Source organism: Microbacterium sp. K36, from assembly GCF_004794355.1.
GTDB lineage: Bacteria > Actinomycetota > Actinomycetes > Actinomycetales > Microbacteriaceae > Microbacterium > Microbacterium paraoxydans_D.
In genome coordinates this window covers 1-112,253 of sequence record NZ_SSDN01000099.1, presented here as the reverse complement: position 1 = coordinate 112,253, position 112,253 = coordinate 1, and the positions used below count along the sequence as shown (strand labels likewise).

The 112,253-nt window shown below is 70.3% G+C and carries 111 protein-coding genes, 3 tRNA genes and 1 pseudogene (1 of these 115 running past the window's edge); 44 read left to right on the top strand and 71 right to left on the bottom strand.

Annotated elements, in window-relative coordinates:
* A protein-coding gene (locus tag DW296_RS14825; protein WP_025103402.1) for an FMN-binding negative transcriptional regulator crosses the window boundary here: on the top strand, nucleotides 1-561 show its 3' portion. It extends 81 nt beyond the left edge of the window; 561 of the gene's 642 nt are visible here — the last part of the coding sequence; its start codon lies beyond the left edge, outside the window; its stop codon occupies nucleotides 559-561.
* Nucleotides 558-2,054 (top strand): amidohydrolase, encoded by a 1,497-nt coding sequence (locus tag DW296_RS14820; protein WP_136052820.1) that lies wholly within the window; start codon nucleotides 558-560, stop codon nucleotides 2,052-2,054. Before DW296_RS14825 ends, DW296_RS14820 begins: the two co-directional genes overlap by 4 nt.
* A 62-nt stretch (nucleotides 2,055-2,116) precedes the next feature.
* Here DW296_RS14820 and DW296_RS14815 read toward each other — a convergent pair whose 3' ends face one another.
* Nucleotides 2,117-2,602, bottom strand: coding sequence for a Dps family protein (locus DW296_RS14815; RefSeq protein ID WP_025103404.1), 486 nt, complete (start codon nucleotides 2,600-2,602; stop codon nucleotides 2,117-2,119).
* 129 nt (nucleotides 2,603-2,731) lie between these two features.
* Here DW296_RS14815 and DW296_RS14810 point away from each other — a divergent pair, with 129 nt between their 5' ends.
* The 8 genes and pseudogenes from DW296_RS14810 (at nucleotide 2,732) to DW296_RS14780 (ending at nucleotide 8,379) form a co-directional block, all read left to right on the top strand.
* Nucleotides 2,732-3,268 (top strand): gamma carbonic anhydrase family protein, encoded by a 537-nt coding sequence (locus DW296_RS14810; RefSeq protein WP_136052819.1) that lies wholly within the window; start codon nucleotides 2,732-2,734, stop codon nucleotides 3,266-3,268.
* Nucleotides 3,269-3,297: 29 nt separating this feature from the next.
* Nucleotides 3,298-3,371 (top strand) — tRNA-Ile (locus tag DW296_RS14805).
* A gap of 95 nt (nucleotides 3,372-3,466) precedes the next feature.
* On the top strand, nucleotides 3,467-3,979 hold the full coding sequence (locus DW296_RS14800) for a DoxX family protein (protein WP_136052818.1): 513 nt from the start codon (nucleotides 3,467-3,469) through the stop codon (nucleotides 3,977-3,979).
* A 246-nt stretch (nucleotides 3,980-4,225) separates the two neighbouring features.
* Complete coding sequence (locus DW296_RS14795) at nucleotides 4,226-6,052, top strand: DUF5979 domain-containing protein (protein ID WP_136052817.1); 1,827 nt, start codon at nucleotides 4,226-4,228, stop codon at nucleotides 6,050-6,052.
* Between the two features lie 147 nt (nucleotides 6,053-6,199).
* Nucleotides 6,200-6,706: a hypothetical protein gene (locus DW296_RS14790; protein WP_136052816.1), complete on the top strand. Its 507-nt coding sequence runs from the start codon at nucleotides 6,200-6,202 to the stop codon at nucleotides 6,704-6,706.
* A gap of 89 nt (nucleotides 6,707-6,795) precedes the next feature.
* A pseudogene (locus DW296_RS16735) lies at nucleotides 6,796-7,173 on the top strand (globin domain-containing protein); the annotation flags it as partial.
* On the top strand, nucleotides 7,159-8,010 hold the full coding sequence (locus DW296_RS14785; RefSeq protein WP_342588961.1) for an FAD-binding oxidoreductase: 852 nt from the start codon (nucleotides 7,159-7,161) through the stop codon (nucleotides 8,008-8,010). The pseudogene DW296_RS16735 and the gene DW296_RS14785, both read left to right, overlap by 15 nt.
* 108 nt (nucleotides 8,011-8,118) lie before the next feature.
* Complete coding sequence (locus DW296_RS14780; protein ID WP_071328575.1) at nucleotides 8,119-8,379, top strand: DUF6458 family protein; 261 nt, start codon at nucleotides 8,119-8,121, stop codon at nucleotides 8,377-8,379.
* A gap of 53 nt (nucleotides 8,380-8,432) precedes the next feature.
* Here the strand turns inward: DW296_RS14780 and DW296_RS14775 are convergent, their stop codons facing one another.
* Nucleotides 8,433-8,750 (bottom strand): DUF7882 family protein, encoded by a 318-nt coding sequence (locus DW296_RS14775; protein ID WP_060921991.1) that lies wholly within the window; start codon nucleotides 8,748-8,750, stop codon nucleotides 8,433-8,435.
* A 185-nt stretch (nucleotides 8,751-8,935) separates the two neighbouring features.
* Nucleotides 8,936-9,850 (bottom strand): helix-turn-helix transcriptional regulator, encoded by a 915-nt coding sequence (locus DW296_RS14770; RefSeq protein ID WP_136052814.1) that lies wholly within the window; start codon nucleotides 9,848-9,850, stop codon nucleotides 8,936-8,938.
* A gap of 136 nt (nucleotides 9,851-9,986) precedes the next feature.
* Here DW296_RS14770 and DW296_RS14765 point away from each other — a divergent pair, with 136 nt between their 5' ends.
* Complete coding sequence (locus tag DW296_RS14765) at nucleotides 9,987-10,886, top strand: alpha/beta fold hydrolase (RefSeq protein WP_136052813.1); 900 nt, start codon at nucleotides 9,987-9,989, stop codon at nucleotides 10,884-10,886.
* Here the strand turns inward: DW296_RS14765 and DW296_RS14760 are convergent.
* The gene (locus DW296_RS14760) at nucleotides 10,858-11,331 is read right to left on the bottom strand and encodes an Lrp/AsnC family transcriptional regulator (RefSeq protein ID WP_025103414.1); all 474 of its coding nucleotides are present in this window, start codon (nucleotides 11,329-11,331) and stop codon (nucleotides 10,858-10,860) included. The two genes, DW296_RS14765 and DW296_RS14760, sit on opposite strands and share 29 nt — an antisense overlap.
* A gap of 171 nt (nucleotides 11,332-11,502) precedes the next feature.
* Here DW296_RS14760 and pdhA point away from each other — a divergent pair, with 171 nt between their 5' ends.
* From pdhA to DW296_RS14745, 3 genes are read left to right on the top strand one after another with little or no spacing between them, the layout of a single operon-like run.
* On the top strand, nucleotides 11,503-12,618 hold the full coding sequence (pdhA, locus tag DW296_RS14755) for a pyruvate dehydrogenase (acetyl-transferring) E1 component subunit alpha (protein WP_136052877.1): 1,116 nt from the start codon (nucleotides 11,503-11,505) through the stop codon (nucleotides 12,616-12,618).
* Nucleotides 12,619-12,620: 2 nt separating this feature from the next.
* Nucleotides 12,621-13,631 carry an alpha-ketoacid dehydrogenase subunit beta gene (locus DW296_RS14750; RefSeq protein WP_136052812.1) on the top strand — a complete coding sequence of 337 codons (1,011 nt, stop codon included), beginning with the start codon at nucleotides 12,621-12,623 and terminating at the stop codon, nucleotides 13,629-13,631.
* Nucleotides 13,628-15,007, top strand: a complete 1,380-nt coding sequence (locus tag DW296_RS14745) for a dihydrolipoamide acetyltransferase family protein (protein ID WP_136052811.1) — start codon at nucleotides 13,628-13,630, stop codon at nucleotides 15,005-15,007. Before DW296_RS14750 ends, DW296_RS14745 begins: the two co-directional genes overlap by 4 nt.
* Here DW296_RS14745 and DW296_RS14740 read toward each other — a convergent pair.
* Nucleotides 15,000-15,602, bottom strand: coding sequence for a TetR/AcrR family transcriptional regulator (locus DW296_RS14740; protein ID WP_136052810.1), 603 nt, complete (start codon nucleotides 15,600-15,602; stop codon nucleotides 15,000-15,002). The genes DW296_RS14745 and DW296_RS14740 overlap by 8 nt on opposite strands.
* A 111-nt stretch (nucleotides 15,603-15,713) precedes the next feature.
* Here DW296_RS14740 and DW296_RS14735 point away from each other — a divergent pair, with 111 nt between their 5' ends.
* Genes DW296_RS14735 through DW296_RS14715 form a run of 5 tightly spaced genes read left to right on the top strand, consistent with a single transcriptional unit; the run spans nucleotide 15,714 to nucleotide 21,656 of the window.
* Nucleotides 15,714-17,267 (top strand): carboxyl transferase domain-containing protein, encoded by a 1,554-nt coding sequence (locus DW296_RS14735; protein ID WP_136052876.1) that lies wholly within the window; start codon nucleotides 15,714-15,716, stop codon nucleotides 17,265-17,267.
* Nucleotides 17,268-17,272: 5 nt separating this feature from the next.
* Nucleotides 17,273-19,207 (top strand): acetyl/propionyl/methylcrotonyl-CoA carboxylase subunit alpha, encoded by a 1,935-nt coding sequence (locus tag DW296_RS14730; RefSeq protein ID WP_136052809.1) that lies wholly within the window; start codon nucleotides 17,273-17,275, stop codon nucleotides 19,205-19,207.
* Complete coding sequence (locus DW296_RS14725; RefSeq protein ID WP_275092122.1) at nucleotides 19,207-20,355, top strand: acyl-CoA dehydrogenase family protein; 1,149 nt, start codon at nucleotides 19,207-19,209, stop codon at nucleotides 20,353-20,355. The genes DW296_RS14730 and DW296_RS14725 overlap by 1 nt, the downstream gene beginning before the upstream one ends.
* Before the next feature lie 9 nt (nucleotides 20,356-20,364).
* A complete protein-coding gene (locus DW296_RS14720) occupies nucleotides 20,365-20,853 on the top strand; it encodes a MaoC family dehydratase (protein WP_136052807.1) in 489 nt (162 codons plus the stop codon).
* Entirely contained in the window at nucleotides 20,850-21,656 is an 807-nt protein-coding gene (locus tag DW296_RS14715; RefSeq protein ID WP_025103423.1) for an HpcH/HpaI aldolase/citrate lyase family protein, read from the top strand. The genes DW296_RS14720 and DW296_RS14715 overlap by 4 nt, the downstream gene beginning before the upstream one ends.
* 8 nt (nucleotides 21,657-21,664) lie before the next feature.
* Here the strand turns inward: DW296_RS14715 and DW296_RS14710 are convergent, their stop codons facing one another.
* Nucleotides 21,665-22,252 (bottom strand): histidine phosphatase family protein, encoded by a 588-nt coding sequence (locus tag DW296_RS14710; protein ID WP_136052806.1) that lies wholly within the window; start codon nucleotides 22,250-22,252, stop codon nucleotides 21,665-21,667.
* On the bottom strand, nucleotides 22,249-23,088 hold the full coding sequence (locus tag DW296_RS14705; RefSeq protein ID WP_085607476.1) for a Sir2 family NAD-dependent protein deacetylase: 840 nt from the start codon (nucleotides 23,086-23,088) through the stop codon (nucleotides 22,249-22,251). Before DW296_RS14705 ends, DW296_RS14710 begins: the two co-directional genes overlap by 4 nt.
* Nucleotides 23,089-23,153: 65 nt before the next feature.
* Between DW296_RS14705 and DW296_RS14700 the strand changes: the two genes are divergently transcribed.
* On the top strand, nucleotides 23,154-23,960 hold the full coding sequence (locus tag DW296_RS14700; RefSeq protein WP_136052805.1) for a TrmH family RNA methyltransferase: 807 nt from the start codon (nucleotides 23,154-23,156) through the stop codon (nucleotides 23,958-23,960).
* 9 nt (nucleotides 23,961-23,969) lie between these two features.
* Here the strand turns inward: DW296_RS14700 and DW296_RS14695 are convergent, their stop codons facing one another.
* Nucleotides 23,970-24,797, bottom strand: coding sequence for an SGNH/GDSL hydrolase family protein (locus tag DW296_RS14695; RefSeq protein ID WP_025103427.1), 828 nt, complete (start codon nucleotides 24,795-24,797; stop codon nucleotides 23,970-23,972).
* A 146-nt stretch (nucleotides 24,798-24,943) separates the two neighbouring features.
* On the opposite strand from DW296_RS14695, the gene DW296_RS14690 reads away from it, so the two are divergent.
* Nucleotides 24,944-26,686 carry a DEAD/DEAH box helicase gene (locus tag DW296_RS14690; protein WP_136052804.1) on the top strand — a complete coding sequence of 581 codons (1,743 nt, stop codon included), beginning with the start codon at nucleotides 24,944-24,946 and terminating at the stop codon, nucleotides 26,684-26,686.
* 130 nt (nucleotides 26,687-26,816) lie between these two features.
* Nucleotides 26,817-27,914 (top strand): VIT1/CCC1 transporter family protein, encoded by a 1,098-nt coding sequence (locus DW296_RS14685; protein ID WP_136052803.1) that lies wholly within the window; start codon nucleotides 26,817-26,819, stop codon nucleotides 27,912-27,914.
* Between the two features lie 103 nt (nucleotides 27,915-28,017).
* On the opposite strand, the gene DW296_RS14680 is transcribed toward DW296_RS14685, so the two are convergent.
* Nucleotides 28,018-28,100: transfer RNA gene (locus tag DW296_RS14680), tRNA-Leu, on the bottom strand.
* A gap of 113 nt (nucleotides 28,101-28,213) precedes the next feature.
* On the opposite strand from DW296_RS14680, the gene DW296_RS14675 reads away from it, so the two are divergent.
* Together DW296_RS14675 and DW296_RS14670 are read left to right on the top strand one after the other, a co-directional pair.
* Complete coding sequence (locus DW296_RS14675) at nucleotides 28,214-29,509, top strand: M20/M25/M40 family metallo-hydrolase (protein ID WP_136052802.1); 1,296 nt, start codon at nucleotides 28,214-28,216, stop codon at nucleotides 29,507-29,509.
* Between the two features lie 47 nt (nucleotides 29,510-29,556).
* Entirely contained in the window at nucleotides 29,557-30,387 is an 831-nt protein-coding gene (locus tag DW296_RS14670; protein ID WP_136052801.1) for an undecaprenyl-diphosphate phosphatase, read from the top strand.
* On the opposite strand, the gene DW296_RS14665 is transcribed toward DW296_RS14670, so the two are convergent.
* On the bottom strand, nucleotides 30,388-31,236 hold the full coding sequence (locus DW296_RS14665; protein ID WP_060922601.1) for a PAC2 family protein: 849 nt from the start codon (nucleotides 31,234-31,236) through the stop codon (nucleotides 30,388-30,390).
* A gap of 88 nt (nucleotides 31,237-31,324) precedes the next feature.
* Here DW296_RS14665 and DW296_RS14660 point away from each other — a divergent pair, with 88 nt between their 5' ends.
* From DW296_RS14660 to lnt, 9 genes are read left to right on the top strand one after another with little or no spacing between them, the layout of a single operon-like run.
* Nucleotides 31,325-32,008, top strand: coding sequence for an HAD family hydrolase (locus DW296_RS14660; protein ID WP_342588960.1), 684 nt, complete (start codon nucleotides 31,325-31,327; stop codon nucleotides 32,006-32,008).
* Nucleotides 32,005-33,024, top strand: a complete 1,020-nt coding sequence (locus DW296_RS14655) for a tRNA (adenine-N1)-methyltransferase (protein ID WP_136052800.1) — start codon at nucleotides 32,005-32,007, stop codon at nucleotides 33,022-33,024. Before DW296_RS14660 ends, DW296_RS14655 begins: the two co-directional genes overlap by 4 nt.
* 10 nt (nucleotides 33,025-33,034) lie before the next feature.
* On the top strand, nucleotides 33,035-33,967 hold the full coding sequence (locus tag DW296_RS14650; protein WP_136052799.1) for a hypothetical protein: 933 nt from the start codon (nucleotides 33,035-33,037) through the stop codon (nucleotides 33,965-33,967).
* Nucleotides 33,967-34,959: a helix-turn-helix transcriptional regulator gene (locus DW296_RS14645; protein ID WP_136052798.1), complete on the top strand. Its 993-nt coding sequence runs from the start codon at nucleotides 33,967-33,969 to the stop codon at nucleotides 34,957-34,959. The genes DW296_RS14650 and DW296_RS14645 overlap by 1 nt, the downstream gene beginning before the upstream one ends.
* Nucleotides 34,956-35,939 (top strand): helix-turn-helix transcriptional regulator, encoded by a 984-nt coding sequence (locus DW296_RS14640; protein WP_136052797.1) that lies wholly within the window; start codon nucleotides 34,956-34,958, stop codon nucleotides 35,937-35,939. Before DW296_RS14645 ends, DW296_RS14640 begins: the two co-directional genes overlap by 4 nt.
* A 45-nt stretch (nucleotides 35,940-35,984) precedes the next feature.
* The gene (tatA, locus tag DW296_RS14635) at nucleotides 35,985-36,221 is read left to right on the top strand and encodes a twin-arginine translocase TatA/TatE family subunit (RefSeq protein ID WP_025103438.1); all 237 of its coding nucleotides are present in this window, start codon (nucleotides 35,985-35,987) and stop codon (nucleotides 36,219-36,221) included.
* A 57-nt stretch (nucleotides 36,222-36,278) separates the two neighbouring features.
* Entirely contained in the window at nucleotides 36,279-37,037 is a 759-nt protein-coding gene (tatC, locus tag DW296_RS14630; RefSeq protein WP_025103439.1) for a twin-arginine translocase subunit TatC, read from the top strand.
* Nucleotides 37,034-39,508: a DEAD/DEAH box helicase gene (locus DW296_RS14625; protein ID WP_136052796.1), complete on the top strand. Its 2,475-nt coding sequence runs from the start codon at nucleotides 37,034-37,036 to the stop codon at nucleotides 39,506-39,508. The genes tatC and DW296_RS14625 overlap by 4 nt, the downstream gene beginning before the upstream one ends.
* Before the next feature lie 11 nt (nucleotides 39,509-39,519).
* Nucleotides 39,520-41,043, top strand: a complete 1,524-nt coding sequence (gene lnt, locus DW296_RS14620) for an apolipoprotein N-acyltransferase (protein ID WP_136052795.1) — start codon at nucleotides 39,520-39,522, stop codon at nucleotides 41,041-41,043.
* Here lnt and DW296_RS14615 read toward each other — a convergent pair.
* The 4 genes from DW296_RS14615 to DW296_RS14600 all read right to left on the bottom strand — a co-directional run bounded on the left by DW296_RS14615 (nucleotide 41,040) and on the right by DW296_RS14600 (nucleotide 43,724).
* The gene (locus DW296_RS14615) at nucleotides 41,040-41,423 is read right to left on the bottom strand and encodes an RNA polymerase-binding protein RbpA (protein WP_060921636.1); all 384 of its coding nucleotides are present in this window, start codon (nucleotides 41,421-41,423) and stop codon (nucleotides 41,040-41,042) included. The genes lnt and DW296_RS14615 overlap by 4 nt on opposite strands.
* Before the next feature lie 116 nt (nucleotides 41,424-41,539).
* Complete coding sequence (locus tag DW296_RS14610) at nucleotides 41,540-42,316, bottom strand: glycerophosphodiester phosphodiesterase family protein (RefSeq protein WP_136052794.1); 777 nt, start codon at nucleotides 42,314-42,316, stop codon at nucleotides 41,540-41,542.
* On the bottom strand, nucleotides 42,313-43,242 hold the full coding sequence (locus DW296_RS14605; RefSeq protein WP_071328597.1) for an SPFH domain-containing protein: 930 nt from the start codon (nucleotides 43,240-43,242) through the stop codon (nucleotides 42,313-42,315). Before DW296_RS14605 ends, DW296_RS14610 begins: the two co-directional genes overlap by 4 nt.
* A gap of 8 nt (nucleotides 43,243-43,250) precedes the next feature.
* Nucleotides 43,251-43,724, bottom strand: coding sequence for an NfeD family protein (locus tag DW296_RS14600; RefSeq protein WP_025103445.1), 474 nt, complete (start codon nucleotides 43,722-43,724; stop codon nucleotides 43,251-43,253).
* Between the two features lie 122 nt (nucleotides 43,725-43,846).
* Here DW296_RS14600 and DW296_RS14595 point away from each other — a divergent pair, with 122 nt between their 5' ends.
* The gene (locus DW296_RS14595) at nucleotides 43,847-44,611 is read left to right on the top strand and encodes an SDR family oxidoreductase (RefSeq protein ID WP_136052793.1); all 765 of its coding nucleotides are present in this window, start codon (nucleotides 43,847-43,849) and stop codon (nucleotides 44,609-44,611) included.
* 62 nt (nucleotides 44,612-44,673) lie between these two features.
* Here DW296_RS14595 and DW296_RS14590 read toward each other — a convergent pair whose 3' ends face one another.
* Nucleotides 44,674-45,261 carry an HdeD family acid-resistance protein gene (locus DW296_RS14590; protein WP_136052792.1) on the bottom strand — a complete coding sequence of 196 codons (588 nt, stop codon included), beginning with the start codon at nucleotides 45,259-45,261 and terminating at the stop codon, nucleotides 44,674-44,676.
* Between the two features lie 179 nt (nucleotides 45,262-45,440).
* On the opposite strand from DW296_RS14590, the gene DW296_RS14585 reads away from it, so the two are divergent.
* From DW296_RS14585 to DW296_RS14570, 4 genes are all read left to right on the top strand, one after another.
* Entirely contained in the window at nucleotides 45,441-45,839 is a 399-nt protein-coding gene (locus DW296_RS14585; RefSeq protein ID WP_136052874.1) for a helix-turn-helix transcriptional regulator, read from the top strand.
* A 5-nt stretch (nucleotides 45,840-45,844) separates the two neighbouring features.
* Nucleotides 45,845-46,255 carry a VOC family protein gene (locus tag DW296_RS14580; RefSeq protein ID WP_136052791.1) on the top strand — a complete coding sequence of 137 codons (411 nt, stop codon included), beginning with the start codon at nucleotides 45,845-45,847 and terminating at the stop codon, nucleotides 46,253-46,255.
* Between the two features lie 27 nt (nucleotides 46,256-46,282).
* The gene (locus DW296_RS14575; protein WP_136052790.1) at nucleotides 46,283-48,640 is read left to right on the top strand and encodes an ATP-binding cassette domain-containing protein; all 2,358 of its coding nucleotides are present in this window, start codon (nucleotides 46,283-46,285) and stop codon (nucleotides 48,638-48,640) included.
* Between the two features lie 78 nt (nucleotides 48,641-48,718).
* Nucleotides 48,719-49,270: a hypothetical protein gene (locus DW296_RS14570; protein WP_136052789.1), complete on the top strand. Its 552-nt coding sequence runs from the start codon at nucleotides 48,719-48,721 to the stop codon at nucleotides 49,268-49,270.
* Between the two features lie 212 nt (nucleotides 49,271-49,482).
* On the opposite strand, the gene DW296_RS16545 is transcribed toward DW296_RS14570, so the two are convergent.
* Both DW296_RS16545 and DW296_RS16540 read right to left on the bottom strand, forming a co-directional pair.
* Nucleotides 49,483-50,271: a peptidoglycan recognition protein family protein gene (locus tag DW296_RS16545; protein WP_168429045.1), complete on the bottom strand. Its 789-nt coding sequence runs from the start codon at nucleotides 50,269-50,271 to the stop codon at nucleotides 49,483-49,485.
* Nucleotides 50,268-50,651 carry a hypothetical protein gene (locus tag DW296_RS16540; protein WP_168429044.1) on the bottom strand — a complete coding sequence of 128 codons (384 nt, stop codon included), beginning with the start codon at nucleotides 50,649-50,651 and terminating at the stop codon, nucleotides 50,268-50,270. Before DW296_RS16540 ends, DW296_RS16545 begins: the two co-directional genes overlap by 4 nt.
* A 206-nt stretch (nucleotides 50,652-50,857) precedes the next feature.
* On the opposite strand from DW296_RS16540, the gene DW296_RS14560 reads away from it, so the two are divergent.
* Nucleotides 50,858-51,502: a hypothetical protein gene (locus tag DW296_RS14560; protein WP_136052787.1), complete on the top strand. Its 645-nt coding sequence runs from the start codon at nucleotides 50,858-50,860 to the stop codon at nucleotides 51,500-51,502.
* A gap of 9 nt (nucleotides 51,503-51,511) precedes the next feature.
* Here DW296_RS14560 and DW296_RS14555 read toward each other — a convergent pair whose 3' ends face one another.
* Entirely contained in the window at nucleotides 51,512-52,069 is a 558-nt protein-coding gene (locus DW296_RS14555; RefSeq protein WP_240743100.1) for a GNAT family N-acetyltransferase, read from the bottom strand.
* A gap of 47 nt (nucleotides 52,070-52,116) precedes the next feature.
* The gene (locus DW296_RS14550) at nucleotides 52,117-52,485 is read right to left on the bottom strand and encodes a VOC family protein (protein WP_136052786.1); all 369 of its coding nucleotides are present in this window, start codon (nucleotides 52,483-52,485) and stop codon (nucleotides 52,117-52,119) included.
* Between the two features lie 54 nt (nucleotides 52,486-52,539).
* Here DW296_RS14550 and DW296_RS14545 point away from each other — a divergent pair, with 54 nt between their 5' ends.
* Nucleotides 52,540-53,865, top strand: coding sequence for an MFS transporter (locus DW296_RS14545; protein WP_136052785.1), 1,326 nt, complete (start codon nucleotides 52,540-52,542; stop codon nucleotides 53,863-53,865).
* Between the two features lie 18 nt (nucleotides 53,866-53,883).
* Entirely contained in the window at nucleotides 53,884-55,065 is a 1,182-nt protein-coding gene (locus DW296_RS14540; RefSeq protein ID WP_136052784.1) for a DUF4232 domain-containing protein, read from the top strand.
* Nucleotides 55,066-55,080: 15 nt separating this feature from the next.
* On the opposite strand, the gene DW296_RS14535 is transcribed toward DW296_RS14540, so the two are convergent.
* Genes DW296_RS14535 through polA form a run of 7 tightly spaced genes read right to left on the bottom strand, consistent with a single transcriptional unit; the run spans nucleotide 55,081 to nucleotide 64,341 of the window.
* The gene (locus tag DW296_RS14535) at nucleotides 55,081-55,893 is read right to left on the bottom strand and encodes an arginase family protein (protein ID WP_136052783.1); all 813 of its coding nucleotides are present in this window, start codon (nucleotides 55,891-55,893) and stop codon (nucleotides 55,081-55,083) included.
* A 54-nt stretch (nucleotides 55,894-55,947) separates the two neighbouring features.
* Nucleotides 55,948-56,694: a formylglycine-generating enzyme family protein gene (locus tag DW296_RS14530; RefSeq protein WP_136052782.1), complete on the bottom strand. Its 747-nt coding sequence runs from the start codon at nucleotides 56,692-56,694 to the stop codon at nucleotides 55,948-55,950.
* A 19-nt stretch (nucleotides 56,695-56,713) separates the two neighbouring features.
* Nucleotides 56,714-57,469, bottom strand: a complete 756-nt coding sequence (locus DW296_RS14525) for an SGNH/GDSL hydrolase family protein (RefSeq protein WP_136052781.1) — start codon at nucleotides 57,467-57,469, stop codon at nucleotides 56,714-56,716.
* A gap of 28 nt (nucleotides 57,470-57,497) precedes the next feature.
* Nucleotides 57,498-58,850 carry an MFS transporter gene (locus DW296_RS14520; protein WP_136052780.1) on the bottom strand — a complete coding sequence of 451 codons (1,353 nt, stop codon included), beginning with the start codon at nucleotides 58,848-58,850 and terminating at the stop codon, nucleotides 57,498-57,500.
* Between the two features lie 52 nt (nucleotides 58,851-58,902).
* The gene (locus DW296_RS14515; RefSeq protein ID WP_136052779.1) at nucleotides 58,903-59,937 is read right to left on the bottom strand and encodes an LLM class flavin-dependent oxidoreductase; all 1,035 of its coding nucleotides are present in this window, start codon (nucleotides 59,935-59,937) and stop codon (nucleotides 58,903-58,905) included.
* A 55-nt stretch (nucleotides 59,938-59,992) separates the two neighbouring features.
* Entirely contained in the window at nucleotides 59,993-61,669 is a 1,677-nt protein-coding gene (locus DW296_RS14510) for a DUF885 domain-containing protein (protein WP_136052778.1), read from the bottom strand.
* 38 nt (nucleotides 61,670-61,707) lie between these two features.
* Nucleotides 61,708-64,341, bottom strand: coding sequence for a DNA polymerase I (polA, locus tag DW296_RS14505; protein WP_205808012.1), 2,634 nt, complete (start codon nucleotides 64,339-64,341; stop codon nucleotides 61,708-61,710).
* Nucleotides 64,342-64,386: 45 nt separating this feature from the next.
* Between polA and DW296_RS14500 the strand changes: the two genes are divergently transcribed.
* A complete protein-coding gene (locus tag DW296_RS14500) occupies nucleotides 64,387-64,815 on the top strand; it encodes a hotdog fold thioesterase (RefSeq protein WP_136052777.1) in 429 nt (142 codons plus the stop codon).
* On the opposite strand, the gene DW296_RS14495 is transcribed toward DW296_RS14500, so the two are convergent.
* Together DW296_RS14495 and DW296_RS14490 are read right to left on the bottom strand one after the other, a co-directional pair.
* Entirely contained in the window at nucleotides 64,790-65,353 is a 564-nt protein-coding gene (locus tag DW296_RS14495) for a GNAT family N-acetyltransferase (RefSeq protein WP_136052776.1), read from the bottom strand. The two genes, DW296_RS14500 and DW296_RS14495, sit on opposite strands and share 26 nt — an antisense overlap.
* Before the next feature lie 8 nt (nucleotides 65,354-65,361).
* Entirely contained in the window at nucleotides 65,362-65,979 is a 618-nt protein-coding gene (locus DW296_RS14490; RefSeq protein ID WP_025103469.1) for an ANTAR domain-containing response regulator, read from the bottom strand.
* 100 nt (nucleotides 65,980-66,079) lie between these two features.
* On the opposite strand from DW296_RS14490, the gene DW296_RS14485 reads away from it, so the two are divergent.
* A tRNA-Leu gene (locus DW296_RS14485) sits at nucleotides 66,080-66,165 on the top strand.
* A gap of 22 nt (nucleotides 66,166-66,187) precedes the next feature.
* Here DW296_RS14485 and DW296_RS14480 read toward each other — a convergent pair.
* The 35 genes from DW296_RS14480 to efp form a co-directional block, all read right to left on the bottom strand.
* Nucleotides 66,188-66,898, bottom strand: coding sequence for an esterase/lipase family protein (locus DW296_RS14480; RefSeq protein ID WP_136052775.1), 711 nt, complete (start codon nucleotides 66,896-66,898; stop codon nucleotides 66,188-66,190).
* Nucleotides 66,838-67,644: an alpha/beta fold hydrolase gene (locus DW296_RS14475; RefSeq protein WP_136052774.1), complete on the bottom strand. Its 807-nt coding sequence runs from the start codon at nucleotides 67,642-67,644 to the stop codon at nucleotides 66,838-66,840. Before DW296_RS14475 ends, DW296_RS14480 begins: the two co-directional genes overlap by 61 nt.
* 110 nt (nucleotides 67,645-67,754) lie before the next feature.
* Nucleotides 67,755-69,203, bottom strand: a complete 1,449-nt coding sequence (pyk, locus tag DW296_RS14470; protein ID WP_136052871.1) for a pyruvate kinase — start codon at nucleotides 69,201-69,203, stop codon at nucleotides 67,755-67,757.
* Nucleotides 69,204-69,259: 56 nt separating this feature from the next.
* A complete protein-coding gene (locus DW296_RS14465; protein ID WP_060921660.1) occupies nucleotides 69,260-70,726 on the bottom strand; it encodes a glutamate synthase subunit beta in 1,467 nt (488 codons plus the stop codon).
* Nucleotides 70,719-75,242, bottom strand: a complete 4,524-nt coding sequence (gene gltB / locus DW296_RS14460; RefSeq protein ID WP_136052870.1) for a glutamate synthase large subunit — start codon at nucleotides 75,240-75,242, stop codon at nucleotides 70,719-70,721. Before gltB ends, DW296_RS14465 begins: the two co-directional genes overlap by 8 nt.
* 142 nt (nucleotides 75,243-75,384) lie before the next feature.
* A complete protein-coding gene (lgt, locus tag DW296_RS14455) occupies nucleotides 75,385-76,410 on the bottom strand; it encodes a prolipoprotein diacylglyceryl transferase (RefSeq protein WP_136052773.1) in 1,026 nt (341 codons plus the stop codon).
* 10 nt (nucleotides 76,411-76,420) lie between these two features.
* Nucleotides 76,421-77,224 carry a tryptophan synthase subunit alpha gene (gene trpA / locus DW296_RS14450; RefSeq protein WP_136052772.1) on the bottom strand — a complete coding sequence of 268 codons (804 nt, stop codon included), beginning with the start codon at nucleotides 77,222-77,224 and terminating at the stop codon, nucleotides 76,421-76,423.
* Complete coding sequence (gene trpB, locus DW296_RS14445) at nucleotides 77,221-78,489, bottom strand: tryptophan synthase subunit beta (RefSeq protein ID WP_136052771.1); 1,269 nt, start codon at nucleotides 78,487-78,489, stop codon at nucleotides 77,221-77,223. The genes trpA and trpB overlap by 4 nt, the downstream gene beginning before the upstream one ends.
* Complete coding sequence (trpC, locus tag DW296_RS14440; protein ID WP_136052770.1) at nucleotides 78,486-79,262, bottom strand: indole-3-glycerol phosphate synthase TrpC; 777 nt, start codon at nucleotides 79,260-79,262, stop codon at nucleotides 78,486-78,488. The genes trpB and trpC overlap by 4 nt, the downstream gene beginning before the upstream one ends.
* A complete protein-coding gene (locus DW296_RS14435) occupies nucleotides 79,262-79,492 on the bottom strand; it encodes an HGxxPAAW family protein (RefSeq protein WP_071328620.1) in 231 nt (76 codons plus the stop codon). The genes trpC and DW296_RS14435 overlap by 1 nt, the downstream gene beginning before the upstream one ends.
* Nucleotides 79,493-79,539: 47 nt before the next feature.
* Complete coding sequence (locus tag DW296_RS14430; protein WP_136052769.1) at nucleotides 79,540-80,130, bottom strand: Trp biosynthesis-associated membrane protein; 591 nt, start codon at nucleotides 80,128-80,130, stop codon at nucleotides 79,540-79,542.
* Nucleotides 80,127-80,510, bottom strand: coding sequence for a phosphoribosyl-AMP cyclohydrolase (gene hisI / locus DW296_RS14425; protein WP_205808009.1), 384 nt, complete (start codon nucleotides 80,508-80,510; stop codon nucleotides 80,127-80,129). Before hisI ends, DW296_RS14430 begins: the two co-directional genes overlap by 4 nt.
* Nucleotides 80,507-81,268 carry an imidazole glycerol phosphate synthase subunit HisF gene (hisF, locus tag DW296_RS14420; RefSeq protein ID WP_136052768.1) on the bottom strand — a complete coding sequence of 254 codons (762 nt, stop codon included), beginning with the start codon at nucleotides 81,266-81,268 and terminating at the stop codon, nucleotides 80,507-80,509. Before hisF ends, hisI begins: the two co-directional genes overlap by 4 nt.
* Complete coding sequence (hisG, locus tag DW296_RS14415; RefSeq protein WP_136052767.1) at nucleotides 81,268-82,107, bottom strand: ATP phosphoribosyltransferase; 840 nt, start codon at nucleotides 82,105-82,107, stop codon at nucleotides 81,268-81,270. The genes hisF and hisG overlap by 1 nt, the downstream gene beginning before the upstream one ends.
* Nucleotides 82,108-82,145: 38 nt before the next feature.
* A complete protein-coding gene (locus DW296_RS14410; RefSeq protein WP_025103484.1) occupies nucleotides 82,146-82,409 on the bottom strand; it encodes a phosphoribosyl-ATP diphosphatase in 264 nt (87 codons plus the stop codon).
* Nucleotides 82,406-83,086, bottom strand: a complete 681-nt coding sequence (gene rpe / locus DW296_RS14405; RefSeq protein WP_136052766.1) for a ribulose-phosphate 3-epimerase — start codon at nucleotides 83,084-83,086, stop codon at nucleotides 82,406-82,408. The genes DW296_RS14410 and rpe overlap by 4 nt, the downstream gene beginning before the upstream one ends.
* A 4-nt stretch (nucleotides 83,087-83,090) precedes the next feature.
* Nucleotides 83,091-84,560, bottom strand: coding sequence for a transcription antitermination factor NusB (locus DW296_RS14400; RefSeq protein WP_168429043.1), 1,470 nt, complete (start codon nucleotides 84,558-84,560; stop codon nucleotides 83,091-83,093).
* A complete protein-coding gene (gene fmt, locus DW296_RS14395) occupies nucleotides 84,557-85,477 on the bottom strand; it encodes a methionyl-tRNA formyltransferase (protein ID WP_136052765.1) in 921 nt (306 codons plus the stop codon). The genes DW296_RS14400 and fmt overlap by 4 nt, the downstream gene beginning before the upstream one ends.
* An 18-nt stretch (nucleotides 85,478-85,495) precedes the next feature.
* On the bottom strand, nucleotides 85,496-87,454 hold the full coding sequence (locus tag DW296_RS14390; protein WP_136052867.1) for a primosomal protein N' family DNA-binding protein: 1,959 nt from the start codon (nucleotides 87,452-87,454) through the stop codon (nucleotides 85,496-85,498).
* A gap of 16 nt (nucleotides 87,455-87,470) precedes the next feature.
* On the bottom strand, nucleotides 87,471-88,664 hold the full coding sequence (gene metK, locus DW296_RS14385) for a methionine adenosyltransferase (protein ID WP_136052764.1): 1,194 nt from the start codon (nucleotides 88,662-88,664) through the stop codon (nucleotides 87,471-87,473).
* Nucleotides 88,665-88,752: 88 nt separating this feature from the next.
* Nucleotides 88,753-89,007: a DNA-directed RNA polymerase subunit omega gene (gene rpoZ / locus DW296_RS14380; RefSeq protein ID WP_025103490.1), complete on the bottom strand. Its 255-nt coding sequence runs from the start codon at nucleotides 89,005-89,007 to the stop codon at nucleotides 88,753-88,755.
* Nucleotides 89,008-89,116: 109 nt separating this feature from the next.
* Nucleotides 89,117-90,028, bottom strand: a complete 912-nt coding sequence (gmk, locus tag DW296_RS14375; protein WP_136052763.1) for a guanylate kinase — start codon at nucleotides 90,026-90,028, stop codon at nucleotides 89,117-89,119.
* Nucleotides 90,021-90,866 carry an orotidine-5'-phosphate decarboxylase gene (gene pyrF / locus DW296_RS14370; protein WP_136052762.1) on the bottom strand — a complete coding sequence of 282 codons (846 nt, stop codon included), beginning with the start codon at nucleotides 90,864-90,866 and terminating at the stop codon, nucleotides 90,021-90,023. Before pyrF ends, gmk begins: the two co-directional genes overlap by 8 nt.
* Nucleotides 90,863-94,150, bottom strand: coding sequence for a carbamoyl-phosphate synthase large subunit (carB, locus tag DW296_RS14365; protein WP_136052761.1), 3,288 nt, complete (start codon nucleotides 94,148-94,150; stop codon nucleotides 90,863-90,865). The genes pyrF and carB overlap by 4 nt, the downstream gene beginning before the upstream one ends.
* On the bottom strand, nucleotides 94,150-95,328 hold the full coding sequence (gene carA, locus DW296_RS14360) for a glutamine-hydrolyzing carbamoyl-phosphate synthase small subunit (protein ID WP_136052760.1): 1,179 nt from the start codon (nucleotides 95,326-95,328) through the stop codon (nucleotides 94,150-94,152). The genes carB and carA overlap by 1 nt, the downstream gene beginning before the upstream one ends.
* Nucleotides 95,325-95,837 carry a PH-like domain-containing protein gene (locus DW296_RS14355; protein WP_062634504.1) on the bottom strand — a complete coding sequence of 171 codons (513 nt, stop codon included), beginning with the start codon at nucleotides 95,835-95,837 and terminating at the stop codon, nucleotides 95,325-95,327. Before DW296_RS14355 ends, carA begins: the two co-directional genes overlap by 4 nt.
* Nucleotides 95,834-97,138, bottom strand: coding sequence for a dihydroorotase (locus DW296_RS14350; protein WP_136052759.1), 1,305 nt, complete (start codon nucleotides 97,136-97,138; stop codon nucleotides 95,834-95,836). The genes DW296_RS14355 and DW296_RS14350 overlap by 4 nt, the downstream gene beginning before the upstream one ends.
* Entirely contained in the window at nucleotides 97,135-98,100 is a 966-nt protein-coding gene (locus DW296_RS14345) for an aspartate carbamoyltransferase catalytic subunit (RefSeq protein ID WP_136052758.1), read from the bottom strand. The genes DW296_RS14350 and DW296_RS14345 overlap by 4 nt, the downstream gene beginning before the upstream one ends.
* Complete coding sequence (gene pyrR, locus DW296_RS14340) at nucleotides 98,097-98,627, bottom strand: bifunctional pyr operon transcriptional regulator/uracil phosphoribosyltransferase PyrR (RefSeq protein ID WP_025103498.1); 531 nt, start codon at nucleotides 98,625-98,627, stop codon at nucleotides 98,097-98,099. Before pyrR ends, DW296_RS14345 begins: the two co-directional genes overlap by 4 nt.
* A gap of 69 nt (nucleotides 98,628-98,696) precedes the next feature.
* Complete coding sequence (locus tag DW296_RS14335; protein ID WP_168429042.1) at nucleotides 98,697-99,077, bottom strand: type II toxin-antitoxin system VapC family toxin; 381 nt, start codon at nucleotides 99,075-99,077, stop codon at nucleotides 98,697-98,699.
* The gene (locus tag DW296_RS16535) at nucleotides 99,074-99,331 is read right to left on the bottom strand and encodes a hypothetical protein (RefSeq protein ID WP_168429041.1); all 258 of its coding nucleotides are present in this window, start codon (nucleotides 99,329-99,331) and stop codon (nucleotides 99,074-99,076) included. The genes DW296_RS14335 and DW296_RS16535 overlap by 4 nt, the downstream gene beginning before the upstream one ends.
* Nucleotides 99,332-99,374: 43 nt before the next feature.
* Nucleotides 99,375-100,952 carry a Rieske 2Fe-2S domain-containing protein gene (locus DW296_RS14330; RefSeq protein ID WP_025103499.1) on the bottom strand — a complete coding sequence of 526 codons (1,578 nt, stop codon included), beginning with the start codon at nucleotides 100,950-100,952 and terminating at the stop codon, nucleotides 99,375-99,377.
* 80 nt (nucleotides 100,953-101,032) lie between these two features.
* Nucleotides 101,033-103,987: a DEAD/DEAH box helicase gene (locus DW296_RS14325; RefSeq protein WP_136052756.1), complete on the bottom strand. Its 2,955-nt coding sequence runs from the start codon at nucleotides 103,985-103,987 to the stop codon at nucleotides 101,033-101,035.
* Between the two features lie 43 nt (nucleotides 103,988-104,030).
* Entirely contained in the window at nucleotides 104,031-104,441 is a 411-nt protein-coding gene (gene nusB / locus DW296_RS14320) for a transcription antitermination factor NusB (RefSeq protein ID WP_136052755.1), read from the bottom strand.
* Nucleotides 104,442-104,444: 3 nt separating this feature from the next.
* Nucleotides 104,445-105,005 (bottom strand): elongation factor P, encoded by a 561-nt coding sequence (gene efp, locus DW296_RS14315; RefSeq protein ID WP_025103502.1) that lies wholly within the window; start codon nucleotides 105,003-105,005, stop codon nucleotides 104,445-104,447.
* A gap of 175 nt (nucleotides 105,006-105,180) precedes the next feature.
* Here efp and DW296_RS14310 point away from each other — a divergent pair, with 175 nt between their 5' ends.
* A complete protein-coding gene (locus tag DW296_RS14310; RefSeq protein WP_136052754.1) occupies nucleotides 105,181-105,519 on the top strand; it encodes a hypothetical protein in 339 nt (112 codons plus the stop codon).
* A gap of 6 nt (nucleotides 105,520-105,525) precedes the next feature.
* Here DW296_RS14310 and aroQ read toward each other — a convergent pair whose 3' ends face one another.
* From aroQ to ruvX, 8 genes are read right to left on the bottom strand one after another with little or no spacing between them, the layout of a single operon-like run.
* Nucleotides 105,526-105,966, bottom strand: a complete 441-nt coding sequence (aroQ, locus tag DW296_RS14305) for a type II 3-dehydroquinate dehydratase (protein WP_136052753.1) — start codon at nucleotides 105,964-105,966, stop codon at nucleotides 105,526-105,528.
* Nucleotides 105,963-106,487: a GNAT family N-acetyltransferase gene (locus tag DW296_RS14300; RefSeq protein WP_136052752.1), complete on the bottom strand. Its 525-nt coding sequence runs from the start codon at nucleotides 106,485-106,487 to the stop codon at nucleotides 105,963-105,965. Before DW296_RS14300 ends, aroQ begins: the two co-directional genes overlap by 4 nt.
* Nucleotides 106,484-107,572 carry a 3-dehydroquinate synthase gene (gene aroB, locus DW296_RS14295; protein ID WP_136052751.1) on the bottom strand — a complete coding sequence of 363 codons (1,089 nt, stop codon included), beginning with the start codon at nucleotides 107,570-107,572 and terminating at the stop codon, nucleotides 106,484-106,486. Before aroB ends, DW296_RS14300 begins: the two co-directional genes overlap by 4 nt.
* Nucleotides 107,569-108,087 carry a shikimate kinase gene (locus tag DW296_RS14290; RefSeq protein WP_136052750.1) on the bottom strand — a complete coding sequence of 173 codons (519 nt, stop codon included), beginning with the start codon at nucleotides 108,085-108,087 and terminating at the stop codon, nucleotides 107,569-107,571. The genes aroB and DW296_RS14290 overlap by 4 nt, the downstream gene beginning before the upstream one ends.
* Entirely contained in the window at nucleotides 108,071-109,300 is a 1,230-nt protein-coding gene (aroC, locus tag DW296_RS14285; protein ID WP_136052749.1) for a chorismate synthase, read from the bottom strand. Before aroC ends, DW296_RS14290 begins: the two co-directional genes overlap by 17 nt.
* Nucleotides 109,301-109,358: 58 nt before the next feature.
* Entirely contained in the window at nucleotides 109,359-110,171 is an 813-nt protein-coding gene (locus tag DW296_RS14280; RefSeq protein WP_136052748.1) for a shikimate dehydrogenase, read from the bottom strand.
* A gap of 4 nt (nucleotides 110,172-110,175) precedes the next feature.
* Nucleotides 110,176-111,702, bottom strand: coding sequence for an endolytic transglycosylase MltG (mltG, locus tag DW296_RS14275; protein WP_136052747.1), 1,527 nt, complete (start codon nucleotides 111,700-111,702; stop codon nucleotides 110,176-110,178).
* Between the two features lie 2 nt (nucleotides 111,703-111,704).
* Nucleotides 111,705-112,178: a Holliday junction resolvase RuvX gene (ruvX, locus tag DW296_RS14270; RefSeq protein ID WP_136052746.1), complete on the bottom strand. Its 474-nt coding sequence runs from the start codon at nucleotides 112,176-112,178 to the stop codon at nucleotides 111,705-111,707.
* Nucleotides 112,179-112,253: the final 75 nt, after the last annotated feature.

Sequence of the window (112,253 nt, the reverse complement as noted above, 5' to 3'; positions counted from 1 at the left end):
GTCAGCGCACCCGAGGACGGCCTGGTCGCCTCGCACTATGCCGTCCTCCTCGACGACGACCGCGATGATCTGACGGTCGTGGGGCACGTGGGCCGCCCGGACGACGCCATCCACGGCCTGGGGGAGCGGGAGATCCTGCTCGCCTTTCAGGGGCCGCACGGGTACGTCTCCCCGGGCTGGTACGGCGACGTTCCCGCGGTCCCGACCTGGAACTACACCGCAGTGCACCTGTCGGGCGTTCCTGAGATCCTCAGCACCGCGGAGAACCTCCGTGTGCTCGATGCCTTGGTCGCGCGGTTCGAGTCGCGCCTGCCCGACCCGCGCCTCATGTGGGAGCGTCCGAACGACGCGGCCTTCATCGAGAGACTCGAATCCGGAACGGTCGGCTTCCGCCTCACCCCGACGAAGGTCGTCGCCAAGCGGAAGCTGAGCCAGAACAAGCCCGCGGAGACCATCGAGGCGGTGATCGCGGCGCTGCACGCCGAAGGGCCGTATGCGAACGCCGCCCTCGCCGCGGAGATGCGTCGTGCACAGGACGCGCGGACGGGTGGAAGGGCGTGAGCGCCCTCGGAGTCCAGGTCGGAACGGTCCGTGCCGTCCGCCCCGTCGGTCCGGGGCGGGAGTTCCTGCTGGACGATGAGCCGGTCGACCTCCACCTCGCCGACGGACGCATCGTCGACATCGCGCCGACCGGGGCCCTGCCGGCGCGCGGCGAGGTCATCGAAGCCGACGGTGCTTGGGCGGTGCCCGGGCTCTGGGACAACCATGTGCACACCGTGCAGTGGGCCCTCGCCGCGGAGCGCGTGCCGCTTGGCGCGGCGGACTCAGCCGCCGGGGCCGCGAGGTTGATGCGCGACGCGCCCGTGCTGCCGGACGGCCGACGGATCGGCACGGGGTTCCGGGACGCGCTGTGGCCGGATCGGCCATCCGTGGCTGTGCTCGATGCCGAGACCGGCGCCGTGCCCACCTACCTGATCAACGCGGACGTGCACAGCGTCTGGCTGAACTCGGCGGCTCTGGCGCGCGAGGGCTTCCGCGGGGACGACGGTCTGCTCCGCGAGGAGGACGCGTTCGAGATCTCCCGTCGGCTCAATGCCGTCGATCCTGCCCACAGCGATGAGGGGGTCATCCGTGCGGGGGCAGCGGCCGCGGCACGCGGCGTGACCGGTCTGGTCGACTTCGACATGGCGTGGAACGCCGATGCCTGGCCGCGACGGATCCTCGCGGGCTTCGCCGCGCACCGCGTCGAGTTCGCGTTCTATCCGGCGGATCTCGATCGGGCGATCACCGCGGGTCTCCGCACGGGGGAGCGCCTTGCGGTGTCGGATCCGACCGGGCTGGTCGGATCCCTCGTGCGGGTCGGGTCGTTGAAGGTCATCAGCGACGGCTCGCTCGGCACCCGTACCGCGGCGTGCTCACACTCCTACCCCGGCGACCCCGCGAACTACGGGGTGCTGACGGTGCCTCCGGACGAGCTCACGGCGCTGCTGACCACTGCGGCGGGAGCGGGGATCGAGGTCGCCGTGCACGCGATCGGCGATCGCGCTGTGACGGCGGCCCTCGACGCCTTCGGCGCATCCGGTGCCACAGGGTCGATGGAGCATGCGCAACTGGTGCGGCACGCTGACCTCGCCCGATTCGCCCGGCTCGGGGTGCGCGCGAGCGTCCAACCCCAGCATGCGGTGGACGACCGTGACCTGGTCGAGCACCACTGGGCGGAGCAGACCGCGATCGGCTACCCGCTCGCCTCGCTGCTGTCGGCGGGTGCGGAGGTGCGCTTCGGCTCCGATGCGCCGGTCGCGGCGCTCGACCCCTGGCATGCGATCGCCGCGGCGGTGTGGCGGACCGACGACGACCGGGTCGCCTGGCATCCGGAGGAGCGGGTGACGCTGGATCAGGCCCTCGAAGCGAGTGTCCGCACGTCGCTCCGTCCCGGTCAGAGCGCGGACATCGTGGTCGTCGGGAGTGATCCTCGCACCGCTGACGCGGCGGGGCTCCGGACGATGCCTGTGACCACCACGCTGCTCGGCGGTCGCCTCACACACGTCGCGTGAGGCGGCGCGCACACGACGAAGGGCGGCCCCGTAGGGAGCCGCCCTTCGTCGTGAACGTGGTATCAGGCCGCGATGTGCGACACGAGGAACCAGCGGTCCTTCTCCAGCCCGCGCTGGATCTCGATCGCCACGTCCTGGCTCGTGAGGTCGACCTCGTCGAGGCCCTCGACGGCCGCCTTCACATCGACGAGGATCGCGTCGATGTCGGCGATCACGGCGCGGATCAGCTCGTCCGACTGCGCGAAGCCGGCCGGAACGCCGGTGGCGCCTGCCTTCTCGGCGACGGCGTTCACGCGCGCGTCGATCGGAAGGCCCAGAGCGACGATGCGCTCGGCGGCGGTGTCGGCGAAGTCTCCGGCGTGGGCGACGATCGTGTCGAGCAGCTCGTGCACGCCGACGAAGTTGGCGCCGCGGACGTGCCAGTGCGCCTGCTTGCCGTTGACGGTCAGCGCCTGGAGGCCGAGGACGACGGGGGAGAGGAACTGCGCCGCACCGGCGGCCACAGTCGGGTCGATGGCGGTGGTGGAAACGGTCTGGGCCTTGCTCATCTTCTTGCTCCTCCGAATGAATTCTCTGTCTGACGAGTACAACGTTACTCAGGCTCAGGCATTCCGCAAGGAAGCTGAGGCTCCACTCACTTCCGCGTGATTCCGGGGAAGTGAGGGTAGTCTCGCCTCATGAGCATCGCTGCCGGAGCCTCCGTCCTCGCCCTCCCGGATCGCACCCCCGAGCTCGACGACACCGCCTTCGTCGCGGACGGCGCCCGCATCGTCGGCGCGGTGTCTCTCGGAGCCGGTGCCAGCGTCTGGTACAACGCGGTGCTCCGCGGTGACTCCTCGCCGATCGTCATCGGACCTGGCAGCAACGTGCAGGACAACGTGTCGATCCACGTCGACGCCGGGCATCCCGTCCTCGTCGGGTCACGGGTGTCGATCGGGCACAACGCTGTCGTGCACGGCTGCACGATCGGTGACGGCTCTCTCATCGGGATGGGGGCCGTCGTCCTCAGCGGCGCGGTGATCGGAGAGGGCTGCCTGGTCGCCGGCGGTGCCGTGGTGCTCGGTGGGACCGAGGTGCCGCCGGGCTCCCTCGTGGCAGGCGTGCCGGCGAAGGTGCGCAGGGCGCTCTCGGACGACGAACGCGCCTCGCTGCTGGCGAATGCCACGATCTACCTGGAGCACGTGGCCACGCACACCGAGGCGAGCGAGGCGTGAGACCTCGCCCCGCTAGGCTGGGGCGGTACGGGGCGGTGGCCAAGCTGGTTAAGGCAGTGGGCTCATAACCCAACGATCGTCGGTTCAAGTCCGACCCGCCCTACTCCCTGGCCTCGTCTGTCGTAATCGTCGCCGCGTTCTTCCGTCTCTCCTCTGGAGGTCTCGACGCCCATCGGCCTCCGGATCGGAGCAGGAGCCATGACGACCACGAGTGTGCCGAACGCGGAGACGCGTCGTCGGATCGAGGACGTGGGGCAGCTCGTGTTGCGTCTCGCGATCGCGGCGAGCTTCGCCCTCGCGGTCGCCGACCGCTTCGGGGTCATCGGCGGCCCGGGGGCTGAAGGCGTGTCGTGGGGATCGTGGACGATCTTCCGGGCGTACACGGCTCAGCTCGTCCCTGTCCCCGTCGACGTGGTGGTGGACACGGCGGCCGTGCTGGCGACGGCTCTGGAGACCGTCCTCGCTCTGCTGCTGGCCATCGGGCTGTGGACCCGGATCGCGGCGGGAGCCGCCGCGCTGCTCACGGTGACGTTCGGCGTGACGATGCTCGTCTTCCTCGGGCCGCTCGCGCCGTTCCGGTACCCGGTCTTCGTCTTCACGGCCGCCGCGATCCTGCTCACGGGGCTGAAGCGCTACCGGTGGAGCATCGATGCGCTGCGAAAGGAGGTGCCGGGAGCGGGGAGAGACAACGATGCCCCCGGCACCAGGTAGACGGCGAATGCCTCTACAGACGGACGGACGCGTCGGAAGGGGAAGCGATCCGTCACAGGAGAGATGACGAGGTGACCGTTTCATGACGCCGTTTTCCGCAGGATCACGGCATATTGCGTGTGCCGCGAGAAACCCGTTCGGCCGAACCGCGTAACAGAACGCGCCGTTCTGCATCCCTTCCTGGGGACATCACTCGCGCGGCAGAAGCCGTCCGCGCGAGTTCATCGATCATCTGGGGAGTCGAAAGTGCCAGTCATTCAGCACGCAATCAGATCGGGCGCGCGGGGAACGCGCCTGACGACGTTCGCGGGTGCTCTGCTCGCGATCTGTCTGGCGGCCCTGGCGGCCGTCATCGCGACGCCGGCGACGGCCCGCGCTGCGGAGGTCACCGGGATCACCTCGTTGACCATCACCGAACCCACCGACCAGATCAAGGTCTGGGACCGGATCGCGTTCGAAGCGACCTGGGCAGTGCCGGACACGGCGACTGCGGGGGACACGTTCCGCCTCGCCTTTCCGACGAGCCCGAGCCTGACCGGGGTGCGCGATTCCTTCGCCCTGACGGCGCCAGACGGCCAGACCGTCGGAACCTGCGAGGTGTCGACCGGTGAGCTCGTGTGCACGCTCACGGATTACGTGGACAGCCACACCGACGTCAGCGGCACACTGCACTTCCGTGCCAGGGCGGACGAGGAGACCACGCTGACGGAGATCCCGTTCACGACGGGCGGCGGAACCGTCGTTCCGGTCGACGTCCCCGGCGGGATCGGACCGGTCCCGGAGTTCCCGGCGCCGTCGACCCCGACCAAGTGGGGCGACGTGACGCTCGACGGTCGGAACATCGCGTGGGGCGTGAACATCCCGTCCTCCGCGCTGGCCGGGGAGGCCCCGACGCTCACCGACACGTTCACGGCCGGTCTCGTGCTCGATCCCGCGTCCGTCACCGTGGCGTACGTGCTCGCGAAGGACTGGGCGGGAGGCAAGTACACCGTGTCCACGGCGCTGCAGTCGGGCAGCGATTTCACCGTCACGGAGCTCAGCTCCGAGTCGTTCACGGTGACGGTGGACGCGCCGATCGTCGCCGACGCGATCTACGTGCTCCGCTACAAGACGGCTCTGCCCACCGACGTCCGTCCCGGTGATGCGTTTCACAACACCGTGACCGGCTCCCGGTGGGTCACCGAGAGCACACCGGTCATCTACTCCCAGGGCGGGGGAGATGGCGAAGGGGTGCTCCCGGTCGGCGGGTTCACCGTGACCAAGGAGGTCAGCGGTTCCGGCGCGGCTCTGGTGCCCGACGACCGCGAGTTCCGGGTGGCCTACTCGTACCAGCGCGCAGGACAGACGGTGGAGGGCGAGCTCGCCTTGCGGTCCGGGCAGACCGATGGTCTCGAGGATCTGCCGGCGGGAACGGTCGTCACGCTGTCTGAGGTCACGCCGGCGGACGTCGACGGCGTGACCTGGCAGGCGCCGGTCTTCTCCGGCACCGATGTGGCGATCACCGATGGCGGCGCCACCGTCACCATCGCACGGGGCACGACGGTCGCGGTGACGCTCACCAACCCGACGACGGTCACGCCGCCGCCGGTCGGGGGCTTCACGGTGACCAAGAAGCTCACCGGGGCCGGGGCCTCCCTCGTTCCCGCGCACCAGACCTTCACCGTGGAGTACTCGTACGAGCTCGCGGGACAGCCCGTCACCGGTGAACTCGCGCTCCGCGCTGGGAAGAGCGACGGACTCGCGGATCTGCCGGCGGGAACGGTCGTCACGCTCCGCGAGAAGGCGCCGAGCTCCGTGGAGGGCGTCACGTGGAAGAGCCCGCGCTTCACCGGCGCGGGAGTCGACGTCGGCGACGGCGGTGCCACGCTCACGATCTCCGAAGACGCGACGGTCGCGGTCGTGCTCACCAACGGGACCGCGGTCACTCCTCCGCCCACGCCCGGCGGTGAGCTTGCCCTGACCGGGGCCGAGGGGCCGACCGGCCCGATCTTCCTGGGAGCGCTGCTGCTGCTCGCCGGAGTCGTGGCGCTCGGCGTCCGTCACCGGGTCGCGGGTTCGCGCACCGGCGACTGAGGGCCGGGAGGGGCCACGCCGATCGATCACGCGACGACTTCACCGTCGTCGCGTGATCGATCGCGCCATTCGGCGTCTAGTGGTCGTCGAGGAGTCTCCCTCGACGACCACGCCGACGCCGCAGCCCGTCGGAGAAAGGCATCTCTCATGAACAAGACGCTCATTGCCCGTCCCTCTGCCGCCCTCGGCGTCGCAGCCGCTCTCTCGCTCGGTGGTGCGGTGCTCGCTCCCGCCGCTCACGCGGAGGCGACAGCTGCGGACCCGGCCGTGTCGAAGGCGCTGAGCACGGGCGTGCTCGCGCAGCGTGTCGGGCCCGCCTGTCTCTTCTTCCAGTACACGTTCAACATGAGCCCGACCGATCCCCAGGTGGGGGACACCGTGACGTACACCATGCAGTTCCTCAACAACGGCGAGGTCGACTCGACGAAGAGCGCGCTCACGTTCCGCCTGGACGGCCTCCTCGACGACTCGACCTGGGCAGCGTCGACGCTGGAGGCGACCTCCGGCCGCCCTTCCGCGGCGGAGAACACCGTCACGTGGAACGGACCGCTCGACGCCGGAGACGATGTCGTGCTGCGCTTCACCGGCGTGTGGACCGGCGAAGGCGATGGGCTCGCATTCCCGCGGGTCGAGTCCTACGGCTACGTGAGGTGAAAGCGGGTCGGAGTCCGGTTTTCCACGGTATCCGCGGCGACGTGGCGCGCTCGTCGTCGAGAGGCTGAACGGACACCGACCGAAAGGCAGCCATGCAGCTCTCCACGGACTCCGAAGTCATCGTCCGCGCCACCGCCGGCGTCGTCGCCGCTCACGCCGACGAGATCACCACCCTGTTCTACCGGCGGATGTTCGAGGCGCATCCTGAGCTGTTGAACGTCTTCAACCGCGCGCATCAGGTCCAGGGCGATCAACCCAAGGCGCTGGCGGCGTCCGTCGTGGCGTTCGCCGTGCACCTCATCGATCCCGACGCGCCGGACTTCTCCCCGGTGATGCGGCGTATCGCCCACCGCCACGTCTCGCTGGGTATCTCGGCGCGCCAGTACACGATCGTGGGCCGCTATCTCCTGGCCGCGGTCGATGACGTACTCGGCGACGCGATCACGCCGGCAGTGCATGCGGCGTGGGACGAGGTGTACTGGCTCTTCGGCTGCTCCCTCATCGCCGAGGAGGCGCGGCTCTACGCGGACGCCGGCACGGATCCGGACCACCCGTGGCGACCGCACCGGGTCGTCGACCGCGTGGAGGAGGCTCGCGACGTCATCTCCCTCACCCTGGAGCCGGTGGACGGTCGCCGAGCGCCCCATCGCATCGGGCAGTACGTGGCCGCCGCCGTCAACCTCCCTGACGGCACGCGCCAGCCCCGGCAGTACACGATCTCCTCGTCGACGCCCGAGGCGGCACTGCGCGTCACCGTGAAGCGCGTGCGCGGCGCGGACGGCGCACCGGACGGGCAGGTGTCGACCTGGCTGCACGAGAACGCCCACGTCGGAACGGTGCTCGACGTCTCCCAGCCTGCCGGGGACCTGCTCCTCGATGACTCCGATGACGCGCTGGTCCTCATCTCGGCGGGAATCGGCATCACGCCCGTCGCAGCGATGGTGGGCGACCTCGCGCGACGGCGTCCCGACCGGTCGGTGCACCTGTTCCACGTGGACCGCGAGCCGGAGACCCACGCCCTGGTGTCGGACGTGCGCGCCCACGCGCAGCGGTTGAACGACGTCCGCACCCTGACCTGGTACACCGGGGGCGCAGCGGAGGGGCCGGCGGTGCGTTCCGGCCGGATGGATCTCGCCGACATCGACCTCCCGCCGACGGCGCGCGTGTTCCTGTGCGGGCCGCTGCCGTTCATGCAGGCGATCCGAAGCGCTCTGACGGCACGCGGCATCGCGCCGGAGCGCATCGAGTACGAGGTCTTCGGTCCGGATCTCTGGGCTCGTCAGCCGAAGTCCGGCGCCGCGTGAGCGTGCTCCGAAAGCTCTGAGCGCGCCCGTGTCAAGCCCCTCCTCGAGGCCTCGGGGAGCTGACATGCTCCCCGAGAGCGGCACCGCGCCGCGGGAACGGGAGAGACTATGAGCATCGGCAGCGGAATCGCGCTCTTCGTCATCGGAGCGATCCTCGTGTTCGCGATCAACGTCGACGTGCCGTGGGTCGACCTGGACATGGTCGGCTACATCCTCATGGGTGCCGGCGTGATCATCTTCCTCATCGGCATCGTGCTGCTCGCGCGCCGGCGCCGCACGGAGACGGTGTCGCGGACGTACGTCGACCCGGCGACCGGGGAGCCCACGACCCGGCGGTCCGTCAGCTCGAGTTCCGACGAAGGGCTCTGAACGGACGCAGACGGAAAGGGGAAGGGCCGCGGGAGAACCCGCGGCCCTTCTCATCAGACGACGTCCGCGCCTTCGAGATGTTCCTCGACGAGGGTGATGCCCCCGCTCGAGTTCGCGGAGTGCGCGAGCTCCTCGATCCAGCGTCGGCTCAGCTCGGGCGTCTCGGCCTCGTCGAAGACGAACCGGAGCGGGATCGACGGGTGCAGCCACAGCGTGGACCGGCCGGGGGCATCGCCCTCGGGGTGGCGCCAGGAGAGCGTGAAGCTCTCGTTTCGGCGCAGCTTCGTGGCGATGACCACCTTGAGGTGGGCGAGCGCACGGTCTTCGATCTGGATCGGCGTCTGGGTGTCGCCGTAGTACAGGCTGCCCATGGTCAGCCGACCTTCGCGGCGGGGGCTGCGGGAATGTTCATGGCGCTCCTTGGGAACGTGGGGGGAAGACGGCAGACCGCTCCCGGGGATACTTGGACTCTAGCCAATTTGCGCACGACATCGTGCGCATCAGGGCGACGCGCCGTCTGCTGCGAACAGAGTATGCGCGCGGTGTCAGTCTCCCGTCACATAGCGGTGAGAACGGGCGGATTCCCGTACGCCTCGCGATACGCCACGGCGAAGCGGGAGACGTTGCTGAAACCCCACCGGCGCGCGATCGCGGACACCGACGTGCCCTTGCCGTGTCGCAGATCCCGATGCGCGCCGTCGAGCCGGGCGCGCCGCAGAGCCTCGTTCGGCGTCATGTCGAGCGCGCGGCGGAAGGCATACTGCAGGCCTCGGGTGGACATGTAGGCCGCCGCCGCGACGTCGTCCACCGTGATGGGCAGGTGTGCGTTGTCCTCGATGAACGCGAGGGCGCGACGCACCGAGGCCGGCGCCGCGGAGCGTTGGGCCGGACGGTGCAGCGACTCGCTGAAGGTGGTGGGGAACGCCGACATGGTCAGCAGCAGGGCGTGGCGCTCGAGCTCGGCGGCGATGAGGGGGTCGGCGCCATCCGGACCGAACGAGCCGTCGATGTAGGAGAACATCCGCTCCCACCGCGCCCCGTCCTCGCGTGTGTGCGGAGCGAGCCCGGTGGCGCGGAGCTCGAGGCGGTCGTCGCCGGTGATCTGCCTGATCGAGTCGCGCGCCGCCGCGCGATCGAACACGAGCGCACGGACGCGGGCCACCTGATTCCACTTCGCCTCGACCCGGACGCCGTCCGTGAGCCACGGCTGACCCGCGTCGAGCCCTTGCCGGCCGGACCAGATCCGGGCATCGGCGGCATCGACCCGACACACCAGCAGCTGATCCTCCGGCTGGGCGCGGGAGTGCACCTGGGCCGCGAGCTGATAGCGGACGAGCGACATGGACGCCGCCTCCACCGAGCGCCAGTCGAAGCGGAACCGGCGGGGGTCCACGTCCTGGAGGGTCGCCGAGGGCACGAACTGCTGCCAGGTGGACTCCACCTGCTCGATGTCCGTGGATGTGAACTGCACCGACACTCCTTGCTGCGCCTCGTCCGGGCGGCCGGGGCTTCTTGGACACTAACCCACGCCACTGACAAGACGATGGGGACGCCCCGGGGGTATCCGTCGGGAAGGCGGGAGTGCCGAGGCCTCGTAGACTCGGACCATGAGTGTGCCTTCCCCGTATGCGGAGCGATTGAGCCGGATTCCGGTGCAGCGCCAGGAGGTGGAGGTGCGCGGGGGAACGACGGCGTACTGGGTCTACGGTCCGGACGACGCCGAGACGACCGTCATCGCGGTTCACGGCTTCCGAGGCGAGCACCACGGCCTCGAGTCGGTCCTCGCCTTCCTTCCGGAGCTCCGCGTGCTCGCGCCCGATCTGCCCGGATTCGGGGAGTCCGCGCCGCTGCCCGGTCGTCGCCACGACCTGGAGGAGTACGCGGGGTGGTTGACCGACTTCGCCGCGGCCACGGCGCCGGGTGCCGTCATCCTCGGCCATTCCTTCGGCTCCATCGTGAGCGCGGCCGCCGTCGCCGGAGGACTGGAGACGCCGCGCCTGATCCTCGTGAACCCCATCGGTGCACCGGCGCTGGAGGGGCCGAAGGGGATCATGACCCGGCTGGCGGTGCTCTACTACGCGCTCGGCGCCCAGCTTCCGCCGCGGATCGGGACCGCGCTGCTGCGGAACCGGGTGATCGTCCGCGTGATGAGCATGACCATGGCCAAGACGCGGGATCCGGAGCTGCGCCGCTTCATCCACGACCAGCACGACACTTACTTCTCGCGGTTCTCCGATCGCGACGTGCTGCACGACGCCTTCGTCGCGAGCGTCTCGCACGACGTCACGGAGTTCGCCCCCGCGATCGACGTGCCCACACTCCTCATCGCGGCACAGCGCGACGACATCACCCCCATCGAGGCGGAGCGGAAGCTGGTGACGCTCTTCCCTGACGCGTCTCTCGTCGAGATCGCCCAGGTGGGTCACCTGATCCACTACGAGACCCCGGCGGAAGCGGCCGGGGCGATCCGTCGGTTCCTCAGGATTCCCGTCGCGCGAGGCCGATGAGCCCGGCCACCCGGAACGGGATCACCTCACCCATGGCGAGCGAGGTCTCGGTCCGCTCCACACCCTCGATGGAGAGGATCCGGGCGTCCGTGTCGAACAGATGACGGGCGTCGCGGCACGCCACGCGCGCCAGCAGGTCGATGGAGCCGCTCAGGCCGTGCGCCTGGACGACCTCCGGGATCCGCGCCAGCTCGTTGATGATGCGGGGGAGCTCGGTCTGGCGGACGCCGATGCTGACGAACGCCTGCAGCGGGAACCCCAGGACGTCGGGGGAGAAGGCGCGCTCGTAGGAGAGGAAGACGCCACTCTGCTCCAGCCGGGCCATCCGCGCCTGGATGGTGTTGCGCGACAGGCTCATGCGCTCGGCGAGAGCGACGATCGTCACGCGCGGGTCGTCGGCGAGGGCGGCGAGAAGCTCCAGGTCGATCCGGTCCAATCCAGGCATAGTGCCAAACCCTAGCAGCACGGCATCGGAGAAAAATGCGCAACATGCTCAATCGGCATTGAATTGCTTGAGCGAGGTGTTGACCAGACGTACCCTCAGACCATGCCGGTGATGACGCCGGCTCCATTGCGCGTCGCCCCACGAGGGCCGCCAGGGACGAGGAGGACGATGATGTCGCCGCAGACCACCCCCATCGCGGACACCGCCCAGGATCTGGAGCTCTCGGAGCGGATCCTTGCTCCGGACGGGACGCGTGTCCCGAACGCCCGCCTCGACCCGTTCGTCGCCGATGTCGACGCCGTGCAGCTGCGCGCCCTCCATCGCGACATGATCATCCTCCGCCGCATCGACGCCGAGGGCGTCGCGTTGCAGCGCCAGGGTCAGCTCGGGCTCTGGGCGCCGTGCCAGGGCCAGGAGGCCACGCAGATCGGCACCGCCCGGGCCCTCGATCCCCAGGACTACGTCTTCCCGAGCTACCGCGAGACCGGCGTGATCTACGCCCGCGGCGCCCAGCCGGGGGACTACGTGCGCATGTGGCGCGGCGAGGAGGGTGCCGCCTACGATCCCGCGGTCCTGCGGGTCGCTCCGCTGCAGATCATCATCGGCGCGCAGACCCTGCACGCGGTCGGGTACGCCCTCGGCATCCGGCACGAGAAGGCCCCGGAGGTCGCCGTGACCTACTTCGGAGACGGGGCCACCAGTCAGGGGGACGTGAACGAGGCGATGATCTTCGCCGCGTCCTACCAGGCGCCGGTCGTGTTCGTCTGCCAGAACAACCACTGGGCCATCTCCGAGCCGGTCGCGGTGCAGTCGCAGTACCCGATCGCGGGACGCGCCCCCGGATTCGGGATCCCGAGCCTCCGCGTGGACGGGAACGACGTCCTCGCGTGCCTGGCGGCGATGCGCTGGGCGCTGGAGCACGCGCGCTCCGGGAAGGGGCCGGCGTACATCGAGGCGGTGACCTACCGGATGGGTCCGCACACCACCGCGGACGACCCCACCAGGTACCGGGACGAGGCCGAACTGGAGTCGTGGCGGCGCCGCGACCCCATCGCGCGCCTCGAGGCGTACCTCCGCGCCACCGGCGACCTCACCGCGGAGCACGTCGCCGAGACGCAGGCGGCTGCGGACGCCATCGCCAAGGAGATGCGCGCGACCTGCCTGGGCATGGTCACCCGTCCGCCGCTGGCGGTCTTCGACGGCGTCTACGCCGAGCCGCACACGGGTCTGGAGCGGCAGCGCGACGAGTACGCCGCCTATCTTGCGTCGTTCGAGGGCGAGGCGTGACCATGACCGAGCTCACTCTCGGCAAGGCGCTCGGCGCCGGTCTCCGCCAGGCGATGCGCGACGACGAGAAGGTCGTGCTGCTGGGGGAGGACATCGGCAAGCTCGGCGGCGTCTTCCGGATCACGGACGGCCTCCTCGACGAGTTCGGGGCGGCCAGAGTCATCGACACGCCTCTCGCGGAGTCCGGGATCGTCGGCACAGCCGTCGGCCTCGCGTTCCGCGGCTACCGCCCGGTCGTCGAGATCCAGTTCGACGGGTTCGTCTACCCGGCCTTCGACCAGATCGTCTCTCAGGTCGCGAAGCTGCACTACCGCACCCAGGGGCGGGTGAAGATGCCGATCACGATCCGGATCCCCTGGGCCGGCGGCATCGGTGCCGCGGAGCATCATTCCGAGTCTCCGGAGGCCTACTTCGCCCACACGGCCGGCCTTCGGGTGGTCGCCGTGTCGAACCCGGAGGACGCCTACCGGAGTCTTCGCCAGGCGATCGCCTCGGACGACCCCGTCGTGTTCTTCGAGCCCAAGCGCCTCTATCACCACAAGGGGGAGGTCGACCTGGAGGCCCCGCTCGCGGATGCCCCGCCGATGGGCATCGCGCGGGTGGTGCGCCCGGGCACCGACGTCACCGTCCTCACCTACGGGGCCATGGTGAGCACCGCGCTGCAGGCGGCCGAAGCCGCGGAGGACGAGGGCATCGCCCTGGAGGTGATCGACCTGCGGTCGCTCTCGCCGGTGGACTACGACTCCGTCGCTGCCTCGGTGCGCAAGACCGGGCGTGTAATCGTGGCGCACGAGGCCTCTCGGGAAGCCGGACTCGCCGCGGAGGTCATCGCGAGCGTGACCGAGCGCTGCTTCGAGTACCTGGAGTCCGCTCCGCTGCGGGTCACCGGCCACGACGTGCCCTACCCGCCGGCCAAGCTCGAGAAGTACCACCTGCCGGACCTCGACCGGATCCTCGATGCGGTCGACCGCGTGATGGATCGCCCGCACAGCCTGACGGGAGCAGACGCATGATCGCCGAATTCCGTCTCCCCGACCTCGGCGAAGGACTCACCGAGGCCGAGGTCGTGCAGTGGCTCGTCGCGCCCGGCGACAGCGTCGCGCTGAACCAGACCCTCGCGGAGGTCGAGACGGCCAAGGCCGTCGTCGAGCTGCCGTCGCCATACGAGGGCACGGTGTCGACCCTGCACGCGGACGCGGGAGAGACCGTCGCCGTGGGAGCGCCGCTGATCGCCTTCGACATCGAGGGGGACGACCCTCGGGAGGCGCCGTCCGGTGGCGAGCAGGATTCCTCCGCGGAGAAGGCGCAGCCGAACCTCGTGGGCTACGGAGCCGCCCCGACCTCGAGCGGACGCCCCGCGCGCCGGGCGCGGCGCCGGAGTGTCGCCCCGGTGGCCTCGGCGGCCGACACGGCCGTTCTCGAGGCGGCGCCGCACGACGCGACGCCATCGGTCGCGGTCGAGCCCCTTCTGGAGCGACCACGGTCCACCCCTCCGGTGCGCGCCTACGCCAAGCGACGGGGCGTCGACCTCGTCCTCGTCGCCGCGGAAGTCGGTGACCGCGTGATCACGAGGGCAGATGTGGATGCGTACGCGGAGCGCATCGGAGCGGAGCCGTCTCGGCCCGCCGGGACGCCCGAGCGCGAGACCACCCCGATGTCCGGAACTCTCCCGCGCGCGGAGGGGAGGCCGCGGGAGACGCGCATCCCGATCCGCGGGGTCCGCAAGCACACGGCGGCGGCGATGGTGCAGAGCGCCTTCACCGCCCCGCACGTCACGGTGTTCCACACGGTCGATGTGACGGCGACCATGGAGATGCTGGCACGCCTCCGCGAGGACCGAACGCTCGCGGAGCATCGGATCGGCCCGCTCGCCGTCGTCGCGAAGGCGGCCTGCCTCGCCTTGCGCCGTGCTCCGGGCCTGAACGCGCGGTGGGATGAGGAGTCCGGGGAGATCGTCGAGTACGGCTTCGTCGACCTCGGCATCGCCGCCGCGACCGACCGCGGTCTCATCGTGCCGATGATCCGGGACGCGGAGCGGATGAACCTGGTGGAGCTCTCGGCAGCGATCCGCGCGCTCGCGGAGACCGCGCGTGCGGGGAAGACCTCGCCGGCCGAACTCGCCGGAGGTACGTTCTCGCTGTCGAACATCGGTGTGTTCGGGGTGGACGCTGGAACGCCGATCCTCCCGCCGGGGCAGTCCGGCATCCTCGCGGTCGGCGCCGTGCGTCGGCAGCCGTGGGAGCATCGCGGGGAGATCGCGCTGCGTCAGCTCATGACGCTGAGCCTGTCCTTCGACCACCGCCTCGTGGACGGGGCTGAGGGCGCGACGTTCCTCAAGGGCGTGGCGGACATCCTCGAGGATCCGGGACGGGCGATGCTGCTCAGCTAGCGGCGCGCAGCGCGGCCTCGGCCATCGCGACCAGCACGGTCGCGGTGGCCGTGTGTCTTCTCGTCGCGGCTCGCGTGCTGTGCGGGGTCGAGTTGATGAGACCGAAGCATGCCTGCACGCGCAGCCGCAGCTCGTCGCGGTCCAGGGACTCTGGACGATCCAGGGCGGCGAGAGCGTCCATCCAGAGCTCGATGTAGGCGCGCTGCAGGCGACGGACCTCGGCGCGGTCGTCGTCGTCGAGGAAGGCGAGGTCGCGATCCTGCACCTGGATCACCTCGGCGTTGCCGAGCGCGAAGTCGACATGGAAGCGGATGAGTCCGCGCATCCGCTCGTCGGCTGCCGTCGGCTCCTCGGACACGCGTCGTCCGCCCGCGACGAGATCCTGACTGACCTTGACCAGGACCGCGCCGAGAAGGGCCTGCTTCCCGGCGAAGTGGCGGTACACCGCGGGGCCGGACACGCCGACGGCGGCGCCGATGTCCTCCAGGCTCACGCCGCTGTACCCGCGCGCGGCGAAGAGCCGTGCCGCGGCGTGCAGAAGCGCGTCGGAGCGTTCCGCCTTGGCGCGGTCGCGGGCGGTGGCGGGGCTTGTCATTTCAGTTAATCCTCGCTAACCTGAATCAACGGGTTAGTGAACACTAACCGAGAATGCATGCAGTGCGCCAGGTTCACGCTCGGCGCGACGTGGGTCGAGGAGGACGTCACGATGCCGGCAACCCAGGAAGCGCTCGCCCAGCAGCTCCGCGACCGTCTCGCCGCGGCAGCGCAGGGCGGGCCGTCGGCCTCCCGTGAGCGCCATGTCGCCCGCGGCAAGCTGCTTCCTCGCGACAGGGTGGCGCGCCTCCTCGACGAGGACAGTCCGTTCCTCGAGGTCGCGCCGCTCGCGGCCGACGGCCTGTACGGCGGCGAGGCGCCCGGGGCCGGTGTCATCGCCGGGATCGGCCTGGTCCACGGCCGGCACGTCATGGTGGTCTGCAACGACGCCACCGTGAAGGGCGGGACTTACTATCCGCTCACCGTGAAGAAGCATCTGCGCGCGCAGGAGATCGCCCTGGAGAACCGCCTGCCCTGCCTCTACCTCGTCGACTCGGGTGGGGCCTTCCTTCCCCGCCAGGATGAGGTGTTCCCGGATCGGGAGCACTTCGGACGCATCTTCTTCAACCAGGCGCGGCTGTCCGCGCAGGGCATCCCGCAGCTCGCAGCGGTCCTCGGCTCGTGCACGGCCGGGGGCGCCTACGTTCCGGCGATGAGCGACGAGACCGTCATCGTCCGTGGACAGGGCACGATCTTCCTGGGCGGGCCACCGCTGGTGAAGGCGGCGATCGGCGAGGTGGTCACGGCGGAGGAGCTCGGGGGAGGGGAGCTGCACGCCCGTCGCAGCGGCGTCGTGGATCACCTGGCCGACGACGACGAGCACGCCCTGGAGATCCTTCGCGACATCGTCGCCACGCTGCCGCCGCCGCTCGCCCCGGCCTGGCACGTCGGCGACAGTCGACCGCCCGCGGAGGCCGGCTCCCTGTATGACGTCGTTCCGGTGGACGTCAACGCCTCCTACGACGTGCGCGAGGTCATCGCACGCCTCGTCGACGGCGACACGTTCCATGAGTTCAAGGCCGAGTACGGCACCACACTGGTGACGGGTTTCGCGCGCCTGCACGGCCACCCCGTCGGCATCGTCGCGAACAACGGCGTGCTGTTCAGCGAGTCCGCGCTCAAGGGCGCGCACTTCATCGAGCTCTGCGATCAGCGGGGCATCCCCCTGCTCTTCCTGCAGAACATCACCGGGTTCATGGTCGGCTCCGATGCGGAGGCCGGTGGCATCGCGAAAGACGGGGCGAAGATGGTCACGGCCGTCGCGACCACCCGCGTCCCGAAGCTCACCGTCATCATCGGGGGCTCCTTCGGAGCGGGCAACTACTCGATGTGCGGACGTGCCTACTCTCCGCGGTTCCTCTGGACCTGGCCCGCGAGTCGGATCTCGGTCATGGGCGGACCTCAGGCCGCCTCGGTGCTCGCCACCGTGAAGGACGACCAGCTCTCGGCGCGAGGGGAGTCGTGGACCGCGGAGGAGCGTGCGGCGTTCGAGGAGCCGATCCGGGCGCAGTATGAGGAGCAGGGCGAGCCGTACTACGCCACCGCACGGCTCTGGGACGACGGCATCGTCGATCCGGAGCAGACGCGTGACCTCCTCGGACTCGCCCTGGACGTCGTCGCCCGCAGTCCTCTGCCCGAGCCGCGCTTCGGCGTCTTCCGGATGTGAGCCCCATGTCGCCTTCACCCGAACTCTCGTTCTCCTCGGTCCTCGTCGCGAACCGCGGCGAGATCGCGCGCCGGATCATCCGGACCCTCCGCGAGCTCGGCATCCGCAGCATCGCGGTCTACAGCGACGCGGACGCGGACGCGCCGCACGTCCGCGAGGCGGATGCCGCCGTGCGGATCGGTCCTGCACCGGCCGCGGAGTCGTACCTCGACATCGATGCCGTCATCGCGGCGGCTCGCGCCTCCGGAGCGGAGGCCGTCCATCCGGGCTACGGATTCCTCTCCGAGAGCGTCGGGCTCGCGGAGGCGTGTGCGGAGAGCGGCATCGTCTTCATCGGTCCCACCGTCGAGGCCCTGCAGATCATGGGGGACAAGGCGCGAGCCCGTGAGCACGTGAGCCGCAGCGGCGTGCCCGTGGTGCCGGGGTTCGACGCGCGCGGGCTGTCTGACGGGGAGATCCGTGAGGAGGCGGAGGCTGTCGGATTCCCGCTCCTCGTGAAGCCGAGCGCGGGCGGCGGGGGGAAGGGCATGGAGGTCGTCGCCGACAGCACGGGTCTGGCGAGCGCGCTCAGCTCCGCCCGACGGGTCGCGGCATCCGCCTTCGGCGACGACGCGCTCATCCTGGAACGTCTCATCCGTCGACCGCGACACATCGAGGTGCAGGTGTTCGGCGACGTCCACGGCACCGTCGTGGCGCTCGGCGAGCGCGAGTGCACGCTCCAGCGTCGTCATCAGAAGGTGATCGAGGAGGCGCCGTCCGCCGGGATCCCGTCCGCGACCCGCGACCGGCTGCTCGCGGCGGCGGTGCGGGCAGCGGAGAGCGTCGCCTATGTCGGGGCCGGCACCGTGGAGTTCCTCGTCGACGCGGACGCCCCGGAAGACGTCTTCTTCATCGAGATGAACACCCGGCTGCAGGTGGAGCATCCGGTGACCGAGGAGGTCACCGGACTCGACCTCGTCGCGCTGCAGCTCCGCATGGCCGATGGACAGCCACTCGACGTCGAGCCCCGCACGACCGGCCATGCCGTGGAGGCGCGAGTGTACGCCGAGTCGCCGGAACGGGGGTTCCTGCCCTCGACGGGGACCGTGCTGCTCTTCGAGGCACCTCCGGGCGTCCGGGTGGATGCGGCCATCGAGTCGGGGAGTGTCGTGAGCGGGTTCTACGACCCGATGATCGCGAAGGTCATCGCGTGGGCGGAGGACAGGGAGACGGCGCTGCAGCGTCTGGACGACGCTCTCGCGCGCACCGTCGTGCTCGGCGTGGAGACCAACATCGCGTTCCTGCGCCGGCTCCTCCAGGATCGCCGTGTGCGCGAGGGAGACCTCGACACCGGCCTCATCGAGACCCTGCTCCCGCTCGCGCCGGTGCCTCCGTCGGCGGCGCAGCTCGCGGCGGCCGCCGGCGTGGTGCAGAACCGCCCCGAGGCGGTCACCGCGCACGCGGGAGCCGGCCCGCTGTGGCAGAGCCTCCCGGGATGGCGTCTCGGGGCCGCGCCGCACGCCCCCGAACCCGTCGCCCTGCTCACCGACGACGACGAGATCGCGCGCGGGACGCCGCCCCTGGTGCGCTCCGACCGGGTGCAGGCGGCCCGCGACGCCGAGGGCGCGGTATGGGTCAGCGAGGAAGGACGGACGCTCCGGCTGCGTCCCCTGGACCGCCGCGGCCGGATGCGGAGGCGCCTCGCCGCCGCAGAACGCGAAGCCAGGGCCACGGAGCCCGAGGCTCGCGCCCCGATGCCCGGCGGGGTCGTGGCTGTTCACGTCGAGGACGGGGCGACGGTCCGCGCGGGAGCGCCCCTCGTATCGATCGAGGCGATGAAGATGGAGCACCCCGTGCTCGCGCCGCACGACGGCGTGGTGCGGCTGCTGGTCGCGGTCGGCGACCAGGTGCGGCGCGACCAACCGGTCGCCCGCGTGACGATGACGGAGGAAGACCGATGATGCACGATCTCACCGAGGAGGAGCGCGAGCTCGCCGCGATGGTACGCGAGTTCGCCGAGACGGTCGTCGCGCCGCAGTCGTATGAGGCGGATCGCACGCACACGCTCTCGATGGACGTCGTGCGGCAGATGGGAGAGCTCGGCCTCTTCGGACTCCCCTTCCCCGAGGAGTACGGCGGGCAGGGCGGCGACTACATGGCGCTCGGCCTCGCCATCGAGGCTCTGGGACGGGTCGACCAGTCGATCGCGATCACCCTGGAGGCGGGGGTGAGCCTCGGAGCCATGCCCGTGTTCCGCTTCGGCACCGAGGAGCAGAAGCGCGAGCTGCTGCCGGATCTCCTCGCCGGTCGTGCCCTGGCCGGGTTCGGGCTCACGGAACCCGAGGCGGGAAGCGATGCGGGGGCGACGCGGACGACGGCGCGGCTCGACGGCGACGAGTGGGTGATCGACGGCTCCAAGCAGTTCATCACCAACTCGGGCACTCCGATCACCCGGTTCGTGACGGTCACCGCGGTCACCGGCCAGAACGAGGGACGCAAGGAGATCTCGACGATCATCGTCCCGACCGGAACCCCGGGATTCACGGTCGAACCGCCTTACGACAAGGTGGGGTGGAACGCGTCGGACACCCACCCGCTGACGTTCGACGGAGCGCGGGTTCCGGCGGGTAACCTCCTCGGCGAACGGGGGAGCGGGTTCCGCAACTTCCTCAGCATCCTGGACGAGGGCCGCATCGCGATCGCCGCTCTGTCGACCGGCGCGGCGGAGGGGTGCCTGGAGGCGGCGGTCGAGTACGCCAAGAGCCGCACCATCTTCGGCAGCGCCCTCAGCACTCGGCAGAACGCCCAGTTCACGCTGGCACGGATGCGGGCGCGCGTGCACACGGCGCGACTCGCCTGGCACCATGCCGCACGGCTCCGCGACGCGGGAGAGGCGTTCGCCGAGCAGGCGGCGATCGCCAAGCTCGTCGCGGGCGAGGCGGCGATGGACAACGCCCGTGACGCGACGCAGATCTTCGGCGGCAACGGGTTCATGAACGAGTTCCCGGTGGCGCGCCACTACCGTGACTCCAAGATCCTCGAGATCGGCGAGGGGACCACGGAGGTCCAGCTCCTCGTGATCGCCAGGGCGCTCGGGCTCGCCCGGTAGCGTGGAGGCATGACCATGCGCGAGATCGTGCAGCGCGGCCTGTACTACGAGGAGTTCGAGACCGACGTCCGGTATGTGCACCGCCCCGGCCGCACGGCTACGGAAGCGGACAACGTCCTCTTCACGACGCTGACGATGAACACCCAGGCGCTGCATCTGGACGCGGCGTTCGCCGATTCCCAGGAACCGTTCCACGCGCGCCTCATGAACTCCCTGTGGACGCTGTCGACGATGGTGGGGTCCTCCGTCGCCCAGCTCACGCAGGGGACACTGGTGGCGCAGCTCGGGCTCGGCGACATCGCCTTCCCGCATCCGCTGTTCGCCGGGGACACGCTCACGACCGAGAGCGTCGTCGTCGACAAGCGGCTGTCGTCGTCCCGTCCCGGCCAGGGCGTCGTGCAGATCGCGCACACCGGACGCAATCAGGACGGCACGGTGGTCGCGACGGCCGTCCGGACGGTGCTGGTGCGCTGCCGGCCGGAGGAGGACGCCGCATGACCTTCGAACTCGGCCCTGCCCTGCTGTTCTGCCCGGCGGACCGCCCGGAACGCTTCGCGAAGGCCCAGGAGCGGGCGGATGCCGTGATCCTCGATCTGGAGGACGCCGTGTTGCCGGAGGCGAAGAGCGAGGCCCGCGAGAACATCGTCGCCGCGGACCTCGACCCCGCGCGCGTCATCGTACGGGTGAATGCGCCGGACTCCGCGGCGTTCGCGGACGACCTCAAGGCCCTGGCTCGCTCGCCGTTCCGGACCGTGATGGTGGCGAAGACGGAGAGCGCGGAGGGCCTGGACGCCTTCGACGCGGGCTTCACCCTCCTCGCGCTGTGCGAGACGGCGCGCGGAATCCATGCGGCGCCCGAGATCGCCGCGCACCCGGCGGTCGCCGGACTGATGTGGGGCGCGGAGGATCTGGTGGCCTCCCTCGGCGGCACCTCGTCCCGCAACACGGAGGGCGGCTACCGCGACATCGCGCGCTACGCCCGCTCCCGGGTGCTCCTGGAGGCCGGTGCGCACGGCAAGGCGGCGATCGACGCGGTGCACGTCGACATCGGCGATACCGCGGGGCTGGAGCGGGAGGCGAACGATGCGGCGGCGTCGGGGTTCCGCGCGACGGCATGCATCCATCCGAGTCAGGTCGCGGTCATCCGGGCGGCATATGCCCCGGACGCCGAGACCGTGGCATGGGCGCGCGAGGTGCTCGCCGCTGCGGCGCAGGAGCGCGGTGTGTTCCGCTTCCGGGGGCGCATGGTGGACGAGCCCGTCCTGCGCCACGCGCGCGCCGTGGTCTCCCGCGCCGGCTGACCGTCCCGTCAGAGGACGGGCGTCTCCTCGAGCAGCCGGAGGTAGCCGGGTGCCGCGACGAACCGGCGCGCGGAGCCGTTGCGCAGCACCTCGCCGTCCCGGGGGAGCGTACCGCCGGAGACATGGTCGATGACGGCGCGGATGACTCCGCCGTGGGTCACCACGAGCACCGACTCCGCCTGCGGCGCCGACCTCCGCCGGGCGTCGCGCGCGATGCGGTGGAGCGCCGCGATGGCGCGGACGCCGACCTCGTGCAGCGATTCCGCGCCGGGGACCTCCGCGTGCCAGTCGCCGTAGGTCGAGATGTAGTCGGGGACGAGCATGCCCTCGCCCTCGCCGAACTCCCGCTCCCGGATGTCGGGGACCACGCCGGCGATCTCCAAGCCCAGGCGCTCCGCGATGATGCCGGCGGTCTCGCTCGCCCGCACGAGCGGGCTCGTGTAGACGGCATGGTGCGTCGTGCCGGCGAGTTTCTCTGCCGCCCACCGCGCGTCCTCGCGGCCCGTCTCGTTCAACGGGATGTCGGTCGACCCCTGGATGCGGCGGGCGAGGTTCCAGTCGGTCTGACCGTGGCGGATGAGGGTGAGATAGGTCACGACAGCATCTCCTGCAGGGCGGGGAGCACGTCGCTGGTGCCGGCGGCGATGGTGACATCGGCCCAGGCGTCCGCGCGGGTCGGCTCGCGATTGACGATGATCAGAGGGATGCCGCGTCGACGCGCCCGGTTCACGAGGCGCACGCCGGAGTTCACGACGAGAGAGGAGCCGGCCACGATGAGCGCGTCGCTGGAGCGCAGCAACGATTCGGCGGCACGGAAGCGATCCTGCGGCACATACTCTCCGAAGAACACCACGTCGGGTTTGAGCATGCCCGCGCACACGGTGCAGGTCGGGACCACGAAGCCCTCGGTGCTCTCCGGGAGCACGTCGCCGTCCGGGGCCAGCGCCACGTTCTCCGGGACGGTGATCCAGGGGTTGCGCTCCTCGATCTGCACGGCGATGTCACGACGGTCGAACACCTGACCACAGTGCAGGCAGAGCACGCGGCGCATGGTCCCATGCACCTCGATGACGTGCGAGCTGCCCGCGCGGAGGTGCAGTCCGTCGACGTTCTGGGTGATGACACCCGAGGCCACGCCCCTGGACTCCATCTCCGCGAGGGCGCGGTGGCCGGGATTCGGGGCGGCCTGCGCGAACGCCCGCCAGCCGAGGTGGCCGCCGACCCAGTAGCGGCGCCGGGCGGCCTCGTCGCCGAGGTAGGTCTGGATCGTCATGGGGTCGCTGCGGGTGCGCGCCCCCTCGCCGCGGTAGGCGGGAATGCCGGAGTCGGTCGAGATCCCGGCGCCGGTGAGAAGGGCGATCCGCTTGCCGCGCAGCAGGTCGGCGGCGTGGGAGAGCTCAGCCGACGGCTCAGCGGTGTTCGTCACGCTCACAGGACCTCCTCGATCGAGTCTACGGGGCGCGGGGTGGACGAGAACCGGGATGGCAGAGTGGAGCGGTGGACCTCCAGCATGTGACCGACATCGACGACCCGCGGCTGGACGACTACCGCGGCCTCACCGACACCGCCCTCCGCGCCGTCCGCGAGCCCGCGGAGGGACTCTACATCGCCGAGACCGCCAAGGTGATCGAGCGCGCGCTGGCCGCCGGGCACGAACCCCGATCGGTGCTGTTCTCGGCCCGGCGCGTCGACGAGGTGCGGCGCATCCTGGGGGAGCGCGCCGTTCCGGTGCTCGTGGTCCCGGACGAGGTCGCGGAACAGGTCACCGGCTATCAGGTCCACCGCGGAGCCCTCGCCGCCATGCGCCGTCCGGCTCTGGCGCCGGTCGCCGACGTGGTGCGCGACGCCCGGCTGGTGCTGGTGCTGGAGGACCTCGGCGATCACACCAACGTCGGCGCCGCCTTCCGCGCCGCCGCCGGCCTGGGGGCGGATGCGGTGCTCGTGTCGGCGCGCTGTGCCGACCCGCTCTACCGTCGCAGCGTCCGGGTGAGCATGGGCACGGTGTTCCAGGTGCCCTGGACCCGGATCGACGAGTGGTCGTCGGCGGTCTCGGATCTCCGTGAGCAGGGCTTCGACATCGCTGCCCTCGCACTCAGTGACACAGCCGTGGATCTCCGGATGTATGCGGCACAGCGGCCCGAGAAGGTGGCGCTGCTCTTCGGAGCCGAAGGCGACGGTCTCACGCGGACCGCGCTCGACAGCGCGGACACCGTGGTCACCATTCCGATGGCCGGCGGCGTGGATTCGCTCAACGTCGCCTCGGCCGCCGCCGTGGCGCTGTGGGCACTCGCTCCCGCGGAGTGAGAGTGCGCGTCACTCCTTGCCGGGGAGGATGACCGGGGAGGGCTCGGGGCGCTTGGCAGCGATGTGGTCGCCGGACGACTGGTGGCGCAGCCGGCGGAGCACCCAGGGCACGAGGTGCTCCCGGGCCCAGCCGAGGTCTTCGCTGCGGGCGGCACGCCAGGTCCGCAGCGGCAGCGGCTCGGGCTGCATGGCCTCGAGGTCGTTCGGAACGTTGAGGGCGCGGAGCACCATCCGCGCGACCTCGTGGTGGCCGAGCGCGTTGTAGTGCAGGCGATCGTCGTCGAAGAATCGCGCATCCTGCACGACCTTCAGTGCCCACTGGTCCGCGACGATGCAGTCGTGGCGCTCCGCGATCGCGCGGACGTTCTCGTTGTAGATCGCGACTTTGCCGCGGAAGGGACGGAACACCGGCGTGAACCCCGTGTCGATGCCGGTGAACACGACCACGGCCGCGCCGGTGGACGACAGGCGCGCCACCGCGTCCTCCAGCTGCGCGGCGATGGCATCCGGATCGGTGCCGGGGCGGATGACGTCGTTGCCGCCCGCGCAGATCGAGATGAGGTCGGGGCGCAGCGCGACGGCGGGCTCCACCTGATCGGCGACGATCTGCGCGATGAGCTTCCCCCGGACGGCGAGGTTGGCATAGGCGAAGTCGTCAACCTGCTGGGCGAGCACCTCGGCGACGCGATCGGCCCAGCCGCGGTGACCCCCGGGGGCCGCCGGGTCCGGGTCGCCGATGCCCTCGGTGAACGAGTCGCCGATCGCGACGAACCGGCGCCACGGGTGCGGAGTCTCGTTCGCGACGTACGGGGTCCTGGTCGATTCCTGATCGCTCATCCGGCTCTCCTTCGCGAAGGCGTGCGCGCACGATGGTGACCGCCGCGCAGTGACCGAGCCTACCCGTGCCGGTGCCTTCGAGGGGGGACGCGCGCGGCACCCCCGCGGATGCCGCGGTGTCGGTGGGAGCGATTATCGTGGAGTCGATGCTCTCTCCGTCCTTCCCTCAGCGCGCCCCGTGGGGAACGGCGAACAAGCTGCGGGCATGGCAGCAGGAGGCTCTGGACGCGTACTTCCAGGCCGACCAGCGTGACTTCCTCGTGGCCGCCACACCGGGCGCCGGCAAGACCACGTTCGCGCTCACCCTCGCGGTCGAGCTGATGCGCATGGGCGAGGTGAACCGGGTCATCGTCGTGGCCCCCACGGAGCACCTGAAGACGCAGTGGGCCGATGCCGCCGCCCGCGTGCACATCCGTCTCGACCCGCGCTTCCGCAACAGCGACTGGGCTCCGGCACGGCACTATCACGGGGTCGTGGTGACGTATGCCCAGGTCGCCGCGAAGTCGTCGGTGCATCGCCACCTCACCGAGGACGCGAAGACCCTGGTCATCCTCGATGAGGTGCACCACGGCGGTGACGCCCTGAGCTGGGGCGACGCGATCCGCGATGCCTACGGGCCGGCGAAGCGCCGACTGCTCCTCTCCGGGACCCCGTTCCGCAGCGACACGGCGCCGATTCCGTTCGTGGAGTACCTCCCGGACGAGACCGGGGCCCGGGTCTCCAGCACCGACTACGCCTACGGGTACGGTCGCGCTCTCGCGGACGGCGTCGTCCGTCCCGTGCTCTTCCACATGTACGCGGGGAAGATGCGCTGGCGCACCAGCGCCGGAGACGAGCTTGAGACCCACCTCGGGCAGGACAACACGAAGGACGTCACGTCGCAGGCCTGGCGCACGGCCCTCGACCCCGAGGGCGACTGGATGCCGGCCGTGCTCTCGGCCGCCGACCGCCGCCTCACCGAGATCCGGCACCACATCCCCGACGCCGGCGGACTCGTGCTGGCCACGGATCAGACCGTCGCCAGGGCCTACGCCAAGATCCTGCACAGCATCACGCGCGAGCAGCCGACGATCGTGCTCTCCGATGACGCCACCGCGTCCGAGCGGATCGAGAAGTTCTCCGAGGGCACCGCCCGGTGGATGGTCGCGGTGCGCATGGTGTCCGAGGGCGTCGACGTGCCGCGGCTCGCGGTCGGCGTCTACGCGACCTCGTCGTCCACCCCGCTGTTCTTCGCCCAGGCGATCGGCCGCTTCGTGCGCGCCCGTCGTCGCGGAGAGGCGGCGAGCGTCTTCCTCCCGCACGTGCCCGTGCTGATGAAGCTCGCGAACGAGATGGAGAAGCAGCGCGACCACGCGCTCGACCGCCAGTCCAAGGACGACGACGGCCTCGACGACTCGCTGCTCGAGAGCGCGAACCGCGAAGACGAGGCCTCCGACGCACTGACGCAGGAGTTCAGCTACCAGGCGATCTCCTCCGTCGCGCACTTCGACCGCATGGTCTTCGACGGCAAGGAGTTCGGTCAGCTCGCCGAGCCGAACACGCCCGAGGAGGAGGAGTTCATCGGCTTCCCCGGTCTGCTCGAACCCGAGCACGTGCACGAGCTCCTCATGCAGCGGCAGGCTCGCCAGTCCCGGCATCGCGAGGTCCGGGAGGCCCAGGCCGAGCCGACGCAGACCACGACGCTGCCGGCACCGCTGCACCGCACCCTGCGCGAGCAGCGCCAGCTCCTGAACAGCCTGGTGGGCCTCTACGCGCGGCAGTCGGGCCAGCCGCACGGTGCCGTGCACGCCGAACTCCGTCGTATCTGCGGCGGGCCGGCGGTGGCGCAGGCGACCGTGACGCAGCTGCAGTCCCGCATCGAGGTGCTGCGCAAACGCGTCCGCTCCTGAGGGCGGTCTCTGCGCCGCTTCGGATCCCCGAAATGCTGGCAATCCGGGCCAGGAGGCGGCCTGCGCGACACCCCGCGGATAGCGTGGAACGGTTGCCCGGACGCCGGGCACCGTGACACCTGGAGGTTCCATGACCGCCCCTGCCGCAGCCGATTCCACGGCCGCCGATCGACGGCGCTGGGCTCGCTATCTCGTCGAGGAACGGGCGGAGGGCGCCGTGTATCAGCGCCTCGCGGCTCGCCGGTCGGGGGAGGAGCGGGCGATCCTGCTCGGGCTCGCCGAGGCTGAGCGGCGGCATGAGAAGCACTGGCTCGATCTGCTGGGCGGCGAACCGACGCGCCTGCCGCGGGCGGGGGTCCGCTCCCGCCTCCTGGGGTGGATGGCCGGACGCTTCGGCTCGATCTTCGTCCTCGCCCTCGCCCAGAGCGCCGAGGCCCGCTCCCCGTACGACGCCGAGCGCTGGGCCACCCCGGCCATGCGCGCTGACGAGAAGGTCCACCACGAGGTCGTCCGCGGCCTCGCCGCGCGGGGCCGTCGGCGCCTCTCGGGCTCTTTCCGCGCGGCCGTCTTCGGAGCGAACGACGGCCTCGTCAGCAACCTGGCCCTGGTCCTCGGGATCGGCGCCACCGGCGTGAGCTCGGGCTTCGTGCTGTTCAGCGGCATCGCGGGTCTCCTCGCGGGCGCGCTGTCCATGGGCGCGGGGGAGTTCGTGTCGGTGCGATCGCAGCGGGAGCTCCTCACCGCCACCGAGGCGAACGAGGACGCCGCGGCGGCCGCGGCCGACCTCGACATCGACGAGAACGAGCTCGCGCTCGTGTACCGCGCCCGCGGCATGGACCAGGGCGAATCCCTGGCCAGGGCCCGCCGCATCGTCCAGGCCGCCCAGGAGGGCGTCCGCCGGGCCGCTACGGGGCCGGTGGCCGTCCAGGGCGGGGACGCCCACGAGGTCGTCGGCAGCGACTGGACGGCGGCCATCTCCAGCTTCCTCCTCTTCGCCTCCGGCGCGATCATCCCCGTCCTGCCCTGGATCTTCGGCCTGGAGGGCACCGCGGCGATCGTGCTCGCGCTCGTGCTCGTCGGCATCGCGCTGCTCAGCACCGGTGCGATGGTCGGCGTGCTCTCCGGAGGACCGCCGCTCCGGCGGGCCCTGCGGCAGCTCGCCATCGGCTTCGGTGCGGCGGCGGTGACCTACGCGCTGGGGCTGCTCTTCGGCGTCGGCGCGGTGTGACGGCGGTGTGGTCCCGCCTCGCGCGGGACCACACCGGATCACCGTGACCGCAGCGGGAACGACGAAGGCCCCGGATCTATGGATCCGGGGCCTTCGCTCTCTGTGCGCGGAGGGGGACTTGAACCCCCACGCCCTATCGGGCACTAGCACCTCAAGCTAGCGCGTCTACCATTCCGCCACCCGCGCAGGTGTTGGATTTGATCGTTGCCGACCGAAGAATGAGATTAGCACGTTCTCGGGGGCGTCTCGAACCGAGCGTGACGCCCGGGCGTGGCACGCGGTTTCGATAGCCTGAGTCCATGACCGAATCCTCCCTGCCGGAGGTCGCCCGCGTCGCGAGCGACCTCATCCGCTTCGACACCTCCAACTACGGCGGCGGCAATGCGAAGGGGGAGCGGGAGGCCGCCGAGTACGTCGGCGCGTACCTGGAGGAGCTGGGGCTCGAGGTCGAGTACTACGAGCCCATCCCGCGGCGGACGAACGTGATGGCGCGGGTCCCCGGGCGTGATCGCACCAAGCCGGCCCTCGTCGTGCACGGCCATCTGGACGTCGTGCCCGCGGTCGCCGAGGACTGGACGGTGGACCCGTTCGCCGGCACCGTGCAGGACGGCATGCTGTGGGGCCGCGGCGCCGTGGACATGAAGAACATGGACGCGATGATCCTCACCGCCGTGGCCGACATCCTGCGCGCGGGGGAGCAGCCGGAGCGCGACCTCGTCCTGGCGTTCTTCGCCGACGAGGAGAACGGCGGGGTCGAGGGCTCCGCGCTCGTCGTGAAGGACCGGCCGGAGTGGTTCGCCGGGGCGACGGCCGCGATCAGCGAGGTCGGCGGCTACTCGATCTCGGTCGACGACCGTCGGGCGTACCTGCTGCAGGTGGGGGAGAAGGCCCTGATCTGGATCCGCCTCGTCGCCACCGGCCGGGCAGGACACGGCAGCCGCCTGCACGAGGACAACGCCGTCACGAAGCTCGCCGAGGCCGTCGCCGCCATCGGCCGCACGCGGTGGCCGGTCCGGCTCACGCCGACGACGGAGGCGCTGCTCGAAGGCCTGAGCGCGTTGAGCGGCCGGAGCGCCGACGACCCCGACGCCCTCGCCGCCGCGGCCGGTCCGGCAGAGGCCTTCCTGCGGTCGACGTTCCGCACGACGACCAACCCGACGGCCCTCACCGCCGGTTACAAGCACAACGTCATCCCGGAGCGCGCCGAGGCGCTGATCGACGTCCGGGTCATCCCCGGCACCGAGGACGACGTGCTCGCCGAGCTCCAGCGCATCGTGGGCGACGACATCCGGATCGAGACCGTGGTGCGCGACATCGGCATGGAGACGCCGTTCGCGGGGGAGCTCGTCGACGCGATGGTCGCAGCCCTGGGTCGGCACGACCCGGGCGTGCCGGTCATCCCGTACCTCCTGGGAGCCGGAACGGACAACAAGGCGCTGGCCGCTCTCGGCATCACCGGCTACGGCTTCGCCCCGCTGCGTCTACCCGCCGATCTCGACTTCACCGGGATGTTCCACGGAGTCGACGAGCGAGTGCCCGTAGACTCACTTGTCTTCGGTCAGCGGGTGCTGGCCGATCTGCTGCGCACGTACTGAGCGGTCTCCACGCGCTCCGTGCCGTCCCGAAAGACGAAGGCCTCTCCATGCACCTGCTCGAAGCACTGATCCTGGGAATCGTCCAGGGACTCACCGAGTTCCTGCCGATCTCCTCCAGCGCCCATCTGCGTGTCGTCGGGACGTTCCTGCCGTCCGGAGAAGATCCGGGCGCGGCGTTCACCGCCATCACGCAGATCGGCACGGAGGCCGCGGTCGTCGTGTTCTTCTGGCGGGACATCGTCCGCATCATCTCCCAGTGGTTCCGATCCCTCGCCGGCAAGGTGCCGCGGAACGATCCGGACGCGCGCATGGGCTGGCTCATCATCATCGGCAGCATCCCTATCGTGCTGCTCGGGCTCCTGTTCCAGGACCAGATCGAGACCGTCTTCCGGTCGCTCTGGATCGTGGCGATCATGCTCATCGTGTTCGGCATCCTCCTGGGCATCGCCGACCACGTCGGTGCCAAGCGCCGCAAGCTCGACGACCTGACCTACCCGCACGGCATCGCCTTCGGGCTCGCGCAGGCGCTCGCCCTCATCCCCGGCGTCTCGCGATCCGGTGGCACGATCACCATGGGTCTCTTCCTCGGCTATGAGCGCGCCGCCGCCGCCCGCTACGCCTTCCTGCTGGCGATCCCGGCCGTGTTCGGCAGCGGCTTCTACCAGCTGTTCAAGAGCTGGGGTGAGCCGTCCTTCTTCTCGCTCGGCGACACGGTGGCCGCGACGGGTGTCGCGTTCGTCGTCGCGCTGGGCGTGATCGCGTTCTTCATGAACTGGATCTCGAAGCGCAGCTTCCTGCCGTTCGTGATCTACCGGATCCTGCTCGGCGGCGTGCTGCTCGTGCTGCTCGCGATGGGCGTCATCCCCGCGTCCGCCTGATCAGCGCTTGCGGTCGCCCCGGCCGTCGTCGCGGCGTCGCAGGTAGCGCTCGAACGCCTGGGCGATCGCGTCCCCGGACGCGTCGGGGGAGTCCCACGTGTCCCGCGTGCGCTCCAGCTGTCGGATGTACTCCGCCATGTCCTCGTCCTCGGACGCGGCGGCATCGATCGACGCCTCCCAGGCCGCGGCTTCCGTGCGCAGGTGCCGGCGGTCCACGTCCACCCCTGTCAGCTCCTCGAGACGGTCGAGGAGGGCCAGGGTGACCTTCGGAGACGGAGCTGCCGAGGCCACGTAGTGCGGGACGCTCGCCCAGAGGCTCACGGAGGGGATACCCGCGTTCTCAGCGAAGTGCTCCAGCACCGTGAGAATGCCGACGGGGCCCTCGTACACCGAGCGCTCCAGGGCGTGGGCCTCCCGGACCTGTTCGTTCTGGCTCGACGCGAAGATCGAGATCGGGCGGGTATGCGGGACATCGGAGAGCATCGCGCCGAGGGTCACGAACCCGGTGATGTCGTCGCGCAGCGCGACATCGATGAACTCGGACGCGAACGCCTGCCAGGTGCGCGCGGGCTCGGCGCCGGTGAGGAGCCAGAACTCCGGGCCGGGGCCCGGGTCTCGCGGGCGCCACAGCCCCGCCTCCGGCCAGGTCATCTGGCGACGCCCTTCGGCGTCGAGCCGCGTCGCAGGACGGGTGTACTGGTAGTCGAAGTAGAGCTCCGGATCGACCGAATGCACGAGGTCGTAACCGCCGGCCGCCTGCAGGGCGCCGACGGCTCCCGTCGCGGCCTCGCCGGCGTCGTTCCAGCCGTCGAAGGCGGCGATGATGATGCGTGAACCGAGAACGTCCATGCCGTGCTCCCTTCGCGGTCGAGGATTCGATCCCCCCAGGCTAGCCCGCGACGAGGGGATGTGGGCGGGCCCGGCTAGCATGGGTTCAGTGAGCAACAAGCCCCGCGCGGTCCTCTGGGACATGGATGGAACACTCGTCGACACCGAGCCGTACTGGATGGCGGCCGAGACCGCACTGGTGGAGTCGTTCGGCGGCACCTGGTCCCACGAGGACGCCTTGCAGCTCGTGGGCAGCGGCCTCATCGACAGCGCGATCATCCTCCAGGGCGCGGGGGTCGACATGGCTCCCGAGGCGATCGTCTCTCACCTCACGAGTGCCGTGCAGGAGTCGCTGCGGACCCAGGGTGTGCCCTTCCGGCCGGGCGCTCAGGAGCTTCTCCGCGACCTCCGCGCCGCAGGGATCCCGACCGGACTGGTGACGATGTCGCTGCGCCGGATGGCTCTCGACGTGGTCGGGCTGATCGAGTTCGAGGCGTTCGACATCGTCGTCGCCGGAGACGACGTCGACAACCCCAAGCCGCACCCGGAGCCCTACCTCCAGGCCGCGGCGCTCCTCGATGTGGACATCGCCGAGGTCGTGGTCATCGAGGATTCCCCGACCGGTCTCCGCGCGGGCCTCGCCTCCGGAGCGCTGACGCTCGGTGTGCCCCACATCGTCCCGCTCGACGGCCTCGGCGCCCACGAGCTGTGGCCGACCCTCGACGGCCGCGGTGCCGCCGACCTCGTGGAGCTCTTCGGCTCCCGCGCTGCGATCACGGAGGCCACTCGATGACGACCCCTACCGCCCCGCGCCCCAGCGGCCCCTTCCGTGAGGGCGACCGCGTGCAGCTCACCGGCCCGAAGGGTCGCCTGCACACTGTGACGCTCCGCGAAGACGGCGAGCTGCACACCCACCACGGCGTCCTCCGGCACCGAGACCTCATCGGGCTCCCCGATGGCTCGGTCGTGGCGAACAGCTCCGGGCACGAGTACCTGGCGCTGCGGCCGCTGCTGCGGGACTTCGCGATGTCGATGCCCCGCGGTGCCGCGATCGTCTACCCGAAGGACGCGGCGCAGATCGTCATGCAGGCTGACATCTTCCCGGGAGCCACCGTCGTCGAGGCCGGTGTCGGGTCCGGTGCCCTGTCCCTGTCGCTCCTGCGGGCCGTCGGCTCCACGGGGCGCCTGCTCTCCTTCGAGCGTCGAGAGGACTTCGCCGAGGTGGCCCAGGCGAACGTCGAGACCTTCTTCGGGGAGCGGCCCGATTCGTGGCGCGTCGTCGTCGGAGACCTCGTCGCCGCGCTGCCCGCGGAAGTCGAGCCCGGCACCGTCGACCGGGTGGTGCTCGACATGCTCGCGCCGTGGGAGTGCATCGACGCGGTCGCGGACGCCTTGACCCCCGGCGGCGTGGTGCTGTGCTACATCGCCACCGCCACGCAGCTCTCGCGCGTCGCGGAGTTCATCCGGGGTACCGGTCTCTTCACCGATCCCGAGGCGTCCGAGACGATGGTGCGCGGCTGGCACGTGGAGGGACTGGCCGTCCGTCCGGATCACCGCATGGTCGCGCACACCGGCTTCCTCCTCACGGCTCGCCGACTCGCCCCGGGCGCGGTGGCTCCGTCGGTGAAGCGTCGCGCCTCGAAGAGCAGCTACGGCGACGACGACGTCGAGCTGTGGACCCCGGGCGCGGTGGGCGATCGCGAGATCACCGACAAGAACCTCCGCAAGCGCGCCCGCGAAGCAGGGAAAGCCGCCGAGGGCGCGCGGCTGGCGGCTGCATCGCGCGAATCCGAGCACACGACGGAATAGACTGGAGCGCGTGCGTAAAACGTCCGCCGTTCTGGCCTCCCTCAGCCTCGCCGCCCTCGCCCTGACGGGGTGCAGCGTGACCTCTTCGTCCGCCGATGCCACGTGCGATCGCGACGGACACGCCAACGGCATCGACAGCGCCGTCACGGTCAGCGGCGAGGTCGGCTCCGAGCCCGATGTGGAGATCTTCGCACCGGTGCGTCTCTCGGAGACGTCCTACGCCGACGCGGTCACGGGGGACGGGCGTGCGCTCGTGGATGACGCCCAGCCGCTCATCGCGCAGATCTCGATCTTCAACGGCGCGACCGGCGAGCAGATCTTCCAGACGACGTACGACGAGGGCGACACCCGCCCGTCGACGATCGGCTCCTGGGCCACGCAGTCTCCTGGTCTCGCCGACGTCCTGTCGTGCGCGACGGGTGGCACGCGCATCGTCGCGGGTCTGACTCCGGAGGACTTCGGCGAGGCGAACCTCGGTGGCTTCGGCATGGGCGAGGACGACATCGCGGTGTTCGTGATCGATGTCGTCGACGCCTTCCTCCCGAAGGCCGAGGGCACGCTGCAGTTCAATGATGCGCAGGGCATGCCGACCGTGGTGCGCGCCGACGACGGCACCCCGGGCATCATCATCCCCGACAGCGCTGCCCCGGAGGAGCAGGTCGTCCAGACGCTGATCCGCGGAGACGGCGAGAAGCTGACCGACGAGCAGACGCCACTCGTCCACTTCACCGCGGTGAGCTGGGACGACAAGTCCGTCCTGCAGAGCACGTGGGGACAGTCCGCCACCGACAGCATCCGACAGATCGCCGCCCCGGTGGCCGACGCGCTGGTGGGGGAGCCGGTCGGCTCCCAGGTCCTCGTCGTCCTGCCGAAGACCGAGAGCTCCGCCGCGATGGCCGTCGTGGTCGACATCCTCGGCGTGTCCCCGGTCGCCGCACCCTGATGGCTGGCCGGATCCCTGCCGAAGAGCGCCTGACGAACCTCGTCGTGGCGCTGATGGCGACGGAGATCGGGCTCACCAAGCAGCAGATCCTCGACAACGTCTCCGGCTATCGCCAACGCGCCGATGCAGGGACGCGCTCGGATGCTCTGGAGAAGATGTTCGAGCGGGATAAGGACGAGCTCCGTTCGCTCGGTGTCCCGATCGAGACCATCGGCGATGCGGCCGATCCGAACGACCTCCGTGAGGCCCGGTATCGCATTCCGCAGGCGGAATACGATCTGCCGGGAGACATCGAGTTCTCCCCGGCGGAGCTGGCCGTGCTCCGCCTCGCCGGCAGCGTTTGGAGCGCGGAGTCGGTCTCCGGAGACGCACAGTCCGGGGTCAGGAAGATCCGGGCCCTGGGAATCGACGGCGACGAGCCCATCATCGGCTTCGCGCCGCGGATCACCGCGCGCGACCCCGCGTTCGCGCCGCTGCAGGACGCGATCGAGCGCAGCAGGGTGGTCTCCTTCGACTATCTGAAGCCGGGCGAGGACGCCCCCCGGCGCCGACGTATCCGTCCGCTCGCGTTGGTGGACTATGAAGCACGCTGGCATGTCTACGGCGTGGACGTCGACATCGAAGAGGACCGGACGTTCCTGCTCAGCCGCATCGTCGGCGACGTCGTCGTGAGTGCGACCACGTTCGACGCGGCGTTGCGGGAGGGCGCGGGGGAGCGGGCGCTGAGCGGCCTCGAACGTGTCGCCGCCGAGAATTCAGCGCTGCTGGAGGTGACCCCCGGTACCGAAGCTGCCTTGCGCCTGGGCCGGCGTGCGACACCCGCCGCCCAGGGCATCCATGTGCCCTTCGTCGATCTGCACATCCTCGCGGACGAACTGGCGTCCTACGGACCCGAGGTCCGGGTGGTCGAGCCCGCGCCGCTCAGGGACGCGGTGATCAGCCGTCTGCGCGCGGTGGTCGAGGCCCACACCGATACGGAGGTGTCGGCATGAGCGCCGCGCCCAAGCCTCTCCTGGCCGCGGAACGCGTCCGCCTCTACCTCACCCTCGTCCCGTATCTGCTCGAGCACGGGCAGGTCTCGCTCGCCGAGGCCGCCGAGGAGTTCGGGGTGACCCCGCGGGAGATGCGGGCGATGGTCGAGAAGCTGACCGTCATCGGCCTTCCCGGCGAGGCGGGCTACTGGCAGCAGCCGCAGGAGATGTTCGACATCAACTGGGATCTCCTCGACCTCGAGGACGTCATCGAGATCACGAACGACGTGGCTCTGCGTCGGGTGCCGCGTCTCACGGCTCGTGAGGCCGCGGCCCTGCTCGCGGGCCTGCAGATGGTCGCCGCCGTGCCTGCCGTGTCCGACTCCGGCCTCGTCGCCGGCCTCATCACCAAGCTCTCGCGGGGAGCCGCTGACGCCCCGGCCGACGTCGTCGTCGCGCCGACCGCGGTGGACGAGGTGCGCGAGGTCGTCTCCCGCGGCCTGCAGAAGGGCGTGGCCGTCTCGTTTACCTACCAGGCTCCCGACGCCGCCCCGACGACCCGGACCGTGGATCCCGTGCAGATCCTCATCACGAACGGGCAGTGGTACCTGCAGGGCTGGTGCCACATGCGCGAGGCGATGCGCACGTTCCATCTCGACCGTGTCAGCGCGCCGATCCTGACCGACATCCCCAGCACGCACGGCGGCGACCGGGTGCCGGAGGCGTTCGCCGGGCTGGAGGAGGAGCGCGAAGTCACCGTCCGCGTCCCGGAGCGCCTTGCTCCGCTGCTCAGCGGTTTCGTGCCCACGGAGACGCTCCGCGCCGGCGACGGGATGGTGACGACGCAGCTCCACCTCGCGGACCCCCGCGGCATCAAGCGGCTCGCGGCCCGTTTCGGCGGTGCGATGGAGGTCACGGATCCGGGGATCGCGCGGACCGCCACCCGGGAGTGGGCCGCCGCCGGACTCGCGCTCTACCACCGGCCTGATGCCGAGGTTTGATCTGTAGACTGGGGCGGAAAGCCCCCCTACGACGGGATTGTCGATATGTTCGCTGGAATGCAAGGCTGGCACCTGCTCATCGTGCTGGCCGTTATCCTCCTCCTCTTCGGCGCTGCCAAGCTGCCGGCTCTCGCGAAGAGCATGGGCCAGTCGGCCCGCGTCTTCAAGGGTGAGATGAAGGCCATGAAGGAAGAAGACGCGGTTCGTGCCGAGTCGGCTCCCGCTGAGCCGACGACGGTGAAGGACTCGGGCACCGACCCTGAGACTCCGCCTCGCGCCTGACCGGCCGTGGCAGCCATCGAACCGACCGTGATGCCGACGGCGGATCGGGATCGGCGGATGTCGCTGGGCGCACATCTCGTCGAACTGCGCAAGCGCCTCATGTACGCGGCGATCGCTCTGGTCGTCGGCATGGTCGTCGCGTTCATCATCGCGGACCCGGTCATCCATTTCATCACCGGTCCGATCCGCATCATCTCGGAACAGCGCGGTGATGACTTCAGCGCCTTGAACTTCGCGACAGTGACGTCCGCGTTCGACATGCGTATGCGCATCGCCTTCACGATCGGCCTGTTCCTGTCCGCACCCGTGTGGCTGTGGCAGATCTGGGCCTTCATCATGCCCGGTCTCACCCGCAAGGAGATCCGCTACACGGTCGGCTTCGTCGTCGCCGCAGTGCCGCTGTTCTTCGCGGGGTGCTACCTCGGGGTGCAGATCATGCCGCACGTCATCGAGCTCATGTGGAGCTTCACCCCGGAGGGCGGCACTAACTTCTACTCCGCACAGGAGTACTACGACTTCGTGTTCAAGCTGATGATCGTCATCGGCATCTCGTTCGTGCTCCCGGTCTTCCTCGTCGCGCTCAACCTCGCCGGCGTGATGTCGGGACGGGCCATCCTCAAAGGGTGGCGGGTGGCGATCCTCATCGCGACGATCTTCGCCGCGCTGGCGACCCCGGCAGCGGATGTGGTGAGCATGCTCATGCTGGCCGGCATCCTCATCGTCCTCTTCTTCGCAGCGGCAGGACTCTCCCTCCTCTTCGACCGACGCAAGCGCAAGCGGGACACCGCCGCTGGACTCGTCCCGGACGCCACATGAGTTCGCCGTCCGAGCGATATGCGCAGGCGCAGGAGAGTGCGGCGCATCCGGAGACGGCAGCGTTCGCGGCGCGCCAGCGCTTCCAGCTGGACCCGTTCCAGCTCGCCGGATGCCACGCGCTGGAGAACGGTCGCAGCGTTCTCGTAGCGGCCCCCACCGGCGCCGGGAAGACCATCGTGGGGGAGTTCGCCATCCACATGGCGATGCAGACGGCGACGGACAAGGCCTTCTACACCACGCCGATGAAGGCGCTCTCGAATCAGAAGTTCCGTGAGCTCGTCGACGTCTACGGCGCGGACGACGTCGGTCTGCTGACGGGCGACACGAACATCAACGGCAACGCCCGCATCGTGGTCATGACGACCGAGGTGCTGCGGAACATGATCTACGCCGACTCCGCGGCGCTGCGCGACCTGCGCTATGTCGTGATGGACGAGGTCCATTACCTGGCCGACCGCTTCCGGGGTGCCGTCTGGGAAGAGGTCATCATCCACCTCCCGCCCCGCGTGCGGCTGGTCTCGCTGAGCGCGACCGTGTCGAACGCCGAGGAGTTCGGCGACTGGCTCGACACCGTGCGCGGCGACACCGAGGTCATCGTCTCCGAGATCCGTCCGGTGCCGTTGGAGCAGCACGTGCTCGTCCGCGACGACCTGCTGCCGCTCTTCGACGACCGCGCCGGCATCGCCACGGCGCAGGTGAATCAGGAGCTCATGCGGATCCGGTCTTTCACCGGTTCCACCTACGAGAGCAACCGTCAGGCGCAGTCGTATCGCAGCAACCGGCACGCCGGACGGCAGGCCCCCCGACCGCCGCGGGGCGGGCGCCGCCCCGTGCGCGCCGCGAACGCGCGCCGGATCGAGCGCATGGACCGCCCGGACGTGGTCGAGCTGCTGGAGCGCTCGAACCTGCTCCCCGCCATCTTCTTCATCTTCAGCCGCGTGGGCTGCGACGCCGCGGTGCAGCAGGTACGGCGATCCGGGCTCCGCCTGACCTCGGCGGAGGAGCGCGCCGAGATCCGGGCCATCGTCGAGGAGCGCACCCGCACGCTTCAGGACGAGGACCTCGGGGTGCTGGGCTACTGGGAGTGGCTGGACAACCTCGAACGCGGTGTGGCCGCCCATCACGCCGGACTCCTGCCCGCCTTCAAGGAGGTCGTCGAGGACCTCTTCCAGAGGAAGCTGCTCAAGGTCGTCTTCGCCACCGAGACGCTCGCGCTCGGTATCAACATGCCCGCGCGCACCGTCGTGCTCGAGAAGATGGAGAAGTTCAACGGCGAGGCCCGTGTCGCGATCACCTCCGGCGAGTACACGCAGCTCACCGGTCGTGCCGGCCGCCGCGGCATCGACGTCGAGGGGCACGCGGTCGTGCAGTGGAGCGAAGGCATGGACCCGCAGGCGGTCGCGGCCCTCGCGTCCCGGCGCACGTACCCGCTGAACTCCAGCTTCCGCCCGACGTACAACATGGCGGTCAACCTGATCGACCTGTTCGGCCAGGCCAGGGCGCGGCAGATCCTGGAGTCGTCGTTCGCGCAGTTCCAGGCGGACCGCGCGGTCGTCGGGCTGGCTCGTCAGGTGCGGGAGGCCGAGGAGTCGCTGGCCGGCTACCAGTCGGCGATGGCGTGCGAGCACGGCGACTTCCCGGAGTACGCCGCCATCCGCCGCGAGCTGAGCGACCTCGAGAAGAAGAACCGGCAGGACACCCAGGCCCCGCGCGCTGCTCGGGACAAGCGGATGAAGCGGATCCAGACGCTCCGCACCCGCATGCAGCGCCACCCCTGTCACCGGTGCCCCGACCGCGAGAAGCACGCCCGCTGGGCCGAGCGCTATTGGAAGCTCAAGCGCCAGACCGATCGCACGCGCCGTCAGATCGAGACCAGGACCGGCACGGTGGCCCGCGTCTTCGACCGCGTCGTCGAGGTGCTGGAGACGTTGGACTACGTGCGCCGCGACGAGGACGGGATGCACCTGACCGATGCCGGGCGCACGATGCGCCGCATCTACGGTGAGCGCGATCTGCTCGTGGCCGAGTCGCTGCGTCAGGGGCTCTGGACGGGACTGGATGCGCCGTCGCTCGCCGCGATGGCGTGCTGCCTGGTGTACGAGCCGCGCCGCGACGAAGCCAACGCGGGGGAGCGGGGGCTGCCACGCGGGGCATTCCGGGCGGCCTACGAGAAGACGACAGCGCTGTGGGCCGAGCTCGACGACCTGGAGCAGGCCCACCAGTTGCCGGGAAGCGAGCCGCTGGCGGCCGGACTGGCCGGGGCGATGCACACCTGGGCGCGAGGCGGCATGTTGGATCGCGTGCTCATCGACGCGGACATGGCGGCCGGCGACTTCGTGCGGTGGGCGAAGCAGACCATCGATCTCCTCGATCAGCTGTCCATCGTGGCCGAGGATGCCACGCTCGCACGGACCGCCCGGGCCGCGCTCGACGGTGTGCGCCGTGGCATCGTCGCCTACTCCTCGATGTGAGATCCGCCCGCATGACCGAAACCCCTGTCCGCCGACGCGCCCTCCTGCCCCTCTGGCTGGCCGTACCCGTCGCCGCCCTGGCCGCGCTGCTCATGGACCTCGCGTTTCCCGAGGCCGCGGTCTGGATCCTGGCCTTCCCGGCCACGGCCCTGCTGCTTCTCGCGCTGATCGGTCGGCGGGCCGGCGGAGCACTCCTCGTGGGGCTCGTCTACGGCATCGTGTTCTTCGCTCTGCTCGTGTCCTGGACCTCGCGGTACCTCGGGCCACTGCCGTGGGCCGCCCTGAGCGTCGTCGAGGGATTCCTCACAGCCGTCGCGCTGATCCCCCTGACCCTCGCGTATCGGTGGCTGCCCCGCGCCTGGCCGGGCACCGCAGGGCGTCTGCTGACCCTTCCGGCCGTGATCGCTGCGCTCTGGGTCGGGCGGGAGCTGTTCCTCGGCTGGTGGCCGTACGGCGGTTTCCCCTGGGCCCGCCTCGGGATGAGCCAGGCCGAGAGCCCCCTCGCCGCGCTGTCCTCCTGGATCGGTGTGAGCGGACTGAGCTTCCTGATGGTGTTCCTCGTCGCGATGGTGATCGAGATCGTGCGGCTGGGGCTGTGGCGGCGGCCGGTCACCCTGTTCGCGCCTGCCGCCCTCGTCCTGATCCTCTTCTTCACACCGCTCTTCCCGACCACGCCATCCGGCTCGATGCGCATCGCCGCGGTGCAGGGGAACGGTCCGACCGGTTACTTCGACGAGCGGGAGCCCTTCGCCGTCGTGCAGGCGCAGACCGAGGCGACCGAACCGCTGTACGGCGAGGACGTCGATCTGCTCGTGTGGCCGGAAGGCGGCCTCGACACGGATCCCTTCGCGAACTCCGCCATCGCGCGACGGATGACCCTGGTGTCGAACCGCATCGATGCGCCGCTCCTCGCCAACGCCGCCACCGGCCGTGGGAACCTGTACTACAACACCTCGATGCTCTGGCTGCCGGACGGCACAGCGCCGCAGAAGCACGACAAGCGTCATCCCGTGCCCTTCGGCGAGTACGTGCCGGATCGGGCCTTCTTCAATGCCCTGGTCCCGGATCTCATCGGGCTGATCCAGCGCGAGTACACCCCGGGGACGAACCCGCCGATCGTCGAGGTGGACGATGTGCGCGTCGGCCTGGCGATCTGCTTCGACGTCATCTACGACGACGTCATCACCGAGGGCCTCTACGGTGGCGCCGAGGTGCTGGTCTTCCAGACGAACAACGCCGACTTCCGTGGTACGGATGAGAACCTCCAGCAGCTCGCGTTCGCACGGATGCGCGCGATCGAGACAGGCCGGAGCGTCGTCAACATCTCCACGGTCGGCACGAGCCAAGTCATCCTCCCGGATGGGCGGACGGTCACGAGCCTGGACGCGGATGAGGCCGGAGCGATGCTCGAGGATATCGAACTCCGCTCCGGCCTCACGGCGGGAATCGTCCTGGGCCCCTGGGTGCAGCAGGTGCTGCTGTGGGGCGGGCTGGGCGCGCTCGGTCTCGGGTGGTGGCGCGCCCGTCGGCGCTAGGCGCCGATCTTCTCGCGGGTGGGGTCCTCACCGGCACCGCGCCGGGCTCGGATGTAGGCGAGGCGCTCTTCGAGAAGCTCCTCCAGCTCCGCACGGGTACGGCGCTCCATGAGCATGTCCCAGTGAGTGCGGGCGGCCTTCTCGTCGGTGGCCTCGAGGGTGACGGCCTCGCCGTCGACCTTCAGGCGGGCTTCCGCTCCGCAGGAACGGCACTCCCAGGTCTGAGGCGGTTCGGCATCGGCAGCGAACATGAGCGTGGTGTCGTGTCCGCAGGTGTCACAGGTGTAGGTGGTCTCACGGCGCTCCATGAAAACGACGCCCTCTTCGCTCTGTAGGCTCTGGGCGCCGAGTCGGATGCCGCGCAGGCTGCGATCTGCCATTGTGTGGTCCTCTCGTCGCTGTCAGGTATAACGTTCGAGCCTGTGCGCTTCATCCACGTCGGGGCGTTCTGCGCGGTATTCACAGGGGAATCCCAGCGCCGGAGGATAATGGGCGCTCAAGGCTTCCGGAGCGTCGCGACGGCGAGGTCGGCGCGGTCGGTCACGACGCCGTCCACACCGGCGTCCACGAGGCGGCGCATGTCGTCCGCCTCGTTCACTGTCCACACGTGCACCTCGGTGCCGGCGCGGTGGGCGGCGCGCAGGAGGGCAGACGTCAGCACTTTGATGGCCCCGTGACGTTCGGGGATCTGCAGGGCGTCGATCTCCTGGAGCAGTCTGTCGGGGGAGAGGCGCACGGCGGAGAGCGCACGCAGGGCCGCGATCGTCCGACTCCCGCCGGAGGTGGCGGGCCGGAGCGCGGTGCCGGTCTGCCGCACGGCCTCGATCGTGGCGCGTCGGTTGGCATCAGAGAAGCTGGTGACGAGGACGCGATCCGTGTGCGCGGCGAGGACGGGGCCCAGCGGCGCCGTGGCAGCTTGTGTCTTCACATCGATGTTGAACCGGGTCTCCGGGAAGACGGAGAGCGCCTCGGCCACCGTGAGCAGACCGCCGTGCTCGGCGAACAGCGCGCTCAGCTCCCTCGTCCTGACCTCGTGGACGGCGCGCGGATCGTCCACGAGACGGCGGAGGTCGTGATCGTGAAAGAGCACGACGTCGCCGTCGGCGGTGACCTGGCAGTCCGTCTCGATGTACTCGACCCCGGCGGCATGGGCGGCGGCGAAGGCGGCCGCGGTGTTCTCCCAGACGCCGGACTCCCGCCCCTCGGCGGTCACGAGGCCGCGGTGGGCAAGGATCCGGGGCTGCTCCGACTTGAGGAAGTACGGGTGGGTCACGCGCCCGCGGGGGGAGTGGTCGACCCGGGTCCGACCTTCGGGGTGAAGGCGGTGCCGATGCCCTTGAGCGCCTCGGTCAGCTCGCTCGGGATGATCCAGAGCTTGCTGGACGGGCTCTCGCTGATCTTCGGGAGCATCTGCAGATACTGGTACGCGAGGAGCTTGTCGTCCGGCGCGCCCTGGTGGATCGCGGAGAAGACGCTCTGGATCGCCTCCGCCTCACCCTGGGCGCGGAGGACGGCGGCCTGCTTGTCACCCTCGGCGCGGAGGATCTCCGCCTGACGGAGGCCTTCCGCTTCGAGGATCGCGGACTGCTTCGTGCCCTCGGCGGTCAGGATCGCGGCACGGCGGTCCCGCTCGGCGCGCATCTGCTTCTCCATGGAGTCCTGGATGGACACGGGCGGGTCGATCGCCTTGAGCTCGACGCGGCCCACGCGGATGCCCCACTTTCCGGTCGCCTCATCCAGGACGACGCGGAGCTGTCCGTTGATGTTGTCGCGGCTCGTCAGCGCCTCTTCGAGGTTCAGACCGCCCACGACGTTACGGAGAGTCGTCGTGGTGAGCTGTTCCACGGCACCGAGGTAGTTCGCGATCTCGTAGGTGGCCGCGCGTGCATCGGTGACCTGGAAGTAGACGACCGTGTCGATGGACACGACGAGGTTGTCCTCGGTGATCACGGGCTGCGGCGGGAAGGACACCACCTGCTCGCGCATGTCGATCAGCGGCCGTAGGCGGTCGATGAACGGCACGAGGATGTTGAGGCCGGGGGAGAGGGTCTTGTGATAGCGGCCGAGCCGTTCCACCACGCCCGCGGTCGCCTGCGGGATGATGCGGATCGCCCGCGCGATCGTGACGATCACGAAGATGATGACCGCGATCACCAGGATCCAGATGATCACGGTCGGGATGATCGATGCGTCGTCCACACGTGCTCCTAGTCGTTGAGGGGTCGGACGATGGCGGTCGCGCCGTTGATCGCGCTGACGGCGACAGGCGCCCCCGCGGGGATCGCCATCGGGGTGGTGGTTCGGGCGGTCCAGGTGTCGCCGTTCGCGAGCTTCGCCTGACCGGAGATCTGCGTGATCTCGCTGAGCGCGATGCCCCGGAGGTCGACGAGCGCCTCCACGTTCGAGCGTGTGGGGTCGGCACCGCGGTGCAGGCGCCGCAGGAGGGGCGGCCGCAGGAAGAGGATGAAGAGGGCGGATGCCAAGGCGGCGATGAGGATCTGGATCCAGACCGGGAGCCCGACGAAGTCGGTGACGAGTCCGATCACGCTGCCGAAACTCAGCATCAGGAAGGTGAAGTCGAGGGAGAGCATCTCGATGACGAGGAAGACCGCGATGAGGACCAGCCATCCGATCCATGCCCAGTGGTCGATGAACGTGACGAACGTCGAGAAGTTGTCCATGCGGCCTCCTTTGCCGTCAACGTACCACGCGCGGCGACAGCCGACCGGCCGCCACCGCGCCCCCTTGGTAATCTGTGAGAGCCGTGCGCTCACGGCGTTCCACGCACCATGAGGAGTCACCCGTGACCGACGTTCTTCCCGCAGGATCCCTCGACGGCAAGGTGGCCCTCGTCACCGGCTCTTCGCGGGGGATCGGCGCCGACACCGTGCGATACCTCGCCGAGGCCGGTGCCGACGTCGTCATCAACTACCGGAACAAGGCCCCGCGCGCGGAGAAGCTCGCGGCGCAGCTGCGCGAGCTCGGCCGCCGGGCGCTCGTCGTCGGCGCGGACCTCACCGACCCCGCGTCGGTCGCCGAGATGTTCGACGCCGTCCGTGCCGAGTACGGACGCCTCGACGTGCTCGTCCTGAACGCCTCGGGCGGGATGGAGTCGGGGATGGCCGAGGACTACGCCCTGAAGCTCAACCGCGACGCGCAGCTCAACGTCCTCGACGCCGCGACGCCGCTGCTGTCCGACGGCGCACGCGTCGTGTTCGTCACCAGCCACCAGGCGCACTTCATCCGCACGACGCCGACGATGCCGGAGTACGAGCCCGTCGCTCTCTCCAAGCGCGCCGGTGAGGACGCGCTGCGGGAGCTCATCCCCGGTCTCGCCGAGAAGGGCATCGGCTTCACGGTCGTCTCCGGAGACATGATCGAGGGCACGATCACGGCGACCCTGCTCGAGCGGGCGAACCCGGGCGCCATCGCGGAGCGTCGCGAGTCCGCAGGTCGTCTCTACAACGTCTCGGAGTTCGCCGCGGAGGTCGCCAGGGCCGTCGTCGACCCCGTGCCCGCCGACAACACCCGCCTCGTCGGCGACGTGAGCGCGTTCGTCGCGGAGTAGGCAGGCGACGACGAGACGCCCCGGACCCGCCGTGCAGGTCCGGGGCGTCTCGTGTGTCCGGGTCAGATGCCGGCAGTGCCCGTGGTGAACGCCTTCTCGTCCTTGCCGAGCGTGATCGCGCGGATGATCTGCACGATGCCGAGCACGACGAGCGCGATGCCCAGGAGCAGCCACAGCGCGAATCCGGCGATGGCCGGCGAGAAGAGCACGATGACTCCGGCGATGATGCTGAGGATCGCGTAGATCACCGTCCACACCCGCGAGCCGTCGCTGCCGAGCAGCGAGAGCGCGACCACGCCGTCGACGATCCAGCTCACGCCGATGAAGATCACGACGACCAGGGCGAGGGTGGCGGCGGCGACGTTCAGGTTGAAGAACGCGATGACGCCCGCGACGATGTAGAGCAGGCCGAGGACGATGTGCCCGACGCGGGACCAGCCGCCCTTGGCGCGGGAGAAGATGCCGAGGCCGATGTAGACCACGCCCGCGATGATCAGGTAGGAAGCGAAGATCGCCGTCACGATGACAGCGGACTTCACCGGCCAGACGAGCAGCGCGATGCCCGCGAGCAGCGCGAGCACACCGGAGACAGCGAGTGCGACGCGGATGGATTTGAAGAACGACTTCGTTTCAGCGAGTGCTTCAGACATAGCGGGGAACCCCTTCTGAGAGAATCCTGTGAGGATGCCCCCAGGGTAGCGTCGGAACCCCGACAGCGGGGGAGGAGGGCCTCCGCGCGTCGCGGATGGTCATTCCGCGTCTTCGGGGGTCATGGCAGGATCGTCACGTGACACCGGTGGATGAGGCTCGCTTGCGGGAGCTGGTCGTGATGCGGAAGGTGCGCGACCGCATCGACCGGGAGTATGCGAAGCCGTTGGACGTCGAGGCCCTGGCGCGCGGTGTGCACATGTCCGCCGGGCATCTCAGTCGGCGGTTCCGCGAGACCTACGGCGAATCCCCGTACTCCTACCTGATGACCCGCCGCATCGAACGCGCCATGGCCCTGCTGCGTCGCGGCGACCTCAGCGTCACCGAGGTGTGCTTCGCCGTGGGCTGCTCCTCGCTGGGAACCTTCAGCACCCGGTTCTCGGAACTGGTGGGTGTCTCACCCCGCGTGTACCGTGAACGCGCCGCCGACGTCGAGGGCATCCCGTCGTTCCAGGCCAAGCAGGTCACCCGACCGATCAGGAATCGAGAAGTGCCGCGCCCCGAGGCGCACCTAACGTGAGCATCATGAAGATCAGCATCCATTACGCCTTCCTCCCGCACACCGACGCCGACGCCGCTCTCGGCTTCTATCGCGACGCCCTCGGCTTCGAGGTGCGCAACGATGTCGGCTACGACGGACTCCGATGGCTCACCGTCGGTCCGGCCGGTCAACCCGAGACCTCGATCGTCCTCCACCCGCCGGCCACCGATCCCGGCATCACCGACGCGGAGCGGCAGACCATCCTGGAGCTCATCGCGAAGGGCAGCTACGGCGCGCTGACTCTGGCGAGCGACGACCTGGACGCCTTGTTCGAACGGCTGGTCGCCGTCGGTGCCGATGTGGTCCAGGAGCCGATGGACCAGCCGTACGGCGTGCGCGATTGCGCCTTCCGCGATCCGGCGGGCAACCTGCTCCGTATCAATCAGGCCGCCTGACGGCCCCACCACCACGAAGGACGCCGCATGACCGCTGCCGAGCACCCCGCGGACACTCACGACCTCATCCGCGTCCAGGGCGCGCGCGAGAACAACCTCAAAGACGTGAGTGTCGACATACCTAAGCGACGTCTGACGGTCTTCACCGGAGTCTCCGGATCGGGGAAGAGCTCTCTCGTCTTCGACACGATCGCCGCCGAATCGCGCCGGATGATCGACGAGACGTACAGCGCGTTCGTGCAGGGCTTCATGCCGTCGGTGCCGCGTCCCGACGTCGACGTGCTGGAAGGGCTCACCACGGCGATCATCGTGGACCAGGAGCGTCTCGGCGCGAACCCGCGGTCGACCGTCGGCACCGTGACGGATGCCAATGCCATGCTCCGCATCCTGTTCAGCAAGCTGGGCCAGCCCTACATCGGCGGCCCGACGGCGTTCTCGTTCAACATCCCGACACAGAAGGCCAGCGGTGTCATGACGGGGCCGGGTGGCGAGAAGAAGATCGTGAAGGACGCGATCTACCTCGGGGGCATGTGCCCGCGATGTGAGGGCAGGGGAGTGGTGTCGGACCTCGACCTGTCCCAGATCGTGGACGAGTCGAAGTCCCTCGACGAGGGTGCCATCATGGTGCCCGGGTACACCGCCGACGGCTGGATGGTGAAGGGTTTCTCGCAGTCCGGGTTCTATCCGGCGGACAAGCCCATCTCGTCGTTCACAGACAAGCAGCGTCACCTCTTCCTCTGCGGAGAGGTCACGAAGGTCAAGATCTCCGGCATCAACATGACCTACGAGGGCCTGATCCCGAAGATCACGAAGTCCATGCTCTCGAAGGACCTCGATGCGCTCCAGCCGCACATCCGCGCCTTCGTGGAGCGGGTGGCCACCTTCGCGGTGTGCCCGGAGTGCGACGGCACGCGGCTCACCGAGGGCGCACGGTCGTCGAAGATCGACGGCGTGAGCATCGCCGACGCGTGCCGCATGCAGGTGACGGATCTCGCCACGTGGGTCCGCGGTCTGGATCTCCCGGGAGCCGGGCCGCTGCTCCAGGCGCTGAGCGCCAACCTCGACGCCTTCGTGACCCTCGGCCTGGGGTACCTGAGCCTGGATCGGCCATCGGGGACGCTGTCCGGGGGAGAGGCGCAGCGTATCAAGATGCTGCGGCACCTGGGGTCCTCGCTGACCGACGTCACGTATGTCTTCGACGAGCCGACGATCGGGCTGCACCCGCACGACATCCAGCGGATGAACGGCCTGCTGCTCCGCCTTCGCGACAAGGGGAACACAGTGCTCGTCGTCGAGCACAAGCCGGAGACCATCATGATCGGCGACCATGTCGTGGATCTGGGTCCGGGTGCCGGAAGCGCTGGGGGAGAGATCTGCTATCAGGGGAGCGTCGAGGGGCTCACGGCCAGTGGAACGCTGACGGGGCAGCACCTCGACGACCGTGCACAGCTCAAGGACGCCGTGCGTGACCGCACCGGCGCGATCGAGGTGCGCGGCGCATCCACGAACAACCTCCAGAACGTGGACGTCGACATCCCGACCGGCGTCCTGACCGTCGTCACCGGTGTCGCCGGCTCCGGTAAGAGCTCGCTCATCCACGGTTCAGTGACCGGACGCGAGGGCGTGGTGGCGATCGATCAATCCGCCATCAAGGGCTCGCGTCGCAGCAATCCCGCGACCTACACGGGGCTGCTCGAGCCCATCCGCAAGGCCTTCGCGAAGGCGAACGGCGTGAAGCCCGCCCTGTTCAGCGCGAACTCCGAGGGCGCATGTCCCACGTGCAAGGGTGCCGGTGTCATCATCACCGAGCTCGGGTTCATGGACACCATCGAGACCCCCTGTGAAGACTGCGGCGGTAAGCGCTTCCAGGCGGCGGTGCTGGAGTACAAGCTCGGCGGGAAGGACATCACCCAGGTCCTCGACCTTCCGGTGTCTGAAGCCCGTGTGTTCTTCAGTGAGGGTGCGGCGAAGCTCCCGGCTGCGGCCGCCATCCTCGGACGCCTGGAAGACGTGGGGCTCGGCTACCTGTCGCTCGGACAGCCGTTGTCGACCCTGTCCGGCGGTGAGCGCCAGCGCATCAAGCTCGCGATCCAGATGGGTGAGAAGGGCGACGTCTACGTGCTGGATGAGCCGACGACGGGCCTGCATCTCGCTGACGTCGACACGATCCTCGGACTGCTGGATCGACTTGTCGACGCGGGCAAGACGGTGGTCGTGATCGAGCATCATCAGGCCGTCATGGCACACGCCGACTGGATCATCGACGTCGGACCGGGAGCCGGCCACGACGGCGGTCGCATCGTGTTCGAGGGAACGCCCGCCGAGCTCGTCGCAGACGGCTCGACGTTGACGGGCGAACATCTCGCGGCGTACGTCAACGCATGATCGAGGGCCGCGGTGGGGGCTTCTCCACTCTCTCTCGTCACGAATTCAGGCGCCGACCCAAGCACCGTCGGAGAACATATGGCAACCTACGACCAGCTGCTTGAGTCAGCGCGCGAACACTACAACGTGCCCGCCATGCCTCTGGTGGACGACGTAGCCTCCTTCCTCACCTCACTAGGCGCTACGCCACTAGATCTTGATCGGTACGGCGAGGACCTGATCGATGAGTTCGTGGATCCCGAACTCGCGATTGTCGCCTTCACGCTGCGCGCCCCGCAGCTGCTGCGTCAGCGTGCGAGATCCGAAGAACTCGAGAACTTCGCCTCGGACCCATCCTCAGAGTTCGACCCGCTCGAGTACGGAGAAGCCAACGAAGAGTGGACCGTGTACTCCCACGAGATCGAGGAGTTGTCACGCATCCACGTCGTGCTGGAGCGCGCTGACCACACGGCTGAACGCGTCGGCAACTTTCGAGTCTATGGAGGCGCGCAGTGGCTGCGCGAAATGCTCTGGGCCGCGACAGGCGTGGTGCCCCGAGATCCCGGCTCTCCGACGAGTGGCTCCACGTTCTTCGGACGCGCGTTCCAGTTCGCGGATCGGGCGCCGTTCACTGCGGCGCCTCTCGAATGACATACGGTGGCACAAGCCGCGCATGTCTGAAGCGTCGGCAGTTGTGGAGATCTTTCCGTCGGGCCACCAAACGGCAGGCGGCTGCCTGATCGTTCGTACGATTCGGGATGTTGATCATCCGATAATGCACATTATGTCAGCTTGGGGAAAGCCGGAGTCGGACGCCGGATTCGAGTCGGTACTTCAACGACAACTAGCCCGCTCTCCTGCCGTCACCGCGACTCCTTCCGGATCTCCCGTGCTCGGGCCACGATGTCATCCACTCGCGCTTGGAGGAACGGACCGGGACACTCCGTTCCCGACCACGTCTCCTGGTGGGTGATGACGTGCTCTCTGTCGATCCGGAAGCGCACCGGAACGCCGTCCAGGGTCCGGCCGTCGAAGCCTGCGAGCCACGCGATCATCTGCGCGATCTCCTCCACCTGCGCGGTGGTCACCGTGTACTCCGGGGCTCCGGTGAAATCCAGCGTCTCCACCGCGATCGACCGCCAGTTCCAGTCCGCTCCGGTGGACGACAGTTTCGCTCCCGGACGGATGGTCTCGATGACCGAGCCGTCGTGTCGCAGATAGAAGGTGGGAGCCGATGATCTCCTGTTGCAGCGGGAGAAGAAGTCCAACTGGTCCGTCGTCGTGCCGGTGTGGTGGATGATGAAGCGGTCGATGACCGGGCTCACGGTTCGGCGATCGCTTCCCGCGATGCTCCGGTCAGCGCGCACCGTCGGATGGGCGCAGTCCTCGAAGCCGAGCGGTACCTCGAGACCGGTGACCGCGCGGTCGTAGACCGGCTCGTACTCTGGCAGTCCTCGGGGATTGTCCGGGCTGCGTCCGGTGTCGTCCGCCTCTCCCCCGGAGTTCGCGGAGAGCCAGATGCCGACGCCGGTCACCGCGACTCCGGCTCCGGCAGCGATGAGGAATCCCCGCCGCGTGTGCGTCGGCACGTGCTCATCGGCGTCCCGTGCTCCCGGGTCCTCCGGCTGCTGATCCTCCCCGCGTGTGCTCACGCGGCCGGGCCGTTGTTGGGCGGCTCTCGGAGATCCCCCTGCCGACGTCGTCCTGGCCAGACGAAATGCGCGACCGAGAAGGCGAGGACCGACCACGAGATGACGAACGCCCACCACGGGAGTGCCGCTCCCCCGCTTCCGCCCGCCAGCACGACCGACACGATGCAGGCGCCAAGTCCTACGACGACCCCGAGGACGGTGATCTCGCCGTGGGCGAGCCACCGCGCGCGCAGCGTCGAGACGAGGCGAAGAGGCAGGCCGATCACCAAGGCGGTGACGATGGACACGACGGACAGGACGACGGCGATGATGCTCGCCGCGATGAAGGACGTCACCCCGTCGTACTCGTCCGCAGCACCGAGTGCGAGGAAGAAAGCCACGATGAACAGGAAAAAGCCACCGACGAAGAACTGGCTGAGGATGAGGGAGGCGGTCGATTCATCCGCTCCCCGAAAGCCCCCGCGTTTCCGCAGATCTGCAGGGACACGGTGAGGCGAGGTCATATCGCGATCCTACGAGGTGCGGCTTCCCGGCGGGGTGCTCCCTGCGGGCTGCTCGGACAACCGACGACGACTAGGGTGATTGCGTGAGCGATGGGGCCGAGAACGCAGCTGCTGTCAGTCGAGCGCGTCGGCTCACATGGGTCACCGGCGGAGTCCTGCTCCTCCTCTCGGTCGTCATCTGGTTCACAGCCCGCGGGGAGCTCGCCGGCTTTGCTATCGCGAAGGATGCCGTGTTCGCATCGGCGGCCGTTCTGTTCGTGGTCGGTGTCGGTCGCGCGGGTAGCGTCACTGATCGGCGGCCGGTGAGCGCCGTCGCGACCCTCGCGCTGGCTGTCGCGCCGTTCACCCAGTCTCTCTGGTTCGGCCTCGTCCCGGAGTCGCCCGGCGACCCCAACGCGCGCGAAGACGCCTGGGTGCTTGCTGCCGCGCTGTACTACGGGAGTCTGGCCACGTTGGCGATCATCGCCGCTGTCGGAATCGGACGCGCGGGGGTCCTCCCGTCGCCCTGGCGCTGGGCCCCGCTGTGGGTCGTCTTCTGGACGCCCCTCGCGTTCGTCGTCGGCATCACCGTTTCCTCATCGGCGCCCTTGGGCACAACGACATCGAGGATCGCCGGTCATCTCGTCCTGGACGGGCCCGCAATCGGCACCGTCGTCCTCGGCATCGTCGCCCTCGTCCTGGGCATCCGCGAGCAACGTCTGCGCGTCGCGCCGGTCACCATCACCTGAAGACCGCGCTCATCCTCCCGCACCGGGCCAGTTGTGCACACCCGCGCAGTGCGTCCTGACGGTCAGGATGTTCCGACCGTGGACGGAGGACGGGCGTTCCCACCCGGACTCGACGAAGCCGAGCTTCTCGAGCACTCGCCGGGATGGGAGGTTCCATTCCCAGACGCCGGCCCAAACGCGGTCGAGGCCCGCCCCGTCTGCCCAGACCAGGACGGCCTGGGCAGCTTCGGTGGCATACCCCCGGTTGTGCTCGGTGTGCAGCAGCTCGAACGCGAGCTCCGGTTCGGCGCCCACCCCCTCGCCGCCGTAGACGAGACCGCAGTAGCCGATCGGATCCCCGGTGTCGATGCGTTCCACGGTGAGCAGCGACGACTCCTCGGCATCGCGGATATGCGCTCGGATGTCGTCCACGTCGGGACGACCGTCCAGGTCGAGCCGCCGGTGCGCGGGGACTCGTTCGTCGCGTTCGGTCCACAGGTGCCGGAACACGGGCGCGTCCTCGATCGCCTGCCTGCGCATGCGGAGGCGCGACGTCTCCATCTCCGGGATGCGGGGCAGGTGACTCATCCTCGCAGTCTGGCACTCCTCTGCCCCCGCGCTGTTTTCTGCAACACCTAGTGGGAGGACCAGACGCCGAGCTCGTTGCCGCTCGGGTCGGCGAAGTGAAGGCGCCGGCCGCCGGGGAATGCATACGGGTCCTGCAGGATCCGGCCGCCTGCGTTCTGGATCGCCTCCCTCGTCGCATCGAGATCGTCGGAGTAGAGCAGCACAAGCGGACCGCCGACGGGTCGCGGCGCGTCCGCGAGCAGGAGTCCGCCGACCTCGATCCCGTCTCCACGGGGCGAGAGGATGCCCGCATAGCCGGGCCCGTAGTCCTGGAAGCTCCACCCGAAGGCGGTGGTGAAGAAGCGTTTCGCCGCGTCGAGGTCCGTGACGACGAGCTCGACGTAGTCGAGGGCATGGTGCTGCGAGGAGGCTGTCATGCGGGCACTCTAGCCACGGCGTCGGACATCGTCGGTCAGGAGTAGCGTGGAAGGGTGCCTCAGGTCTCCCACTCCCCCGTCTCCACGCCGGGGTGGCGGGCCTGGGCGATCTGGTCCGTCGGCGTCGCGGCCTACGTGCTCGCCATCACCAACCGCACGTCTCTGGGTGCCGTCGGCGTCGAGGCCGCCGACCGCTTCCAGGCGGACGCCTCCACGCTCGCGCTGTTCGCGGTCGTGCAGCTCGCCGTCTACGGCGGGATGCAGATCCCGGTGGGGGTCCTCCTCGATCGCTACGGATCCCGTCCGATCATCACGGCGGGGATGCTGCTCATGGCGGCCGGACAGCTCACCATGGCCCTCTCCCCCAGCATCGGCATCGCGATCGTCGCGCGTGTCCTCCTCGGAGCCGGCGACGCCGCCGTGTTCCCCGCCGTGCTGCGCCTGGTGGCCACATGGTTCCCCGCGCAGCGCGGCCCCGTCATGGTCCAGTTCACCGGGATCATCGGGCAGGCGGGGCAGCTGATCGCGCTGGTGCCGGTCGCCGCCCTGCTGCACGCCACCACCTGGTCGATCACGTTCGGCAGCATCGCCGGTCTTGGCCTGCTCTTCACGATCCTCGTGTGGCTCATCGTGCGCAACAACCCCGCGGAGGGCGGCCCCGACGTGTCGGTGAACACGGACACCGGAGTCGTGCGTGTCGTGACGTCGGCGATCGACACGGGGGTCGGCATCCGGGCGGCGTGGGCACATCCCGGCACGCGGCTCGCGTTCTGGTCGCACTTCACCACCCCGTTCGCCGGCACGGTGTTCGTGCTGCTGTGGGGCATGCCGTTCCTCACGGCCGGGGAGGGCCTGACCACCGCCCACGCGGCGGGGATCATCTCGATCTACGTGGTCGCGGGCATGATCCTCGGCCCGATCATCGGCGATCTCTCCCGTCGCCTCCCGAACCACCGCTCGCTCGCCCTCGTCCTCCCCGCGGTCGGCGTGCAGATGGCCGCCTGGATCGCGGTCATCGCCCTCCCCGGCCCTGCCCCGGACTGGCTGCTCTGGGTCCTGGCGGTCGCTCTGGCGACCGGGGGCCCCGCGTCGATGATCGCCTTCGACCACGCCCGCACGCACAACCCCGTGCATCGCCTCAGCACGGCGACCGGCGTGACGAACGCGGGCGGCTTCATCGCGGCCCTGATCGCCGTGTTCGTGATCGGTCTCCTCCTCGATGCCCAGGGTGCCGGCACCCCGGACACCTACACGCTCGACGCGTTCCGTGTCGCGTTCCTCACCCTGATCCCGCTCTGGATCCTCGGAGTCGTGTTCATCCTCATCGAACGCAAGCGGACGCGGATCCGCATGGGGCTGGATCCCGAGCGGCGTCGCTGAGCGCCCATAGGATGAGGCATGGCCTCCGCTCCCCCGTCGACCGCCGCCGTCTCGAGCGCCCGAGACGGTCGCACGAGGCCGCCGCTGACGGCGGCACTGCTCGCCGGGCTGCTCCTCGGCGCACTGTGGATCGTCTCCGGTGCCATCGCCCGACTGACCGGCTCCGACATCGTGCTGACGCGGTTGCTGAGCTTCGTGGGTATCGGTCCGCTGCAGAGTCATGCCTGGCTTCTCCCCGGCGCGTGGGGCGTCCTCGTGCTGGCGATGACGGCCGCCGTCCTGTGCAGCGTCGCCTGGATCGTGGGACGCCGTGCGCAGGGTGTCGGCCGGGCCCACGCGTTCCTCGTGCTCTGGTTCGGTGCCGTCCTCGCCGGAACAGTCGTCGGGCTGTGCGACGACGTCACCCGGGTGCTGTCCTTCCTGCCTCTCTCGGGCCTGCATGGTCTCACGGCTGCGGTCGTCGAGTCCGCGCCGGTCACCGCCTACTGGGGACTCGCCTGGGGATGGATCCCCGCCTGGGCCTTCTCGCGCAGAGCCGGCGAGGAACCTGCGCGGCGATGGTCTCCGCGCCTCCTCGGTGTCGCCCTCGCGAGCATGGTCGCTCTCGTCGTCATCGGGAGCCTGGCCGATGCCGCGTGGCAGCGCCAGATCGTCGAGGAGAACGCCGCGCTGCAGGGCACCACCGACGAGTCCGGAGCCTTCGTCGATCCGGCGGCAGTGGGCGACCCTGTGCCGGACCGCGCCCCGGGGGCCTCGACACCCCAGCTTCCCGCGGGCGCCTGCACCCCCGACCGAGCCACACTGCTGCTCGGAACCGCCGACGGGGCCACGGGGCACCGCGCCCAGAGCATCCGGCTGATGAACGTCGGTGAGGAGCCCTGCGTGGTCGAGGGGTATCCCGACATCGCCTTCGCCGACCAGAACGGCCATGCGCTCGACGTCGAGGTGCGGCCCGGTTCGTCCTTCCTGGCCACCGACCCCGGCTCCGCGCCCGTCACCGTACCGCCCCAGGGCGAGGCGACCGCGGTGATCGGATGGGACGCCCACGCGACGGACGGCGCCCTCGTGGCGCGTGCGCTGCACGCCGCCGTGCTCCCCGGGTACGACCGCGGCTCGTGGCCGGTCGAGCTCGACATCGTCTCGGGCTCCGAGGTCGAGATCACCGCCTGGCACCTCGGCGCCGCACCCGCCGCGCCGTGACGACACTCCGCGCCGTCAGCGCAGCAGGTGCTGCACGGTCTCCACGATCAACTCGACGCTGACGCGCTCCGGCACCTCCGCGTCGCCCGCCTCGAACTCGGCGAGCTCCACGCCGCGGACGTCGGCGGCCGGGATCGCGGCGAACAGCGCGGCCACCTGGTGCGGCAGCAGACCGTCGCCGACGCGATAGGCCGCGGGGATGTAGCCCGGCTCGAGCACATCCCAGTCGACGTGGATCCATACCGGTCGCCCGTCGATGAGAGCGCTCAGCCTCTCCGGCGTGCTCTCCGCGGGGCTGAGGACGGTCACTCCTGCGCCGGCGAGGAGCTCTCCCTCGGCGGGGTCGATGTCGCGGCCGCCGACGACGATGACCTGCCGCGGGTCGAGGCCCGCCCCGTGGCCGCTGTCCCACAGCCCGCAGGCGGCGGCGAGGACCATACCGCCGAGGTAGCCGGAGTCGGTCGTGTCCGGCGTGTTGAAGTCGCCGTGCGCATCGATCCACAGCACCACCGCGTCGGGGTGGTGCTCGGCAACGCTCGGCAGCGTTCCGAGGCTCGCCGCACACGTGTTCGTCACGAGGAGCGGCGTCGTCTCCCCCGCGATCGCCTCCTCCACCGCGGCACGGAGGCCCGCGAGCGTGTCCGAAGCCTCGGGCAGCGCGACCGACCAGTCGTCGAGCCGGCCGGGCTCCGGAGTGCCGACCACGACGGGGTCCCGCCGCAGAAGCGAGGACAGCGCGTCGGCGACACGACGCGCCCCGAGGAGGGCTCCATCCGTGCGGTCGGCGACGCGACCCTGGTTGAGGATGAGCGCGAAGGGCCTGGTCATCCGTTCAGTCTCCCACCCGGCGCAGACCACGGCCAAAACCGCCGCGAGCCCACGCTAACGCCGGCGCGGGGTCCATCCCGACGGCACCCCGCCGTCGACGAAGGCGCGGTCCCGATCCGCGGCGGCCGACCAGCCCTGCGCCTCATCCTCGGTGTCGAAGGCACCCCGAGCCACGCGGAAGCCGACGTCCTCGTGGTGCATGCGCGGCGCTCCCCCGCGGCGGACCGAGGCGCGCACGCTCCAGGCATCGTCGGCGAACCCGCCGCCGCGGAAGACCCGGTAGTCGTCATACCGCGCGGGGTCGAGCAGATCCCAGCACCATTCCCACACGTTCCCGAGCGTGTCGAAGAGCCCATGCAGGTTCGGGAGCTTCCCGCCCACGTCCTGCGGCGTTCCCACGCCGTCGGCCGCCGTCCAGGCGGCCTCGGCAAGCAGGGCGTAGTGCGGCCCGGTGGAGCCGGCTCGGCAGGCGTACTCCCACTCGGCCTCGGTCGGAAGGCGGTAGCCGTCCGCCGTGGTGTCCCAGGCCACGTCCTCGCCCTCGAAGTGGTACACGGGATCGAGGCCCTCCCACTCCGAGGCGGCGTTGCAGAAGTGGATGGCCCGCAGCCAGCTCACGTCGGCGACCGGGCGACGAGGATGCCGTGACGGGGTGCCCAGGACCTCGGTGACCTGCTCTTCGGTCACCGGGAAGACACCGAGGGCGAAGGGTTCGAGCTCGACGGTGCGGCGCGTGCGGCGCCGGGCGTCGTGCAGCGTGACCGACCCGGCGGGAAGACGGACCAGTTCGATGTCGCTCATGCGCGGCGCACGACGACGCTCACGCCGGAGTCCGCTCGACCCAGGTCGGATACTTCGCTGCCCGGCCGTCTCCCGACGAGGTCCTCGTCACGCGTCGACGCACCCAGGGCCCGACGAACTCCCGGTAGTAGGCCAGGCCCGCCGGCCCCGCGGCCCAGCGGTCCAACGGCGCCCACCAGGCCGACGGCGGCTCGAAGCCGAGCCCGTGCAGCACGCGGGCCGCGACGCGATGGTGCCCGGCCGCGTTCATGTGGAGCCGGTCCTCCGACCAGTAGGCGGGCTGCGACAGCTCCTTGTCCGGCCAGTTGAGGGCGCGGATGACGTCCGGGCGGTCCTCGATGCGCCGCAGGACCGCTTCGGAGAGCAGGTCGCCCCGGCGCTGCACGAGAGAGCCCATCGGGAGCTGCCCGCTGGGGTTGGCGCCGGAGAGCAGGATCATCGTCACCCCCTCTTCGTCGCACCGTCGCAGGACCCGGCTGAACGCATCGGCGATGTGCTCCACGTCGGTCCGCGGCCGCAGCATGTCGTTGCCGCCACCGTTGAACGACAGGTGCGTGGGACGCAGGGCCAGGGCTGGTTCGAGCTGCTCCTCGACGATCGGCCAGGCCAGCTTCCCGCGGATCGCCAGGTTCGCGTACTGGATGGCATGCCCCGCGGCATCCGCCCATCCCTGCGCGGCGATGTCGGCCCAGCCGCGCTCGCGCCCATCGGGGAGCACATCGCCCACGCCTTCGGTGAAGGAGTCGCCTATCGCGACGAAACGTACATCAGCCACGCGCCCAGCCTATTCCCGGTCCCGGACGTCACCGGTCGTCCAGCGCCGCTCCGCTCCGGTCGACCAGACCCCACGCCGCCGCCGCCGCGAGGAGGAAGCAGGCCGCGAACACGATGAACAGCAGAGGAGCGCCACCGGCGCCGAGGAGGACGGGAACGGCGAGGGGCGCCACGATGGAGGCGATGCGGCCCACCCCGGCGGCCCAACCCGCCCCGGTGCCGCGCAGCGAGGTCGGGTAGATCTCGGGAGTCACCGCGTACAGCGCGCCCCACGCGCCGAGGGTGAAGAACGACAGGGCCATGCCGGCGCCGATGATCATCGGCACGGTCGTGGCGGTGCCGAAGACGACGGCCGATGCGGTCGCCCCCAGCAGGAAGACCGACAGCGTGATGCGGCGTCCCCACACCTCGATGAGCCAGGCCGCCACGGCATAGCCCGGGAGCTGCGCGAGCGTGATGATGAGGGTGAACCCGAACGACCGGACGAGGTCGAATCCGGCGTCGACGAGGATGCTGGGGATCCAGATGAAGGCCCCGTAGTAGGCGAAGTTGACGCCGAGCCACACGAGCCAGAGGCACGCCGTCCGCACGCGGAACTCCGGGCTCCAGAGGGTCGTGAGCCGGGCCCGTGCCGTCTTCGCGATCGCCCGCGACGCCGGTTCCTTCCGGAGGGGCGGCGTGTACTCGACTCCCGCATCGGCCTCGAACGACGCCACGATGCGATCGGCTTCCGCGATGCGTCCGCGGGACGCGAGCCAGCGCGGCGACTCCGGCAGGCCCCAGCGCACGACGAGCGCGTAGACCGCCGGGATGGCGCCGAGCGCGAAGGCCCATCGCCAGCCTGCCTCGGAGGCGGGGATCACGAAGTATCCGATCAGGGCCGATGCCGTCCAGCCGACGGCCCAGAACGCTTCCAGGATGACGATCAGCCGCCCGCGGATGCGCGCGGGGGCGAACTCGCTCACGTAGGTCGAGGCGACCGGCAGCTCCGCGCCGAGACCGAGGCCGACGAAGAAACGCAGCACGAGCAGGGCCGCCACTGATCCGACCAGAGCACTCGCTCCGGTGGCCACACCGTAGATGAGCAGAGTGAGGGCGAACACCTGCCGGCGGCCGAAGCGGTCAGCGAGAAGACCGCCGAGGGTCGCGCCGACCGCCATGCCGACGAAGCCGAGCGAGGCGATCCAGCCGGCCTCCCCCTTCGTGAGATCCCACTGCTGTGAGAGCGCCGCGATGATGAAGGAGATGAGTCCGACGTCCATCGCGTCGAGCGCCCAGCCGACGCCGGAGCCCGTGAGCAGGCGCAGGTGTCGGCGGGTGAACGGGAGGACGTCGAGGCGCTCGGCGAGCGAGGTGCGGCTCGGCAGGGCGGTATCGGCCATGATTCTCATCGTAGGGCCGTCCCGTCCCGCCGAGCCGCGAGATGACGCCGGCTCAGTCGCGGTCGGCGAGGAGCTTCCGCACCCGAGGGATCACCTCGGTGCCGTACAGCTCGATGCTGCGCATCATCGACTCGTGCGAGAGGGTTCCCGTCGCGTACTTGAGGTCGAAGCGGCCGAGCCCGAGGGTCGTGATCGTGTCGGCAATCTTCGCCGCCACACGCTCGGGCGAGCCGGCGTAGAGGGAGCCCTCCGGGCCGATGTCGTTCTGGAACCGCGCGCGGCTGTACGGCGGCCAGCCGCGCTCCCGACCGATGGTGTTGTGCATCGCCTCGAAGCCCGGGTAGGCCTCGTTCCACGCCTCCGCGTCGGTGGGCGCGATGTGCCCGGGCGAGTGCACGGCCACCGGGTGAGCGGTCGTGCCGAAGGAGGCAACCGAGCGGTGGTAGAGGTCGACGAACGGCTTGAATCGCCCGGCCGGCCCGCCGATGATCGCCAGCATGAGGCCGAGGCCGTGGCGGGCGACGCGGACCACCGACTCAGGGCTGCCGCCGACGCCGACCCACGTGCGCAGACCCTTCTCGGTCTTCGGGAAGACGTCCGCGTTGTCGAGCGACGGCCGCAGCGAGCCGGACCACGTCACGGGCTCTTCCTTGAGGAGCTCGACGAACAGCTCGAGCTTCTCCTCGAAGAGCCGGTCGTAGTCGCGCAGGTCGTAGCCGAACAGCGGGAAGGACTCGATGAACGAACCGCGCCCGAGCACGACCTCCGCCCGCCCTCCGGACAGGGCGTCGAGGGTCGAGAAGCGCTCGAACACGCGCACCGGATCGTCCGAGGACAGCACGGTCACGGCGGTGCCCAGCCGGATCCGCTCGGTACGGGCGGCGATCGCCGCGAGCACCATCTCCGGAGACGAGACCGCGAACTCGCGCCGATGATGCTCCCCCACGCCGAAGAAGTCCACGCCGACGGTGTCGGCCAGCTCCGCCTGCGCGACGACGTTCCGGATGGTCTGCGCACCGCTGAGCAGCTCGCCGTCCTGATCCCGCGTGATGTCGCCGAACGTGTCCAGCCCGAATTCGATGTCCATGTCACACCTTCCTATTCAGATGAATGGAACGCGCGGACTCGAGCGGGCATTCCCGTCACCGAGGCAGCAGCGCGCTCCGCAGCGTGTCCAGCCCGACACCGCCCAGATCGAGGGCGTGCTTGTGGAAGCCCTTGAAGCTGAACCCGTCGCCCTCCGCCTGCTGGACGGCGTCGCGGACCTGCTCCCAGATGCGCTGACCGACCTTGTACGACGGCGCCTGACCCGGCCAGCCGAGGTACCGGTTGACCTCGAACTGCACGAACTGGTCCGACATGTTGACGTTGCGGCGGAGGAAGTCGAGCGCGTAGTCGGCATCCCAGACGCCGTCGCCCTCGAGACGGGGCTTGCCGAGGTGCACGCCGATGTCGAGCACGACGCGCGCCGCCCGCATCCGCTGCCCGTCCAGCATGCCGAGGCGATCCGCCGGGTCATCGAGGTAACCGAGCTGCTCCATCAGCCGCTCCGCATACAGCGCCCAGCCCTCCGCGTGCCCCGACGTGCCGGCGAGCAGCCGCCGCCAGGAGTTGAGCTCGGCGCGGTTGTAGACGGCCTGGGCGATCTGCAGGTGATGTCCCGGCACACCCTCGTGGTACACGGTGGTGAGCTCGCGCCACGTGTCGAACTCGGTGACGCCCTCGGGGACCGACCACCACATGCGACCGGGGCGGGAGAAGTCGTCGGTGGGACCGGTGTAGTAGATCCCGCCCTCCTGCGTCGGCGCGATCATGCACTCCAGGGTGCGGATGGCCTCCGGGATGTCGAAGTGCGAGGCGCCGAGCTCGGCGACCGCACGATCGCTGGTCTCCTGCATCCACCGCTGGAGCGCCTCGGTGCCGACGAGCTTGCGGGCGGGGTCCGACTCCAGATGCGCGACGGCCTCTTCGACGGAGGCGCCGGGGAGGATCTCGTTCGCGATCGCCGTCTGCTCGGCGACCATGCGGGCGAGCTCTTCGCGACCCCACTCGTAGGTCTCGTCGAGGTCGATGGTGGCGCCGAGGAATCGGCGGGAGTTGAGGGCGTACAGTTCGCGCCCCACGGCGTCCGTCTCGCCCGCCTCGGGTGCGAGCTCCTCGGCAAGGAAGCGCCGCAGCTCGCCGTAGGCGACTCGGGCAGCCGCAGAGTTGTCTGCCAGCGTGCGGGCGAGCGAGGCGGGAAGCTGGCCCTCCTGCGGGTCGGCGTGCGCGACGAAGGCAGCGAAGAACCCGTCGTCGGCGATGTAGCGGTCGATCTGGGTCGCGACCTCCGCGACCTGACGGCGGGCGGGAGTGACCCCCTCGGCGATGCCCAGACGGAGCGTCTCGATGTACCCGCGCAGCGCCGCCGGCACGGCGGAGAGCCGGGTGGACACGACCTCCCAGTCCTCGACCGTCGCGGTGGGCATCAGGTCGAAGGCGGAGCGGACGTCCTGAGCGGCGGAGGCGATGACGTTCAGATCGCGCAGGTGCCACTTCGCGTCGTGCAGTTCGAGGTCGAGGCGGAGCTCGGCGCTGAGGTCGGTCTTGGTGACCTCGTCGATCGCGTCGACGGGCTCCAGCGCCGAGAGCTTGTCGAGCGTGGCCCGCGTCGCCGCGGCGATCTCCTCATGACCTTCCGGGCTCAGATCGCCGAACCGGTCGTTGACCTCGGAGCGGCCGATGTAGGTGCCGAGAGTCGGCGCCAGGACGGCGATCGTGTCGACCCATTCATCGGCGACCCTGTCGATGGCGGAGGGGGTGCGGGGTGCTGAAGTCATACCTTCCAGCCTAATCCCCGCCCCTCCGGCCACCGGGGTCAATGCGCGGCTTCGTTCCAGTCCCGACCGCGGCCCACCTGCACGTCGAGCGGCACGGAGAGCTGCGCGGCGTCACCCATCCGCGTGCGGACGATCTGCTCCACCGCATCCCACTCCCCGGCCGCGACCTCGACGACGAGTTCGTCGTGGATCTGCAGCAGCACCCGCGACTCCAGCTTCGCGGCGTGGAGGTCGTCGTGGATGTGGAACAGCGCGATCTTCATGATGTCGGCCGCGCTGCCCTGGATCGGGGCGTTGAGCGCCGCCCGCTCGGCGTTCTCCCGCAGCACGCGGTTGGGGCTCGCGAGATCGGGGAACGGCCGCCGACGCCCGAAGATCGTCTCGGTGTAGCCGACCTCCTTGGCCTTCATCACCGAGGCCCGCAGGTAGTCGCGGACCGCGCCGAACCGTGCGAAGTATTCGACCATGAGCTGCTTGGCCTCGGACTGCTCGATGCGCAGCTGCTTGGACAGCCCGAACGCGGAGAGGCCGTAGACGAGGCCGTACGACATCGCCTTGACCTTGGTGCGCATCGCCGGCGTGACCTCGGAGGGATCGACGCCGAACACGCGGGCGCCGACGAAGCGGTGCAGGTCTTCGCCGCTGTTGAAGGCCTCGATCAGCCCCTCGTCGCCCGAGAGGTGCGCCATGATGCGCATCTCGATCTGCGAGTAGTCGGCAGTGAGCAGGGTCTCGTACCCCTCGCCGACCTCGAAGGCGCTGCGGATGCGCCGCGACTCCTCGGTGCGGACGGGGATGTTCTGCAGGTTCGGGTCGGTGCTGGACAGGCGCCCGGTCTGGCTGCCCGTCTGCACGTACGTCGTGTGGACCCGGTGGTCCTCTCGGATCGCGGTGTCGAGAGACTCGATGATCTGCCGCAACTTCGTCGCCTCGCGGTGCTGCAGCAGCAGGCTCAGGAACGGGTGCGGGTGCGACTCCTGGAGGTCGGCGAGCACCGCGGCATCGGTCGAGTACCCGGTCTTCGTCTTGCGCGTCTTCGGGAGCTGCAGGTCTTCGAACAGCACCTCCTGGAGCTGCTTCGGGGACCCGAGGTTGAACTCGCGACCGACGACCGAGAACGCCTCCTGGGCCAGGGCATCCGCCCGCGTCGCGAGCTCCGCCGAGAACGTCGACAGCACCTCGTGCGACACGGCGACGCCCGCGAGCTCCATGTCGGCGAGCGTGCGGAGCGTCGGCAGCTCGATGTCGCGGAGCACCGCATCCACCGGCTCCGGCAGATCGTTCCGCAGCGCCTCGGCCACGCGGAGGATGAACCACGCCTCCTGCGACGGCGTGGCGCCCTCGGTCTCCGGCACGAGCTGCGACGGATCGGCCTCGGGGAGCTTCTCCCCCAGGTAGCGCTGGACGAGGTCGGACAGCGTCTTGTCCGGGAAGCTGGGGCGCAGCAGCCAGCCCGCGAGACTCGTGTCGTAGGCGAGCCCGCCCAGACCGATGCCGTGACGGAGCAACGCCTTCACCTGCGGCTTGGCGTCATGCAGCACCTTGGGCGCGTCGGACTCCAGCCACGTACGCAGCGCCGCGGCCGCCTCCTCCGACCAGTCGAGCTCGCGCAGCTCGCTCCCGGTGGCCACGCCGACGCGCACAGGTGCCCCGGACTGCACCACGACCCGGAGAGCGATGTCCCCGTCCTGAGCCGTAGCCCAGGTGGCCAGATCAGCGGCGGACACCTGTGCCGGCGCGGGCATCTCGACGACGGAGGCCGGGTCGTCGGCCACCTCGCCCGCACCGACGGCTTCGAAGACCCGCGGCAGCAGCGTGCGGAACTCGAGCCGGGCGAAGATGTCGCGGACGGCCTCGGCGTCGATCGGTGCGACCGCGAGGTCGGCCGGAGCGACCGGCAGCTCCACGTCGGTGAGCAGGCGGTTGAGCTTGCGGTTGCGGCGGACGTCTTCGATGTGGTCGCGGAGGTTGCCGCCGACGACACCCTTGATCTCGCCGGCGCGCTCGAGCAGCTCGTCGAGGGAGCCGAACTGCGTGAGCCACTTGACGGCCGTCTTCTCCCCCACCTTCGGCACCCCGGGGAGGTTGTCGCTGGTCTCGCCGACGAGGGCGGCGATGTCGGGGTACTGCTCGGGGCGGACGCCGTAGCGCTCCTGCACCGTCGTCGGGTCGTAGCGCTTGAGCTGCGAGACACCCTGCACGGACGGGTACAGCAGCGTGACGTCGTCGGTGACGAGCTGGATGGTGTCGCGGTCTCCGGAGACCACGAGCACGTCGTAGCCCTGGGCCGCCCCCTGGGTGGAGAGGGTGGCCAGGATGTCGTCGGCCTCGATGCCCTCCTGCGTCAGCACCGGGATCGACATGGCGGCGAGGCAGTCCTGCAGCAGCGGGATCTGGCCCTTGAACTCCTGCGGCGTCTCGGATCGGGTGGCCTTGTACTCGGGGTACTCGTCGGTGCGGAACGAGTGGCGGGAGGTGTCGAACGCGATCGCGAGGTGCGTGGGCTGCTCGGCCTTGATGAGGTTGACCAGCATGGACAGGAACCCGTAGATGGCGTTCGTGTGCTGGTTGTCCTTAGTGGTGAAGTTGTCGACCGGGAGGGCGAAGAAGGCCCGGTAGGCGAGCGAGTGGCCGTCGACGACCATGAGGGTAGGCTTTGCGGAGTCCGTCACCCTGTCAGCCTAACGAGGAGCACGGACACCCGCAGAGGAGGATGCATGAGCGAGGTCGCCACCAGCGAAGGACTCGAGTGGGCGGCCGCCCGCGGCATGGGAGCCCTGGCCGAGAAGATGGGCATGGAGTTCGTCGAGTTCGGCGTCGATCGGTGCGTGGCGACGATGCCGGTGGAGGGCAACACCCAGCCGGTCGGTCTCATGCACGGCGGCGCCTACGTCGTCCTCGGTGAATCGCTCGGCTCGATGGCGGCCAATCTGCATGCGGGAGCGGGCCGTCTGGCGGTCGGCGTCGACATCAACGCCACGCACACCCGGTCCGCCACCTCGGGCGTGGTCACCGGGGTCTGCACACCCGTTTACCTGGGCCGGAGCATCACGGTGCACGAGATCGTCGTGACCGACGATCAGGGCCGGCGCTGCTCGACCATCCGCATCACCAACATGATCAAGGACGCTCCCGCCGCGCGCTGAGCGGCTCTTCCAGCAGCAGCTGGAAGAGGACGTGGTCCTGCCACTCCCCCGCGATCCGCAGGTACTTCGGGGCGATGCCGATGCGCTCGAAGCCGTTGCCGGTGAGGACGCGCTGGGAGGCCACGTTGTGCAGCAGCGTCGACGCCTGCAGCCGGTGCAGCCGCAGCTCGTCCCGCGCGTGCTCCGCGATGAGGGCCACCGCCCGCCCCGCGAGACCGCGCCGCAGCCGGGTGGAATCGATCCAGTACCCGAGATCGGCGCTCCAGAACGCGCCGCGCACGATGGTGTTCAGATTAATCCGGCCGCGGATCTCGCCGTCGTCCGAGAGGATCACGAACCGGGAGCTCCGGCCGAGCGCGGCTTCGGCGACGCACTGCTGAGCGTTCTGCTCCTGCCACTCCTCGGTGAAGAACGCCTCGGAGCGCACGGGCTCCCAGGGGGCGAGATGCTCCCTGTTGGCCCGGTACGCGCGCGCGAGCGCGGCCCCGTCGCCGGCGCGGATCGGCCGCAGAACGTGTTCTGCGTCGAGCCGGAGCACCGGACGCCCTACTTCTTGGGAGCGAGCTGTTCGATGATCGCCTTGGCGACGTCCTGCATCGTCAGGCGACGGTCCATCGACGCCTTCTGGATCCAGCGGAACGCCTCGGGCTCGCTCAGGCCCATCTTCTCGTTGAGCAGGCCCTTGGCCCGATCGACGAGCTTGCGGGTCTCGAACCGCTCGACCATGTCGGCGACCTCGGCCTCGAGGGTGATGATCTGCTCGTGGCGGGCCAGGGCGATCTCGATCGCGGGGAGGAGATCGTTCGGGGTGAAGGGCTTCACGACGTAGGCCAGGGCTCCGGCCTCGCTCGCCCGCTCCACGAGCTCCTTCTGGCTGAACGCGGTCAGCAGCACGACAGGGGCGATGTTGCCCTTGTGGAGCTTCTCGGCAGCGCTGATGCCGTCGAGCTGGGGCATCTTCACGTCCATGATGACGAGGTCGGGACGCAGCTCGGTGGCGAGGGCCACCGCCGTCTCGCCGTCGCCGGCCTCGCCGACGACATCGAAGCCGTTGTCGCGGAGGATCTCGACGATGTCGAGACGGATCAGCGATTCGTCTTCGGCGACGACGACGCGTCGGGGTGCGGATGCCGTGGGCTGCTCAGCCTGTTCTTGCTCGGTCACCCCTCCATCCTAACGGAGAGGTCCCCGCCACCGGCTGAAGACAGCGGGCACGCGGGGAACCCTCCCTCGTCTGCGCTACAGTCGAAGTCGCGAGACACGGGCCGGCGTGGCGGAATGGCAGACGCGGAGCACTCAAAATGCTTTGTCCGAAAGGGCGTGTGGGTTCGAGTCCCACCGCCGGCACCAGCATCGCGAGCCCCTCGCCCCGTCACTCGGCGAGGGTCGCGAGTTCGGCCATCACACGGGGGTGAGCCAGGATGCGGAAGTGTCCGCCCGTCTCCAGCACGACGTTCTTGGCACCGGGCAGCTCGCTCCCCTCGGGGATGTGTGGATCGAACGCGGCGTAGACCGAGACGATGCGGGCGTTCACGTCGACATCCCGCCCCATCGCGACGATCGAGGGGTCGTCCGGCGAGAAGGCCCGCAGTACCCTTCCGGGGAGCAGCCGCGCGTAGCGGGAGCCTCCGAACGGCGTCGCGATGGCGAGCATCCCGCGGATCCGCGCTCCCTCCGAGCCGGTCATCACCAGCTTCCCCGCGAGGCCGCCCTTGCTGTGCGCGACGAGGAACACGCCGGAGAGGTCGTGCGTGCGCAGGTAATCGGCCACCTGATCGGCCTCATCGTGCACCGGGAACTGGTTGCGGCGCAGGGCATCCACGACGTGGACCGGGTGTCCCCGCTCGTGCAGCGCGACGATGAGCGGCTCCAGAAAGCGCCAGGTCTCGTAGACACCGGCGAGCACCACGATCGGGGCGCGGTCTCCGGTGGCGAAGTCGTCCGCCTGGTCGCGGCCGAAGAACGAGCGGACCTGCCAGAAACCCGCGTAAGCGTAGTCCGCAGCCCACCAGCCGAGAATCCTCAGGACGTTGATCGTGCCCTCCCCTCCCTGGGCGGCGCGGCCGACACCGCCGTCGGCCATGCTCCCGCCGTGTGGGTCAGGATCGCGGACGCCGCCGCCCGCGGTGCGGACTGCTGCGCGACATGATGATGACCGGGGATCTCCACCAGTCGCGAGACGGCCGCCGCGTCGCGCAGGCGCCGGCACCACGCTCGTCCGGCGATCGGATCGTCGGTCCCCCGGACGACGAGCACCGGCATGGTGAGAGCCGCGACCCTCTCCTCCAGGGGATACGCGAGCATGTGCCGGACCTGGCGGAGATACCACCGCACGCCGCAGCGCAGATAGTCGGTGAAGACGACGGCGTTGATCGCAGGGGTCTCACCGAACGTATCGAGGGCCAGCGCCCGGGCCTGGGCGCGGAGGGTCCGGTGGGCGTCATCGGCCACGGGACCGATCGCGACGACCGTACGGACATACTCGGGATGCCGCAGCGCCGTCTCCACGGCCCACTGCACACCCATCGAGTGCCCGACGAGCACGACCCTGTCGTCGTCGAGGCTCCCGACCACCTGAGCGAGGCCGGCCGCCATCTGCGGTATGGAGACGTCGAAACGCGGCTTCGGCAGGCCGCCGAAGCCCGGGAGGTCGACGGAGACCACCCGGGTCGTGTCGGCGAGCACGGCGTGCAGCCGCGACAGATACCGGTGCGACATCCCGATCCCGTGCACGAGGACCACGGTCGGAGCGGTGCTGCCGGCGGGCCGCGGACTCTCCAGGATGCGGAACGTCAGCCCGGAGGTGTTGAGGAGACGACGGAGGACCATGGCAGCACGCTAACCGAGGCCGCCGTCACGGCCGAGAGGCTTGACGCCCCGGTCTGGAGATGACAGAGAGGGGCGAGGCCGAAGCCCCGCCCCTCTCGGAAAGCTCTGCGTCAGACGCCGGCCTTGTAGATCGGCGCGGCGCCGCGGAGCGCATCGCCGACCTTGTGCACGCGCAGGTCGTTCGTCGATCCGATGATCCCGGGAGGGGAACCGGAGATGACGACGACCTTGTCTCCCTCGACGGCGAGGCCGTTCTCGAGGAGGTACTCGTCCACCTGGTGGTACATGAGGTCGGTGTGCTGCACCATGTCGACGAGCGTGGAGCGCAGGCCCCAGGTGAGCGCCATACGGCGCCGGATGCCGGGCTCCGGCGTGAAGGCCAGCATCGGGATGCGGGAGCGCAGACGGGACAGGCGGCGCGCCGAGTCGCCCGACTGCGTGAAGACGCAGAGGAACTTGGCGTCGACGAACTCCGCGACCTCGAGGGCTGCGAGCGTGATGGCACCGCCCTGCGTGCGCGGCTTCGTGGTGAGCGGCAGGATGCGCTCCAGGCCGTGCTCCTCCGTCGACTCGATGATCCGGGCCATCGTCTCGACGACGACGACCGGGTAGTCGCCCACGCTGGTCTCGCCGGAGAGCATGACCGCGTCGGCGCCGTCGAGGACGGCGTTGGCGACGTCGGAGGTCTCGGCGCGGGTCGGCACCGGGCTGTTGATCATCGACTCGAGCATCTGCGTCGCCACGATCACGGGCTTCGCGTTGCGACGGGCCAGCTCGACGGCGCGCTTCTGCACGATCGGGACGGCTTCGAGGGGCAGCTCCACGCCGAGGTCGCCACGGGCGACCATGATGCCGTCGAACGCGTCGACGATCTCCTCGAGCGCGTCCACGGCCTGCGGCTTCTCGATCTTGGCGATGACCGGGACGCGGACGCCCTCCTCCGCCATGATCTCGTGCACGCGGGTCACGTCCGAGGCGTTGCGCACGAACGAGAGCGCGATGAGGTCGGCGCCCGTCCGGAGCCCCCAGCGGAGGTCATCCTCGTCCTTCTCGCTGAGCGCAGGGACGTTCACGGCGACGCCGGGCAGGTTGATGCCCTTGTTGTTCGAGACGGCACCGGCGACGACGACGCGCGTGGTGACGGTGACGCCGTCGGTCTCGACGACCTCGACACGGACCTTGCCGTCGTCGATCAGCAGGAAGTCCCCGGGCTTGACGTCCTGGGGAAGGCCCTTGAACGTGGTGCCGCAGATCTCCTTGTTGCCGATGATGTCCTCGGTGGTGATCTTGAAGATGTCGCCCTTGGCGAGCTCGTACGGTCCGTCCTCGAACCGGCCGAGACGGATCTTCGGCCCCTGGAGGTCGACGAGGATGGCGACGGCACGACCGGAGTCCTCCGCCGCGCGGCGCACGTTCGCGTAGTTGTTCTCGTGCACGGAGTAGTCACCGTGGCTGAGGTTCAGTCGGGCGACGTCCACACCCGCATCGATCAGTGCGCGCACCGTCTCATACGTGGAAGTGGCGGGGCCCAGGGTGGCGACGATTTTCGCGCGTCTCAACATGTCTCCAGGGTAGAAGTGGGGGATTACAAACAGGCGACACTGCCGGCCTCAGCCTACGCGGGCTGGAGGCCGATCGCGACATCGCTCGGGCGCACGGGCTCCGGCAGCACGGTGGTGCCCATGAGGAAGCGGTCGACGTTCGCCGCCGCCGCCCGGCCCTCCGCGATCGCCCAGACGATGAGCGACTGCCCGCGTCCCGCGTCGCCGGCGACGAACACGCCGGGGATCGACGACTCGTAGCTCGCGGCACGACGGAAGGCGCCGCGCTCGGTCACCTCCGGCCGGGTGTCCTCGGTGTAGCCGTCCTGCTCCGGTCCGGTGAAGCCCATCGCGATGAGCACCAGGTCGGCCGGGATCTCCCGCTCCGTGCCGCTCTTGGGCACGCGGCGACCGTCGATGTACTCGGTCTCGGCCACGCGCAGCGCGCGGACCTCGCCGACCTCGTTCGACAGGAACTCCACGGTCGAGGCGAGGAAGACCCGCTCCCCGCCCTCCTCGTGCGCCGAGGCCACCTCGAAGATCGTCGGCATCATCGGCCACGGCTGGTGATCCGGGCGCGTCTCGCTCGGCTGCTTGCCGATGGCGAGGTTGGTGACGCTGAGCGCTCCCTGGCGGTGCGCGGTGCCGATGCAGTCGGCGCCCGTGTCGCCACCGCCGATGACGATGACGTGCTTGCCCTCGGCGGTGATCTGGTCCGGGACGGTGTCGCCGGCGACCGCGTGGTTCGACTCGACGAGGTACTCCATCGCAAAGTGCACGCCGTCGAGGTCGCGACCAGGGATCGGCAGGTCGCGCGGGACCGTGGCGCCGGTGGCGATCACGACCGCGTCGTACCGGGCGCGCAGGTCGGCCCACGAGATGTCCTTGCCGATCTCGACGCCGGCACGGAACCGCGTGCCCTCCTCCTGCATCTGGCGCAGGCGCGCTTCGAGCTGGCTCTTCTCCATCTTGAAGTCCGGGATGCCGTAGCGCAGCAGGCCGCCGATGCGGTCGTCGCGCTCGAAGACGGCGACGGTGTGCCCCGCGCGCGTGAGCTGCTGGGCGGCCGCGAGACCGGCGGGGCCCGAGCCCACGACGGCCACGGTCTTGCCCGTGAGGCGCTCCGGCGGCTCCGGCTCGACCCAGCCCTTGGCGAAGGCCTCGTCGATGATCGAGACCTCGATCTGCTTGATCGTCACGGCCGGCTGGTTGATGCCGAGGACGCACGAGCTCTCGCACGGCGCCGGGCAGAGGCGTCCCGTGAACTCCGGGAAGTTGTTCGTCGCGTGCAGACGCTCGATCGCCGCGCGCCCCTCCCCGCGCCAGGTGAGATCGTTCCACTCGGGGATGAGGTTGCCCAGCGGGCACCCGGAGTGGCAGAACGGCACGCCGCAGTCCATGCACCGGCCGGCCTGGCGGCGGAGCACGGCCTTGTCGCCGGGCTCGTACACCTCTTTCCAGTCCATGATGCGCACGGGCACCGGACGGCGAGCGGGAAGTTCCCGCTCGGTCACCTTCAGAAAGCCTTTGGGGTCAGCCACCGGTCACCTCCAGGATGCGGTTCCAGACGATGTCGCCGTCGGGGTCGATCCCCTCGGCCAGTGCCTCCTCGCGCATGCTGCGCACGGCGGCGAAGTCACGCGGGAGCACCTTCACGAACTCCGCAGCGCTCGCGTCGAAGTCCTCCAGCAGAGCGGCGGCGCGCGGCGATGCCGTGCGCTCCACGTGCTCCACGAGCAGCCCGCGCAGCACTTCGAGATCGGCGCGGTCCAGCGGCTCCAGCCGCAGCTCGCCGCTGCCGAGCGACTGCGCGTTGACCTTGCCGGTGTCCAGGGCGTGCACGTACGCCACTCCCCCGGACATTCCAGCACCGAAGTTGCGCCCGGTCGAACCGAGGATCACCGCGAGGCCGCCGGTCATGTACTCGAGCGCGTGGTCGCCCACGCCCTCGACCACCGCGGTCGCACCGGAGTTCCGGACGAGGAAGCGCTCGCCCACCACACCGGAGATGAACATGGTGCCGGATGTGGCGCCGTACCCGATCACGTTGCCCGCGATGACGTTCTCGTGCGGGGCGATCGCGGAGCCGCGCGGCGGCCGGATCGTGATGTCGCCGCCCGAGAGACCCTTGCCGACGTAGTCGTTCGCGTCGCCCTCCAGCCGGAGGATGATGCCCGGCGGCAGGAACGCGCCGAGCGATTGGCCCGCGGTGCCGGTGAGCGTGACGTCGATCGTCTCCTTCGGCAGACCGGTGGCGCCGTGGCGCGACGTCACCTGATGGCCGAGCATCGTACCGACCGCGCGCTCCGTGTTGGCGATCGGGAGCTCCGCCATGACGGGCTCCCCGTTCAGCAGCGCCGCCTTCGCGATGTCGATGAGCTGCACGTCGAAGTGCTTGTCGAGCTCGTGGTCCTGGGCGCGGCCGCTGCGACGCGGCTCGCCGGCCGGGAACGCCGGGCCCTCCAGCACCGGGCTGAGGTCGAGCCCTTCGGCCTTCCAGTGCGCGATCGCCTCGTTGGTCTCCAGCAGCTCGGTGCGGCCGACGATCTCGTCGATCGAGCGGTAGCCGAGCTCGGCGAGCAGCTCGCGCACCTCCTCCGCGATGAACTCCATGAAGTTCACGACGAACTCGGGCTTGCCGGTGAAGCGGTCGCGCAGGACCGGGTTCTGCGTGGCGACGCCCACCGGGCAGGTGTCGAGGTGGCAGACGCGCATCATGATGCAGCCGCTGACCACGAGGGGCGCGGTGGCGAAACCGAACTCCTCGGCACCGAGCAGGGCGCCGATGATGACGTCGCGCCCGGTCTTGAGCTGACCGTCGACCTGCACGACGACGCGGTCGCGCATGCCGTTGAGCATGAGCGTCTGCTGCGTCTCGGCGAGCCCGAGCTCCCACGGCGTCCCGGCGTGCTTCAGCGAGTTCAGCGGGCTGGCGCCCGTACCGCCGTCGTGACCGGACACGAGGATCACGTCGCTGAGCGCCTTGGCGACGCCGGCCGAGACCGCGCCGATGCCGGACTGGCTGACGAGCTTCGTGTGGATGCGCGCCTCGGGGTTCGCCCGCTTCAGGTCGAAGATGAGCTGCTTGAGGTCTTCGATCGAGTAGATGTCGTGGTGCGGCGGCGGCGAGATGAGGCCGACCCCCGCGGTGGCGTGGCGGGTGCGCGCGACCCAGGGGTACACCTTGGTCGGCGGGAGCTGACCGCCCTCACCGGGCTTCGCGCCCTGGGCGAGCTTGATCTGGATGTCGTCCGCCTCGGTGAGGTAGAGGCTGGTGACGCCGAACCGGCCGGAGGCCACCTGCTTGATGGCGCTGCGCCGCTCGGGGTCGACGAGGCGGTCGGGGTCCTCCCCGCCCTCCCCCGTGTTCGACTTGCCGCCGATCCGGTTCATCGCGATCGCGAGGGTCTCGTGCGCCTCCTTGGAGATGGAGCCGTAGCTCATCGCCCCCGTGGAGAAGCGCTTGACGATCGCCGAGACGGGCTCGACCTCGTCCAGCGGCACCGGCTTGCGCGTGCCGGTCCGCAGCGAGAACAGGCCGCGCAGCGTCTTCAGCTCCGCCGCCTGGTCGTCGACGAGCTTCGTGTACTCGCGGAAGATGTCGTAGCGGCGGGTCCGCGTGGAGTGCTGCAGCTTGAACACCGTCTCCGGATTGAAGAGGTGCGGAGAGCCGTCGCGACGCCACTGGTACTCGCCGCCGGTCCACAGGCGCTCGTGAGCGCGGGCTGCGGCGTCCTCCGGGTAGGCGTAGTCGTGACGGGCCTGGTTCTCGGCGAAGATCTCCTCGATCCCGATGCCACCCAGCTTCGACTCGGTGCGGGTGAAATAGGCGTCGATGAACTCCGGGCTCAGGCCCACGGCCTCGAACACCTGCGCGCCCGCGTAGGACGACACCGTGGAGATGCCCATCTTCGACATGATCTTCAGCACGCCCTTGCCGAGCGCGTAGATGAGGTTCTTTACCGCCTTCTCCGGGGAGATGCCCGTGATGTAGCCGGTCCGCACGAGGTGCTCGACCGTCTCCATGGCCAGGTAGGGGTTGATCGCCGAGGCGCCGTAGCCGATGAGGGTCGCGACGTGGTGCACCTCGCGCACGTCGCCGGCCTCGACGATCAGACCGACCTTCATCCGGTTCTCGCGCCGGATGAGGTGGTGGTGGATCGCCGACACCATGAGCAGCGACGGGATCGGGACGAGGTCCTTGTTCGAGTCGCGGTCGGACAGGATGATGAACTCCGCACCGTCCTCGATGGCCTGATCGACTTCGGCGCACATCTCGGTGAGACGCTCCGCGAGGGTGTGGGGTCCCGCGTCGAAGTGGTAGAGGCCGCGGATCGTGGCGCTCGACCGCCCGGGCAGCGCCTTGTCGATGTGCCGGATCTTCGCGAGCTCGTCGTTGTCGATGACCGGGAAGTCCAGCGACACCGTGCGGGTGTGCTCGGGACCCCAGGTCAGGAGGTTGACCTCAGGGCCCAGACCGAGCTTGAGGCTCGTGACGACCTCTTCGCGGATCGAGTCGAGCGGCGGGTTGGTCACCTGCGCGAACTGCTGCGTGAAGTAGTCGAAGAGCAGCCGAGGGCGCTTGCTGAGCACGGCGATCGGGGTGTCCGATCCCATGGCGCCCAGAGGCTCCACACCCGTCTGGCCCATCGGGGTGAGGAGGATGCGGACCTCCTCCTCGGTGTAGCCGAAGGTGCGCTGCCGCCGGGTGATCGACGCCGGCGGGTGCACGATGTGCTCGCGCTCGGGAAGGTCGGCCAGGCGGACGGAGCCCGCGTCGAGCCACTCCTGCCACGGGTGCATCGTCGCGAGGTCGTGCTTGATCTCCTCGTCTTCGACGATGCGACGCTGGGCGGTGTCGACGAGGAACATCTTGCCGGGCTGCAGCCGGCCGCGGCGCTTGATGCGCTCCGGCTCGAAGTGCAGGACGCCCGTCTCGGAACCGATGACGACGAGGCCGTCGGTGGTCTCCGTCCAGCGTCCGGGGCGCAGGCCGTTGCGGTCGAGGGTCGCGCCGACGAGCGTGCCGTCGGTGAAGATGAGGGCGGCCGGGCCGTCCCACGGCTCCATCTGGTTGGAGTGGTACTCGTAGAACGCGCGCAGCTCCGGCGAGATGTCGGCCTGCTTCTCGTAGGCCTCCGGCACCATCATCATGATCGCGTGCGGCAGGCTGCGGCCGGTGAGGGTGAGCAGCTCCAGCACCTCGTCGAACGAGGCGGAGTCGCTGGCGCCGTCGGTGCAGATGGGCAGCAGGGGCGAGATGTCGCCGAGGAGCTCGGACTCGAGCTGCGACTGGCGGGCGCGCATCCAGTTGCGGTTGCCGCCGACGGTGTTGATCTCGCCGTTGTGGGCCAGCATCCGCAGCGGCTGCGCGAGCGGCCACGACGGGAACGTGTTCGTCGAGTACCGCGAATGCACGACGGCGAGCTCGGAGGCGAAGCGCTCGTCCTGCAGATCCGGGTAGAACGGCTCGAGCTGGAGCGTGGTGACCATGCCCTTGTAGCCGAGCGTGCGGCTGGACAGGGAGACGAAATAGGCGCCGAGCTCGTGGCCCGCGCGCTTGCGCAGACGATACGCGACGCGATCGAGCGCGATGCCGGTCAGCGGCGCATCGGCCAGTGTGGCGCCCCCGGCGCTCACGAAGAGCTGCTCGAAGGCCGGACGGGCCTCGTCGGCGAGCTTGCCGAGGTTCTCGTTGGCCGTGGGGACCTCGCGCCAGCCGAGGACGCGGAGCCCCTCCGCGCGGGCGATCTTCTCGATCCCGGCCTTCTGCTGGCGGCGCTCGCTCGAATCGCGAGGCAGGAAGGCCAGCCCGGCCGCGTACTCCCCCACGGGCGGCAGTTCGAAGCCGGTGACCGCGCGGAGGAACTCGTCCGGCATCTGGGTGAGGATGCCGGCTCCGTCCCCGGTGCCCGCGTCGGACCCGATGGCCCCGCGGTGCTCCAGGTTGCGCAGGGCCTCGAGGGCCAGCGCGATGATGTCGTGCCCGGCTTCGCCGCGCAGCGTTGCGACCATGGCCAGGCCGCAGGCGTCCTTCTCGAACGCCGGGTTGTACATGCCCTGCTTCGGGGGGTATGCGCCGGAGGCGCCGTAAGGGGGCTGGAAGTACACCAGTTACCGTCCTCAGATCTTCAGTGAAACCCGGGGACGTCGTCGGCCCGCTCGTTCAGTGCAATGGTTCTCCCGCCGCGAGTCGGCGCTATCGGGAGCCGTCCCCGCTCGAGGGAGCAGCGCTTGTGGCAGTGGCTCCGGCGGCGACTTCTTCGGCCGGAGGCTCGCTCACGTCCACGAAATCAGAGGGATTGTCCTGCGATTGTACATCAGCGTCCACGTCCTTCCGTCCGCGGCCCGGCTGGTACGGCGAGGGCTCGAGACCCGGGTGACGGCGCGTCTGCACCACGAGGATGACGAGGCCGAGGACGACGCCGATGATGGCGGCCCAGACGTTGCTGCGCAGTCCGAGGATGATCTCGCTCGGGTCGATGCGGATCGACTCCCACACGATGCGTCCGGCGCTGTACCAGATGAGGTAGATCGCGAAGAGGCGCCCCCACTGGAAGAACAGCTTCCGGCCGAGCCACAGCAGCACGAGGACGCCGAGGCCGTTCCAGATGACCTCGTACAGGAAGGTCGGGTGGAAGAGGGTGCCCTCGGGGAGACCGGGAGGGAAGGCCGAGTTGTCGGACGGGATCTCCAGTCCCCACGGCAGGTCGGTCGGCAGGCCGTAGAGCTCGTTGTTGAACCAGTTGCCGAACCGGCCCATCGCCTGCGCGAGGAGCAGTCCGGGAGCCAGCGCGTCCGCGAACGTCCAGAAGCGGATGCCCGTCCACCGGCATCCCAGGTAGGCGCCGACGGCACCGCCGATGAGCGCGCCGAAGATGGCGATGCCGCCCTCCCAGATCGCCCACACCGAGCCCGGTTCGAACGGGTTCCAGGTGTTCTTGCCCTCGCCGAAGTAGAAGTTCGGGTGGGTGAGCACGTGGAAGATGCGCGCGCCGATGATCGCGAGCGGCACCGCGAGGATGGAGATGTCGATGACCACCCACGGCTCTGCGCCGCGCTTGGTGAGACGGTGGTTCGTCATCAGCACGGCGACGATGATGCCGGCGATGATGCACAGCGCGTAGAAGTGGATCCGGAGCGGGCCGAGATCGATGTACGAGACGGACGGGCTCGGGATGCTGGCGAGCACGCCGGCGGCGGTGCTGTGGAGCGCGGAGGACATGAGTGCGATCCTACTTCTCTGAGGCGAAGCGCGCCGACGCGGTGCCGGCGGCCAGGGTTCGGGTGACGTCGGCGAGGGCCGGCACGCCGCCGTCGCGGAGGGCGCGGACGAGAGCGGTGCCCACGATGGCGCCATCGGCGTACTCGGACACGCCCGCGATCTGCTCCGGCGTCGAGATGCCGATGCCCACGCAGGCGCGGCGGGCACCGTGGTCGCGGAGCCGCGACACGAGGGTACGTGCCGCACGGTCGAGCTCGGCCCGCTCCCCCGTGATGCCCATGGTCGACACGGTGTAGACGAAGCCCGTCGAGGACCGCACGACGAGGTCGAGGCGCTCGTCCGACGAGGTCGGAGCCGCGAGGAAGACCCGGTCGAGACCGAGCCGCTCGCTGGCCGCGATCCACTCGCCTGCGGCCTCCGGGGTGATGTCCGGGGTGATCAGACCCGCGCCGCCTGCGGCGAGCAGGTCCTCGGCATACCGGTCCACCCCGTACTGCAGCACGGGATTCCAGTAGGTCATCACGAGGACGGGGACGTCGGTGGCGGCGGTGATCGCACGGATCGCCGTGAAGAGGTCCTTCATCCGGAACCCCGCAGCGAGGGCCTTGGTCGTCGCCTCCTGGATGATGGCGCCGTCCATGACGGGATCGCTGTAGGGCGGCCCGAGCTCGATGATGTCCACGCCGTTCTCGGCGAGGGCGATCGCCGCCTGGATGCTCGTCTCCAGGTCGGGGAAGCCGACGGGCAGGTAGCCGACGAAGGCGCTGCGGCCGGCGTCGTGCGCGCGCTGGATGGCCTGTTCGACACGGCTCACAGCTGCGGCTCTCCCTTCGAGGCCGCGTCCTCGGCGGCGCTCTCCTCGGACACGTCGTGCGCGAGGGCGTCCTCGTCGTAAAGCTCGAAGTACCGGGCAGCGGTGTCCATGTCCTTGTCCCCGCGGCCGGAGAGGCAGATGGCGATCAGGCCGTCGGGGCCGAGCTCCCGACCGATCCGCAGCGCGCCGGCGAGGGCATGGGCCGACTCGATGGCGGGGATGATCCCCTCGGTCCGGCTGAGCAGCCGCAGGGCCTGCATCGCCTCGTCGTCGGTGGCCGGGATGTACTCGGCGCGACCGATGTCGGCCAGCCAGGAGTGCTCTGGGCCCACGCCCGGGTAGTCGAGTCCCGCGGAGATCGAGTGCGATTCGACCGTCTGGCCGTCTTCGTCCTGCAGCACGTACGTCTTCGCGCCGTGCAGCACGCCGGGGCGGCCGCGCTCGATGGACGCGGCATGCTTGTCGGTGTCGACGCCGTCGCCGGCCGCCTCCACGCCGTACAGCCGTACGCCCTCGTCGTCCAGGAAAGCGTCGAACATGCCGATCGCGTTGGATCCGCCGCCGACGCAGGCGACGACCGCATCGGGAAGCCGGCCGACCTCGTCGAGGATCTGGGCGCGAGCCTCTTCGCCGATGATCTTCTGGAAGTCGCGGACCATCGCCGGGAACGGGTGCGGGCCGGCGGCGGTGCCGAAGATGTAGTTGGTGGTCTCGACCGAGGCCACCCAGTCGCGGTAGGCGTCGTTGATCGCGTCCTTCAGCGTGCGCGAGCCCGAGGTGACCGCGACGACCTCAGCGCCCAGCAGGCGCATGCGGGCGACGTTCAGCGCCTGCCGCTCGGTGTCGACCTCGCCCATGTAGATGGTGCAGTCGAGGCCGAACAGCGCGGCGGCGGTCGCCGTGGCGACGCCGTGCTGACCGGCGCCGGTCTCCGCGATGACGCGTGTCTTGCCGAGGCGCTTGGTGAGCAGGGCCTGGCCCAGCACGTTGTTGATCTTGTGCGAACCGGTGTGGTTGAGGTCCTCGCGCTTGAGGAAGACCCGCGCGCCCCCTGCGTGCTCGGCGAACCGGGGCACCTCGGTGAGCGCGGACGGTCGCCCGGCATAGGAGGACAGCAGATGGGCGAGCTCGGCACGGAACTCCGGGTCGGCGACGGCCTCCTCGTACGCGACGGTGAGCTCGTCGATCGCGGCGACCAGGGATTCCGGCATGTACCGCCCGCCGAACTCGCCGAAGAACGGACCATGCTGGTCGCGCAGACTCACTTCGCCTCCAGGAAGCTCTCGAGAGTGGCGACCGGGTCTCCGGTCACCAGGGCCTCGCCGATCAGCACGACATCGGCACCGGCCGAACGGTAATGCGCGACGTCGGCGGGGGTCAGCACCGCGGACTCCGCGATCTTGATCGCCGAGTCGGGGATGCGGTCCACGAGACGGCCGAACAGATCGCGGTCGAGCTCGAGGGTCTTCAGGTTGCGGGCGTTCACGCCGATCAGGGCGGCGCCGAGATCGATCGCGGCGTCCAGCTCCTCGGCGGAGTGGGTCTCCACGAGCGGGGTCATGCCGAGTTCGAGGATGAACCCATACAGGTCGCGGAGGACGTCGGGCTCCAGGCCAGCCACGATCAGGAGGACGAGATCGGCACCCGCGGCGCGAGCCTCCAGCACCTGGTACCGGGTGGCGATGAAGTCCTTCCGGAGAACCGGCAGCGAGACCCGGGCGGTGACCGCCTCCAGATCGGCGAGACTGCCGCCGAAGCGGCGCTCCTCGGTGAGGACGCTGATCGCGGAGGCACCTCCGGTCTCGTACAGCGCGGCCTGGTGCGCGGGATCCGGGATCTCCGCGAGGGCACCGCGGGACGGACTCGCCCGCTTCACCTCGGCGATGATCTTCACCCGGTCGGCGGGAGCGAGGAACGACAGCGCGTCCTTCGCCGCGGGGCGCGCGAGGGCGTCACGCTCCACGACCGCGAGCGGACGGGACTCGGAACGACGCTCGGCGTCTGCGACAGCGCCGGCCGTCAGGTCGGCGAGGACCACTAGTGCGCCTTCGGAGCGTACTTGGGACCCTTCACGCCGTATCCCGCCTTCGCGAGCACCCAGCCGACGATCGCCCCGATCGGGATCAGCGCGGCGGAGATCCACACCAGGGTCGGCTGCTCGAAGCAGAACGCGACGGTCGCGGCGGCGAAGCCGACGAGCATGATCACGACAGCGGTCCAGGCCGCAGGCGAGTGTCCGTGGCCGGGGTCAGCGATCGGGTTGGTCATGTTCTCCTCCGGGGGACGACGTGGGATCTGGATTCAGTCTATCGGGGTCAGCGTGTCGGGTCGGACCCGCGGGACAGCTCGTCCCAGGAATCGACCGCGTCGACGGGACCATCATGCCGCGCCTCGGCGGGCGTGTCGGTGCGGTAGCGGCGGCCGCCGACCTTCCAGCGTCGCCAGGTCGTCAGCACGAGGACCGCCGCTACGAGCAGGATCAGCCAGCCGACGAGGGCGAGGTACGGCCAGGCCGATGGCACGATGCTCGCCGCCACCTCGTGGACGGCTCCGCTTCCGGCGAGCCCGGTGGTCTCGGTGACCGTCGCGGCCACGGCGCCGTAGGCGTCGCCGAGGAGGAGCTGCAAGGTGGACCACCCCAGGAACAGCGCCGCTGCGGCGGCCAGCACACCGAAGACGATGCGCACGGCTCGGCCGGCGATCGCGAGCGCTGCGCCGAGGGCGAGCACGGCGAGGCTCAGCGGGGCGAGCAAGACGAGGGCGGAGGCGCCGGGAACGAGGATGTCCTCCCCCGCGTCCGCGCGCTGCACCGTGAACCAGGTCTGCGTGGAGGAGATGATGCCGATGGCGCCGGCCACCAGGAACCCGGTCACGGAGAGGGAGCGGCCGCGCTGCGCGATGCTCACGGGGCACTCACCCCGTCGATGGCGTCCAGGTCGGTGGTGTCGAAGCACGTCCGTGTGCCGGTGTGGCACGCGGGGCCGGTCTGGTCGACGAGGAGCAGGAGCGCATCCCCGTCGCAGTCGAGCCGGGCCTCCCGCACGACCTGGATGTGGCCGGACGTGTCGCCCTTGCGCCAGTACTCCTGGCGGGAGCGGGACCAGTACGTCGCACGTCCGGACGTGAGCGTGCGGCGCAGCGCCTCGGCGTCCACCCACGCGAGCATGAGCACCTCGCGCGAATCCCACTGCTGCACGATGATCGGGGCGAGCCCGTCGGCGTTGAAGGCGACCTGCGCGATGCGGTCGTCGACGGAGACCTCGTCCTGCTTCGGCGTGTCGGTCATCGGACGAGCACTCCTTCCGCGCGCAGCGCGTCCTTCACGTCGCCGATGGTCAGAGCCCCGGTGTGGAACACGCTCGCCGCGAGCACCGCGTCGGCCCCCGCCTGGATGGCCGGAGCGAAGTCCGTCGCGCGTCCGGCACCGCCGGAGGCGATCACCGGGATCGGCGCCACCTCGCGCATGAGGCGGACGAGCTCGAGATCGAAGCCGTCGCGGGTGCCGTCGGCGTCGATCGAGTTCACGAGCAGCTCCCCCGCGCCGCGCTCCGACGCCTCGCGCGCCCAGTCGAGCGCATCCAGCGTGGTCTGCGTGCGGCCGCCGTGCGTGGTGACGACGAAGCCGGATCGCGTGCTGTCGGCGCGCTTGACGTCGAGCGAGAGCACGAGCACCTGGGCCCCGAAGCGATCCGCGATCTCGCCGATGAGCTCGGGACGGGCGATCGCCGCGGAGTTCACGCCGACCTTGTCCGCACCGACCGCGAGGAGCCGCGCGACGTCGTCGACGCTGCGCACCCCGCCGCCCACCGTCAGCGGCACGAAGACCTGCTCCGCGGTGCGCTGCACGACGTCGTAGGTCGTGGCCCGCGCATCCACCGTCGCGGTGACGTCCAGGAACGTGATCTCGTCGGCGCCCTGGGCGGCGTAGTGGCGGGCGAGCTCGACCGGATCGCCCATGTCGCGGAGGTTCTCGAAGTTGACGCCCTTGACGACGCGGCCGTCCGCGACGTCCAGGCACGGGATGACGCGACTCGCGAGGGTCATCAGAGCCTCGCCGCGTGGATCGCGGTGACCAGGATGGCCCGGGCGCCGAGGGCGTAGAGATCGTCCATCACCTGGTTGACGCGACGCCGCGGGATCATCACGCGGACCGCCACCCACGACGGATCGCGGAGCGGCGAGATGGTCGCGGACTCGCGGCCGGGCGCGATGGCCACGGCCTGGTCGACCAGTTCGGTGGGGAGGTCGTAGTCGAGGAGCACATAGCGACGCGCCACCATGACGCCGCGGAGTCGGCGCAACAGCGTGTCCACGCCGTCGGCCTCACCAGGACGGCTGATCAGCACGGCCTCGGACTCCAGGATCACGGGGCCGAAGATCTCCAGCCCCGCCTGCCGGAGCGTGGTCCCGGTGGACACGACATCGGCGACCGCGTCGGCGACGCCGAGGCGCACGGCGGACTCGACGGCACCGTCGAGCTGCACGAGCTCGGCGTTCACACCCTGGTCGCGGAGGAAGGATCCCACCAGACCCGGATAGGCGGAGGCGACCCGGACGCCGTCGAGGTCCTGCACGGAGGTGAAGCGTCCGGGAGGACCGGCGAAGCGGAACGTGGACGCTCCGAAGCCGAGCTGCTCGATCTCGCGCGCCGGCCGCTGCACGTCGAGGAGGAGATCACGACCGGTGATCCCCACGTCGAGGGCGCCGGAGGCCACGTAGGTGGCGATGTCGCGCGGGCGGAGGAAGAAGAACTCGACGTCGTTCTCGGCGTCGATGACATGCAGGGTCTTGGGGTCGCGGCGGCCGGCGTAGCCCGCCTCCGCGAGCATCTCGGCGGCGGTCTCGGAGAGCGAGCCCTTGTTGGGAACGGCGATGCGCAGCATGAACGGCTTTCAGTTCGAAGGAGTGGGACCGGAGCGCATCACAGATGTCGGTAGACGTCCTGCAGGGTGAGGCCCTTCGCGAGCATCATCACCTGCAGGTGGTAGAGGAGCTGCGAGATCTCCTCGGCGGCAGCGGCGTCCGATTCGTACTCCGCCGCCATCCAGACCTCGGCAGCCTCTTCGACGATCTTCTTGCCGATCGCATGCACGCCGCCGTCGAGCTCCGCCACGGTGCCCGATCCCTCGGGTCGGGTCTCGGCCTTGACGCTGAGCTCGGCGAACAGCTCGTCGAAAGTCTTCACCCCTCCAGGCTACCGGCTCGCGCGAGGTCCCTGAGCCGGGTGACGGCCGCCTCCACGTCGTCTGCGCCGTAGACCGCGGATCCGGCGACGAAGGTGTCGGCTCCCGCTTCGGCCGCCTGGGCGATCGTCGCGTCGGAGATGCCGCCGTCGACCTGGAGCCAGACGGACGAGCCGCGGCGCCGCGCCTCGGCGGAGAGCGCCCGCAGCTTCGGCATGGTCTCGGGCAGGAAGCCCTGCCCCCCGAACCCGGGCTCCACGGTCATCACGAGGATCTGGTCGAACTCGTCCAGCAGGTCGAAGAGTCCCTCGACAGGAGTCGCGGGCTTGACCGCGACCCCGGCACGGGCGCCGATGTCGCGCAGCCGACGCGCGAGAGCCACCGGCTCCCCCGCCGCCTCCAGGTGGAAGGTCACGCTCGCGGCGCCGAGCTCGGCGTAGCCCGGCGCCCAGCGATCCGGATCCGTGATCATGAGATGCACGTCCAGCGGGACCGGGCTGGTCTCCTGGATGCGCTGGACCATCTGCGGACCGAACGTGAGGTTCGGGACGAAGTGGTTGTCCATGACGTCGACGTGCGCGAAGTCGGCCGTCGCGATGCGGGCGAGCTCCGCCTGCATGTTGACGAAGTCGGCGGCGAGGATGCTGGGGTTGATGCGCGGGGCGCGGGGCAGATCCATGGTCTCAACCTTCCTTCGGGGCGTCTGTCGCCTCCAGCGGGCGCTGCAGGAGTGCGAGGAACATCGCGTCGGTGCCGTGCCGATGCGGCCAGAGCTGAGCGCTGCCCGTCTGTGCCCGCCCGTCGTCGGCGAGATCGATCGGCGACTGCGCCACGCGGTGCAGCACCGCGCGGGCATCGAGGTCGACGAGCTCCGGACGGATGCGTCGCACCTCCTCGACCACCGCCGTGGTCTCCGCGAGATGGGGCGAACAGGTGACGTACGCGACGACGCCTCCGGGAGCCAGAGCGTCGACGGCCGCGGTGAGCAGGCCGACCTGCAGCGGCACGAGCTCGGCGACGTCCGCCGGGGACTTCCGCCACCGGGCCTCCGGGCGCCGCCGGAGGGCGCCGAGGCCGGTGCAGGGCGCGTCCACGAGGATCCGGTCGAATGTCTCCGGCCGCTCGGCTGCCAGCTCCCGGCCGTCGCGCTCGTGCACGGTGACGTCGCCCGGGACGGCACGCAGCGCGTTGCGCACGAGCCGGGCGCGGGTGGGCACCACCTCGTTGGCCTCCAGGACGGCGTCGTTCTGCCGGGCGACGGCGGCGAGCAGGGCCGTCTTCCCGCCGGGGCCGGCGCACAGGTCGAGCCACCGCTCCCCCGTGCGCAGCGGCGTCGCCGCGGTCAGCGCGAGCGCGACGAGCTGAGATCCTTCGTCCTGCACCCGGACCGCACCGTCGGAGGCGGCCAGCGCGAGACGCGGATCGCCTCCCGGAGACGCGAACGCCGTGGCGGCGTAGGGCCGGCGGGGCTCCTGCGGCTCCGCGAGCCCGGGGAGGGCGACCAGGGTGACCTCGGGCGAGACGTTGTCGGCCTCCAGCAGGGCGTCCAGCTCCTCGACTCGCCCCTCGGCGGCGAGGGCGCGCCGCAGCGCCCGGATGATCCACACCGGGTGCGCGGCTCGGAGGGCCAGGCGTTCGTCGTCCGATCGCGCCGCCGCCTCGATGCGCGCGAGCCACTCGCCCGGCGACTCGCGGGCGATCCGCCGGAGCACCGCGTTGGCGAAGCTCGACGCGCCACGCCCCGCCGTGAGGGCCACGAGGTTCACGGACTCGTTCACGGCGGCGTGCGAGGCCACCCGCGTCGCGAGGAGCTGATGCACCGCGAGCCGGAGTGCGTCGAGCACGGCGGGGTCGATCGCGTCGGCGGGGCGGTCGGCGGCGGCGGCGATGATCGCGTCGTACGTGCCCCGGCGACGGAGCGTGCCGTAGGTCAGCTCGGTCGCCAGAGCCGCGTCCTGCGGGTCCAGCCCAGCCTCGGCGATCGCCGTCGGGAGGAGCAGGTTGGCGTAGGCGTCGGAGTCCGACACCGCCCTGAGCACGTCGTAGGCCACGCGGCGCGCCGGCTGGACCGACCGGTTCGGGCCGCGGCCGTTGCGTGCCCGGCCTTCGTGCTGCCGACCCGAGCCGGGGCGCCGTCCGTCGTTCGCGTTCACGAGCCGGCCACCGGAGTCGTGCCCTGCAGACCCCGCCACCAGTCGGCGGCGTTCATGGGGCCCTTGCCCGCGGGCTGCAGCCGGGTGACGGCCAGCGGCGAGGTGGCCGTCCCGATCAGGACCTCCGTTCGCGTGCCCGCCATGGCACCCGGTCGCAGGTCCTCCGCCTCGGCACCCGCGGGTCGCGCCTCGAGGATCTTCAGCCGCTGACCGTCGATCGTCGTGTGCGCTCCCGGCTCCGGCGTGACTCCGCGGAACCGCGCGTACACGGCGTCGAACGGCTCGCGGAAGTCGAGGAGACCGTCCTCGAGCGTCAGCTTGCCAGCGAACGTCGGCTCGCCCTCCTGCGGGACGGCGCGGGCACTGCCGTCCGCGATCGCGGCGACCACGTCGGCGGTGAGACCGGCGCCGTCGAGGGCCAGAGCCTCCAGCGCCTCCCCCGCCGTGGCGGTCGCCGGGAGCTCGACGGTACGCATCGCGAACACGTCGCCGGCGTCGAGCTCGGGGACGAGCTGGAAGACGCTCGCGCCGAGGACGGCATCTCCCGCGATCAGGGCGCGCTGCACCGGCGCGGCACCGCGCCACGCCGGCAGCAGCGAGAAGTGCAGGTTGATCCACCCGGCCTCCGGCGCGGACAGCAGAGGCTCGCGGACGAGCCCGCCGTACGCGACGATCACGCCGAGCTCCGGGCGCAGGGCCGAGATCTCCGTCGTCACCGGCTCGTCCAGCCGGGCAGCGTGGATGACCGGCAGGCCGAGCTCAACCGCTGCCTGAGCGACCGGCGACGGGGTCAGCACACGCTTGCGCCCGAGGGGGGCGTCAGGGCGCGTCACCACCGCGGCGATGTCGTGCTCGGCGGCGAGGCGTCGCAGAGTGGGAACCGCGGCGGCGGGAGTGCCGGCGAAGACGAGGCGCATGAAGGTTCTCCGGAAGGGTCAGAGTTCTGGATCGAGGATATCGAGACGGACCGACAGCGTGCTGCGGGCGGCCTTGGTCCGGCCTCGGCGGCCGCTCACCGCCTCCGCCACGACGGCAGCACGGAGGGTGGTCGCGACGCGGCTCCCCGCGCCGTAGTCGAAGCGCACGAGCGCCCGCACTCGGGGCGGGACGTCGTCGGACTCGACGGGGACGGGACCGAGCACCGCGTCAGAGGGCAGCGAGAGTTCGGACAGGGCCTCCAGAGCGCGCGCCACGGCGGCGGACGAGCCTTCCACGAGCGCGACGCGCGCGGTCGGCGGCATGTGCAGCGGCGCGCGCTGCTCCAGCTCGGTGCGTGCGTAGGCGGGGTGGTTCCAAGTGGCGAGGGCTCTGGCGACGGCGCCGTCGACGCCGACGAGATGGACGGGGGCGCCCGGCGCGGCGAGGGCGGCGGCGTTCGACCACCACCGCAGACACGCTTCGCCGATGCGCAGATCCGGCGCCTGCAGCATCCGCGGGCCGTCGAGCAGGACTACCGCCCGGTAGCCGCCCTCCGCGAGGGGCTCGGCGCCGCGCGTGGCGACCACGAGGGCCGGACGTGCGTCGACGCGCTCCACCGGATGGCTGCCGTCGGCGACGATGACGCGGACGCCGGGGAAGGCGCGTCCGAGCTCGTCGGCGGTCCGCTCGCTGCCGGATGAAGCGAGCCGGAGACGGGGCGAGGAGCACGCCGGGCAGGTCCACGCCCTGGCACCACGCCCGCACCACCCGCACACCGGGACAGCGCCACGATGGCGGGCGCCGAGCGGACCGCCGCAATGAGGGCATCGGGCGGGTGCCCGGCAGTCGGCGCAGACGAGGGACGGCGCGAAGCCGGGCCGCGAGACCTGGATGAGCACCGGCCCCTCCGCGGCCGCGTTCCGGGCGGCGAGGAAGGCCGACGACGGCATGCGCTGCGGCGTCGGCTGCTCCATCTCCTGGGGAGTGCTGAGCACCACACGCGGCAGCACACGCCGGGTCGCGCGGATGTCCTGCAGCCAGCCGCGCGCCACGAGCCGCTCCACCTCGGTCGTCCGCGTATGACCGGCGAAGAGCAGCGCCGAGCCCTCCGCCTCCTGCCGCAGCAGCGCCGCATCCCGGGCGTGGACATAGGGCGCGAGCGGCTCGCCCAGCAGGCTGTCGCCGTCGTCCCACACGGCCACGAGACCGGCGACGACGGGGGCGTACACCGCGGACCTGTTCCCGACGACGATGCAGGGCGCGTCCTCGAGCGTGCGCAGGAAGGAGCGGTAGCGATCCGGGTTGGTCTGTCGCGAGTCGTGTCGTGCGATCGCCTCCGCGGGGACGACCCCGTCGAGGGCCGCCAGGAGCCGATCGAGGTCGCGATGGTCGGGCACGACGAGGATGGTCGACTTCCCGGCCGTGAGCGTCGTCGCGGCGGCAGCGGCGAGCATCCGTGCCCAGCCCGGCGTGTCGTCAGTGAGCTGCGGGATGGCCTCGACGGCCGCGCGACCGCTCTCGTCGAGCACCGCCTGCAACCCGTCGTACAGACCGACCACGGACGCGGCCGCGTCGCGCGCCTCGGGTTCGAGGAGCGGCGTCGGGGCGTCGGCGGTCCAGGCCTTCTCGACCCGCACCTGCCGCTTCGGGATCACCAGCCGCAGCACGTCGGACGCAGACCCTGCCGCGCGATCCGCGACGCGCCGCGCCAGGCGGTACAGACGATCGGGCAGCACGGGGACGCTCGACACGACGCTCTCGACCTCGGAGAGCGGCCGATCGGCGTCGTCCTCCACGTCCAGTTCCACCACGAACCCGTCGACCACGCGGCCGGCGGTCCGCAGGGGGACACGCACCCGGACCCCGGGCTCGACGTCGCCGAGCTCCGGTGGGAGCGCGTAGTCGAACAGGCGGTCGAGCTGCGGCAGCGGCGATTCCAGAAGCACCCGCGCGATGCGCCGGCTCTCCGGAGAGATCAGCACCGCGGACCCGTCAGAGCCCGGCAGCGCGCCGCAGCTCCTCGGCCCGGTCCGTCCGCTCCCATGTGAAGTCCGGCAGCTCCCGGCCGAAGTGCCCGTACGCGGCCGTCTGCGCGTAGATCGGACGCAGGAGGTCGAGCTGCTCGATGATGGCCTGCGGTCGGAGGTCGAACACCTCGTCGATGGCGCGGGTGATGACCTCGTCGGACACCCGTCCGGTGCCGAAGGTCTCCACGTACAGGCCGACGGGGCGGGCGACGCCGATCGCGTAGGCGACCTGCACCTCGAGGCGGTCGGCGAGGCCCGCGGCGACCGCGTTCTTGGCGACCCAGCGGGTCGCGTAGGCGCCGGAGCGGTCGACCTTCGACGGGTCCTTGCCGCTGAAGGCGCCGCCCCCGTGCCGCGCAGCACCGCCGTAGGTGTCGATGATGATCTTGCGGCCGGTGAGCCCGGCGTCGCCCTTGGGGCCCCCGGTGACGAAGGGGCCCGCGGGGTTGATGTAGTACGTGACGTCGTCGAGGTCGAGGCCCGTCGTGCCGAGCACCGGGTCGATGACGTGCTCGCGGATCTGCGCCTTGAGGTCATCCTGGGCGATGTCCGGGTTGTGCTGCGTGGACAGCACGACGGCGTCGACGGTCTTCGGGGTGAAGCCGTCGTAGCCGAGGGTGACCTGCGTCTTCCCGTCCGGGCGCAGGAAGGGCAGCAGCCCGCTGCGGCGCACCTCCGTCAGCCGCTCGGCGATCCGGTGCGCGGTCCACGCGGCCATCGGCATGAGCTGCGGGGTCTCGTTCGTGGCGAACCCGAACATGATGCCCTGGTCTCCAGCGCCGAGGCCGTCGAGCGGATCGACCGACGAGCCGTCGCGGTGCTCCTGAGCGTTGTCGACGCCGTGGGCGATGTCGGTGGACTGCTCCCCCACCGAGACGCTGACGCCGCAGGAGTCGCCGTCGAAGCCGGTGTCGGAGGAGGTATAGCCGATGCCGTTCACGACCTGGCGGACGATCGTCGGGATGTCGACGTAGGCGTCCGTGCGGATCTCCCCCGCCACGTGGACGAGGCCGGTCGTGACGAGCGTCTCGACCGCGACCCGGGAACCGGGATCCTTCGCGAGGAGCCCGTCGAGAATGCTGTCCGAGATCTGGTCGCAGATCTTGTCCGGATGCCCTTCGGTGACGGACTCGGACGTGAACAGACGCAGCGCGCTCATCGATGCTCCAGAACGGGGACGGACGGTGGGAGGGTGTGGCACCCATTCTGGACCGCGCCACCGACGTCGGGGCGGCGCGGTCGTCGAGTTACTCCGCGTGACGCAGGCGGAGCTTGTCCTCGTTGATCTCGTGCAGGGCGATGGTGAGCGGCTTGTCCTCGACCGAGGAGTCGACGAGCGGGCCCACGTTGTCGAAGAGGTTCCCCTCGTGCAGGTCGGAGTAGTAGTCGTTGATCTGACGGGCGCGCTTGGCGGCGTAGATCACGAGCTCGTACTTGGAGTCGACGCGCTCCAGCAGGTTGTCGATGGGGGGATCGATGATGCCGTTGTTGCGTCCGGCCATGGGTGGACCTCCTGATCAGGCGACGGGATTCGCCGCGAAGACGATGCTGCGGGCGCGCGCCCCCTCGACGAACTCGGGGACGGGCGTGGTGCTCGACCCCGGAAACGGGTCAGCGCGCAGAGCTTGTAGACAAGTCTACGACCTCGCGGGCGGCGGTGGCGACGTCCTCGTTCACGATGAGGTGGTCGAACTCGTTCTGTGCGGCCAGCTCGATCTTCGCGGTGCGCAGCCGGCGGGCTCGCTCCTCGGCGTCCTCCGTGCCCCGGCCGACCAGCCGGTGCACCAGCTCGTCCCAGCTCGGCGGCAGGAGGAAGATGAGCGTCGCGGAGGGCTCGGCCTCGCGCACCTGGCGCGCGCCCTGCAGATCGATCTCCAGCAGGACGGTCTTCCCCTCGGCCAGTGCGGCGTCGATGGGGGCGCGCGGGGTGCCATAGCGGGAGCGGTTGTGCACCACCGCGTACTCCAGCAGCTCACCGTCGGCGATCAGACGGTCGAACTCGGCGTCGTCGACGAAGTAGTAGTGCACGCCGTCGATCTCGCCGGGGCGCGGTGGTCGGGTGGTGGCCGACACGGACAGGTGGATCTCGGGGTTGTTCTCGCGGATGTGCGCGGCGACCGTCCCCTTGCCCACCGCCGTGGGGCCGGCGAGGACGAGGAGCCGGCTGCGCGCCCCGCGGGGGGTCGGCACCGGGAAGCGCTCGTCCAGCCACTCCTCCAGCACCCGCCGCTGCCGGGCCCCGAGGCCGCCGAGGCGCTTGACCGGCGAGATGTGCAGCTGCCCCAGCACCCGGTCGCGCTTTCCCGCCCCGATCGCCGGGAGGGCCAGGAGGAAGTCGGTGATGCGCATGGAGCCCTCGACCGAGTCGGGGTCCTCCGTCGCGCGATGCAGCACGGACTGCGGGGTGACGACGCGCATCGTCAGGTCGCGCTTCACCGAGGCCCTGGCGCGTCGTCTCTCGACGGCGCGGCGCGCCGCGGCGGCCCTGTCGACCTCGGGGACGGTGCGGCGTTCCTCAGCCACGGCTGACCTCTCGATACTGGGCGGCACGGTCGGCGATCGTCTCGGCGAGGGCCGCCGGGCCCGCGGAGAGGAGGCTGCGGCTCTCACTCGCGATCACCGAGGCGGCCTGGGGGCCGAAGCGGCGGGCGAGATCCGCGGGGGTGGCGCCCTGCGCGCCGAAACCAGGGGCGAGGATCGGGGCGACGGGCGCGAACGGCGCGATGCCGGCCTGTTCCTGGTCCACCGTGGCACCGATGACGAAGCCGAAGCTCCCCCACTCCCCCGCGGGCGTCGCGTCGGCGTTCCGGCGCGACACCTCGGCGATGACGGCGGCGGACACCGTGGCGCCGTCCGCGGTCGTCGCCCGCTGCAGCATGGTCGCCTCGGGGTTGCTCGTCGCGGCGAGGACGAAGAGCCCCTTGCCGTGCTCCTCGGCCAGGGCGAACGCGCCATCCAGGGCTCCGACTCCCAGATACGGATTCACCGTCAGCGCATCGGCTTCCAGCGGCGCGTCGGTGGGCAGCCACGCCTGGGCGTAGTCCGTCATCGTCGACCCGATGTCGCCGCGCTTGGCGTCGGCGATCACGAGCAGTCCGGCCGCCCGCGCGCCGGCCAGCACCTCCTCCAGCGCGGCGAACCCGGCGGCGCCGTACCGCTCGAAGAACGACACCTGCGGCTTGACGATCCCGACGCGACCGGCGGCCGCCTCGACGGTACGGAGCCCGAACTCCCGGACTCCGGCGGCATCGGCGGTCAGCCCCCACGCCGCCAGCAGAGCGGCGTGGGGGTCGATGCCGACGCAGAGCGGGCCGTGCGCCTCGAGGGCCGCGCGGGCCCGCTCGCCGAAGCGTGCCGTCATACCGCGGCCATCCGGTCCTGCGCGTACTCCTGCAGGCTCTTGACCTGGAAGCCCTCGTGCGCGGCGTCCATCCCGCTCACCGCCGCACCGAGCACGGCGATGGTCGTGAAGAGCGCCTTGTCGGCGGCCACCGCGGCGGCGCGGATCTCGTAGCCGTCCGCGCGAGCGGCACCACCCGACGGGGTGTTCACGACGATGTCGATCTCCCCGTCGTTGATGAGGTCGACGATGTTCCGGGCGCCGGACTCCTGGGTCTCGCTGTACTTCTCGACCACGGTGACCGCGATGCCGTTGCGGGACAGGATCTCTGCCGTGCCCTCGGTCGCCACGATCGTGAAACCGAGCTGCTGGAGGCGGTGCGCCGGGAGGATCACCGCGCGCTTGTCGGAGTCGGCGACCGAGATGAACACGGTGCCCGAGGTCGGCATGCCGCCGTAGGCAGCGGCCTGCGACTTCGCGAACGCAGTCGGGAAGTCGCGGTCGATGCCCATGACCTCGCCGGTCGAGCGCATCTCCGGGCCGAGGACCGAGTCGACCGTCTTGCCGTCGGCGGTGCGGAACCGCTTGAAGGGCAGCACGGCCTCCTTGACCGAGACCGGGGCGTCCAGCGGGACACGCGAGCCGTCCTGCACGGGCAGCATCCCCTCCGCGCGGAGCTCGGCGATGGTGGAGCCGGCCATGATGCGGCTGGCGGCCTTCGCCATCGGGATGCCCAGCGCCTTGGAGACGAAGGGCACCGTGCGGCTGGCCCGGGGGTTCGCCTCGATGACGTAGAGGACGCCGGCGCTGATCGCGAACTGCACGTTCAGCAGACCGCGCGCGCCCACGCCCTGTGCGATGGCGAGGGTGGCCTCGCGGACGCGGTCGACATCGCTGCGACCGAGCGAGACCGGCGGCAGCGTGCAGCTCGAGTCGCCGGAGTGGATGCCGGCTTCCTCCAGGTGCTCCATGACGCCGCCGATGAAGAGGTCTGTGCCGTCGTACAGGGCGTCCACGTCGAGCTCGATCGCGTCATCGAGGAACCGGTCGACCAGGAGCGGCTTGCCCTCCTCGATCACGACCTCACCGGCCGTCCGCACGAAGTAGTCGCGCAGCGCATCGGTGCCGTAGACGATCTCCATGCCCCGACCGCCGAGCACGAAGCTCGGGCGCACGAGCACCGGATAGCCGATCTCCTCGGCGATGCGCACCGCGCCCTCCACGTCGATCGCCGTGCCGTTGCGAGGGGCGAGGAGTCCGGCCTCGTCGAGCAGTCGCGAGAACAGCTCGCGCTCCTCGGCCAGGTCGATGGCCTCCGGGCTCGTCCCGAGGACCGTGTAGCCGGCCGCCTCGATGCCCTTCGCGAGCCCGAGCGGGGTCTGGCCGCCGAGCTGGCAGACGACGCCGAGGATGGTGCCGCTCGCGGCCTCCGCGTCCAGGACCTCCAGCACGTCCTCGAGCGTCAGCGGCTCGAAGTACAGCCGGTCGGACGTGTCGTAGTCGGTCGACACGGTCTCGGGGTTGCAGTTGATCATCACGGTCTCGAAGCCCGCGTCGGACAGCGCGAACGAGGCGTGCACGCAGGAGTAGTCGAACTCGACGCCCTGACCGATGCGGTTCGGCCCGGACCCGATGATGACGACCTTGGTGCGGTCGGACGGCGCGACCTCGGTCTCGGCGTCGTAGCTCGAGTAGTGGTAGGGCGTCAGCGCGGGGAACTCGCCCGCACAGGTGTCGACCGTCTTGTAGACGGGGCGGATTCCGAGACCGTGGCGCACGCCGCGGATCTCGGCCTCGCTCTCGCCGCGGAGCTGGGCGATCTGCGCGTCGGAGAAGCCGTGCTCCTTGGCGTAGCGCAGCGTCGCGTCGTCCAGCTCGCCGGCGGTGCGGACGACCTCGGCGACCTCGTTGATGAGGACGATCTGGTCGAGGAACCAGGGGTCGATGGCCGTGGCCTCGAACGCCTGCTCGATCGTCGCACCCTTGCGCAGCGCCTGCTGCAGGGTGACGATCCGGCCGTCGGTCGGGGTCTTCGCGATCTCGAGCAGTTCCTCGACGGTGCGCGGCTCCTCGCCCCAATGGAAGCTGGAGCCCCGCTTCTCGAGCGACCGCAGCGCCTTCTGCAGTGCGGTGGCGTAGTTGCGGCCGATGGCCATCGCCTCGCCGACCGACTTCATGGTGGTGGTGAGGGTGGCGTCCGCGGCCGGGAACTTCTCGAAAGCGAAGCGCGGGACCTTGACGACCACGTAGTCGAGCGTCGGCTCGAAGCTCGCCGGGGTCACGCCGGTGATGTCGTTCGGGATCTCGTCGAGGCGGTAGCCGAGGGCGAGCTTGGCCGCGAGCTTGGCGATCGGGAAGCCGGTGGCCTTCGACGCCAGGGCGCTCGACCGGGAGACGCGCGGGTTCATCTCGATGACGATGATGCGCCCGTTCTCGGGGTTGACCGCGAACTGGATGTTGCAGCCACCGGTGTCCACGCCCACGGCGCGGATGATGTCGATGCCGATGTCGCGGAGCTTCTGGTACTCGCGGTCCGTCAGGGTCAGCGCCGGCGCCACCGTGATCGAGTCGCCGGTGTGCACGCCGACCGGGTCGACGTTCTCGATGGAGCAGACGACCACCGTATTGTCTGCGGTGTCGCGCATGAGCTCGAGCTCGTACTCCTTCCAGCCGAGGATCGACTCCTCCAGGAGCACCTCGGTCGTCGGCGAGTCGCGCAGGCCTGCGCCGCCGATACGGCGCAGGTCCTCCTCGTCGTAGGCGAAGCCGGAACCCAGCCCGCCCATCGTGAAGGACGGGCGCACCACGAGCGGGTAGCCGAGCTGCTCGGCGCCGGCGAGGAGGTCGTCCATGGTGTGGGCGATGACGCTCTTGGCGACGTCCGCGCCCGCCTCGAGGACGAGCTCCTTGAAGACCTGACGGTCCTCGCCCTTCTTGATGGCGTCCACCTTCGCGCCGATGAGCTCGACGTCGTACTTCTCGAGGATCCCCTGCTCATGCAGCGCCATCGCGGCGTTCAGCGCCGTCTGGCCGCCGAGCGTCGGCAGGATGGCGTCGGGCTTCTCCTTGGCGATGATCGTCTCGATCACCGCGGGGGTGATCGGCTCGATGTACGTCGCGTCGGCGAAGTCGGGGTCGGTCATGATCGTCGCGGGGTTGGAGTTGACGAGGATGACCCGGACGCCCTCCTCGCGGAGGACGCGGCACGCCTGGGTGCCGGAGTAGTCGAACTCGCAGGCCTGGCCGATGACGATCGGGCCGGAGCCGATGACGAGGACGGAGCGGATGTCGTCGCGCTTGGGCATTACTTTGCGTCCTTCTTGTTCGCGATGACCATGTCGCGGAAGCGGTCGAAGAGGTAGTTGGCGTCGTGCGGTCCGGCCGCGGCCTCGGGGTGGTACTGCACCGAGAAGGCGGGGATGTCGAGGGCGCGCAGACCCTCCACGACGTTGTCGTTGAGGCCGACGTGGCTGACCTCGACCTTGCCGTAGCCGTGCGGGCTGTCGAAGGAGCCCTCCAGGGGCGCCTCGACGGCGAAGCCGTGGTTGTGCGCGGTAATCTCCACCTTGCCAGTCTGCTTGTCCAGCACGGGCTGGTTGATGCCGCGGTGGCCGAACGGCAGCTTGTACGTGCCGAGCCCCAGGGCCCGGCCGAGGAGCTGGTTGCCGAAGCAGATCCCGAAGAAGGGCAGCCCGTCGTCGAGGACCGCGCGCAGCAGCTCGACGTGGTCGCCCGAGGCCGCGGGGTCGCCGGGACCGTTCGAGTAGAAGACGGCGACCGGCTCGATCGCCCGGATCTCGTCGATGCCCACGTCCTGCGGGAGGACGTGCACGTCGAAGCCGCGGGCCGCGAGGTTGTCGATCGTGGCCTGCTTCACGCCGAGGTCGAGCACCGCGAGGTTGCCGATGCGCTCCCCCACCGCCGGGGTGACGGTCGCGCTCTGGACGGACACCTGCGCGGAGAGGTTGAGGCCGGTCATCTCCGGAGCCTCGCGGACGATCCGCAGCTGCTCTTCCGGGTCGAGCTCCGCATCCGCACCGGAGAAGATGCCGCCGCGCATGGAGCCGGCGGAGCGGATGTGGCGGGTGACCGCGCGCGTGTCGATGCCGCTGATGCCGACGATGCCGTCCTCGACGAGGACCTCGTCGAGGGACGCGTTCGCCCGCCAGTTCGACACGACGCGCGAGGGGTCGCGCACGATGTAGCCGGCCACCCAGATACGGCGGGACTCGGTGTCCTCGTCGTTCATGCCGGTGTTGCCGATGTGCGGGGCGGTCTGCAGGACGATCTGTCCGGCGTAGGACGGGTCGGTGATGGTCTCCTGGTATCCCGACATGCCGGTGGCGAACACGACCTCGCCGAGAGTGCGCCCGTGCGCGCCGTAGGCCCGTCCGCGGTGTCGGGTGCCGTCCTCCAGGACGAGGACGGCGGGGTCGGGAAGGCGGGCCGCGGAGGCTTGCGGGGAGGAAGTCGAGAGGGTCATGACGAGGCTCCTGTGTCAGGGGCGGCGGGGATGAGCCGCTGCAGGTCGGAGATGAGGGTCGGGAGATCGCCGCCGGTGAGGCGCACATAGCTGTCGACGACGGTCGTGTCGTCGACGTGCCACGAGATGCGCACGAGCCCGCCGGGCTCCACGACGCGATCGATGGTGACGGTCGCGCGGTCGACGGAGACGAGGCGGTCGGCGGCGAGGAAGACGGTGGGGGCACCGTCCAGGGCCAGCGCGATGCCGCGGTCGGTCACAGCCAGCTCGCCGCGTGCGCGGAACGCCAGCGGGGTGATCGCGAGCCGTTCGAGGGGCTGCTCGTGCCGAGTCGTGGACACGTAGAGAACCTCATCGCGGCGCGTCACCTCCGCGTGCTCCGGCACCCCGAGCGGGGCCGTGTACGCGGCATCGCGCCGCACTCGTCGTCGCCAGGCGAACAGCATCGAGAGCAGGATCAGCAGCGCGACGGCGATGATGATCGCGACCGCGAGGTCCCGTGCGCTCATGCGCCGAGCTCCTCGACGACGGCGCCGCCGTCGACCGTGAGGACGCCGCCGTGCACCGTGTACTCCACGCGGCCGGGCAGGGCGCGGCCCAGGTAGGGCGAGTTCACGCTGCGCCCGTGCAGGTCCGCGGCGGTGAACACACCGTCGACCGAGGGGTCGTACAGCGTGATGTGCGCGGGCTGCCCGGCTTCGAGCGGCGTGCCGTGGTCGGAGAGCCGGCCGATGCGGGCGGGCGTCGCGCTCATGACGCGGGCGACGTCGGCCCAGCCGAGCAGGCCGGTCTGCACCATGGACTGGTGCACGACCCGCAGGGCGCTCTCCAGACCGACCATGCCGTTCGCGGCGGCCTGCCACTCGCACGCCTTGTGCTCGCTGGGGTGCGGTGCGTGATCGGTCGCGACGATGTCGATCGTGCCGTCGGCCAGACCCTCCCGGACCGCGAGGACGTCCTCTTCGCGGCGCAGCGGGGGGTTGACCTTGAACCGCGCGTCGTAGCCGCGGACGAGTTCGTCCGTGAGCAGCAGGTGGTGCGGCGTGACCTCCGCCGTCACGTTGACACCGCGCTTCTTGGCCCAGCGGATGATGTCCACGGAGCCTGCCGTCGAGAGGTGGCACACGTGCAGTCGGGAACCGACGTGCTCGGCGAGGAGCACGTCGCGGGCGATGATCGACTCCTCGGCGACCGCCGGCCACCCGGCCAGCCCGAGCTCGGCCGAGACAGTGCCCTCGTTCATCTGGGCGCCCTCGGTGAGTCGCGGGTCCTGCGCATGCTGGGCGATGACGCCGTCGAAGGACTTCACGTACTCCAGGGCCCGGCGCATGATCAGCGGGTCCCACACGCAGAAGCCGTCGTCGCTGAAGACCCGTACCTGGGCCCGGGAGGTGGCCATGGCACCGAGCTCGGCGAGGCGCTCGCCCTTCTGCCCCACGGTGACCGCGCCGATCGGCTGCACGGTCGCATAGCCGGCCGCCTCGCCGAGGGCGAGCTCCTGCTCGACCACGCCCGCCGTGTCGGCGACCGGAGAGGTGTTCGGCATCGCGAACACGGCGGTGAACCCGCCGGCGGCGGCCGCTCTGGTGCCGGTGAGGATCGTCTCGGAGGCCTCGAACCCCGGCTCGCGCAGATGGGTGTGCAGGTCGACGAGGCCCGGCAGCGCGACCAGGCCGGCGGCGTCGATCACGCGTGCGCCGGTGCGGGTGAGCCCCGCGCCGACCTCGGCGATGACGCCGTTCTCGATGATGATGTCGGCGCTGTCCGCGTCGAGCAGCTGTGCACCGGTGATGACGAGGGTCTCGCTCACAGGTCTCCCCCTCGTTCGTCGTCTCGTTCCCCTGCCAGCAGCAGGTACAGCACCGCCATGCGCACGGAGACCCCGTTCGACACCTGTTCCAGCACCGTCGAACGGGGGGAATCGGCAGCTTCGGAGGAGATCTCCAGTCCCCGGTTCATGGGTCCGGGGTGCAGGACAATGCTACCGCCCGGCAGAGCAGCCACGCGCCGTGCGTCCAGGCCCCACCGGCGCGAATACTCCCGCTCAGTCGGGAAATACGCGGCGTTCATGCGCTCGAGCTGGATGCGCAGCATCATCACGGCGTCCGGCCCCTCCGCGAGGGCTTCGTCCAGGTCGTAGACCACGCGGACCGGCCACAGGGACACGTTCTGCGGAACCAGAGTCGGCGGCGACACGAGCGTGACCTCGGCGCCGAGCGTGGTGAGCAGCCAGACGTTGGAGCGCGCCACGCGGGAGTGCAGCACGTCGCCGACGATCGTCACCCGGAGACCGGAGAGGTCGCGTCCGCGGCTGTCGGGACCGAAGCGACGCTTGCGGAGGGTGAAGGCGTCGAGGAGCGCCTGGGTGGGGTGCTCGTGCGTGCCGTCGCCCGCGTTGACGACGCCGGCGGAGATCCAGCCGCTCGTGGCGAGCGTCTGCGGGGCGCCGGAGCCGGGGTGCCGCACGACGACCGCGTCGGCGCCGATCGCCTCGAGCGTCTGCGCGGTGTCCTTCAGGCTCTCGCCCTTGGAGACGCTGGAGCCCTTGGCGGCGAAGTTGATGACGTCGGCGGACAGGCGCTTCGCGGCGGCCTCGAAGGAGATGCGGGTGCGCGTGGAGTCCTCGAAGAAGAGGTTGACGACGGTCTTCCCGCGGAGCGTGGGGAGCTTCTTGACCTCGCGGGACTGGGTGTCGGCCATGTCCTCCGCGACATCGAGGATGCGCAGGGCGGTCGCTCTGTCGAGCGTGCGGGTGTCGAGGAGATGCCTCATTCGCCGATCGTCACCTCCTCGGCGCCGTCGTTCTCGAACAGACGCACGTTGACGCGCTCGGTGCGCGCGGACGGGATGTTCTTGCCCACGAAGTCGGGGCGGATGGGAAGCTCCCGGTGTCCGCGGTCGATGAGGATCGCGAGCCGCACGACGGCGGGACGGCCGATCGACTGCAGGGCGTCGAGCGCGGCGCGGATGCTCCGGCCGGAGAAGAGGACGTCGTCGACGAGGACGACCGTCTTCCCGTCGATGCCGCCCGCGGGGATCTCCGTCGGCTGCGGCGATCGCGTCGGGTGCTTGGCGAGGTCATCGCGGAAGAGCGTCACGTCGAGGGATCCGACGGGGACGGAGACCTGCGCGATCTCGCTGATCAGCGCGGCGAGCCGGTGTCCCAGCGTCACGCCGCGGGTCGGGATGCCCAGCAGGACGAGGTCGTCGGCCCCGCGATTGGACTCGAGGATCTCGTGCGCGATCCGGGTCAGCGCTCGTGAGATGTCGGCTTGGTGCAGCACAGTGCGCACACCCATCAGCCGCTCCCTTCTCCGCCTCACAGGACGGTGTTAAAGGTTGCTTGTGATGTCAGTCTATCGGAGCGCTCAGACGCCGACGACCTCGACACCGCGCTCTCTGGCGACCGTCGCGAGACGACGGTCGAAGGTCGCCAGCGTCGCGCCGAACGCCTCCGCTGTGACGAGTACCGCGCAGTCCGGGAGCTTCAGGGAGGTCGCGGCGCGGAGCCGCGCGATATGGACCGGTTCGTCGACCGTCTCCTCCCGACGCAGCAGCCCGAGGGAGTCGATCTTGGCGAGATCGGCGAGCTCTGTGCCCATCCGCGCCGGATGCACGAGCGTCTCCGCGAGGCTGATCGGGTGGATCAGAAGGTCTTCCTCGGTATCGAGGATGTCGAACGCCGCCTCCTGGTGGACATCGTCGGTGGAAAGGTGCGCGATGAGGACACCGGCGTCCACGACGATCACTCCGGCCAGTCCTTCCGGAGAGCGTCGAGATACCCCGGTGGATAGGCGATCGATCCCCGTGTCGCCTCGAGCGCCGCCCGCCGGGTCGCGCGCCGGTGGGATCCTCGCTCTGCGAGCCGCTCCGCCCCCAGCACCGCGAGCCTCACCACCTGCTCCGACTTCGGTAGTCCCGGCCACTCGCTTTCCGCGAGTTCCAGCGCCTCGCGCAGCGCGGCGGTCTGCGTCACCTGGATGCGGGTCAGAGCGGTCGGCATCGCCTCACTGTACCACCGGCTGCACTCGGTGGTACAGGCGCACTCAGCTCGCCTCGCGGAGCACCGGATCCGTCACGTCGTCGATCTTCGAGGAACGGATCGGGTGGCCGCTCGTGGAGAGGCAGCGTCCGGTCTTCAGGTCCCACTTCCAGTCGTGCATGCTGCACGTGAGGATGCCGTCCTCGTCGACCTTCCCCGTCTTGGTGAGGTCGGCGCGCAGGTGCGGGCAGCGGCGCTGGACGACCCAGTCGCCGATCTCCGCGTCCTCGGTCTGGTCGGTCTGCTCCTGGTACCAGTTCTCGACGTACTCGATCCGGTCGACCGAGAGGCACTTGAGGAAGGTGGTGAGGAACTCGTTGAACTTGCCGCTGCGGCCGACCGAGAACTGCATCGACAGGAAGATCGAGTTCGACCAGTCGATCTCGTGGTCGCGGATGTTCGTCGAGACGAGGTCGGCCGGGATCGTGTACCAGTACACGCACTCCTCCCCCGCGTACTCGCGGACCTTGGCGCGCGGGAAGTCGACGACCATGTCCAGCTCCCCGATGCGGAAGCGGACGTGCCCGCCGACCCCGAGGCGGATGGTGCGCGACTTCTTCAGCAGCGGCTCCCACCACTCCTTGATCGCGGCCAGCATCTCGTCCGGCGGGATGATCTCGGCGCGGGAGGCCTCCTCGTCGCGGATCTCCTGCTGGCGGGTCGCACGCTGCTCCTCCAGGTACTCCCACTTCTCGTCGAAGATGTGGGCGAGCTCGGCCTCGGTGTAGAGCGTCTGCTCGGTGGTCACCGCACCGCCGTCGATCGTGACGAGCGTGCCGGGGACGAAGAGCTGCCCGTCGTACTTCGGGGCCAGCTCCTTCATGTGCGCGATGAACTGCTTCTGGTCCGTGAAGATGGACTCGCCGTTGCGGCCCATCCCGTTGAAGTCGAAGAGGTCGTCGCGGAGGAACATGGGCGGACCCGCCATCGGGAAGACGTGCGGAGCGTCGACCTTCTCGATGTAGTACATCGCCCGCTTGTTCTGCGCCTCGCGCTTGAGGCGGGCGAAGTTCTGCTTCGCGTCCAGCGGCAGGTCGTAGACCATGGGCCACCAGATCGCCCCGGAGACCTGCGTGAAGTAGGCGTCGGGCTTCCCGAAGTGCAGCAGCTTGTCGAGATCGAGCGGGTGCGAGTCGTTCTGGTTCAGCATCGAGCCCGTGCCGTCGTCCACGCTGAGCGACGAGTCGCCGATCGGGCCGTCGCTCGGCGCGCGCAGCGGGGTGATCATCATCTTGAGCGCCCCGCGCTCGATGATCTCGCCGGCGGGCGCGTAGGTGATGTTCGTGTAGCCGAGCGCCCGGATGTCCTGCTCCAGGTCGTCGATCGGATACTCCGGCAGGAGCACCTCGATGTCCTTGCGGATGTACCGCTCCAGGAGCGCCGGATCGAAGTGGTCGCGGTGACGGTGCGAGATGTAGAGGAAGTCGGCTTCGCGGCCGTAGCGCTCCCAGTCGAGGGCACGGTTGTCCGGGAACGGGAACCAGGACCCGAAGAAGGACGGGCCGAGCACCGGGTCGCAGATGATGTTGCCGCCGACCGTCTCGATGAACATGCCGGCGTGGCCGAGTCCCGTGATCCGCATTGCATTCCTCTCGAAGATGAACCGTTCGATTGTACCGACGGCTCCCTGAGCACCCGGCGGGACGGGCCGGGGAAAACGGTCTAGTCGTCGAAGAGACCGCGGATGTCGTCGGCGGTGAGCGCCTGGGCGAAGAGCGCGTCGTCGTCGAGCACGGCGGTGAACAGCCGCGCCTTGCGCCGCTGCAGCGCGAGGACCTTCTCCTCGATCGTGCCCGTCGCGATCATGCGGTAGACGAACACCTGGCTGCGCTGGCCGATGCGGTGCGTGCGGTCGACGGCCTGCGCCTCGGCGGCGGGGTTCCACCACGGGTCGAGGAGGAAGACGTAGTCGGCCTCGGTCAGGGTGAGTCCGAATCCGCCGGCCTTCAGGCTGATGAGGAAGACGGCCTGCTCCCCCTCCGCGAAGTCCGTGACCACCCGCTCGCGATGCCGCGTCGATCCGTCGAGGTGCGCGTACGGGATGCCGGCGGCGTCCAGACGGGCCGCCGCCATGTCGAGGAAGGACGTGAACTGGCTGAACACGAGCGCGCGGTGCCCCTCCGCCTGCAGCTCGACGATCCGTTCCAGGAGCTCGTCGAGCTTGCGGGAGCCGAGGCGCGCGTCGGCCGGATCGATCAGCGCCGGAGCGAGGCTCAGCATGCGCAGGAGCGTCAGGGAGCGGAACAAGATGAAGCGGTTCCGGTCCAGGTCCTCCAGCAGGCCGAGCACCTTCTGCCGCTCCCGCTGCAGCACCGTCTCGTAGAGCTCGCGATGCCCGGCGCTCAGCTCGACCTCCAGCACCTGCTCCTGTTTCGGTGGGAGGTCGGGGGCGACGAGCTCCTTGGTGCGGCGGAGCACGAGCGGGCGGATCCGTCGTCGGAGCTGCGCGAGGCGGCGCTGCCGGTACGGTCCGCCCTCCGCATTCTCCGGGACCTTCCCCTGCTCGATCGGCTGGATGTAGTGCTCGCGGAACTTCCGCGCCGAGGCGAACAGGCCGGGTGCCGTGAGCTTCAGTAGTGCCCAGAGCTCCTCGAGGCTGTTCTCCAGCGGCGTGCCCGTGACCGCGATGGTGACGTCGGCAGGGAAGCGGGCGACGGCGCGGTGCAGCTTCGTCGTCGGATTCTTCACGAACTGGGCTTCGTCGAGGATCAGTCCGGCCCAGGCGACGCCGGCGAACCCCTCTTCGTCGAGCCGGGCGACGGCGTAGGTCGTGAGCACCACATCGGCCTCGCGAGCCATGACGGCCACGGAAGGGCCGCCAGTGGAGGCCCGGGTGACCACGCGGAGTCCCGCAGCGAACCGCGCCGCCTCGGTTCGCCAGGTGGCCAGCACGGACGTCGGGACCACGACGAGGAACGGACGTCCCTCCCCCGCCGCACGGGCATGCAGGATGAGGGCGAGCAGCTGGACCGTCTTCCCGAGACCCATGTCGTCGGCGAGGATGCCGCCGAGCCGGTGCGACCAGAGGAACGCGAGCCAGTCGAGGCCTTCCTTCTGGTACGGCCGCAACTGTGCGGTGAGCCCCGGAGGGATCGGCACCGCCGGCACCGCGGTGGCGCTGCGCAGTCCCTCCGCCGTGGCTCGCCAGCTCACCGCGGGAAGCGCCTCGTCCGCCAGATCCTCGAACTCCTCCCACAGATCCGTCTGGTGCCGGCTGATCCGCGGCCCCGTCTCCCACTCGTCGAGGTCTCCGGCCTCGTCAAGGAGGTCGCGCAGCCGGTCGAGCGCCGGGTGGTTCAGGGAGAAGTAGCTGCCGTCGACGAGCAGGAGCTTTCGCCGGCCCGCGCTCAGGGCGGTGAAGAGCGGCTCGAACGGGATGCTCCGTCCGTCGATGCGGACGATGACGCCGAGGTCGAACCAGTCCGGGTCGGTGCTCTCCACGGTCGAGACGGTGATCTCCGGCTCGCCGGCGAGCTCGCGATACGTCTTGCGACGGCCGGACACCTCCAGCTCGACGCCCTCCGCCTCCAGCGCCGGGACCACGCGGGTCATGAACTCCGCAGCAGCCACGTCGTGGAAGGCCCCCGAGGGAGCGAACGCGACGCCGTGCTCCGCCCAGACGCTCCGGATCCGCTCCGTCACCCCGGCTTCCGCCTCCGGATCGCGCACGGCCTCCGGACCGGGTGTGAACGGCACCCGCCCGAAGCCGCGATAGTCCCACTCGACGGCGTACTCCACGGTGTCTCCGCGACGGAACGCCACCCGGAGCACGGCACGAGGCGGCGGGAGCGCGGGCAGCGAGACGCGGCCGACCGCGCGGACGGGGAGGCGGCGGGCCAGGAGCGGATAGGCATCCTGGAGGAAGGCCGTCTCCTCCTCCACGGGGACGACGAGCGTCCGGGCGCGGATCAGCGACTGCGCGGGGCCCGCGAGCGGAAGCTCCGCGAGCGTCACCTGGAGGCGCGATCCGCTCTGCGCGACCTCGTACACGCCGGAGCGCCCGAGGGTCCTGATGCTGCCCGGCGGCGTCTCGCGCCCGTCCACCGTCACGACCGGCCGGACCACGAGGCCGCCGTCGTCGTCGCGGGACACGGCCGCCGTCAGCTCCGCGGTATCCGCGAGGACGAGCGTCGTCGACCGCTGTGCGGCCACGAGCGGGATGCCGAGGTCGGTCGCCGACCGCAGATGCCCCCAGAGGAGCCGCGACTCGATCAGATCGGCGACGAGCCAGTCCCCCGCCGTGCCGGAGAGCAGCGTGTCCCGCGCGATGCTCAGCAGATCGGCGAACCACCGCGACCGTTCCCGACCGTACTGGTCCGGTGCGCGGCGGACCGCGTCCCAGGTGGCGGAGCCGAGCACCCAGGATCCCGTCGCCGCGCTCCGCTCCAGCGGACGGATGCCGAGGAGGATCTCTGCGGTCCCCTTCGCGACATCGCGTGCGGTCGCGGTGCGCTGCGGGCGTGACGCCCAGGGGTTGGCTCCTCGGGCGTCGCGGACGCGCACCTCGAACCCGAGGGCGAGAGGGGTCGCCGCCGTCGGAGCAGCGCCCGCGTCGAACAGGGCACGCCAATCCCGTGCGCCGTCTCCCGGGGCGGCGGAGGCGGGCGGGCGGATCATGAGACGATCCTGCCCGCCACCGCCGACACCGCCGCTGCGGCGCTCAGGCCGAGCGCGCGACGCGGGCGAGCACGCCGTGCACGAACGCGCCCGACTCCTCGGTGGAGAACTCCTTCGCGAGCTCCACCGCCTCGTCGATCGCGACCGCGGTCGGCACCTCGTCGTTGTAGAGGATCTCCCACGCGCCGATGCGCAGCAGGGCGCGGTCGACGGCGGGCATCCGCTCGAGCTTCCAGTCACGGCTGTGCGTCGTGATCTGCTCGTCGATCTCGTCGCGCTGGTCGATGATGCCGTCGACGATCTCGCGGGCGTACAGCCACGACGCCTCGCGTGCGGGCTCGTTCGCCGCGCGCTTCGCCTCGGCCGCGAGGGCCACCGCGACCTCGTCGCCGCGGACGTCGGCGGAGAACAGGATGTCGAGCGCGCGCTTGCGCGCCTTCGTGCGGGCGCTCACGCCTTACTTCTCGCGGCCGAGGTACTCGCCCGTGCGGGTGTCGACCTTGACCTTCGTGCCGGTCTCCAGGAACAGCGGGACCTGGATCTCGTAGCCCGTCTCGAGCGTGGCGGGCTTGGTGCCGGCGGACGAGCGGTCGCCCTGCAGGCCGGGCTCGGTGTAGGTCACCTCGAGGATGACCGACGCCGGGAGGTCGATGTAGAGAGGGTTGCCGTTGTTGAGGGCGATGGTGACCTGCTGGTTCTCGAGCAGGAAGTTCTTCGCGTCGCCGACCGTGGCCGCCGGCAGCGTGATCTGATCGAAGTCGGTCTGGTCCATGAACACGAACCCGTCACCGTCGGTGTAGAGGTAGGTGTAGTCACGGCGGTCGACGTTCTCGATGTCGATCTTCGCGCCGGCGTTGTACGTGCGGTCCACGGTCTTGCCCGAGACGACGTTCTTCAGCTTCGTGCGGACGAACGCGCCACCCTTGCCGGGCTTGACGTGCTGGAACTCGATGACGCTCCAGAGCTGCCCGTCGATGCTGAGGACGACGCCGTTCTTGATGTCTGCGGTGGATGCCATGTGCGAGGAGTTCCGTTCCTGAGTCCGTGGGGGCCGGGGCGGCCGACAGTCGATTCTACGGGATGCCCGGCGCGGGCCGCCGCGGGGGCACGATAGACGCTCCTCCGCGAGAGTGGAAGCCCCGTGACGATGCCCGTCGCCCCGGGCAGCGTGGACCAGGACAGGAGGAGTCGACATGAGCGAGGACGACCGCGAGCGGGACCCGACCAGGATGGCGAATCAGCCGGCGCTGCGGACGTCGTCCGGGGCGGTGTGGCTCATCGTCGCCACGATCTTCACGGCGGTCAGCCTCGTGCCCCTGATCGGGATCGTCCGCAGCGGGGGCGCCGCGGCGACCGTCGGGCTGGTCACCGCGATCGTCCTGGTCCTGGGCCTGGTCGCGATGGTCGTCATCCGCCTCGCGGTGACGAGCGTGCGCCCTCGGCTCCGCGCGCTCGCCGCGTGCTTCCTCGCCATGGCTCTGTTGACGCTCGTGGGCATCACCGTGTGCGTGCTGCTCGTCGGCCTGCCCTGATCCGCGTCAGAGGTGCGCGATGAGCTCCCGCACCGCGTCGGCGTAGCCTTCCACGCCGCGTCCGATGACGCGGACCGCGGCGACGTCGTGCAGGTACGAGTGGTGACGGAACTCCTCGCGGGCGTACACGTCGGAGATGTGGACCTCGGCGAAGGGCAACGCGACGCCGGTGAGCGCGTCACGCAGGGCCACCGACGTATGGGTGAGTCCGCCCGGATTGATGACGATGCCCGCGCAGTCCGCCCGCGCATCATGGATCGCGTCGATGAGCACGCCCTCGTGGTTGCTCTGCAACGCCCGCAGCTCGAACCCGAGCGCGGCAGCGGTTTCCGCCGTGATCCGCTCGACGTCGGCGAGGGTCGCCGTGCCGTAGACCTCGGGTTCGCGGGTGCCGAGGAGGTTCAGGTTCGGGCCGTTGACGAGCAGCAGCCGACGCGGGGCGCTCATGCGGGCACACTCCCGGTGTCGGCAAGCTCGCGACGCATGACCCATTCCCGCCCGAAGCCGGCGGTCTCGATCTCCCCGGTCCGGACGAAGCCGCGTCGACGGTAGACCGCCTGCGCCCGCTCGTTGTCCACGTGCACCTCGAGCACGAGCGCACGCAGCCCGCGATCGCGTGCCCAGGCGGCCGCGGCGTCGAGAAGCGCGTCGATGACGCCCGCGCCGCGGTGCGCGTCCGCCACGTAGACGCCCACGACCAGTCCGGCGTCGTGCTGCTCGCGATGCGGGAGCACGGTCACGGTCCCTGTCCAGGTGCCGTCGTCCGCGATCGCGACGAACTGCGCCGCGGCGGCGTCGCCCGCCGCGTTGGCCGCACGCTCCTGCCAGAAGCCGTCGGCCTGCGCCGTGGCGTGCTCGACGGTGTCGAGGAAGGCCATCGGCGCGGCCGGGTCGGCAAGGGCCTGCAGCCGCAGAGCCTTGACCTCCCGCCAGTCCTCCGGCGTGATGCGCCGGACGGCGATGGTCATGCGCCGATCTCCTGGTAGGCGGCGAAGAGCAGGGACTCGTCGGGCGCCTGGAGCACGGTGGGCTTGGCGATGTCGTCGAGGAGGATGAATCGGAGCATCCCGCCGCGGCTCTTCTTGTCGCGCTGCATCGTGGCGAGCAGCTGCGGCCAGGCGCCGGCACGGTACGACGTCGGGAGGCCGAGCGACTCGAGGATCGTGCGGTGACGCTCCGCCGCGGCGTCCGACAGCCGCCCCGCGAGCCGGGACAGCTCCGCGGCGTACAGCATGCCGATCGAGATGGCCGCCCCGTGCCGCCAGCGGTACCGCTCGGCGTGCTCGATCGCGTGGCCGAGCGTGTGGCCGTAGTTCAGGATCTCGCGCTGTCCGGCCTCGCGGAAGTCGTCCGAGACGACCTGCGCCTTCATGTCGATCGCGAGCTCCACGGCCCGGCGGAACTCGTCCGTCGAGGTGTCGACCGCGCGCGCCGGATCGGCCTCGACGATGTCGAGGATCTCCGGGGCCCAGATGAAACCGGCCTTGACGACCTCCGCGAAGCCGGCGGTGGCCTCGTTCGGGCTCAGGCTGCCCAGTTCGTCGAGGTCGCCGATCACCGCGCGCGGTGCCCAGAAGGCGCCGACGAGGTTCTTGCCCTCCGCGGTGTTGACCCCGGTCTTGCCGCCGACGGCGGCGTCCACGAGGCCGAGGACGGTCGTGGGCACCTGGACGATCTGGATGCCGCGCAGCCAGGTCGCCGCGACGAAGCCCGCGAGGTCGGTCACGGCTCCCCCGCCGTAGCCGACGACGGCGTCCGTCCGCGTGAAGTCGGCCTGGCCCATGACCTGCCAGCAGAACGCGGCGACCTCGATGCGCTTGCCCTGCTCGGCATCCGGGATCTCGGCGAGCAGCACCTCGCGCGGACCGTCCGCGGTGTCGGCGAGGAGCCGGTCGCGGAGCTCGGCGGCGCGGGCCGCGAGGGTCGGCGGGTGCACGACGAGGATCTTGCGGACGCCCGGTGCCAGAGCCGCCGACACCTGGTCGAGGATCCCCCGTCCGATCGTGATGTCGTAGGCGTCGTTCCCGGTGACGCTGATGGTCGTCGTGCTCATCGCTGTTCTCTCCTCCATGCCACGATCTCGTCGGCGATGCGCTGCATCGGACGCCGTGAGGTGTCGAACGTGGCCGACGCCACCTCGTCGTACCATCCTCGCCGTTCGGCGAAGATGCGCTTCCACTTCTCGACCGGGTCCTCGCCCGCCAGCAGCGGGCGCGTCCCGCCGCGCAGTCGGTCGGCGACGGCGGCCTCGCTCACGGTGAGGAAGACCACGGGGTGGGCGCGCAGCAGCGCGCGCGTCTCCGGATCCGTGACGGCGCCGCCGCCGAGGGAGATCACGCCGCCCTCGGCGAGGGCCTCGCGGACCGCCGCGCGCTCCAGGTCCCGGAAGTGCGCTTCGCCGTGCGCGGCGAAGATCTCGGGGATCGGGCCGTGCGCGGCGACGATGCGCTTGTCGGTGTCGATGAAGGCGACGCCCAGCCGCCGTGCGACCCGTCGCCCGACGCTGGTCTTGCCGGCCGCCATCGGTCCGACGAGGACCAGCGTCAGCGGCTCAGCCTCGTTCGTCATGCGCGATGAGCGCCGCCTCGGACGCGGGGGCCGTGCGCAGCTCCGCCGGGATGCCGTCGAGGTACCCCTCCAGGTTGCGGCGCGTCTCGCGGATGCTGTCGCCGCCGAACTTCTCCAGCACGGCGCGCGCCAGCTCGATCGCGACCATGGCCTCCGCGACGACCCCCGCCGCGGGCACGGCGCAGACGTCGGAACGCTGGTGGTGCGCGGTCGCCTCGTCGCCGGTCGCCACGTCGATCGTGCGCAGCGCATGCGGCACGGTCGCGATCGGCTTCATGCCGGCGCGGACGCGCAGCACGGTTCCGGTCGACATGCCGCCCTCGGTGCCGCCGGCGCGGTCCGTGCCGCGGGCGATGCCGTCGGCGGTGACGAAGAGCTCGTCGTGGGCGGCGGAGCCGCGGCGGCGCGTGGTCTCGAAGCCGTCGCCGACCTCCACGCCCTTGATCGCCTGGATGCTCATGAGTGCCTGGGCCAGTCGGGCGTCCAGACGACGATCCCAGTGCACATGGGAACCGAGCCCCGGCGGCAGGCCGTACGCGAGGACCTCGACGATGCCGCCGAGGGTGTCGCCGTCCTTCTTGGCGTCGTCGACCTCGGCGACCATGAGCGCCGAGGTCGCGGGGTCGAAGCACCGGAGCGGGTCGGCGTCCAGCGCGTCCACGTCGTCCGGAGTCGGCAGCGCCGAGCCATCCGGCACACGCACCGGACCGATGGAGAGGGTGTGGCTGACGAGCCGGATGCCGAGTTCACCGAGGAAGGAGCGGGCGACGGCGCCGAGCGCCACGCGGGCGGCGGTCTCCCGCGCACTCGCGCGCTCGAGGATCGGACGGGCCTCGTCGAAGTCGTACTTCTGCATGCCCACGAGGTCGGCGTGGCCCGGACGCGGGCGGGTCAGCGGGGCGCCACGTCCGCGCGAGCGATCGGTGAGCTCCACCGGCTCCGGGTTCATGACCTCGATCCACTTCGGCCACTCGGTGTTGCCGATGCGCAGGGCGATGGGGCTGCCCAGCGTCTTCCCGTGCCGGACGCCGCCGGAGATCGTGAGCTCGTCCTGTTCGAACTTCATCCGGGAGCCGCGTCCATAGCCGAGCTTGCGGCGGGCGAGGTCGGCCTGGATGGCCTCGGACGACACCGGGACGCCGGAAGGCAGACCCTCCATGACGGCGATGAGTTCTGGGCCGTGCGATTCGCCGGCCGTGAGCACGCGGAGCATGTGCTCTAGTCTCCCATGCGTTTCCCCCCGCACCGTGCCGCGTTTCGTCGGGCGGCGCTCAGAGGGTGGCGCGCATGGCGGCGAGGACCGAGTCCTCGTCCGGCAGCGGCGAGACCGGGTCGCCGTGCAGGAAGATGCGGATCTGCCGGACCGCCTGATGCAGCAGCATCCCGAGCCCGGAGACCACCGGTGCCGTGCCCCATGCCGCCGCCAGGGCGGAAGGCCACGGCGCGTAGGCGGCGTCGAACAGCGTGCCGCCGGTCTCGGCCAGACGGGCCGCGGTCTCCGGCGGCAGCGTGGTGCCGGAGGGCAGGGTCGCCACCGTGAGGTCGACGACCGCGTCCGCCTCGTCGAGCGATCGCGGGGTGACCACGACGCCGCGTTGCTCCCCGATCCGGACGAGCCCCGCGGCGCGCTCCGGCCGACGGGCGGCGACCTCGACGCGTGTCGCCCCGAGGTCGGCGAGGGCGACGAGGGCCGAGGCCGCCGTGGCTCCGGCGCCCAGGATCCGCGCCGTTCCGATCTCCCGGATGCCGGCGTCCCCGAGCGCATCGATGATCCCGCCGACGTCGGTGTTGAATCCCGCCGGGGTCTCCGAGAGCAGGAGCGTGTTGACCGCGCCGGTCAGCTCCGCGTGGGCGTCTCGGTTGACGGCGTATCGGTACGCCTCCTCCTTGAGCGGCATCGTCACGGACAGGCCGCGCCAGGTGTCGTCGAGCGCCTCGACCGCGTCCGTGAAGCCCCCCGCCCCGACCTGACGGCGCCCGTAATCCCAGTCCAGTCCGAGCACCGCGTAGGCCGCAGCGTGCAGGTCGGGCGACCGTGAGTGCCCGATCGGATCGCCCCAGACCGCCAGCCGTCTCCGGTTCACCGCGTCAGCAACCGGCGTCGGGGTTCGCGCGACACCAGTCCCGCCACTTCTCCACGCCCTGCTCGTGCTCCGCGAGGGTCTCCGAGAACTGCGTCTCGCCGGTCTCGAGGTTGACGGTGACGAAGTAGATCCACGGCCCGTCCGCGGGGTGCATCGCGGCATCGATCGCGGCATCGTTCGGGCTCGCGATCGGCGTGGCCGGAAGCCCCTTGTTCACGTAGGTGTTCCACTCGTTGGGGTCTTCCAGAGCCTCCGCCGAGCTCGAGACCACGCCCTCGTGCAGGGAGCCGTACCCGTACTGCGCCGTCGAGTCCATCTGGAGCAGAATGTCGTCGTCGAGGCGGTTCTGGATCACGCGCGACACCTTGGCGAAGTCGTCCGTGCGGCCTTCGCGCTGGATGATCGAGGCGATCGTGAGAATGCGCTCCGCGTCCTCGTCCGGGACGCCGGCGGCGGCGAGCGATTCGCGCGTCCGGTCGACCATGCGCTGGATGACCTGAGTGGCGGTGACCTCGGGGTCGAACGTGTACACCGCGGGGAACAGCCACCCCTCCAGGCTCTGCGCCTCCACCCCGTACGCGGACGGATCGGCGACGGCTGCCTCGAGGTCGGCCAGCGGCATCCCGAGAGTCTCCGCCATGGACGGAAGGGCCGATGCGATCGTCCCGCCCTCCGGCATGGAGACGGTGTTCTCGAGCTTGTTGTCCTCGTTGCGGAGCGCGGCGAGGGCGTCCTCGGCGGTCATCTTCTCCTGGAGACGGTAGACGCCGGGATAGAAGGTCACCGCGATGTTCTCGTCGATGAGGTAGTCGTAGAAGACGTCCTCGGTCTTCGTGACGCCCGCCTCGTAGAGCGCGGTCGACACGGGGCCGCCGGTATCGCCCTCCTTGATCGTGACGAGCACCTCACCGGTCGCCTGACCGGGCTCCCAGTCCTTGGGCTCCCCCCACCCCATGGCGTCGGCGATGCGGTCGCCGAAGGTGTTCGCGACCCAGACACCGCCGGCGGCGATGCCGCCGAGGATCACCAGGACGATGATCAGGGCGATGAGGCAGCCCTTGCGGCGCTTCTTCTTGGTCGGCGCACCGTGATCGCGACCGTCGTCCTGCGCCGCGAAGATCTCGTCGAGTCCTCCGCCCAGCGCCGGTGCGGGGTCTTCGGTGCCGGTCGACCGGCGCGGGCCCGGGGCCTCGTCCGCGCTCGTCGCGGCGACGGGCATCGCGCGTGTCACGACCGGTTCGGCATCCGTGCGGGGAACCGCCGGCCGGTGGTCGTCCGCCGGTGTCTCCGCGGTGGTCGCCGCCGACGCCGAGACCGGACGGGCGGGCACAGCGGCGCCGGGTGCGTCCGGAGCGGGCGGGGCGTCCTGCTCGCGCGCCGCGGCCTCCCTGGCCGCGCGGCGGGATCCGGGTGCCGGCGTGTCGTCCCCGGCGGTCGGGACCTGCGGGGACGGAGCGGGGAGGTTCTCGAACAGATCCCCCAACCGGGTGCTCTGCTCGTGCTCGGGCGCACGGCTCTCGCGTTCGGACATGTTCAGGCGGGCTCCTCGTCAACGGGGACCGGGGCACCGGCCGGGTTTCCGGTGCTCTTCTCCGTGTCGATCGCCTGCTGCAGCAGCACCACGGCGGCGACCTGATCCACAATGCTACGAGAGTTCTTCTGTGATCGCCCAGAACTCCGCAACGCCGCATGTGCGGAGACCGTGCTCAGACGCTCGTCCACGAGGCGGACCGGCACGCCGCTGCGCGCCTGGAGCGCGGCCGCGAACTCGCGCGCATCGACCGTCGACGGCGTGTCCGCACCCTGCATGTTCACCGGCAGCCCGACGACGATCTCCAGCGGCTCGTACTCCGCGGTCAGCTCCGCGATGCGTGTGAGCGAGCGCTCGTCGCGCGGCACGGTCTCGACGGGGACGGCCAGCATGCCGTCCGGATCGGACCGGGCCACGCCCACACGGGCGCGCCCGACGTCGATCCCGAGCCGGACGCCGCGCCGGTAGCCGCTCACGCGCCCCGCAGCTCCTGGGAGACGGCTTCGAGCGCGGCGGGCAGCGCCGCTGCGTCGGTACCGCCGCCCTGGGCG

Coding starts and splice junctions, on each gene's coding strand:
- DW296_RS14815 (WP_025103404.1), bottom strand. CDS start 2,602: ATGAGCAAGGCCCAGACCGTTTCCACCACCGCCATCGACCCGACTGTG.
- DW296_RS14810 (WP_136052819.1), top strand. CDS start 2,732: ATGAGCATCGCTGCCGGAGCCTCCGTCCTCGCCCTCCCGGATCGCACC.
- DW296_RS14800 (WP_136052818.1), top strand. CDS start 3,467: ATGACGACCACGAGTGTGCCGAACGCGGAGACGCGTCGTCGGATCGAG.
- DW296_RS14790 (WP_136052816.1), top strand. CDS start 6,200: ATGAACAAGACGCTCATTGCCCGTCCCTCTGCCGCCCTCGGCGTCGCA.
- DW296_RS14780 (WP_071328575.1), top strand. CDS start 8,119: ATGAGCATCGGCAGCGGAATCGCGCTCTTCGTCATCGGAGCGATCCTC.
- DW296_RS14775 (WP_060921991.1), bottom strand. CDS start 8,750: ATGGGCAGCCTGTACTACGGCGACACCCAGACGCCGATCCAGATCGAA.
- DW296_RS14765 (WP_136052813.1), top strand. CDS start 9,987: ATGAGTGTGCCTTCCCCGTATGCGGAGCGATTGAGCCGGATTCCGGTG.
- DW296_RS14760 (WP_025103414.1), bottom strand. CDS start 11,331: ATGCCTGGATTGGACCGGATCGACCTGGAGCTTCTCGCCGCCCTCGCC.
- pdhA (WP_136052877.1), top strand. CDS start 11,503: ATGTCGCCGCAGACCACCCCCATCGCGGACACCGCCCAGGATCTGGAG.
- DW296_RS14750 (WP_136052812.1), top strand. CDS start 12,621: ATGACCGAGCTCACTCTCGGCAAGGCGCTCGGCGCCGGTCTCCGCCAG.
- DW296_RS14745 (WP_136052811.1), top strand. CDS start 13,628: ATGATCGCCGAATTCCGTCTCCCCGACCTCGGCGAAGGACTCACCGAG.
- DW296_RS14740 (WP_136052810.1), bottom strand. CDS start 15,602: ATGACAAGCCCCGCCACCGCCCGCGACCGCGCCAAGGCGGAACGCTCC.
- DW296_RS14735 (WP_136052876.1), top strand. CDS start 15,714: ATGCCGGCAACCCAGGAAGCGCTCGCCCAGCAGCTCCGCGACCGTCTC.
- DW296_RS14730 (WP_136052809.1), top strand. CDS start 17,273: ATGTCGCCTTCACCCGAACTCTCGTTCTCCTCGGTCCTCGTCGCGAAC.
- DW296_RS14725 (WP_275092122.1), top strand. CDS start 19,207: ATGCACGATCTCACCGAGGAGGAGCGCGAGCTCGCCGCGATGGTACGC.
- DW296_RS14720 (WP_136052807.1), top strand. CDS start 20,365: ATGACCATGCGCGAGATCGTGCAGCGCGGCCTGTACTACGAGGAGTTC.
- DW296_RS14715 (WP_025103423.1), top strand. CDS start 20,850: ATGACCTTCGAACTCGGCCCTGCCCTGCTGTTCTGCCCGGCGGACCGC.
- DW296_RS14695 (WP_025103427.1), bottom strand. CDS start 24,797: ATGAGCGATCAGGAATCGACCAGGACCCCGTACGTCGCGAACGAGACT.
- DW296_RS14690 (WP_136052804.1), top strand. CDS start 24,944: ATGCTCTCTCCGTCCTTCCCTCAGCGCGCCCCGTGGGGAACGGCGAAC.
- DW296_RS14685 (WP_136052803.1), top strand. CDS start 26,817: ATGACCGCCCCTGCCGCAGCCGATTCCACGGCCGCCGATCGACGGCGC.
- DW296_RS14675 (WP_136052802.1), top strand. CDS start 28,214: ATGACCGAATCCTCCCTGCCGGAGGTCGCCCGCGTCGCGAGCGACCTC.
- DW296_RS14670 (WP_136052801.1), top strand. CDS start 29,557: ATGCACCTGCTCGAAGCACTGATCCTGGGAATCGTCCAGGGACTCACC.
- DW296_RS14665 (WP_060922601.1), bottom strand. CDS start 31,236: ATGGACGTTCTCGGTTCACGCATCATCATCGCCGCCTTCGACGGCTGG.
- DW296_RS14655 (WP_136052800.1), top strand. CDS start 32,005: ATGACGACCCCTACCGCCCCGCGCCCCAGCGGCCCCTTCCGTGAGGGC.
- DW296_RS14645 (WP_136052798.1), top strand. CDS start 33,967: ATGGCTGGCCGGATCCCTGCCGAAGAGCGCCTGACGAACCTCGTCGTG.
- DW296_RS14640 (WP_136052797.1), top strand. CDS start 34,956: ATGAGCGCCGCGCCCAAGCCTCTCCTGGCCGCGGAACGCGTCCGCCTC.
- tatA (WP_025103438.1), top strand. CDS start 35,985: ATGTTCGCTGGAATGCAAGGCTGGCACCTGCTCATCGTGCTGGCCGTT.
- tatC (WP_025103439.1), top strand. CDS start 36,279: ATGTCGCTGGGCGCACATCTCGTCGAACTGCGCAAGCGCCTCATGTAC.
- DW296_RS14625 (WP_136052796.1), top strand. CDS start 37,034: ATGAGTTCGCCGTCCGAGCGATATGCGCAGGCGCAGGAGAGTGCGGCG.
- lnt (WP_136052795.1), top strand. CDS start 39,520: ATGACCGAAACCCCTGTCCGCCGACGCGCCCTCCTGCCCCTCTGGCTG.
- DW296_RS14615 (WP_060921636.1), bottom strand. CDS start 41,423: ATGGCAGATCGCAGCCTGCGCGGCATCCGACTCGGCGCCCAGAGCCTA.
- DW296_RS14600 (WP_025103445.1), bottom strand. CDS start 43,724: ATGGACAACTTCTCGACGTTCGTCACGTTCATCGACCACTGGGCATGG.
- DW296_RS14590 (WP_136052792.1), bottom strand. CDS start 45,261: ATGTCTGAAGCACTCGCTGAAACGAAGTCGTTCTTCAAATCCATCCGC.
- DW296_RS14585 (WP_136052874.1), top strand. CDS start 45,441: ATGCGGAAGGTGCGCGACCGCATCGACCGGGAGTATGCGAAGCCGTTG.
- DW296_RS14580 (WP_136052791.1), top strand. CDS start 45,845: ATGAAGATCAGCATCCATTACGCCTTCCTCCCGCACACCGACGCCGAC.
- DW296_RS14575 (WP_136052790.1), top strand. CDS start 46,283: ATGACCGCTGCCGAGCACCCCGCGGACACTCACGACCTCATCCGCGTC.
- DW296_RS14570 (WP_136052789.1), top strand. CDS start 48,719: ATGGCAACCTACGACCAGCTGCTTGAGTCAGCGCGCGAACACTACAAC.
- DW296_RS14555 (WP_240743100.1), bottom strand. CDS start 52,069: ATGAGTCACCTGCCCCGCATCCCGGAGATGGAGACGTCGCGCCTCCGC.
- DW296_RS14550 (WP_136052786.1), bottom strand. CDS start 52,485: ATGACAGCCTCCTCGCAGCACCATGCCCTCGACTACGTCGAGCTCGTC.
- DW296_RS14540 (WP_136052784.1), top strand. CDS start 53,884: ATGGCCTCCGCTCCCCCGTCGACCGCCGCCGTCTCGAGCGCCCGAGAC.
- DW296_RS14535 (WP_136052783.1), bottom strand. CDS start 55,893: ATGACCAGGCCCTTCGCGCTCATCCTCAACCAGGGTCGCGTCGCCGAC.
- DW296_RS14530 (WP_136052782.1), bottom strand. CDS start 56,694: ATGAGCGACATCGAACTGGTCCGTCTTCCCGCCGGGTCGGTCACGCTG.
- DW296_RS14520 (WP_136052780.1), bottom strand. CDS start 58,850: ATGGCCGATACCGCCCTGCCGAGCCGCACCTCGCTCGCCGAGCGCCTC.
- DW296_RS14515 (WP_136052779.1), bottom strand. CDS start 59,937: ATGGACATCGAATTCGGGCTGGACACGTTCGGCGACATCACGCGGGAT.
- DW296_RS14510 (WP_136052778.1), bottom strand. CDS start 61,669: ATGACTTCAGCACCCCGCACCCCCTCCGCCATCGACAGGGTCGCCGAT.
- DW296_RS14500 (WP_136052777.1), top strand. CDS start 64,387: ATGAGCGAGGTCGCCACCAGCGAAGGACTCGAGTGGGCGGCCGCCCGC.
- DW296_RS14480 (WP_136052775.1), bottom strand. CDS start 66,898: ATGGCCGACGGCGGTGTCGGCCGCGCCGCCCAGGGAGGGGAGGGCACG.
- DW296_RS14475 (WP_136052774.1), bottom strand. CDS start 67,644: ATGGTCCTCCGTCGTCTCCTCAACACCTCCGGGCTGACGTTCCGCATC.
- gltB (WP_136052870.1), bottom strand. CDS start 75,242: ATGTACAACCCGGCGTTCGAGAAGGACGCCTGCGGCCTGGCCATGGTC.
- lgt (WP_136052773.1), bottom strand. CDS start 76,410: ATGTCCTCCGCGCTCCACAGCACCGCCGCCGGCGTGCTCGCCAGCATC.
- DW296_RS14435 (WP_071328620.1), bottom strand. CDS start 79,492: ATGACCAACCCGATCGCTGACCCCGGCCACGGACACTCGCCTGCGGCC.
- hisI (WP_205808009.1), bottom strand. CDS start 80,510: ATGACCGACACGCCGAAGCAGGACGAGGTCTCCGTCGACGACCGCATC.
- hisF (WP_136052768.1), bottom strand. CDS start 81,268: ATGACCCTCGCGAGTCGCGTCATCCCGTGCCTGGACGTCGCGGACGGC.
- hisG (WP_136052767.1), bottom strand. CDS start 82,107: ATGCTGCGCATCGCCGTTCCCAACAAGGGCTCGCTCTCCGAGACCGCC.
- rpe (WP_136052766.1), bottom strand. CDS start 83,086: ATGGATCTGCCCCGCGCCCCGCGCATCAACCCCAGCATCCTCGCCGCC.
- fmt (WP_136052765.1), bottom strand. CDS start 85,477: ATGCGCCTCGTCTTCGCCGGCACTCCCGCCGCCGCGGTTCCCACTCTG.
- metK (WP_136052764.1), bottom strand. CDS start 88,664: ATGAGCGCGCTGCGTCTGTTCACGTCCGAGTCCGTCACCGAAGGGCAT.
- rpoZ (WP_025103490.1), bottom strand. CDS start 89,007: ATGGCCGGACGCAACAACGGCATCATCGATCCCCCCATCGACAACCTG.
- pyrF (WP_136052762.1), bottom strand. CDS start 90,866: ATGACGGCACGCTTCGGCGAGCGGGCCCGCGCGGCCCTCGAGGCGCAC.
- carB (WP_136052761.1), bottom strand. CDS start 94,150: ATGCCCAAGCGCGACGACATCCGCTCCGTCCTCGTCATCGGCTCCGGC.
- carA (WP_136052760.1), bottom strand. CDS start 95,328: ATGACCCTCTCGACTTCCTCCCCGCAAGCCTCCGCGGCCCGCCTTCCC.
- DW296_RS14355 (WP_062634504.1), bottom strand. CDS start 95,837: ATGAGCGCACGGGACCTCGCGGTCGCGATCATCATCGCCGTCGCGCTG.
- DW296_RS14345 (WP_136052758.1), bottom strand. CDS start 98,100: ATGAGGCATCTCCTCGACACCCGCACGCTCGACAGAGCGACCGCCCTG.
- pyrR (WP_025103498.1), bottom strand. CDS start 98,627: ATGGGTGTGCGCACTGTGCTGCACCAAGCCGACATCTCACGAGCGCTG.
- DW296_RS16535 (WP_168429041.1), bottom strand. CDS start 99,331: ATGCCGACCGCTCTGACCCGCATCCAGGTGACGCAGACCGCCGCGCTG.
- DW296_RS14330 (WP_025103499.1), bottom strand. CDS start 100,952: ATGCGGATCACGGGACTCGGCCACGCCGGCATGTTCATCGAGACGGTC.
- DW296_RS14325 (WP_136052756.1), bottom strand. CDS start 103,987: ATGATCCGCCCGCCCGCCTCCGCCGCCCCGGGAGACGGCGCACGGGAT.
- efp (WP_025103502.1), bottom strand. CDS start 105,005: ATGGCATCCACCGCAGACATCAAGAACGGCGTCGTCCTCAGCATCGAC.
- DW296_RS14310 (WP_136052754.1), top strand. CDS start 105,181: ATGAGCGAGGACGACCGCGAGCGGGACCCGACCAGGATGGCGAATCAG.
- aroQ (WP_136052753.1), bottom strand. CDS start 105,966: ATGAGCGCCCCGCGTCGGCTGCTGCTCGTCAACGGCCCGAACCTGAAC.
- DW296_RS14300 (WP_136052752.1), bottom strand. CDS start 106,487: ATGACCATCGCCGTCCGGCGCATCACGCCGGAGGACTGGCGGGAGGTC.
- aroB (WP_136052751.1), bottom strand. CDS start 107,572: ATGAGCACGACGACCATCAGCGTCACCGGGAACGACGCCTACGACATC.
- DW296_RS14290 (WP_136052750.1), bottom strand. CDS start 108,087: ATGACGAACGAGGCTGAGCCGCTGACGCTGGTCCTCGTCGGACCGATG.
- aroC (WP_136052749.1), bottom strand. CDS start 109,300: ATGCTCCGCGTGCTCACGGCCGGCGAATCGCACGGCCCAGAACTCATC.
- mltG (WP_136052747.1), bottom strand. CDS start 111,702: ATGTCCGAACGCGAGAGCCGTGCGCCCGAGCACGAGCAGAGCACCCGG.